93 protein-coding genes, 1 tRNA gene and 2 pseudogenes (2 of these 96 cut by a window edge) are annotated in these 115,343 nt (G+C 38.8%); 24 read left to right on the top strand and 72 right to left on the bottom strand.

The window, feature by feature from the left end:
* A protein-coding gene (locus LOS73_RS13135; protein WP_342866103.1) for a family 16 glycosylhydrolase crosses the window boundary here: on the bottom strand, window positions 1–821 show its 5' portion. 382 nt of this gene lie to the left of the window's left edge; 821 of the gene's 1,203 nt are visible here — the first part of the coding sequence; it begins with the start codon at window positions 819–821; its stop codon lies beyond the left edge, outside the window.
* A 243-nt stretch (window positions 822–1,064) separates the two neighbouring features.
* Window positions 1,065–1,991: a helix-turn-helix transcriptional regulator gene (locus LOS73_RS13140; protein ID WP_457933807.1), complete on the bottom strand. Its 927-nt coding sequence runs from the start codon at window positions 1,989–1,991 to the stop codon at window positions 1,065–1,067.
* 645 nt (window positions 1,992–2,636) lie between these two features.
* On the opposite strand from LOS73_RS13140, the gene LOS73_RS13145 reads away from it, so the two are divergent.
* From LOS73_RS13145 to LOS73_RS13155, 3 genes are all read left to right on the top strand, one after another.
* Window positions 2,637–5,468, top strand: a complete 2,832-nt coding sequence (locus tag LOS73_RS13145; protein ID WP_457933808.1) for a TonB-dependent receptor — start codon at window positions 2,637–2,639, stop codon at window positions 5,466–5,468.
* A gap of 150 nt (window positions 5,469–5,618) precedes the next feature.
* Entirely contained in the window at window positions 5,619–6,356 is a 738-nt protein-coding gene (locus LOS73_RS13150; RefSeq protein WP_007378518.1) for a FadR/GntR family transcriptional regulator, read from the top strand.
* A gap of 68 nt (window positions 6,357–6,424) precedes the next feature.
* Entirely contained in the window at window positions 6,425–7,159 is a 735-nt protein-coding gene (locus tag LOS73_RS13155) for a FadR/GntR family transcriptional regulator (protein ID WP_033023829.1), read from the top strand.
* A gap of 97 nt (window positions 7,160–7,256) precedes the next feature.
* Here LOS73_RS13155 and LOS73_RS13160 read toward each other — a convergent pair whose 3' ends face one another.
* The 10 genes from LOS73_RS13160 to LOS73_RS13205 all read right to left on the bottom strand — a co-directional run bounded on the left by LOS73_RS13160 (window position 7,257) and on the right by LOS73_RS13205 (window position 18,662).
* Window positions 7,257–7,877 (bottom strand): 2-dehydro-3-deoxy-6-phosphogalactonate aldolase, encoded by a 621-nt coding sequence (locus tag LOS73_RS13160; RefSeq protein ID WP_033030421.1) that lies wholly within the window; start codon window positions 7,875–7,877, stop codon window positions 7,257–7,259.
* Window positions 7,868–8,875, bottom strand: a complete 1,008-nt coding sequence (locus LOS73_RS13165; RefSeq protein WP_457933809.1) for a 2-dehydro-3-deoxygalactonokinase — start codon at window positions 8,873–8,875, stop codon at window positions 7,868–7,870. Before LOS73_RS13165 ends, LOS73_RS13160 begins: the two co-directional genes overlap by 10 nt.
* 18 nt (window positions 8,876–8,893) lie before the next feature.
* Window positions 8,894–10,057 (bottom strand): mandelate racemase/muconate lactonizing enzyme family protein, encoded by a 1,164-nt coding sequence (locus tag LOS73_RS13170; RefSeq protein WP_007378522.1) that lies wholly within the window; start codon window positions 10,055–10,057, stop codon window positions 8,894–8,896.
* Window positions 10,058–10,067: 10 nt separating this feature from the next.
* Window positions 10,068–11,495: an NAD-dependent succinate-semialdehyde dehydrogenase gene (locus LOS73_RS13175; protein ID WP_457933810.1), complete on the bottom strand. Its 1,428-nt coding sequence runs from the start codon at window positions 11,493–11,495 to the stop codon at window positions 10,068–10,070.
* A 122-nt stretch (window positions 11,496–11,617) separates the two neighbouring features.
* Window positions 11,618–12,556, bottom strand: a complete 939-nt coding sequence (locus LOS73_RS13180) for a hypothetical protein (protein WP_457933811.1) — start codon at window positions 12,554–12,556, stop codon at window positions 11,618–11,620.
* A gap of 46 nt (window positions 12,557–12,602) precedes the next feature.
* Window positions 12,603–13,382 carry an SDR family NAD(P)-dependent oxidoreductase gene (locus LOS73_RS13185; protein WP_457933812.1) on the bottom strand — a complete coding sequence of 260 codons (780 nt, stop codon included), beginning with the start codon at window positions 13,380–13,382 and terminating at the stop codon, window positions 12,603–12,605.
* 11 nt (window positions 13,383–13,393) lie between these two features.
* A complete protein-coding gene (locus LOS73_RS13190; protein WP_457933813.1) occupies window positions 13,394–14,965 on the bottom strand; it encodes a sugar porter family MFS transporter in 1,572 nt (523 codons plus the stop codon).
* A 200-nt stretch (window positions 14,966–15,165) separates the two neighbouring features.
* A complete protein-coding gene (locus tag LOS73_RS13195; RefSeq protein WP_007378527.1) occupies window positions 15,166–16,041 on the bottom strand; it encodes an SMP-30/gluconolactonase/LRE family protein in 876 nt (291 codons plus the stop codon).
* A 16-nt stretch (window positions 16,042–16,057) separates the two neighbouring features.
* Window positions 16,058–17,221, bottom strand: coding sequence for a mandelate racemase/muconate lactonizing enzyme family protein (locus tag LOS73_RS13200; RefSeq protein ID WP_457933814.1), 1,164 nt, complete (start codon window positions 17,219–17,221; stop codon window positions 16,058–16,060).
* A gap of 19 nt (window positions 17,222–17,240) precedes the next feature.
* A complete protein-coding gene (locus LOS73_RS13205) occupies window positions 17,241–18,662 on the bottom strand; it encodes a sulfatase (protein ID WP_457933815.1) in 1,422 nt (473 codons plus the stop codon).
* Between the two features lie 344 nt (window positions 18,663–19,006).
* On the opposite strand from LOS73_RS13205, the gene LOS73_RS13210 reads away from it, so the two are divergent.
* Window positions 19,007–21,142, top strand: coding sequence for a multiheme c-type cytochrome (locus LOS73_RS13210; protein ID WP_457933816.1), 2,136 nt, complete (start codon window positions 19,007–19,009; stop codon window positions 21,140–21,142).
* Between the two features lie 158 nt (window positions 21,143–21,300).
* Here LOS73_RS13210 and LOS73_RS13215 read toward each other — a convergent pair whose 3' ends face one another.
* The 5 genes from LOS73_RS13215 to LOS73_RS13235 form a co-directional block, all read right to left on the bottom strand.
* A complete protein-coding gene (locus tag LOS73_RS13215; protein ID WP_457933817.1) occupies window positions 21,301–21,900 on the bottom strand; it encodes a DUF1287 domain-containing protein in 600 nt (199 codons plus the stop codon).
* A 68-nt stretch (window positions 21,901–21,968) separates the two neighbouring features.
* A complete protein-coding gene (locus LOS73_RS13220; RefSeq protein ID WP_457933818.1) occupies window positions 21,969–22,691 on the bottom strand; it encodes a SapC family protein in 723 nt (240 codons plus the stop codon).
* Between the two features lie 23 nt (window positions 22,692–22,714).
* Window positions 22,715–24,268: a tryptophan halogenase family protein gene (locus LOS73_RS13225; RefSeq protein ID WP_457933819.1), complete on the bottom strand. Its 1,554-nt coding sequence runs from the start codon at window positions 24,266–24,268 to the stop codon at window positions 22,715–22,717.
* A gap of 74 nt (window positions 24,269–24,342) precedes the next feature.
* Window positions 24,343–27,114, bottom strand: coding sequence for a TonB-dependent receptor (locus LOS73_RS13230; RefSeq protein ID WP_457933820.1), 2,772 nt, complete (start codon window positions 27,112–27,114; stop codon window positions 24,343–24,345).
* A gap of 251 nt (window positions 27,115–27,365) precedes the next feature.
* On the bottom strand, window positions 27,366–28,133 hold the full coding sequence (locus LOS73_RS13235) for an IclR family transcriptional regulator (RefSeq protein ID WP_096793013.1): 768 nt from the start codon (window positions 28,131–28,133) through the stop codon (window positions 27,366–27,368).
* Window positions 28,134–28,368: 235 nt separating this feature from the next.
* Between LOS73_RS13235 and LOS73_RS13240 the strand changes: the two genes are divergently transcribed.
* Both LOS73_RS13240 and LOS73_RS13245 read left to right on the top strand, forming a co-directional pair.
* Window positions 28,369–29,142, top strand: a complete 774-nt coding sequence (locus LOS73_RS13240) for a phytanoyl-CoA dioxygenase family protein (protein WP_007378079.1) — start codon at window positions 28,369–28,371, stop codon at window positions 29,140–29,142.
* A 77-nt stretch (window positions 29,143–29,219) separates the two neighbouring features.
* On the top strand, window positions 29,220–30,323 hold the full coding sequence (locus tag LOS73_RS13245) for a 6-bladed beta-propeller (protein WP_457933821.1): 1,104 nt from the start codon (window positions 29,220–29,222) through the stop codon (window positions 30,321–30,323).
* 235 nt (window positions 30,324–30,558) lie between these two features.
* Here LOS73_RS13245 and LOS73_RS13250 read toward each other — a convergent pair whose 3' ends face one another.
* The 3 genes from LOS73_RS13250 to LOS73_RS13260 all read right to left on the bottom strand — a co-directional run bounded on the left by LOS73_RS13250 (window position 30,559) and on the right by LOS73_RS13260 (window position 34,051).
* Window positions 30,559–32,604: a hypothetical protein gene (locus LOS73_RS13250; RefSeq protein ID WP_007378077.1), complete on the bottom strand. Its 2,046-nt coding sequence runs from the start codon at window positions 32,602–32,604 to the stop codon at window positions 30,559–30,561.
* A 639-nt stretch (window positions 32,605–33,243) separates the two neighbouring features.
* Complete coding sequence (locus LOS73_RS13255; protein WP_007378076.1) at window positions 33,244–33,672, bottom strand: hypothetical protein; 429 nt, start codon at window positions 33,670–33,672, stop codon at window positions 33,244–33,246.
* A 199-nt stretch (window positions 33,673–33,871) separates the two neighbouring features.
* The gene (locus LOS73_RS13260) at window positions 33,872–34,051 is read right to left on the bottom strand and encodes a hypothetical protein (RefSeq protein WP_007378075.1); all 180 of its coding nucleotides are present in this window, start codon (window positions 34,049–34,051) and stop codon (window positions 33,872–33,874) included.
* Between the two features lie 281 nt (window positions 34,052–34,332).
* Between LOS73_RS13260 and LOS73_RS13265 the strand changes: the two genes are divergently transcribed.
* Window positions 34,333–34,719 carry a YkgJ family cysteine cluster protein gene (locus LOS73_RS13265; protein WP_007378074.1) on the top strand — a complete coding sequence of 129 codons (387 nt, stop codon included), beginning with the start codon at window positions 34,333–34,335 and terminating at the stop codon, window positions 34,717–34,719.
* Window positions 34,720–35,176: 457 nt separating this feature from the next.
* Here LOS73_RS13265 and LOS73_RS13270 read toward each other — a convergent pair whose 3' ends face one another.
* The 3 genes from LOS73_RS13270 to LOS73_RS13280 are packed head-to-tail and all read right to left on the bottom strand — an operon-like array spanning window position 35,177 to window position 39,050.
* Window positions 35,177–37,099: a beta-agarase gene (locus LOS73_RS13270; RefSeq protein WP_457933822.1), complete on the bottom strand. Its 1,923-nt coding sequence runs from the start codon at window positions 37,097–37,099 to the stop codon at window positions 35,177–35,179.
* Between the two features lie 11 nt (window positions 37,100–37,110).
* A complete protein-coding gene (locus tag LOS73_RS13275) occupies window positions 37,111–37,929 on the bottom strand; it encodes an alpha/beta hydrolase (protein WP_342865275.1) in 819 nt (272 codons plus the stop codon).
* A gap of 11 nt (window positions 37,930–37,940) precedes the next feature.
* Window positions 37,941–39,050: a Zn-dependent alcohol dehydrogenase gene (locus LOS73_RS13280; protein WP_457933823.1), complete on the bottom strand. Its 1,110-nt coding sequence runs from the start codon at window positions 39,048–39,050 to the stop codon at window positions 37,941–37,943.
* A gap of 141 nt (window positions 39,051–39,191) precedes the next feature.
* On the opposite strand from LOS73_RS13280, the gene LOS73_RS13285 reads away from it, so the two are divergent.
* Window positions 39,192–39,941: a helix-turn-helix domain-containing protein gene (locus LOS73_RS13285; RefSeq protein ID WP_033029505.1), complete on the top strand. Its 750-nt coding sequence runs from the start codon at window positions 39,192–39,194 to the stop codon at window positions 39,939–39,941.
* Here LOS73_RS13285 and LOS73_RS13290 read toward each other — a convergent pair.
* The 6 genes from LOS73_RS13290 to LOS73_RS13315 form a co-directional block, all read right to left on the bottom strand.
* Complete coding sequence (locus LOS73_RS13290) at window positions 39,927–41,204, bottom strand: NAD(P)/FAD-dependent oxidoreductase (protein WP_457933824.1); 1,278 nt, start codon at window positions 41,202–41,204, stop codon at window positions 39,927–39,929. The two genes, LOS73_RS13285 and LOS73_RS13290, sit on opposite strands and share 15 nt — an antisense overlap.
* 16 nt (window positions 41,205–41,220) lie before the next feature.
* Complete coding sequence (locus LOS73_RS13295) at window positions 41,221–41,529, bottom strand: 2Fe-2S iron-sulfur cluster-binding protein (protein ID WP_457933825.1); 309 nt, start codon at window positions 41,527–41,529, stop codon at window positions 41,221–41,223.
* A 60-nt stretch (window positions 41,530–41,589) separates the two neighbouring features.
* Window positions 41,590–42,762 (bottom strand): cytochrome P450, encoded by a 1,173-nt coding sequence (locus LOS73_RS13300; protein WP_457933826.1) that lies wholly within the window; start codon window positions 42,760–42,762, stop codon window positions 41,590–41,592.
* A gap of 528 nt (window positions 42,763–43,290) precedes the next feature.
* Window positions 43,291–44,400 carry a mandelate racemase/muconate lactonizing enzyme family protein gene (locus LOS73_RS13305; RefSeq protein WP_007378064.1) on the bottom strand — a complete coding sequence of 370 codons (1,110 nt, stop codon included), beginning with the start codon at window positions 44,398–44,400 and terminating at the stop codon, window positions 43,291–43,293.
* A gap of 290 nt (window positions 44,401–44,690) precedes the next feature.
* The gene (locus tag LOS73_RS13310; protein WP_007378063.1) at window positions 44,691–45,689 is read right to left on the bottom strand and encodes an SMP-30/gluconolactonase/LRE family protein; all 999 of its coding nucleotides are present in this window, start codon (window positions 45,687–45,689) and stop codon (window positions 44,691–44,693) included.
* Entirely contained in the window at window positions 45,676–47,967 is a 2,292-nt protein-coding gene (locus LOS73_RS13315; RefSeq protein ID WP_457934967.1) for an agarase, read from the bottom strand. The genes LOS73_RS13310 and LOS73_RS13315 overlap by 14 nt, the downstream gene beginning before the upstream one ends.
* Window positions 47,968–48,435: 468 nt before the next feature.
* Between LOS73_RS13315 and LOS73_RS13320 the strand changes: the two genes are divergently transcribed.
* A complete protein-coding gene (locus LOS73_RS13320; RefSeq protein ID WP_457933827.1) occupies window positions 48,436–50,817 on the top strand; it encodes a TonB-dependent receptor in 2,382 nt (793 codons plus the stop codon).
* Between the two features lie 361 nt (window positions 50,818–51,178).
* On the opposite strand, the gene LOS73_RS13325 is transcribed toward LOS73_RS13320, so the two are convergent.
* The 7 genes from LOS73_RS13325 to LOS73_RS13355 form a co-directional block, all read right to left on the bottom strand.
* Entirely contained in the window at window positions 51,179–51,799 is a 621-nt protein-coding gene (locus tag LOS73_RS13325) for an FKBP-type peptidyl-prolyl cis-trans isomerase (protein ID WP_007378060.1), read from the bottom strand.
* A 69-nt stretch (window positions 51,800–51,868) separates the two neighbouring features.
* Window positions 51,869–52,252 carry a hypothetical protein gene (locus LOS73_RS13330; RefSeq protein ID WP_007378059.1) on the bottom strand — a complete coding sequence of 128 codons (384 nt, stop codon included), beginning with the start codon at window positions 52,250–52,252 and terminating at the stop codon, window positions 51,869–51,871.
* Window positions 52,253–52,302: 50 nt separating this feature from the next.
* A tRNA-Ser gene (locus LOS73_RS13335) sits at window positions 52,303–52,393 on the bottom strand.
* Window positions 52,394–52,489: 96 nt separating this feature from the next.
* Window positions 52,490–52,867 (bottom strand): hypothetical protein, encoded by a 378-nt coding sequence (locus tag LOS73_RS13340; protein WP_007378058.1) that lies wholly within the window; start codon window positions 52,865–52,867, stop codon window positions 52,490–52,492.
* A 203-nt stretch (window positions 52,868–53,070) separates the two neighbouring features.
* Entirely contained in the window at window positions 53,071–53,619 is a 549-nt protein-coding gene (locus tag LOS73_RS13345) for an NAD(P)H nitroreductase (RefSeq protein ID WP_007378057.1), read from the bottom strand.
* A gap of 131 nt (window positions 53,620–53,750) precedes the next feature.
* Window positions 53,751–54,437, bottom strand: a complete 687-nt coding sequence (locus tag LOS73_RS13350) for an HvfX family Cu-binding RiPP maturation protein (RefSeq protein WP_457933828.1) — start codon at window positions 54,435–54,437, stop codon at window positions 53,751–53,753.
* 103 nt (window positions 54,438–54,540) lie between these two features.
* The gene (locus tag LOS73_RS13355; RefSeq protein ID WP_007378055.1) at window positions 54,541–56,502 is read right to left on the bottom strand and encodes an oxidoreductase; all 1,962 of its coding nucleotides are present in this window, start codon (window positions 56,500–56,502) and stop codon (window positions 54,541–54,543) included.
* A 290-nt stretch (window positions 56,503–56,792) separates the two neighbouring features.
* On the opposite strand from LOS73_RS13355, the gene sppA reads away from it, so the two are divergent.
* Together sppA and ansA are read left to right on the top strand one after the other, a co-directional pair.
* The gene (gene sppA, locus LOS73_RS13360) at window positions 56,793–58,658 is read left to right on the top strand and encodes a signal peptide peptidase SppA (RefSeq protein WP_457933829.1); all 1,866 of its coding nucleotides are present in this window, start codon (window positions 56,793–56,795) and stop codon (window positions 58,656–58,658) included.
* Window positions 58,659–58,740: 82 nt separating this feature from the next.
* Window positions 58,741–59,751: an asparaginase gene (gene ansA / locus LOS73_RS13365; protein WP_007378053.1), complete on the top strand. Its 1,011-nt coding sequence runs from the start codon at window positions 58,741–58,743 to the stop codon at window positions 59,749–59,751.
* A gap of 67 nt (window positions 59,752–59,818) precedes the next feature.
* Here ansA and gndA read toward each other — a convergent pair whose 3' ends face one another.
* A complete protein-coding gene (gene gndA / locus LOS73_RS13370; RefSeq protein WP_007378052.1) occupies window positions 59,819–61,192 on the bottom strand; it encodes an NADP-dependent phosphogluconate dehydrogenase in 1,374 nt (457 codons plus the stop codon).
* A 374-nt stretch (window positions 61,193–61,566) separates the two neighbouring features.
* On the opposite strand from gndA, the gene pyk reads away from it, so the two are divergent.
* On the top strand, window positions 61,567–63,003 hold the full coding sequence (gene pyk, locus LOS73_RS13375) for a pyruvate kinase (RefSeq protein ID WP_007378051.1): 1,437 nt from the start codon (window positions 61,567–61,569) through the stop codon (window positions 63,001–63,003).
* A 64-nt stretch (window positions 63,004–63,067) separates the two neighbouring features.
* Here the strand turns inward: pyk and LOS73_RS13380 are convergent, their stop codons facing one another.
* From LOS73_RS13380 to thrS, 9 genes are all read right to left on the bottom strand, one after another.
* Window positions 63,068–63,892, bottom strand: a complete 825-nt coding sequence (locus tag LOS73_RS13380) for a LytR/AlgR family response regulator transcription factor (protein ID WP_007379105.1) — start codon at window positions 63,890–63,892, stop codon at window positions 63,068–63,070.
* Window positions 63,889–64,962: a sensor histidine kinase gene (locus LOS73_RS13385; protein ID WP_033029398.1), complete on the bottom strand. Its 1,074-nt coding sequence runs from the start codon at window positions 64,960–64,962 to the stop codon at window positions 63,889–63,891. Before LOS73_RS13385 ends, LOS73_RS13380 begins: the two co-directional genes overlap by 4 nt.
* Before the next feature lie 272 nt (window positions 64,963–65,234).
* On the bottom strand, window positions 65,235–66,791 hold the full coding sequence (locus tag LOS73_RS13390) for a SulP family inorganic anion transporter (protein ID WP_008133998.1): 1,557 nt from the start codon (window positions 66,789–66,791) through the stop codon (window positions 65,235–65,237).
* A gap of 128 nt (window positions 66,792–66,919) precedes the next feature.
* Window positions 66,920–67,378: an Lrp/AsnC family transcriptional regulator gene (locus LOS73_RS13395; protein ID WP_007375323.1), complete on the bottom strand. Its 459-nt coding sequence runs from the start codon at window positions 67,376–67,378 to the stop codon at window positions 66,920–66,922.
* 207 nt (window positions 67,379–67,585) lie between these two features.
* Window positions 67,586–69,406 carry a M14 family metallopeptidase gene (locus LOS73_RS13400; RefSeq protein WP_457933830.1) on the bottom strand — a complete coding sequence of 607 codons (1,821 nt, stop codon included), beginning with the start codon at window positions 69,404–69,406 and terminating at the stop codon, window positions 67,586–67,588.
* A 568-nt stretch (window positions 69,407–69,974) separates the two neighbouring features.
* Window positions 69,975–70,334 (bottom strand): 50S ribosomal protein L20, encoded by a 360-nt coding sequence (rplT, locus tag LOS73_RS13405; protein ID WP_002960711.1) that lies wholly within the window; start codon window positions 70,332–70,334, stop codon window positions 69,975–69,977.
* A 15-nt stretch (window positions 70,335–70,349) separates the two neighbouring features.
* The gene (gene rpmI / locus LOS73_RS13410) at window positions 70,350–70,550 is read right to left on the bottom strand and encodes a 50S ribosomal protein L35 (RefSeq protein ID WP_002960713.1); all 201 of its coding nucleotides are present in this window, start codon (window positions 70,548–70,550) and stop codon (window positions 70,350–70,352) included.
* 211 nt (window positions 70,551–70,761) lie between these two features.
* Window positions 70,762–71,322 (bottom strand): translation initiation factor IF-3, encoded by a 561-nt coding sequence (gene infC, locus LOS73_RS13415; protein ID WP_007375325.1) that lies wholly within the window; start codon window positions 71,320–71,322, stop codon window positions 70,762–70,764.
* 59 nt (window positions 71,323–71,381) lie between these two features.
* Window positions 71,382–73,292, bottom strand: coding sequence for a threonine--tRNA ligase (thrS, locus tag LOS73_RS13420; protein WP_007375326.1), 1,911 nt, complete (start codon window positions 73,290–73,292; stop codon window positions 71,382–71,384).
* A 354-nt stretch (window positions 73,293–73,646) separates the two neighbouring features.
* Between thrS and LOS73_RS13425 the strand changes: the two genes are divergently transcribed.
* Both LOS73_RS13425 and LOS73_RS13430 read left to right on the top strand, forming a co-directional pair.
* Complete coding sequence (locus tag LOS73_RS13425; protein ID WP_002960715.1) at window positions 73,647–74,093, top strand: DUF3010 family protein; 447 nt, start codon at window positions 73,647–73,649, stop codon at window positions 74,091–74,093.
* A gap of 200 nt (window positions 74,094–74,293) precedes the next feature.
* On the top strand, window positions 74,294–76,009 hold the full coding sequence (locus tag LOS73_RS13430; protein ID WP_457933831.1) for an AMP-binding protein: 1,716 nt from the start codon (window positions 74,294–74,296) through the stop codon (window positions 76,007–76,009).
* Between the two features lie 144 nt (window positions 76,010–76,153).
* On the opposite strand, the gene hflX is transcribed toward LOS73_RS13430, so the two are convergent.
* The 6 genes from hflX to LOS73_RS13460 form a co-directional block, all read right to left on the bottom strand.
* On the bottom strand, window positions 76,154–77,503 hold the full coding sequence (hflX, locus tag LOS73_RS13435; protein WP_002960718.1) for a GTPase HflX: 1,350 nt from the start codon (window positions 77,501–77,503) through the stop codon (window positions 76,154–76,156).
* A 339-nt stretch (window positions 77,504–77,842) separates the two neighbouring features.
* Window positions 77,843–78,316 carry a YehS family protein gene (locus tag LOS73_RS13440; RefSeq protein ID WP_002960721.1) on the bottom strand — a complete coding sequence of 158 codons (474 nt, stop codon included), beginning with the start codon at window positions 78,314–78,316 and terminating at the stop codon, window positions 77,843–77,845.
* 117 nt (window positions 78,317–78,433) lie between these two features.
* A complete protein-coding gene (locus tag LOS73_RS13445; RefSeq protein ID WP_039489845.1) occupies window positions 78,434–79,678 on the bottom strand; it encodes a lipoprotein-releasing ABC transporter permease subunit in 1,245 nt (414 codons plus the stop codon).
* Entirely contained in the window at window positions 79,668–80,366 is a 699-nt protein-coding gene (lolD, locus tag LOS73_RS13450) for a lipoprotein-releasing ABC transporter ATP-binding protein LolD (RefSeq protein WP_182672663.1), read from the bottom strand. Before lolD ends, LOS73_RS13445 begins: the two co-directional genes overlap by 11 nt.
* Window positions 80,359–81,576 carry a lipoprotein-releasing ABC transporter permease subunit gene (locus LOS73_RS13455; protein WP_457933832.1) on the bottom strand — a complete coding sequence of 406 codons (1,218 nt, stop codon included), beginning with the start codon at window positions 81,574–81,576 and terminating at the stop codon, window positions 80,359–80,361. Before LOS73_RS13455 ends, lolD begins: the two co-directional genes overlap by 8 nt.
* A 147-nt stretch (window positions 81,577–81,723) precedes the next feature.
* Window positions 81,724–82,596, bottom strand: a complete 873-nt coding sequence (locus tag LOS73_RS13460) for a LysR family transcriptional regulator (protein WP_457933833.1) — start codon at window positions 82,594–82,596, stop codon at window positions 81,724–81,726.
* A gap of 134 nt (window positions 82,597–82,730) precedes the next feature.
* Here LOS73_RS13460 and LOS73_RS13465 point away from each other — a divergent pair, with 134 nt between their 5' ends.
* Window positions 82,731–83,852: an S-(hydroxymethyl)glutathione dehydrogenase/class III alcohol dehydrogenase gene (locus tag LOS73_RS13465; protein ID WP_342864684.1), complete on the top strand. Its 1,122-nt coding sequence runs from the start codon at window positions 82,731–82,733 to the stop codon at window positions 83,850–83,852.
* 72 nt (window positions 83,853–83,924) lie between these two features.
* The gene (gene fghA / locus LOS73_RS13470; protein WP_033029420.1) at window positions 83,925–84,767 is read left to right on the top strand and encodes an S-formylglutathione hydrolase; all 843 of its coding nucleotides are present in this window, start codon (window positions 83,925–83,927) and stop codon (window positions 84,765–84,767) included.
* On the opposite strand, the gene LOS73_RS13475 is transcribed toward fghA, so the two are convergent.
* Complete coding sequence (locus tag LOS73_RS13475) at window positions 84,721–85,101, bottom strand: hypothetical protein (protein ID WP_033029422.1); 381 nt, start codon at window positions 85,099–85,101, stop codon at window positions 84,721–84,723. The genes fghA and LOS73_RS13475 overlap by 47 nt on opposite strands.
* A 75-nt stretch (window positions 85,102–85,176) precedes the next feature.
* Complete coding sequence (locus tag LOS73_RS13480) at window positions 85,177–85,401, bottom strand: hypothetical protein (RefSeq protein WP_457933834.1); 225 nt, start codon at window positions 85,399–85,401, stop codon at window positions 85,177–85,179.
* Window positions 85,402–85,613: 212 nt separating this feature from the next.
* Here LOS73_RS13480 and LOS73_RS13485 point away from each other — a divergent pair, with 212 nt between their 5' ends.
* Both LOS73_RS13485 and LOS73_RS13490 read left to right on the top strand, forming a co-directional pair.
* Entirely contained in the window at window positions 85,614–86,030 is a 417-nt protein-coding gene (locus tag LOS73_RS13485) for an MgtC/SapB family protein (protein ID WP_024590122.1), read from the top strand.
* 149 nt (window positions 86,031–86,179) lie between these two features.
* Entirely contained in the window at window positions 86,180–87,364 is a 1,185-nt protein-coding gene (locus tag LOS73_RS13490; RefSeq protein WP_033029425.1) for a DUF1624 domain-containing protein, read from the top strand.
* A 62-nt stretch (window positions 87,365–87,426) separates the two neighbouring features.
* Here the strand turns inward: LOS73_RS13490 and LOS73_RS13495 are convergent, their stop codons facing one another.
* Both LOS73_RS13495 and LOS73_RS13500 read right to left on the bottom strand, forming a co-directional pair.
* Window positions 87,427–88,452, bottom strand: a complete 1,026-nt coding sequence (locus LOS73_RS13495) for an energy transducer TonB (protein WP_033029428.1) — start codon at window positions 88,450–88,452, stop codon at window positions 87,427–87,429.
* Window positions 88,453–88,632: 180 nt separating this feature from the next.
* Window positions 88,633–90,540 (bottom strand): beta-ketoacyl synthase, encoded by a 1,908-nt coding sequence (locus LOS73_RS13500; protein WP_033029430.1) that lies wholly within the window; start codon window positions 90,538–90,540, stop codon window positions 88,633–88,635.
* A 126-nt stretch (window positions 90,541–90,666) separates the two neighbouring features.
* Between LOS73_RS13500 and LOS73_RS13505 the strand changes: the two genes are divergently transcribed.
* Complete coding sequence (locus LOS73_RS13505; protein WP_033029431.1) at window positions 90,667–91,677, top strand: GlxA family transcriptional regulator; 1,011 nt, start codon at window positions 90,667–90,669, stop codon at window positions 91,675–91,677.
* A gap of 33 nt (window positions 91,678–91,710) precedes the next feature.
* Here LOS73_RS13505 and LOS73_RS13510 read toward each other — a convergent pair whose 3' ends face one another.
* The 3 genes from LOS73_RS13510 to LOS73_RS13520 are packed head-to-tail and all read right to left on the bottom strand — an operon-like array spanning window position 91,711 to window position 94,749.
* A complete protein-coding gene (locus LOS73_RS13510; protein ID WP_457933835.1) occupies window positions 91,711–92,223 on the bottom strand; it encodes an MgtC/SapB family protein in 513 nt (170 codons plus the stop codon).
* Between the two features lie 17 nt (window positions 92,224–92,240).
* Window positions 92,241–93,350 carry a peptidase C39 family protein gene (locus tag LOS73_RS13515; RefSeq protein WP_457933836.1) on the bottom strand — a complete coding sequence of 370 codons (1,110 nt, stop codon included), beginning with the start codon at window positions 93,348–93,350 and terminating at the stop codon, window positions 92,241–92,243.
* Between the two features lie 4 nt (window positions 93,351–93,354).
* Window positions 93,355–94,749 (bottom strand): RimK family protein, encoded by a 1,395-nt coding sequence (locus LOS73_RS13520; protein WP_457933837.1) that lies wholly within the window; start codon window positions 94,747–94,749, stop codon window positions 93,355–93,357.
* Window positions 94,750–95,043: 294 nt separating this feature from the next.
* On the opposite strand from LOS73_RS13520, the gene LOS73_RS13525 reads away from it, so the two are divergent.
* Window positions 95,044–95,385 carry a zinc ribbon domain-containing protein YjdM gene (locus LOS73_RS13525; protein WP_457933838.1) on the top strand — a complete coding sequence of 114 codons (342 nt, stop codon included), beginning with the start codon at window positions 95,044–95,046 and terminating at the stop codon, window positions 95,383–95,385.
* 148 nt (window positions 95,386–95,533) lie between these two features.
* On the opposite strand, the pseudogene LOS73_RS13530 reads toward LOS73_RS13525, so the two are convergent.
* The 7 genes and pseudogenes from LOS73_RS13530 to LOS73_RS13560 form a co-directional block, all read right to left on the bottom strand.
* Window positions 95,534–96,036, bottom strand: a pseudogene (locus tag LOS73_RS13530) (REP-associated tyrosine transposase).
* Between the two features lie 340 nt (window positions 96,037–96,376).
* Window positions 96,377–96,694 (bottom strand): type II toxin-antitoxin system RelE/ParE family toxin, encoded by a 318-nt coding sequence (locus LOS73_RS13535; RefSeq protein ID WP_457933839.1) that lies wholly within the window; start codon window positions 96,692–96,694, stop codon window positions 96,377–96,379.
* Window positions 96,682–96,939 carry a type II toxin-antitoxin system Phd/YefM family antitoxin gene (locus LOS73_RS13540; RefSeq protein WP_010555056.1) on the bottom strand — a complete coding sequence of 86 codons (258 nt, stop codon included), beginning with the start codon at window positions 96,937–96,939 and terminating at the stop codon, window positions 96,682–96,684. Before LOS73_RS13540 ends, LOS73_RS13535 begins: the two co-directional genes overlap by 13 nt.
* 323 nt (window positions 96,940–97,262) lie before the next feature.
* Window positions 97,263–97,739 carry a GreA/GreB family elongation factor gene (locus LOS73_RS13545; RefSeq protein ID WP_007582643.1) on the bottom strand — a complete coding sequence of 159 codons (477 nt, stop codon included), beginning with the start codon at window positions 97,737–97,739 and terminating at the stop codon, window positions 97,263–97,265.
* A 185-nt stretch (window positions 97,740–97,924) separates the two neighbouring features.
* Entirely contained in the window at window positions 97,925–98,869 is a 945-nt protein-coding gene (gene secF / locus LOS73_RS13550; RefSeq protein ID WP_457933840.1) for a protein translocase subunit SecF, read from the bottom strand.
* Entirely contained in the window at window positions 98,862–100,700 is a 1,839-nt protein-coding gene (gene secD, locus LOS73_RS13555; protein ID WP_457933841.1) for a protein translocase subunit SecD, read from the bottom strand. Before secD ends, secF begins: the two co-directional genes overlap by 8 nt.
* A 108-nt stretch (window positions 100,701–100,808) precedes the next feature.
* Window positions 100,809–101,270: a hypothetical protein gene (locus LOS73_RS13560; protein ID WP_033029452.1), complete on the bottom strand. Its 462-nt coding sequence runs from the start codon at window positions 101,268–101,270 to the stop codon at window positions 100,809–100,811.
* 101 nt (window positions 101,271–101,371) lie between these two features.
* Between LOS73_RS13560 and LOS73_RS13565 the strand changes: the two genes are divergently transcribed.
* From LOS73_RS13565 to LOS73_RS13580, 4 genes and pseudogenes are all read left to right on the top strand, one after another.
* Window positions 101,372–103,150: an ABCB family ABC transporter ATP-binding protein/permease gene (locus LOS73_RS13565; protein ID WP_045984414.1), complete on the top strand. Its 1,779-nt coding sequence runs from the start codon at window positions 101,372–101,374 to the stop codon at window positions 103,148–103,150.
* Between the two features lie 240 nt (window positions 103,151–103,390).
* Window positions 103,391–105,468: pseudogene (locus tag LOS73_RS13570) on the top strand (M13-type metalloendopeptidase).
* A gap of 534 nt (window positions 105,469–106,002) precedes the next feature.
* The gene (locus tag LOS73_RS13575) at window positions 106,003–106,716 is read left to right on the top strand and encodes a YebC/PmpR family DNA-binding transcriptional regulator (RefSeq protein ID WP_008134050.1); all 714 of its coding nucleotides are present in this window, start codon (window positions 106,003–106,005) and stop codon (window positions 106,714–106,716) included.
* A gap of 41 nt (window positions 106,717–106,757) precedes the next feature.
* Complete coding sequence (locus tag LOS73_RS13580) at window positions 106,758–108,083, top strand: leucine-rich repeat-containing protein kinase family protein (RefSeq protein WP_457933842.1); 1,326 nt, start codon at window positions 106,758–106,760, stop codon at window positions 108,081–108,083.
* A gap of 78 nt (window positions 108,084–108,161) precedes the next feature.
* On the opposite strand, the gene LOS73_RS13585 is transcribed toward LOS73_RS13580, so the two are convergent.
* From LOS73_RS13585 to glk, 6 genes are all read right to left on the bottom strand, one after another.
* Entirely contained in the window at window positions 108,162–109,286 is a 1,125-nt protein-coding gene (locus LOS73_RS13585; protein WP_033029456.1) for a sterol desaturase family protein, read from the bottom strand.
* 205 nt (window positions 109,287–109,491) lie between these two features.
* Window positions 109,492–110,496 (bottom strand): type I glyceraldehyde-3-phosphate dehydrogenase, encoded by a 1,005-nt coding sequence (gene gap, locus LOS73_RS13590; RefSeq protein ID WP_007375359.1) that lies wholly within the window; start codon window positions 110,494–110,496, stop codon window positions 109,492–109,494.
* A 9-nt stretch (window positions 110,497–110,505) separates the two neighbouring features.
* Window positions 110,506–111,126 (bottom strand): bifunctional 4-hydroxy-2-oxoglutarate aldolase/2-dehydro-3-deoxy-phosphogluconate aldolase, encoded by a 621-nt coding sequence (gene eda / locus LOS73_RS13595; RefSeq protein WP_007375360.1) that lies wholly within the window; start codon window positions 111,124–111,126, stop codon window positions 110,506–110,508.
* 33 nt (window positions 111,127–111,159) lie between these two features.
* Window positions 111,160–113,010, bottom strand: coding sequence for a phosphogluconate dehydratase (gene edd, locus LOS73_RS13600; protein WP_033029459.1), 1,851 nt, complete (start codon window positions 113,008–113,010; stop codon window positions 111,160–111,162).
* Window positions 113,011–113,344: 334 nt separating this feature from the next.
* On the bottom strand, window positions 113,345–114,361 hold the full coding sequence (locus LOS73_RS13605) for a LacI family DNA-binding transcriptional regulator (protein WP_007375362.1): 1,017 nt from the start codon (window positions 114,359–114,361) through the stop codon (window positions 113,345–113,347).
* A 35-nt stretch (window positions 114,362–114,396) separates the two neighbouring features.
* Window positions 114,397–115,343: the 3' portion of a glucokinase gene (gene glk, locus LOS73_RS13610; protein ID WP_007375363.1), read on the bottom strand. Its footprint extends 46 nt past the window's final position; 947 of the gene's 993 nt are visible here — the last part of the coding sequence; its start codon lies off the right edge, out of view — the gene reads right to left on this strand; its stop codon occupies window positions 114,397–114,399.

Raw genomic sequence — 115,343 nt, forward strand, 5'->3', positions numbered from 1 at the left:
GCTGATGGATAAAATTGATTACACTTCCACTCGGTATGCGGGGCGCGAAGACCTTGCGATAGAGTTAGATTCATTTGGCGATGCCAATAAAGATTTTTTTTCTGACCTACAACAACGCCATCTACATACCACGTAATGTCATCTTTAGTTACATTAACTCCATAGGTATGAAAATCATTACGCGGATCAAAAGGTAGGTGGTAGCCGCTATGGTTTGTATCAGGAAATGTACCAGGGCGCATCCAAGTAGGCTTGCCATTTTTTACTACAATATTATGCAGATCATGGTCTGACTCTCTTACCGAGCGTTTTTGAGTTAGCTCCACTACATCTATTTCGCTGTACTGCACATCGCCTTCTTCAGTTAAAGAGCGGTCAATTGTGCTGTACATCCAAAATGCAGGTGAAACACCAGGAAACGTACTTGCGCCTTTAATGCGCGCTTCATAATATCCGTAGTTGCCTGTAGCTCTAGACTTAGCTACCCCTGATGTATAATAAAGTGGATAATTAGTCAGTTGTTTTTGATTACATCCATCCCAAAAGTTACGCTGATGCGTTTCACGCTTAGTTGTAAGCTTTAATTTTCCATCGGAGACGGTTGCATTTTCATTCTTCCAAGACCAAACACCGTAGTTTTCAGTTTGAAAATTCCACTTAGTCGCGTCTTTTACATCGAACTCATCCGAGCGCTTAACTTGTAAAATCCATGTTTCGCCAGGTTTTGCTATAGGTGGTTGCATGTCTGCTTGGGATGCTGAACTTATTAGTAGCATACCTAACGCTGATACCGGTAAAATTACTGTATTTGTAAGGTTCATTATTTATCCATTAGTTGTCAGTATAAACCGAATCTGTAAACACATAAAAACTGTGTACAGAATTGCGTGGTCAGGCATTAATTTACACAGGGAAACAAGGTTATTTAACTGCATAATTTAATGCCTAACATCAGCCGATAAATTGCACGAATGCAACATGGCCGATTAGCTAATTTAATATGAAAATAATGGTATAAACCTCAAAATATGGGTACTAAGTTCTCTAAAAACGGCTTTTACCCATTATTTAGTTGTAGTTTTCCCAGTAAAAATATCTTTAAATTGCCTCGGGGTAAAGTTTGTTCTTTTTTTGAAAACCGTAGCAAAATAATTTGAATTATTAAAACCAACCTCAAAGGCCGTTTCTGTTACGGACTTTTCAAGCAACATAACCTTTGCTTTTTCTATTCGTATATCAATTATTTGATTGTTAATTGTATTACTTGTTGCCTGCCTAAATTGCTTTATTAAGTAAGAACGACTTACTCCAATGGCACAGGCAATTATGTCAATGTTAATGTTTTTAGAGTAATTTTTGTCGATATATCGCTGCGCAGCTCTTACAACATCTTCATTAACACTAACCCCTTTGGTATTAGTGTTATGCTTTACTAAATGTTTGTCGGATAGAAAAATGTAAGTAACTTGGGAAAAATATTTATTAACGTATTTAAAGACCGAGGCTAAGTAACGTTTATTTAGCTGTGATTTTACGACGCCGAAACATACTATTAAATTAGCTTTTTTAAGCTTATTCTTGAGCAAAAGAGAGCTATTTATAAACTTATTTTTATCCAATGTATGATTTTTTTCAGGTTTAAAGAGTGACGCTGGCGCAGTATTTAACCTAAGCGCGTTATTTGTAATGTATATATCTTTAAATATTGCTGCAGCCCAAATTAGACCACAAACACTTGTACCCGCATAATAGAATACCCAATGCTGGTAAACACTCCCTAGCACAGCGACAACACCTAAACATAATGCACTGTATATATAGCCATGGTTTTTCAGATTTTTCCCATGCAAAAGCAAATATCCACATGGCAAAATTAATAACATCATAATAGCCACTACCTGTAAGTAATAAACATGGTTTATTACCAGCCAAGTAAAAGGTCCAATAACGACCCCAAAATCTAAAAGCACGTTTATTTTAGGGTGAGTCAAATCAGTTAATACCAAATAACTAAGTGAAAATACAAAGCCAAAAGCGTAGCTGAAATATTGTACTGCATGGGGCAGCAATATGTCTGATTGTCTAAAAAGGGCAACCAATAAAGAAGGAAGTCCGAACCAAAAAAATAAAATAGTACGCCCGAGCTGCAGGTAAGGTTTAGTATGCTCAATAGGAAGTGCGTTAAGTAAAGGCCCGCACAAATAAAAAATAAATGTAATAAAAAATATTACATAATAGTTATAGGCAGTACCAAAACGTTTACGTACGAGAGAGAAGTAAACCAGTGCCATAAAAAATATATTAGCTACCAATAACGGAATAATACAACGCATAAATATATCCCACGTTAATAGGTTTTCTATCAAACTTTACCCTACCTTTTATGTATTCAATTAACTAACATATTATGTTTATATAAATAACACAAATAAGCCAGTTTAATTTTGTGTTTAAGTAGCATGTGGGAACTAAAATCGCGAATACAAAATGTGTTTTACAAATTTAACTTGACGCCAATACATGTGATGTTTAGATTCGTATGACGTAACATTGCTTTAAGTTTATTTATCAAATATACGGGGTCATTAGTAAATACCTTTAATCTGACACAACTACACACCAATATGGAGATCACTATGTATCATAAGAAAAAGATTGTGCTTGCTATTTTAGCTACCCTTTCAAGTTGCTCTTTTGCACAAGCGGCTACACAAAGCGAAGGTAAAGGTGACACTGAAATAATTGTAGTTACGGGCGTTCGCTCAAGTTTAGAGGCCGCGTCCTCATTAAAACGTTACAGCGATAGTGTTCAAGATAGTATTGTTGCTGAAGATATTGGTAAGTTTCCAGATCAAAACGTTGCCGAATCCTTGCAGCGTATTCCAGGTGTTTCAATTAACCGTGTAAATGGTGAGGGCTCAAAAATAACAGTTCGTGGTTTCGGCCCAGAATTTAACGTTGTTACTTTAAACGGACGTACATTAGCAACCTCTGAAATTGGTCGCTCATTTGATTTTCAAGTATTAGCAGCAGAGCTAATTTCGGGGGCTGATGTAGTTAAGTCTCCCACCGCTAAAACGCCTGAAGGCAGTATTGGTGCTTATGTTAACGTTAAAACAGCACGCCCTTTAGATAATCCAGGATTGCATGTGCTGGGCTCTATAAACGCTAAATACAGTGAGCTTTCTGGCGAAACAAGCCCTGAATACTCTGCATTATTTAGCAATACGTTTGCTGATGAAACATTCGGTTTTAATATTGCTCTTTCGCAACAAAAAAGTGATAACCGATACGATTCAATGGGTACAACTCGCTGGTTATTACTTAATAATGAGCCAGGTGTTATTGAAGGCGACATTCATAATTTAGATGGAAATGTGGTGACGCCGAGCATGCTTCGCCATGCAGGTCGAATTGAGTACGCATTAGGACAAGAGCATCGCGAACGTATTGGTATTAATACCAGTTTTCAGTGGGCACCAGATTCAAGTTTCACTAATACATTTGATTACATGTATACCGACCTCTCGGTAGAAACTCAAACTCAAGGTTTACAAGCCGGTTTACAATATCCTAATTGGCGAAATGTGGTCGTGTCAGACAAGGGTACAATTTTATCAGGCACTAAGTTTTCGGGAAGAACACTGGGCGGAACCGGTGACAATGTAGATTTTAGAATTGATGGTTTATTTCAAGAGCTTGAATCAAAATCAAAAACACAGGCGTTTGGATTTAATTCTGTAAAAGAGTTTGATGTATTAACGCTTGAGTTTGATATAAGCCATTCAACATCTAAATCAACGCCGCGAAATGACTTATTAGTTCCTAATTATATCTCACCTGAGCGAAACGACAGTTTAGATTTTGATTTTAGAAACACTGATACCGTTAATTTAGACACAACCATTGATTATGCTTCGCCGACAAGCGTAAGAGCACATTGGAATCAAGTTTCACATTACGAATTGCAAGACACGATTACGGAGCTACAAACAAAAGGGAAATACCTACTCGACTTAGAGTTCACTAAAAGCCTAACCTTAGATTCAATCGATTTTGGTATTGCGTATTCAGATCGTGAAAAAATAAGAGATCGCTTTGAAACATTCCATGAAGATAACTGTGGCTTAGTAGCACCCGATGCCGATATTTGTGGCGAACTTAGAGACATGCCTGATGACATATTTTCAGCAAGTCCCTATTCAGATTTTTTAAGCAGTGAGCCGGGTAATTTTCCGCGTGACTTTTTGTTTGCTGATATAAATAAATACCATAGCGCTATTCGTGATATGACCAAAAACCCAAATTGGCCAAACGAGCAATATAACGAAATTGCATCATCAAGTGTGAAAGAAGAGAAAATAAGTGCTTATTCGCAGTTGAACCTAAGCGGCTTAATTAGTGATTACGATTGGCGCGGTAATGTAGGAGTTCGTTACGTAAAAACTGATACAAGTTCAAGTGGTTACGGTAAACGACGTTTAGGTTATACCGGTGAACTTGATAATGGCCAACCTTTACTAGTAGTTGATTACACAGACCCAGGAAGCCTTAAAGCAAAAAATAGTTACACTAACTGGTTACCTAGTGTTAATTTTAGTATTAATTTAAGTGATAATTTATTGGTAAGAGCCGCAGCTGCTAAAGTAATGTCGCGCCCTGCCATTGACGACATTGGTGTACAAACAACGTATACAGATATGCAAGCAGGTAGCTTTTCTCAAACAGGTGGCAATCCTTATTTAGCACCCTATAAGGCTAATCAATACGATTTATCTTTTGAATATTATAGTGATAGCGGCGATGCTTACGCAGTTAACTTTTTCAAAAAGGATATATCTAGCACAATTGCACAAATAACTTATTTAGATAATACACCCGACATTTGGGATGGGTCGCAATATATTGATTCATCAGTAAGTATTGATGGATACGGCAATGTAAACGAAACCATTAATACGAAGCAAAACCAATCAGGCGGCTCAATTAGTGGGGTAGAACTTGCTGTACAACATAACATGGATTATTTACCGAGCTTTTTAAATGGCTTAGGTGTGCAAGCAAACTATACATGGGCTGATACAACAAATAAAAACACACAAAAAATAGAGCTTCCAGGTGTCACCGACCCTGGTGATAAATTGGAGGGATTTGCCGAAAACTCTTATAACATTGTTGCCTACTACGATAAAAATGCATTTCAAGCGCGTTTAGCCTACAACTGGCGAGATGACTTTTTAAGTAGCCGAGCAGGTATACGCAGTGGTGGATTACCAGAGCATACTGCAGCCTATGGTCAGCTCGACTTTAGTATGTCTTATGTGGTTAACGATAACTTTACGCTTATGGGCGAAGCAATAAATATAACTGATGAACGTACCTACCAATATGCCGATGTAAAAGAGCGTGTAATTAATACCCAATATACTGGTCCGCGCTACCGTATAGGTTTACGCGCTAAGTTTTAACGCTTTATTGCAGTAACCCAAATTGTTATAAAGATCGTTCATCAGCGATCTTTATTATATTCCCACTATGCAACGTTTAAAATTAGTTACCCCCCCTATTTTGTACACATTACATTGACCAGCCAAACATAATATGTTTATATTGAAGGTATGAGCGAACTTATATATTACGACCTAAAACAAACATCAGGAATGGCAGCGAGCCTTTCTGTTCAAGTGGCTAAAGAAATTGGCAGACGCATTGTGTCTGGATCATTTGAAGCCGGCAGTTTAATTGATGATGAAGATGCACTCGCTAAACGCTACCAAGTAAGCCGTGTGGTAGTACGCGATGCGGTAAAAATCTTAGTAAGCAAAGGTCTACTTGATGTACGCAGAGGTATTGGCACGCGTGTACTACCTCGAGATAGATGGAACATGCTGGACGATGACGTATTAGCATGGCATTTGTCAGCACCACCTAATCGTAAGTTTTTAGAGCAATTAATGGATGTTCGTTTGGCTTTTGAACCAAAAGCTGCTCGCTGGGCTGCAGAACGCGCACGTCCCGAAGATTTAATTGAAATTGCAGCTGCATGCGATCGCATGGCTGAAACAGATAATAGCGCAGAAGATTTTATTATTGCTGACTCTTTATTTCATAAAGCCATTATAAAAGCAGCTCAAAATAGCTTTTTAGCCTCAATGGAAGGCGTTATTTATTCTGCACTTTTAGTTAGTATTAAAGTAACAAATAAAGACCCCCGCGATAACGGTGCATCCATTCCATTTCATCGTGAAGTCTACGAAGCAATTGCTGCAAAAGATGCCGATAAAGCCGAATTACTCACCGAAAAACTCCTCAAAGATGCCAGCTTTCGTCTTTCTGCTACAGTAAATAGCAAATAGCCATTGTTTATTGTCGCAAATTCGTATAAATAGTATGTATAAATAAATAATACGGACACTAAGATACTATGAGCGAATTAACGTACTACGATCTAAGACGCAGCAGCGCCATGTCACCCAGCTTACCGGTGCAGGTAGCTAAAGAATTAGGCCGTAGAATTGTTGCTGGCACATATACTCCTGGCTCGCTAATTGATGATGAAAACCGTTTAGCTGAACGCTTTCAAGTAAGTCGAGTTGTTGTTCGTGATGCAGTAAAAATTCTTGTCGGTAAAGGACTTTTAGATGTCCGCCGAGGCATTGGCACTCGTGTAAAAACGCGTGATAACTGGGCTTTACTTGACGATGATGTTCTTGCATGGCATTTAAGCGCCCCACTTAACCCCGAGTTTTTAACTCAATTAATGGAATTTCGATTAGCATTTGAACCAAAAGCAGCCAGTGTAGCAGCCCAACGCGCAAAGCCTGAGGATATTAAAGCAATTGAAAATGCATTAAATGAAATGCAAAGTTCGGTAAGCGATTTAGATAAATTTGTTATTGCTGATGCACATTTTCATGGCGCTATTTTACGGGCTTCTCATAATGAATTATTCATTTCGATGGAATGCGTTATTTTTTCAGCGTTACTTGTCAGTATTAAAGTAACGAACCAAAGTGCACAAAGTAATCATGCTTCAATTCCATTTCACAGAGAAGTATTTGATGCTATTGCTACGGGTAATAGTGAAAAAGCTCAAGCCCTTACCGAAAAGCTTTTAGCTGATGCTAAAGCCAATTTAGCTAAGTTAATGGATATTTAATTTATTCTAAATAGCACCGCTAGCTCATCATTTAAAGTGAGAGGAATGATGAGCTAGCGATGCAAACACAACAACGTTTTTTATAAATTCAAATTAACTAAAGGTAATATGCAGCGTACTTTTTAGCATTAGCCGTAAACTCTTCTAAACCCATTCCTACTTTATATAAACCACTCCCTAAACCAAACCCTGATGCGCCTGCATCAACAAACTCATCTTGATTCTGAGGCGACACGCCACCGACAGGATAAATATCAATATTGGAAAGTACTGTGGTAATCGCTTTTAAACCTTTTGGACCTGCGGTATCTGCAGGAAAAAATTTAAGTGCGTCTGCACCAGCATGAAGTGCGGCAAAGCCTTCAGTCGGTGTATAAAATCCTGGTACGCAATACAGTCCTTTTAATTTACTAAAACGGATTAGCTCTACATCGCTATGCGGCGATATAATAATACGGCCACCCGCTTTAATTACTTGATTAACTTCGTCTTTGGTAACAACCGTACCTGCGCCAATAATGGCTATATCTGCGTACTTATCACTTAATAGCTTAATACTTTTAAATGCATCAGGAGAATTAAGTGGCACTTCAATTACGCGGTAGCCAATATCAATAAGTACCTCTGCATAATCAAGCACTTCGATTGGAGTAATACCTCGTAAAATAGCAACCAGTGGTAATTGTTTCATAGCGTGAGTTAACGAAATTAATGACATAATTGAGATTCCTTTTCAGTGACTAAACCCGCATTTATAGCAAGCGTAAACATGCCTTTAGTTGATGCTGTTGCACTGCTTAAAATAGAAGAAGTAAAGCCAAGTTCTTTTAACGCTTCACAATAGAGAGTGTTCAAGCTCGAGTTACCAATCAAATAAACATGCTTAATGTCATTTAACTTACTTCTAATACCCGCGAGCTCAGCGCCAATAAGTAAACCAGATATGTAACTTGGGACGTTTTGTAGCGCTAATTGTTTATCTAACTTCAAAGTACGCGCACTAAATAATGCACTTAATAAACTGCTTTGAACCTGACTAACCCCAACGCCTTTTAAAAAGCTGGGCATGTCTGTTTGAGTGCTAACTAGTGACTCTAACCCTTCACCTAAAATGCTTTGTTTAGTCAATAAATCAAACATTTCACCGGTCATGAAGGTGGTAAGGCTGGTGATTACTGTTTTATTTTGAGTATCTTTAGCAACTTCTACCCATTTAGAGTGTGTGCCTGGTAAGCAAAACATAGTCTCACCCAAGGTTTGATTACTTAGCTCACCCGCTGTTTGCTCTACATCTAAAACGGCGCCAAATACTTGTACTTCTTCACCACGCATTACATCACATACGTTATTTTCCATAACGTATTTAATACCCGGCACAATGCTAATTCGTAGATCTGCTTTATTATTTGCTTTGCAAAGGCTTACGCTCATACTGTCAAGGTTGGCTGGCGTATTTACATAGCCTGTATCTTGCCAACCAATTGCGCCGCCTACCATTCCAGCCATAATAATCGGCATTTTATATTCTAATAACCAATCTGATATATAGCTAAGTAATACGGTTTCTAAACAACCATTTTTAATCGAAAATACGCCCTGCTCACCATTGACAGTATCTAAAATCATGCCTTTGTTATCGACTAAGAAAGCTCTAAAGTTGGAGCTTCCCCAGTCAACAATAATTAATGCTGGTAAGTTGCTTTTGTTATTACTCATGAACTCTGCCCTTAATTATTAAATTGATACTTCGTAATGTTTAATAAAATCAAGATCAGGCTCAATACCAAGGCCTGGACCTTGTGGTAGCGCAACAGTGCCGTTGTTATTTTTAACTTGCTCGTTAATGTTTAGAGACTCTTGCAATAGCTGCTCTCTAAATAAATTTGGCGTTGTATCGTATTCAAGCATAGGCTGTACTGGGTGAGCAGCACCTGGTAAATCAGGTAATGCAGCCAATAAGTGTAGGTTAGTACCTACCGCAATAGCCGATCCCCACACATGGTTTATAACAGGCACAAAATGCGCGTGCGCCATCGCTAATACTTTTTGATATTCGGTTATTCCACCTAATGCACATACTTCTGGTTGTAATAAATCAACGCAGCGATTTTTAATTAAATCTCTAAAGCCCCAACGAGTAAATTCAGCTTCGCCACCAGCAATGCTCATATCAAGTGCTTCACATAAATCGCGGTAGCCTTGATGATCCTCTGGTGCGACCGGTTCTTCAAACCAGTACACACCTAAATTTTGCAGCTCTCGACCTAGCGGAATAGCTTCGCGCGCGGTGTATGCATGGTTAGCGTCAACCATTAGCCGCATATCGCGACCAATGCCTTTTCGCACAGCTTCAACAAGCTTTATATCGCGATCTGGTGAAAGGCCTATTTTCATTTTCATTGCCGTAAAGCCCATTTCTTTAATACGTTGGCTTTCTTCGGTAAAGCGCTCTTCTAGGTTTGGAAACTTTTGTAGCATCATTCCGTAACCATAAGCAGGAATCCGGTCTCTAAAAGCTCCCCCTAGTAACTTATAAACGGGTTGATCTAAAAACTTACCTGCAATGTCCCACAGAGCAATATCTACCCCTGATAAGGACTGAATAGGCATTCCCTTTTGGCCATGATCGCGTAGTAAATTATAAACTTTATGCCAAATCACTTCTCTGTCGAGAGGATCCATTCCCAAAATCATAGGCTGAATCACATGCTCAACAATGGTTTTATTGGCAAACGCAACGCCACCACCGCCAAAACATTCACCCCAACCTGTAATACCTATGTCGGTACGAACTTCAACTAAATGCGCAGTGCGTTTAGCGTAATATTGCTGCGAATAACCAAGTTCTTCGTCTAGGTCATATTGTAAAACGTGGCTAATAATTTGTGTGATTTTCATAGTCTGTTCCCTAAACCTTTAACGCGCGAGAAACACGTTTATATGCAAGGTAGTCATCTAAAGCTAACAACGAACAATCAACACCCACGCCCGATTGCTTAATACCAAAATGAGGTAAATTAATGCTGTATTTAATGCCATTAACCTGAACTTCGCCAAAGCGTAAATTTTTTGCAAAGTAAGAAATAGTGTCTTCGTTACTGCTAAAAATAAATGAACTTAAACCAGCGTCCGTATCATTTGCATCGCTAAGCACTTGTTCGTTATCACTAAATGTAATAATGCTAATAACGGGGCCAAATATTTCGTCTTTGTATATTTTCATGCTCGAATCAACATTTGTGAGCACGGTTGGTTCGTAAAAATACCCATTAACACCGGCAGGTTTTTTACCACCCAATTGCAATTGTGCGCCATTTTGCTGAGCATCTTTAACTAGCTCATCAATACGCTGCCATGAGTTAGCATCCATAACCGGGCCCATATCAATAGCATCATTTTTATCAAAACCAACTTTTACTGCTTTTGCACGAGTAAGTACTTTTTCAATAAATTCGTCTGCAACGCTTTCGTGTACAAATACACGATTTGGAGTAACACAAATTTGCCCTGCGTTGGCAAACTTAACGCCACAAATTACATCGGCTGCGTTATCTAAATTTGCATCGCTGCATACAATGGCAGGCGCATTACCACCAAGTTCCATTGAATAACGCTTGATTGACGTAGCACCGGTTGCAATTACATGTTTACCCACATTTGTAGAACCAATTAAAGTAAGTACAGAGGGGATAGTTGATGCTGAAATAGCATCGCCTACGGTGCTATCCGTGCCCGAAAGTATATTAACCACACCAGCTGGCAATCCGATTTGTTCACATAATTCGCCTACTGCATAAGCAGACAAAGGCGTTTTACTTGACGGCTTTACTACAAGCGGACAGCCCGCAGCCATGGCCGGCCCTAATTTATAAGCTAAGTTTAATAATGGAAAGTTCCATGCTAAAAATGCTGCAGCCACACCAACAGGTTCACGCGAAAGAACGTGGCTGTGCGTACCTTCATTATCTGTTAATTCTTCATCGGCGATATTAACAATGGCATCAGCGTAAAAATTAAGGCTATCAACTAACATTTGAAAGTCGTCAACTGTTGACTGCCATGGTTTAGCCATTTCTAAATGCACACATTCACGTAAATGTTGCTCGTTTGCAATTACCGCATCACGCAGTTTAAGCATCCATTGAGCACGCTCTGTTGCAGGCGTTGTAGACCAACTTAAAAATGCTTCTTGCGCAGACTCTAAGGCCATGTTTGCCTCATCAATACCTGCAGCCGAAATTTCGCCTACAACTTCGAGTGTTGCAGGATTAATAATTTCAGTCGTTGCGTCACTCGTTATTAATTTTCCACCAATATACAATTGTTTAGAAAGCATTCTGTCGCTCCATTATTATCTACAACACCCTAAGGGCTAAATGATTAAAGTAAGACACTTGGCCTCAATACATAATAACTATTTAAACATATGATGTTTGATTGAGCAAACACAAAATACATTTAATTAACAAAAAAACTCATATGCCAAGATTTATGAGCATTGCCTCTAATTAAGCCCTCCTCTTCACTCGCCATGGCTTTGTGTAAAGAATCGTTATTGCCTATGCAAGGTTCTATCCCAAGCACAAAAGGTGGAAGATGCTCATTGGCAGACCAACCATTGTAATTAAACCAAAGCCCTAAATGACTTATGCTTGCTGATGAAAATTCAAACCCGCAGCTTTGCCGGGCTTTATCATCAACCAGTTTTACAATTATATTTTGATCTTTATGAATGCCCGTATTTAAGTGTTTGCTAAAAACCTTACTTGCAAAACCACTGTTATACGGCATGACTTTGCTTAGCGGCGGGACTCTAGTTGAACACTCATTCCAGTCAACAAACACACTATTAACGTTATAAAAACGACTAAGCCCTTCATCAACTTTAAACTCCATCTGTTTGTTATTTATTAAAATACGCATCTCTGGCTTTATGGCAAAAATAGGATGCGCTGACCAAATAAAAGGGAGATTATGAGTTGTGTTATTTTTTACGTGGTAATCAACAAGCAGCCGCTTATTGTGTTTTTTTAAAGTAAACGTTCTTATAAATGTAAAAGTAGAGTCAAAAACCTCAGCTTGTAAACTAAGTATTATTTCTTCATCGCTGATATGGGTATTCGTTATCTGCCATGACTGGCACCACAACTCCCCATGATCATGTGAAAAATGCGCTTTATCGGGGATATAATCATACAATTGAGGAGAAATACTCGGAAAACATTCATCCCAGCCACCACTATCATGCTCAGAAAAATCATTGTTTTTTGAAGGTTTTAAAGTAATTTGTTTATCGTGTGCAAGCCACTCTCTATTGTGATTTAAACTCACAATAGAGATGACTTTTGCACCCAACTGAGGAATGACTGTGATAGCAAGCTCACTATTTTTTAGCAAAATAGCCTCAAACCCATGAGCTTTACAGTGTGTTAAATTAAGCACTTTAATCGTGATAAATTACAGAACGGCCACCATCAATAATTAAGCTTTGCCCTGTCATAAAACTCGAATCTGAACTGGCTAAAAATACGGCTGGATAAGCGATTTCTTCAGTTGTTCCATTTCGTTTTAAAGGATGTACATCGCCCATTGCTTTGCGTGAAGCTTGCGGATCGTCTGTTTGCTCCCACGACTTAAACGCCATAGGTGTTTCTATCATGCCTGGGCAAAGTGCGTTTACTCGTATGTTGTGCTTTGCGTATTCAACGGCCAAGTTTTTAGTTAACCCTATAACCGCATGCTTAGTTACCGCATATGGAAAATATCCCGGTACAATTTTATAAGAATGTACTGAACCTACATTTATAATACTGCCACGGCCTAAGTCTTTCATATGCTCAAGTACAGCTACAGCACACTGCCACATACCTTCAACATTAACCGCAAAGCTATCCCGCCACATTTGTGGAGTAACGTCATCTACGTTGCGCCCGGGGCTAATTAAAGCCGCGTTATTAACTAAAATACTGGGCTTGCCGAGTTCATTAACTACTTTTTCAACCATGCTTTTTATAGCCGTTTCATCACTAATATCGGTATGAGCAAAAATAGCATCAAAACCTTTGCTTTTTAGCTCTGCTACAAGACTTTCACCCATTTCTTTATTTATATCAGCAACACACACTTTAGCACCTTGCTCACAAAATACGCGTGCAACTGTTTTTCCAATACCATCGGCTGCGCCAGTGACAATAGCAACTTCGTTTAATAATCGTGATGACATAGTCATATTCCTTATTTATTGAACCCAGGGACCAAATCGCGTTCAATGGCCTCAATAGACTTGCCCTTAGTTTCGGGAAGTATGAATGCCATAACAATACAGCCTACAATAGCGACGCCTCCGTAATATAAAAACGTGTTTGCTGCGCCCATGTTCTCTAATTGCCAAGGGAAAAACTGCTGAATACTCCAGCTAGAAATACTCTGTACTAAGGCAGCAAATGGTAGCGCAACGCTGCGTACTCGGCTTGAAAATATCTCCGAAAATATCACCCACATTATTGGCCCTATCGACATATTAAAAGCCGCTAAAAATGCAAATAGTCCAAATAAAACATACGCAGGACTAATATTTATAGAAGCATTAATAATTGCACCCGTAACAACTGGTAGCTCTTTTTTACTGTAAATAGTGGCAAGATCTGCTTTTAGAGCAACATCGGTGCTGTATATTTTATTTTCGAAAACGTGCAGCTTTGTAATATCTACTTTTTGCTCTGCAACTTTGGTTATTGCTTCACTGTTAAGTGAGTACGTGGCATTTTCAAAGCCATACCAAATTGATACATGCGCAACAGCAATAAGCAGTAAACCGGTAATCGTTAATGTTCTTCTGCCGAGTTTTTCAACAAAAAATATGGCGACCAATGTAAATAATACAGATACCGCACCAAGTACTATTGTTTGCAAGAATGAGTTTTCGACGCTCATACCTATTTGTTCAAATACCGTAGGTGCATAAAACAATACCGCGTTCATGCCGGTTGCGCCCTGCACTACTGCGTAACATACAGCAAGTAATACAACAAAACGCATAGGCTTACTAAACAAGACTTTAAGTTGTTCAAGCGCACTGTTTTTTGAATCTTCTTGAATGGTTGCTTTAATATCATTAAGTACTACTTCGGTATCGTTGTTATTGATTCCCATACCTTTGAATACGGCGCGTGCTTCTTCATCACGTTTTTTGCTTATTAACCAGCGCGGAGATTCAGGAATCGTCATTAATAACGAAAACCAAATAATATTAGGCACAATTTCAAAGCCAAGCATATAACGCCAAATATTGGCTTCATTTAACCATTCAATTGAGCCCATGTTTTTAACAAAAAAGTAATTAACAACAAACGCAAATAAACTACCTAATGTTATAAGCAACTGATTAAATGATACAAATTGGCCTCGTTTATTAGCGGGTGCAATTTCACCAATATACATGGCTGAGACAGTTATAGAGGCAAATGCGACCCCTCCTATAAAACGCCCAACAACCAGCATGGGGTAACTTACTGCAAAAGCAGAAATAACCGTAGAGAGTGAATACGTTAAAGCAATGCCAATAAGTACCTTTTTACGACCAAATTTTTGACATAAAGTACCTGTAAAAAACAGTGCGATGATTACGCCAACAATGGCGCAACCAACAACATTACCTGTTTGCAAACTGGTTAGCTCAAACTGCGAGCTAACATAGCGTAACGCCCCCGATATATTGGCCGCGTCTAGGCCAAATACAAATCCGCCAAATGCTGCAATGAGGGAGTACTTAATTGCTTTTGTTGATTGTGTGTGTGTGTCTTTCAATGTATTACCCTTAGTTTTATTTTTATACTTTTACTGTGTTGGTAATGAGTGCTCTACAACATATAAAAGAATAACATTGATAGAATTAGTAAAAACAATATAAACATATGATGTTTATCTGTGCAATGTGTTTTTCCTCTCACATCTAATTAATGTAAGAGGAAAAACACAAAATTAATATTTAAAGTAAATACTTAAAATTAAAAGCCGTCTATTTTAACGCAAGGCTCAAACACGCCTTTTACCGCATTTTTAAATGCAAGCGTAGTGCCGTGAGGTATGGCATCAAATGGGGTATCTTCTAGGCCACATTGTGCTGACGTTACGTAAAGTGTTGTACCGTCATCGCCAAACGCTGGGCAGGTAGGGCGAGGTGTTTGAGTCGCTAAGCTTTCAATTACCTTTGCTTCGGGTGATATGCAATCTACACGCGCGCCATCCCAAAGTGCAATCCACATGTTGCCTTCGCTATCAATTACAGCCCCATCAGGTGATACAGCTGAACTTGAATAGTCAAAAAACAACACACTCTCCCCTATTGGCGAACCCGTAAGTGAGTCGACGTCAAATCGGTAAATTTTTTGCGTTTTCGAATCTGCGTAATAAGCTTTAGCACGCGACTTATCAAAACAAATACCGTTGGGTATCGTTAAATCACTAACAACCTGAGTAAGTACTCCGTTGTGAAAACGATATATAGCCCCTTCGTTTTCTTTAGCATCGCCATGCATTGTGCTTATCCAAAACCCACCCCACGGATCGGCACGTCCGTCGTTACTTCTGTTGTCAGGTTTATCTGCTTCAACACTGCACAAGAAAGTTTGCTTATGCGTACTGGTATTATAGGCACTTAGGCCTTTATCACTTGCTAGTAATAGGGTTTCCTTGTTTACCCAAGCCAGAGCGGTAACCATATCATCTAAGCGTTGCCCAACTTTATGGTCGCCTTTTTTGCTGTACAAAATATGGTTTGGAAAATCAACCCAATAAAGCGTTTGTGTGATCGGGTGCCACAAAGGGCCCTCGCCGACAAAATTTAGTGTGTTATCAAAAACAGTCGCTGTAAGTGTATTCATTTAACTCTCTAACTAGTTACCAGTTGGTATGTGAACCATCACGCTTTGATAAATGCGGCGCTTCGGTTTCTACTGGGGTTGCCAATCTAAAGTCGGCTTCGTTCACTTCAACACCTAAACCTGGTACTTCAGGAATAGTAAATTTATTGCCTGTTAATACATGCTGCTTCGGAAAAAGAAGTGGATCATGGGCGCCAAATTCACTAAACGGACCTTGGTGTGTTTCCATTAAGCCTAGGTTTGGTAGTGCTGCTGCAAAGTGATTTGTTGCTGCTGTACACACGGGACCAAGCGGGTTGTGTGGCATAACATCTATATAATGTGCCTCAGCCCAACCAGCCACTTTCATTGCTTCTGTTAAGCCTCCAATGTTACACACATCCACACGTAAATACTGAGTAAGTCCCTGTTCTATATAAGGCTTAGCTGCCCATTTAGAGCTAAACTCTTCACCAATTGCAAAAGGAATATGCGTTAAAGTACGCAGTGTTTTATAGGCATCAGGAGATTCATGACGAATAGGTTCTTCAATAAAATCGAGTGTGTCGGGCTTTAAACGTTGGCAAAACGAAGCGGCCTCAGCCACGCTTAATCTGTGATGGTAATCAATACCGAGTGTAATATCAGGCCCAAGAACTTTACGCAGCTCATTTAAGCAGCGAGCTGTGCGCGTTATAGATTCTTGTGGTTCAAAAAAAACAGGGTCGTCAAAACGACTCGGTATGACTCTTATTGTTGTCCAGCCGAGCGCGATAAGCGCTTTTGCTTCTTTAACTAAATCGTCAAATTTATCAGGATCTGCTTCTGTATAACAACACGCAAAGCACGCTATGTGCTCGCGTTGTTTACCCCCTAACAACTGATAAACAGGCACTTGTAATGACTTACCTAAAATATCATAAAGTGCAATATCAATTGCCGAAATAGCAGCCGTAATTACACGGCCCCCTTCAAAATAATGACTACGATAAAGCTCTTGCCAAATACGGCCTATTTTACGCGGATCTTGCCCTTTTAAAAAACCCGAAAAGTGCTGTATTGCACCAATAACTGCCTGCTCTCGATTTGATAAACCCGATTCGCCCCAGCCAACTATGCCACATTCGGTTACTACTTTTACTAATAGCTGATTACGTTTTCCTACGCAGCCTAAAAGCGCTTCAACGGATTCTATTTTCATTATTATTACCTATGCGTTATTAAGGTTGAGTTGCTGGTAAACGGTATTTATCCATGCGGTCTATATCATATTTTTCGTATTTTCTTTTTAATAACCAGCGCGGGCGCTCTAACGTTAATTCCCATTCAAACAATGATTTAAACATAGTTTTAACACGTTCAGGATTTTTTGCTGCTAAATCTGTTTGTTCACTAATGTCAGAGCTTAGGTCGTATAGCTCTGCAGGTCTGTCTGGGTAACGAATAAGTTTCCAATCGTTATCGCGTATTACAGCTCTGTTTTCTTTTTTCCAGTACATCACTTTATGTGGGCGTGCTGTGTTTTCACCTTGAATATAAGGGAGTAAATCAACGCCATCAATATCACTACCTAACGCTTTACCTTTAGCTGCACTGTAAAAAGTAGGCAGTAAATCGAGTGTGCTTACTGGGTAGTCGTAAGTCGAACCTGGTTTAATATGCTTTGGCCAACTAATTAAAAATGGTACACGAATTCCCCCTTCTAACTGGTTTGATTTAGTACCTGAAAGTGGTGCATTATTTGATGCGTTTTTATCAGATGGGCCACCGTTGTCGTTTGAAAAAACTACAATAGTATTGTCATCTAAGCCTAGCTCTTTAAGTTTATCAAGTACGTAACCACTGGCTCTGTCTAGACCTAGGGTCATTGCAGCAAGTTCTTTACGTTTACCCGTTAAGTTTGGAAACTTAGCTAAATCTTTAGGATCTGATTCAAGCGGAGTATGTACTGCATTAAAAGCTAAGTAGATGAAAAATGGTTCGTCTTTGTTTTGTTCAATGTATTTAGCGGCTTCTTTACCTAACACATCGGTTAAGTACTCTTTTGGCTCTTCGTAATTACCAAAGTCGCGTTCTAATTTTTTATCAAAAAAATGTTTGTTTCCATTTTTCATTTCTTGTTCTGAATAGTTAAAGTAGCTTCTGTCGCCACCTCTAAAACCTAAAAAGGTATCAAAACCACGTTTTAAAGGATGAAATCTGTCGGCGTCACCTAAATGCCACTTACCAAATACCGCTGTTTTATAACCCTGCTCCTTAAGGTAATCGCCCATTGTTTTTTGATCTAATGGCAAGCCCATATCTGCACCTTTAAGTGCCGAGTTATCGCTCATAAAACCAGGTACATTAATTTCTTCGTAACCAAAACGTTGCTGGTACTTACCTGTCATTAAACCTGCGCGTGAAGGACCACAAGTAGAATCACTCACGTAACCTTGGGTAAAACGGACACCGCTTTGGGCGAGTTTATCTAAATTAGGTGTTTTAAGCTGCGTACTACCTTGAAAGCCAAAATCACCAAAACCTGCGTCATCAGCAAAAATTAAAACAATATTAGGTTTTTCTGTTTGTGCTTTTGCCATTGCATTAGCACTAACGCAAAAGCCTAAACATACAGAAAGAAGAACAAGTAGCTTATTCATCACAGTTTCCTATTTAATATAATAGTTAAGCACATAGCTAAAAAATATTAATTACACCATAGCTAACATATTGGTTATATTAGACTATTACGGCTAGTTAATTTTATGGTTGAGTTGTAAATAATGCGTTTATAAATCACAATATCGCTACACTAAACAAAACATAACAATATTGCAAACATATGATGTATGATATTTTAAAATTAATTTTTCAATTTCTCACTATTACTTAAGCCTAATAACAGTATCAGCTTAAAGGTAAAGCCCATTTATTAAGTGCTTAGCTGCGGCCCGTTATTTAATTTTAAGTATGCATTCGTGTGCTATTAAAGGTGGATTCTAAAATGATAAATATAAAAAACAGCCTTTTTGCTATTCTTTTTTTATGCAGCTGTTTTTCAGCTAGTGCAAACGATGAATGCCAATCTTGTCATCAAAAACAAACCAGCGATTGGAAACAATCAGACCATGCAAGTTCAATGGCTTTAGCCAATAAAGATACCGTGCTTGGTGATTTTAATAATGTAACGGCGACCCACTTTTCCCAAAAAGCCGTGTTTTATAAAGAAAAAGATGCCTTTTTAGTTAATTTAACCGAGCAAGGTACTAAAAAAACGTACACCGTAAATTATGTATTTGGCTTTGACCCGCTGCAACAGTATTTAATTGAAGTTGAAAAAGGTAAGTACCAAGTATTTCCTTTTGCATGGGATAGTCGCGCCAAAGCACTTGGCGGGCAGCGTTGGTATGCAAACTACGCTAACGAAGATGTAAAACCAAACGACCGTCTACATTGGCTGCAACCACTGCAAAACTGGAACGGGATGTGCGCCGATTGCCATTCGGATAATTTAAAGCGTAATTACAATACTGAAAAAGAAAGCTTTGATACGCACTTTTCAAATATAAATGTGGGCTGTAAATCTTGCCACAATAATATAACGGACGAACATAAAACTAAAAAAATCATAAAGGCAGCTCAAACAAGCCCAACCAATATGTCGCAGTGGAAAATTATCGGCGATAATAAAATTGCTACTTGGCAAGGTGAGCCCCGCGATAACAGCTTTATGCAAGGCTGTTATGCGTGCCACTCGCTTAGAAGCCCGCTTACTGATGGTTTTGATAACAACCAAGCGTTTTTGGACCAATTTAGTCCTTCATTTTTAGAACCTAATTTGTATCACGCCGATGGTCAAATTAAAGAAGAAGTGTATGTGTTTGGCTCTTTTGCACAAAGTAAAATGTACAAAGCCGGTGTTAACTGTGTTGACTGCCACGATAAACACACTATGAAAGTTAAAACAAAAACAAATGGGCTGTGCTTGCAGTGTCACAGTGCCAGTGAATACAACAAACCCGAGCATCATCGTCATAAAGAACAATCAACCGGTGCACAATGTGTTAGCTGTCATATGCCTACAACTAGGTACATGGGCGTTGATGATAGGCGCGACCATAGCTTTAAAATTCCTCGCCCTGATATATCAATAAAATACGATACACCCAATGCGTGTGTGCAATGCCACGACGGTCAAACAAACGAATGGGCAGCAAGCACGCTTGAAAAATGGCATGGTAAAGCACCGGCATTAAGTGCAAGTGAGCACAGTATGCTTGAGTTACGCTCACTCAAAGCCATATCGCAAAATGCACATATGCGCTTAATTAATGACTTTTCGTTAAACGAAATAGATCGCGCCAGTGCAATTTCTTATTTAGGCAATTCAGGAGCTGAGCTAAACGATGCCACAGTAAAAAGTTGGGTTAATTCACCGCTTCCGCTTATTCGCTTGGCGATTGCTAAAGTAGGTTTTTTACTGCCCGAAGCAGAGCGCTTAAAAAGCTACAAACAACTATTAACCGACAAATTAAAGTCGGTGCGTGTTGCCGCAGCGCAAAACCTAAGCCAAACAGCAACGCAAATAAGCGGGCTTAATCAATCAATTATAGAGCTTGCACACGCTAATAACGTAAATACATGGCGCGGTGAAGGTAACATCAATCAAAGTATGCTCGCGCTTAACAAGCAAGACATAAACGGCGCCATTGAATCGTTACAAAAAGGCATTAGCGTTGATTTTTACTTTGATGCAAGTTATGTGAATCTAGCCGACATTTATTACCGACTTGGCCAAACAGAAAAAATGCAAAGCGTGCTTAATAATGGTTTAACAGCAGTGCCTAGCTCTGCGCCGCTACATTATGCAAATGGTATGGCGCTTATTAGAAGCGGTAACAAACCCGCTGCTGTTGGCTCATTCAAACACGCAATGGCACTTGAAAGTAACAACGTGCAATACGCTTACTTGTACTTTTTAGCACTTGATAGCATTGGCGCAACAGCGCAGGCCGTGAGTGAGTTAAAATCCAAAATCAGCACATATAATAATGCAGTAAAGCTAAAAAGCTTAGGAATGAGCTTTACTAAAAAGCTGAAAAATGCAGAAGGTTATCAATTTTTTAAGCAGTTAAAGTAGGTTTTACCTCTGTAAAAGAAAAACTTATGTAATATAGTAATTATCTATTACTCAAATACAGAATTACATAAGCAAAATCCACACTTAGCACTCAACAACCAAGATACAAAATTTACACCCTATTAACAACACCATTTTCTTGTCTAAAAATAGATTACTTAATTAAATGAATTTGTGTACTTTTCAGGCACAAATCTATAATGTCCTATAATTTTATAGGCAAAAAGGATATCGCTTTTTTCAGGCCCTCGCCCAATGTTATGTACAATCAACGGACTACCAGAACGTGTATCTTGCTCTTTAATAACCATACCAATGTGCGGTAAATTACCCGGCAGCATCCACGTGACGATATCGCCTGCCTTGTAGTCACTCGCGTTATTAGATTTAGTAAGCTCTTGTCCATGCAGTTTAAAATATACTTGCAGGTTAGGGACTCGTCGGTGATCTATATTTTTATCAGGTTTGGTTAAACCCCAAATACGCTTAGAGGGATATAGCTCAAAGTTTTTTACCATGTCCTCATGAACACGCTTTTGCAAATCAACACCCAATTGACGATATGATCTAATTATAACATCTGTGCACACACCAGTATTCTTTGGTACATCCCCACCAGGGTAAGTTATTGAGCGATAAGACCCATCGTAGGTAACGTTATGTGTTGTTCTTTCAAGTAATGCAGTTACCATATCTTCTTCAAACGAGGCTGTATTTACATTTAACGTCGTAGCTAAAAATAGAGTTAGCTTAATCATACAAATTCCTTTTAAAATAGTTTAATGATCAAATTACGCTAATAGAAATACATAAACAACACTACTGTTCAATCACTGCAATGTAACCATTTTACTAATTTTTTAACATGCCCGCTTGAACATAAGATTAGATGACAAGCTTGTATATAACCCATTGAGTGCAGGCCGTTTAGTGCTTCTGCAGGTAGTTGCTGTAGTGTATCTGCGGCAATAGAATACAAGCCATTGTAGCCTTGTGTTTTGCCATTTGGTTTAGTGATGTTTAGCTGTATTGCTTCAATTAAATCGTGTTTTAGTAAAGTATTGATAAAAGCGGTTGTACGTTCGCCGCCATGCATAAGCTTTATCAATTGCTCACTCACATTATTTAGATATGTGGTTGGCTCCCCTGTTTCGTTAAATAACCGTGTTCCCTCACTATTATTTACTCTTGGGTGTTGTTCGTTAATTGTAACAGCGAGATCTGTTTGCTCGGTCTTGTTAGTAAGTTTATTTCCTATTCCTAACTTAAATGGTTGTCGCTGTAAGTGTAAAGGTACGTATGTGGCATGCCATATATCATTTTGTAAAAATAAGTTTTGCCCCTCATCAAAGCCAGTTAAAGCATATAGTTCAAACTGGCCAGTTTGATTGTTCTTCATAAAATAGACTGGGTAGTCTAATGCAAGTTGAGCAAGCTCATCAGCAATAACCGGAATGTAGTTTACTGCTTCGCCGTATTGTGTACCGCGTTCAGTTTTAATGCGCGTGTGCTTATGTGTATCTTTATCGAGTAATACTGAGTTTGTCATAGTGTGTCGCTCTTATGTTTTAACTATATTTGCTGCATACCAAATTGATTAATTTGCGCTAATAATGCTTTATTAGTAGGTAATTTATTAAGTAATTTTTGGGTGTATTGCTGGTTGTTATTAACAAGCGCAATGGCCTTTTTAAAATAACTTTCTGAGTTGCCATACAGTTCGCTTGAGCCTGTAAACCCCATGCCATACATCACATATTGATAGCTTGCTGCTGGAAACACTTCTTGTGAATGATCAAAGTGGTTATCGCTTGGTGTATGAAATTCCCAAAGTGATAAGTTATCTTTTAAGCTTTGTGGAATAGTATTTTGATGACAGTGCGCTTGCCAAAATGGGCTGTCGGTTCGTTTACTCAACATATAATGCAACTTTAAAAAGTCGATTATTCGCTCCCATCGGTAGCTAAATGTACGGTTAAAACGCTGGGCGGTTATATTCATTACATGCCTATTGGCCGGAAATTGCTGCGCAACAAAATTGGCTGATATTTCTACCAGTAATAAAGCGGAGGCTTCCAGTGGCTCTAAAAAACCAGCTGAGAGGCCTACTGCGACACAGTTTTTATGCCAAAATTTTTCACGATGCCCTGGTTCGAAACTAAGCTTTTTAACTTTGTATTCGCTTTGCTGATCTTTATTAATATTTAAGTAATCAAATAATTGCTGCTTAGCATCTTCATCACTAATGTGTTTACTAGAGTACACATGCCCTATTCCACGGCGTGTTTGTAATCCTATATCCCAAATCCAGCCCGATGTTTGTGCTGTAGATAAAGTATGCGAGCATATTGGTTCGTCATCTTTGTATGGCATGTGTATGGCAAGCGCACTATCAGCAAATAATACATCTTTACAAGATTTAAACCCCACCCCTAAGTTCTCACCTAGTAATAACGATTTAAAACCACTGCAATCAATAAATAGATCCCCAGCTATCTCTATTTTATTATTTAGGCTAACGCTTTTAATATCGCCATTTGTACAATTATTTACACCGGCGACAGTGCCTACAATGTGTTTAACATTAAGATTATCAATGCAGTGGTTTTTTAAAAATGTAGCGAATAAGCCTGCATCCAAGTGATAAGCATAATTTGCTATTGCACTAAATTCGGGTGTGGTGATTTGTTTGGGAGCTAATCCGCTTTCGCATATTGATTGCTGCGCACTTACATACTGGGCAAAAGGAGGTTGTGCGTTATTAATATTAAGCCAACTGGTGGCTAAATTATTTTCAAACATCCCCGTAGGTAGCTCAAGCGGGTGATAATAGTAATCATCATTTTCTCCGGTTACCCACTTAGCAAATTTAGCACCTTGCTTAAACGACACATTACATTTTTTAATAAATTCAGTTTCACGAATACCCATGTCTTTAAGGGTTCTGCGCATTGTAGGCCAAGTTCCTTCTCCAACGCCAACTGTAGGAATATCTGAGGACTCTAACAGCGTTATATTTATTTTTTTGCTGTGATGTTTTTGCAAATACGCCGCAATTATTCCTGCACTTAGCCATCCTGCAGTTCCACCGCCAACTATTACTATTGATTTAATATCATCGTTCATAGCAACCTCGTTAGTTAAAAGGCAAAAACGACAGCGCTGAGCTGTCGTTTTGTATTATTTGTCAATAAACTAACTTACCATTTAGCACTTAAGCCAATGCTAAAGCGCGGACCATATTGCTCAGCAGATACTAATTGCTCTGCAAAACGACCATGGCGGCGTGTTGTTTCATTCGTTAAATTAAGTGCATCAAAGCTAACACCCAAGGTGTCGTTAATGGTGTAATTAAAACTAAAATCTAGCTGACCATACGCCTCTGTAAATGTAGGCTCAGTTCCCAAAGACAGTAAGAAATCATCGCGCCAGTTATAGGCTAAACGTACTTGGTAATCATCGTTTTCGTAAAAGCCGACCAAATTACCTGAATCGCTTAGTCCTGCTAGTGCAATTGTTTGGTCAAAATCATACGGTTTAAACGATTCATCGCTATTCACTATCGTATAATTAGCAACCACGCCAAAGCCTGTATCAGGCACCATGTACTGCGCATTTAATTCCCAACCATCTACTTCACGATTTTGTAAATTATCTGGCGTTGCAATATCAAATGTAACAATCGGGTCTGTCGCTTGGCTTAAACATGCTGGGTTAGGTGTATCTGAACTATCTGGACAACCAGGGCGGGGGTTAACACTTGGATCGCGTAACGGCTCGCCATTTACATCATTTAGCGTACCTTGCACTACGCCTGCACCAATGAAGTTTTCAACAAACTTTTTAAAGTAACCAACTGATGCATAGCTTCCGTCGTCTCCATACCACTCAACTGAGAAATCAAAGTTATCTGACGTAATTGGCAATAAGTTAGGGTTACCTTGCGATGCATTAAACGGTCCTTCAGGACGGGCGTTAATGGTAGTTGATGGGAACATACCACCAATACCTGCACGAGCTAATGTACGACTATATGAAAAACGAGTTTTAAAGCCGTCATCTAAGTCGGCGCTTATATCAAAGTTTGGTAATATACGTGTATAACCGCCTTCAAGCTCCTGCGGTGTTGCTGTTGCAGCAAATACAGGGCGAAGCTCTTCAGCATGACGATAGTTAAAAGCAACAACCCCAGGCTTGACTGAATAACCTGTTACATCGGTGTCTTCGTAGCGCACACCGACATTCATATCAATTGGAATATCGTTAAATTCGGTTTTAAGATCAAATGATACATATATCGCGAGCGTTTGCTCCTCAACCCCATTTGTAGAAATATTTGGCTCAATAAATAATCCTTCATCTCTGACAATATCTACAAAATCGTTGGCACTGTAACGTGGAATAAACGGAAATAGCTGATCCGAACCTGAAAACTCATCAGCAAAGTCACCTTGTTCATCAAAGGTTAGCCCTAGGTTGTCTAGAGGAATATCCACAAATGAGAACTGCTCAGAAAGATAAGTATCAATTTGGTAATCGGTATACATTACACCAAAATTTATAGCGCTGAGTGCCCCACTCTTCAAATTCTCCCATTGCCCACTTGCATGATACTGCTTAATGGTATTTTTCATTTCATAACCACGGCGCTGATATAAATCTGACACAATATTAGCTGGGTTGTAAGCCCCACCCGCCAATGTTGAATCATCAACCCCAATACTCGGAATGTCACCAGAGAAGTTAGCACTGATGGATTTAACCAAACCTGGGACATTCTTTAAATTTGCAATTGTTTCAGCTGTATCACCATCTGGGTTTGAGTGTGATGTAGAGTTATGAGCGTCAAACGTAAGTTTCAATGAATCGCTTGCTTGCCATGCTAAATTTAAGCCTAATGAATCGTTTTCTTTTTCTTCGTAAAGCTCCCACGCCCAAAAATTCAACTCATCATTTGCATTTTTAATATCGACTAAAGTGCCATTTTCATCGGCGGTGCCTGTTGGGTTATCGAACCAAAATGCCATTTTATTTGTGTTACTAATTTCTTCAAAGCGCGATAAAGTGTAATCAAGTGTAGCCGTTAAGTTGTCACTAGGAGCATACTGTAAAACCAACTGCGCATTTTGGCGTTCTCGCTTAGTTTCAAAGCGCTCCATTTCTGGCGTCCAAGGTACCCAATAAGTACTCGTTGGATTAACTGTTGTATCAATTGCACTGCTATCAACACCGGCAGCATTTGCTCGGTTACGTACCCAACCTTGCGATGTGCCTACGCGCTCTCGGCCACTTTCTCGCTCTGAATGCGACAGCGCAAGTAAAACACCAAACGTATCATCAGCGAATGTTTGGCTAACCATTCCCGAAATTTCTGGTGTTACGTTTGATTTCTCTGAGCTGGTGTCTTTAATTGCCTTTGCATTTGCAAATGCTTTAAAACCGTCAAAATCAAATGGTTTTGCTGTATTTATATTAATGGTTGCGCCAATACCGCCTGAGGCTACATTCGCTTTACCCGTTTTATAAACTGATACACCCGACACACTTTCAGCCGCGATTTCTCTAAAGTTAAAGCTGCGAGAAACTCCCGCTTCTTGTAAAACCGAAGAGTTTGGCATTTGACGACCATTTAAGGTTACTAAATTAAAGCCAGGACCAAAACCCCGAACACTAACTTGGTTGCCCTCATTGTTTGCACGGTCGATTGATACACCACTAATACGTTGCAGCGATTCAGCTAAGTTAGTATCAGGTAACTTACCAATGTCCTCTGCTGATATAGCATCAACTACGCCTGATGAATCTTGCTTTATTGAAGCAGATTTACTTAATGCGCTTCTGATACCTGTTACTTGGATAACTTCAACATCACTTTGTACAGTTGTCTCGTTTTCCTGCGCGGCATAACTTACAGGAGAAGTTATCAGCATTGCTGCGCAAATCGCATTTAATTTAAATTGTGTGTTAGTCATTTTTGCACCTAAATATTGTGTTTATTACGTGTAATCGTTGACGGATTATTTACGGGATGCTTATTGTCATTATAATATTGTTAACAATTAACTTTACAATAAATTAGTTTAGCTAATTAAGTCAAACAAATTGACCATTTATTTTACAGTTAGCGTTGGTTTTTTATTCGATATTGTAAGCAAGCAGTAAAGTACTGAGACTTATACATGACTGTTGAGCGGGTTGCTCCCTACAAAAGCGCTAGTTGGTATTAGCGCTCTAATAATGAGGTTATTTTTTGGGCGGTATTTTTAAGCTCGCTAATTACACTGTGTTTATTAGCGTGAGTGTTTAGGGTTGAGTCAAAAGAAGAAATGGTCAATGCAGCTATTAAATTTGCATTAGGCCTGCCAATTAAGACACTAAAATCGTGTACTCCGGCGATAAGTGGATTGCTTTGCATTATGTGCCCTTGCACTTTGATTGTATTTAGCTCATTTAATAATACTTTATAGGCGTCTTTACTAGCACTGTAAATTTCATCGTGTTCGATAAGCATTTGCCGCACTTCGTCATTACTGTTGGCTAAAAGCAGTTTACCAGCGCTTGAGCTACTAAGTGGAAATAAAGCCCCCTCTGCAATACTCAAATGCATAGGGCTTTTGCTACGCGCTTGCACTACCACCATAGCTTGGCTTTGATAAAGCATACTTAGATGACATGACTGTTCAATATTTACAGCTAGATCTTCCATATGTGGCAAGGCCGATTTTAGTACATTATCCATTGGTGAAATACTTCGCGATAAATTATACAACTTTAATGACAAATGATATCGACCAGAGGTTTCAGAGCGAATTAGATAACCGCGTTTTTCAAGCCCAACAAGTACTCTATAGACTTCGTTAGGTGTTTTTAAAATACCAGCCGCTATCTCACTTTGTGTACAAGGCCTTTTATTTTTTGCTAAAAATTCTAATATATCCAACCCCTTATCTAAAGCAGGAACTGCATATTTAGTTTTTGATTTATCGTTCATTTGTACTTATTTATGCCTTTTAAAATTGATAAACAATATGTTTGTTTATATATAAATTTAAAACTTTTTTTTAGCTTTAAATTTTTAATAATGGTTTAAAATCAATAGCTTAATGAAAAAAAACTCATTCGTATATGAATTCTATATTTTTATATAAATTACGCTTGACCTAGATGCTTAACCGAGCAACCATTGTTAACAATATACAACTGCAAGAGAAAATGGAACTACATTTATGTCACACACTTATTTAACACCACAACAAATAGCTGATTTTCACCGTGATGGTTATATTATTGTCAAAAATTACTACAGCGCTGATGAAATTGAGCTACTACAACAAACTGCTTTTAATGACGATACACTCTATGAACGAGCATGGGACAAAAAAGACGCCGATGGCGCTGTAAGTAAAGTCTGTTTATGGCAAAAAACAGGCGACGATTTATACAGTATGTTTTCTCGCGGTCGTCGCTTAATTGAAGTATGCGAAACACTTATTGGCGAAGAGGTGTACCACACCAGCACTAAAATTATGATGAAAGAACCATTTGTAGGTGGCGCCTGGGAATGGCACCAAGATTTTGGCTACTGGCATCGTGATAATTACATGCTTTATCCAAAATCAATTAGCTGTATGGTCGCCATTAATAAAGCGACGCAAGAAAATGGTTGCTTGCAAGTACTTAAAGGCTCACATCATTTGGGACGATTGGATCACAGTAAAACCGGTGACCAAAAAGGCGCCTGTTTAGAGTTTGTAGAAGAAGCAATGAAGTACCATGAACTTATAAATGTAGAACTTGAACCAGGTGATGTACTGTTTTTCCACTGTAATTTACTGCATAAATCAAATCAAAACCGCGCTGCCGAACCTCGTTGGTCAATGATCAGTGCTTACAATGCGATTAGCAACCAGCCATTTAAAGAAAACGAAGCTGTTTATTATCCATTAAATCGCGTTAACGATGATGCTATTTTAAATTTTAAAGCAAAAGAACGCACTTAAAGTAACCTTCTAGCCTAAACCAGCTTATGCATTATAGCCCAATGCATAAGCTGGTTTTTTTATATGGAAAATTCTGTATGTTAACCTCAGAGCAAAAACACCTTATACCTCACGCTACTCCTAAAAATGACGAAGACCCACACGGGAAAATAATTGGCCAAGGTAAATTTAAATACAAAATAGACGCCCACTGGGGAAAGTTAAACCCCAATAAATACCCTATAGAAAATTGTCATGCGATGGTGATGGACTCACAAGGGAGAATATTTATGATCACCGATAACACGACTAATAATATTTTAGTGTATAGCCAAAACGGTGAATTACTTGACGCTTTTGGAAGCTCTTTTCCTGCTGGACACGCTATAAAAATTGTAAAAGAAGGCGAGCAAGAATTTCTATACGTTGTAGATAGTGGCTGGATTGTTAATCGCCACTGGGATGGTCACAGCACAGAGCAATGGGATAGCCCTACTAACAATGTCATTCCACAGGCTGGCTTTATTGCCAAAATGACCTTAGATGGCAAACTAATATACAGTATCGGCCATCCACAAACGTGCGGTGCTTATAAACCCGAGCAACCTTTTCGCCCTACTGACATTGCCATTGCCCCCAATGGGGATTTATATGTCACCGATGGTTATGGCAGCGACTTTTTGCTGCATTATGATAAACAAGGTCGCTATATAAACCATTGGGGCGGTCACCATAATGAAGACAAAAATTACAATTTACACAACACCCATGGGGTTGAAGTAGACTTACGTGATCCCTTAAATCCTACATTAATAGTAAGCTCTCGTTTTGAGCAATGTTTAAAAGTATTTTCGTTTGATGGTAAGTACCTTGATAGAATTAGCGCTAATGGGGCATATATTGGCGGTCCCGTGTTCAAAGGTGAACTATTTTATGCACCAGTTTGCTGGTCGCATATTGACAATAAAAATGCTGACGATTCTGGTTTTATTAGTATATTTGATAAAAGTAACACGCTAATAGCTAATTTAGGGGCACCGCAACCGCAGTATATAAATGGAGAACTACAGCCGATGCAAAGTAACGGGGACATTTTTAATCACGTGCATTGTATTTGCGTAGATCAAGACGACAACTTATATGTAGGTCAGTGGAACTCCTCTAAAACATACCCAATTAAATTAATAAAACAGTCATGCTAAGTTTAACGCTCTGAGAATAGTGTTTATTTTTAATAATGAGTACCTTGTACTCATTGTAAAGCATAAAACTCACAGGCTTAACAGCAAAAATACACCTAAAGCCATTCCCAGCATATTTAGTATTAGTTTATTTGTATTGTGTTAGGCAGTAGTAGCGATACAAATAAAAAAACTGCGAAGCTATCATATAGATAAACCCGCAGTTTGTTTATTACTAAACCTTTATTACACGTTTTTAGCGAGTAATACGTTTACTCATTTTAAAGTTTTGTAATGTTAGTGAACTAACTGCACCACCACTGTCAGGGAATGTAACTTCAATATTGTTAGTTTTTTTAATGTTATTATATGGCACTGGAATTTCAATAACACCAAAGAAACGCTCACGTCCAAGGCCACCATTTTTTTGATCATATCCTCTAAAATCAGTAGGAATAGCGACTCTATTCCCATTAACAGTTACAACTGGCGTTAACGACTTACCATGAGGGCGGCCAACACCTAAGCGCAATGTAGCCTCGCCATTAGCCCCTTTATCTACATTGTTAATAGTAAAGAACTGGGTCGCGTTGGCTGCAATATTTTTAACTACTGCACTTGCGTAATGCTTAGTCTCTTGATTAATATTGTTAATAACAACATTTTTTTGGTGACTCACTTTAATTATCATGGTTGACTCAGAGCCTAATACAACAGAGCTTGGTAGTGTTGTTCTGTTGCTGTTATCCAATACTGGTTTGCCTTGGGCATTAGGATATAAATGCTTAATATTTACACCCGTTACGTTGTTAGAACCCTTGCCTAAAACACTTAAATCAATATTGGTCGGCGAAAATTCAAGGCTGTTTAATACCAAATAAACATCTTTGCCATCAACATACGCGTCAGCTTGAATATCCATATCGCTTGCCCAGCTATCTATTCGCGTCCCTTTTATATCAGACCATAACTGGTAAAACTTAACCATTTCGGTGTAAACCCATTGCTCGCCGGTTTCACCTTGACCTTCTTTAGCTTGACGCAGTAAACGCCAGTAATAGGGAATAGTGTCGCTTATACGGCCCCATTCTGCTTTTAATGGAATAAACGGAATGGCTTTATCAATACGGTTTGGCCTTTCCATAAAGCTCATCAGCATAGAGCTCATTGCCTTTAGACATAACCAGTCACGTTGCGGTGTCCATTTAGTACCAAATGAGCCTTGTAATTGAGAGCCATATTCGGAAATAACTAACGGCTTAATACTTCCCCATTTATAAGCCATATATTGCTCAACCATATCAAGGGTCGCTTCCATATTGCTGCCTTTTCGGTACTGTATTTGATGCTGACCACCAGGGCCACCTGGGAAATTTGGAAAGTCATATAAGTGCATCGAAATAAAGTCCATTTTATTTCCTGCAATATCTAAAAATGCCTTGTCGCGTTGCTTCCAGTTATCGAAAAATTGTGACCCTTTTTCATAATCAGGAAACGCCACCGTAAAGCCCCCTACTTTCACATCATTCAGTGCAGGGTTAGCATTAATCACATCAGCAACTGAGTTATGCAATCTAAAAATGTCATAGAGGCTTTCTTTATCATAACCGGTATGCGGAAAGTCGTGCAGTTCAAACAGTGGCTCGTTCATTACCTCAACATACGTTGGGCGCTTTTGACCAAGGCTATCTGATGGGCCTGATTTAAAGTATTTTTGTAAAAACTGCGCCATGTAGTCGCCCATGGCTGTACCTAGTGGTTCAGCCGCAGTATCTCTTTGTGAGAAAGACCAATTTTGATTACCAATTTTAGTGCCATCAGGATAATAAGGATGTTGCTGTGCAGCGACAATTAAATCGCTGTTACGCCCTTCATGCTTTCGCATTGTTTTAGCTTGAGCTGTTGTAATATTGGTATAATTCCATTTTACTCCGCCGCCATTTGTTGTTGCGGTTGCCGCGCTTGCATAACCTGGTTTTGCTGAATCTTCTGGTAATTGTGTTAGTTGATATTTCATGCCCCCTGTATCACGACCAAAGTACACATCGTAATCTTCTAAAAAATGGGTCATTAAATCAGGATCAGCATTAGGCGCATTTAAGCTTTGAGCGTTATTTCCAAACCAGTCACTTTCGGTATTTGATGAATGTAACGTAATAAATTTACGACGATCGAAGCTATCAAACTGTCCTACAGCATGTTTTGTATCAATATTAAACTGCACTTTAACAGCGTGCACATTAAAGGTACTTGAAAGTAATAGCGCACTCGAAACCGCACAATACAATGATCTTTTTTTCATAACTGTTACCTATCTTGGTGTAAAAATTAATCCTTTGTGTAAAGGCATGGAACTCACAATCAATATAATGTTAACAATTAACAAAATGCAACGATTAGTTAAAGTTTTGGTCAAATTTCACACTTTAGTGGTAATTAACGGGACTAAGTTAACGCCGTAAATGAACAAGCTGAACACCCTATTTACAACTAGGTATTTAGAGAGTGTTAACTTTTTGAGATTGAATTTGCTGCAGCATGCTTGGTTTTTAGCCAAACCAGAACCCAAGCATTTGATAAAAAATATTTTATGTGTGACTTTTAATTACATTCTAATTATTTCAGACGTTTTTCAGTGTTAACAATTTGTTGTTATTCATTCAAAAGGAAGATGACTCATGACCACATTGGTTAACTTATTTTAGTGGGACTCACTCATAAAAAGTAATCTATAGATTTGCTGAATAGAATTTAATAAGTAACAGGCTGATTAATAAATATAAACTTTATGAGTAAACTGGCTCAAAAATAAAGCATTTCTTTTTGTCATTTATAGTAAACATAAAAAAGCGCTGAGGGTATAAACCACCAGCGCGTTATTAATATCAAGTTAAGTCCACAAAAATCACATTTAATGGGGGCTAATTATACTTTTAAATACTTAACCTTCCTCTTCAATAAGTGACTCTAGTAAGTCATGTATTTCAGCTTTAAGCTCTTTATCTTCAATTTTATTAGCACTGACTTTAGCGTTTTGTAAGTTTTTAATCGCTTCGTCTTTTTGACCTATTTCTAACTGTAACGTAGCCATTGAAAAAGCAACCGATGACATATGATCTTTGTTATTAATTGCAATTGACTTCTCTAACGCTTTTTCATAAGTGGTGATCGCTTCTTCTAGCTCTTCGGTAAAATCAGCTAGGGTTTCCCATTGCACTGGGTGATCTTTAGACGTATTTTCGTTTTCCATACAAATAGCTTTTAATTGAGCAAATAAAGACTCAAACTTTTCACGATCATTTTTATTAGCAGCCGTCATTAGCTCTTCTGCTAAGTCGTGTACCGCTTTGTATACTTTTGTGTTCATCATTACGTGTTACCTTTTAATGCAGCTAAACTCAATTACTCACTCAATTTAGCCAAAATATAGCATTCAGCCATTACAAAACATGTTTTAACAACTGATTTATTTAATTTGGTCTATAGCGTAATAATACATTAATAATAAACATCGGGTAGGCGTTAAACACTTTGTGATTAAAATTTTACCGAAATTATTGCTTGTAACCTTAAATGCGAAATAAACTCGCAAGCCAATCGAAGGTAAAGATGGTTGTAAATACCTTAAGCGCAATAACAGCTATAAACAATAAGAGAATTAGCGCTTTAGCTTTGTTACTTTTAAGATTGTTCCAATACAATAACTTTGCATTAAATTCTGTTTTTAACTTTGAAACAGCTTCTTTCATGATAATTCCTGATCAAATATTTTTGTACAGTAATTGTAACAACCACAAGTTACTCAAACTGATTTCATAACATTTTTAACTACCTTTAGAGTAAACCATTTAATAATGTCTGCACTATATAAAATGTAACAAGGGATTTTTCATCTAGATTAATGCCGTAACTACTGTGTACACACAAATTAAAGGGATGGTTTTTTAATTAAGCAAACAGCGAATAATAAATTCAGTGCTACACTAACAGCTAACTTAAACTCGTTGACAACCAATTCAATTAGCAAATTATGAAACAATGTAATCAATGCGGTAAGTGCTGTATTAAATACGGTGGTGGCGATTTAAGCGCATCAAAAGAAGAAATTGATTTATGGGAGCTTTTTAACCCCGAAATCTATGAATACGTGAAAAACGACGAAATTTGGTTTGACCCAAAAACAGGATTGAGACTAGATGCTTGCCCTTTTTTAGAAATTGCGCCTAAAAAAGATCCTTTGGCTAAAAACATGTACACCTGCAGTATTTATCTCGACCGCCCAGAGGACTGTCGCCACTACCCTAGCCTCATTCCTGAAATGATCAGAGACGAATGCGAGATGATTGAAGCTATCGACATAAAGAATCAAACCAGAGCTCAACATAAACTCGATATACTTATGATTGATAGTCGATAATTCTCTTTTAAACTGCAACAGGTTATTGGTTAGTTTTTATTTTTAAAAAAGAGTAAATCTGTATACCAACAACCTATAGCAACTACAATAGAGCCAAAGAAAATTAAAAAAAAGGGCCCTATAGGCTCAACCCAACCTATTGAAATAATTACAATAAATGTGGTTACACTCGCTAAAAGAACCATAGGTAAATTAAAAACATTAAATTTTTTTAATAAAATTGATATTGGTACCCCGTGCGGGATAGACATAACATAAGCTTCCGCCGACCATTAAGGCATCTGTTTTCTTTTCGGCCAATAGCACAAGTAAATATAATACACATTAAGATCAATCACTAATGCATACGAATTATGCCATCTATTTTTAAAATTTAATAAGACTTCTGTGACAACTAAGGCCACTAATAATTAGTGACCTTGCTTTTTATAACATAACAAATAGTTAGTTTTTTAAATTAAATATCATCACTGTACTCAAACGCTTGAAGCGTCACGCTACTAACAAATCCGCCATCATCTGGGTATGTAACTAATATCGTATTATTGGTTTTTAACAGCTCGTTTGGAACTTCGATTTCTAGCATGCTAAATACTTGTGGGCGAAATACTTGCTCATCACCGGCATAATCGGTTGGTACAGTAACTAAAGTGCCATTTACTTTAACGATAGGTTGTTGAGCTAAATCGTGCTCTCTACCAAAACTTAAACGCAATATACCTTTACCATATTCACTTGTTTTTACATCGTTAATGTTAAATTTAAGCGCTGTATTGGCTTTAATTGGCTGTTTGTAGGTTGTTGCATAGTATTTATGCTCGTCAGACTCAGCAGTAATTTTTATATTGTTGCTGAACGTATATTCAATAATTACTGTGGCTTCTGCGCCTATGTTAATGCTTTTTGGTAACTCATTTTTTACACCAATATTTTGTGATGTTGTTGTAAGTGTTGACTCACCATTAGCAAAGTGCAAGTGCTTAATTTTAATGTTATTAATCGGATTGCTTGGTAGCTCTGTTAAATTTAGCAAGGCGCTATTAGCACTTGTTTCTAAATTACTGATAATTACATATGCCTTGTTCTTGTTTACGTAACTATCTACTAATAAGTCGGCTTCATTTGAGTCAGTATTAACACGTGTGCCATTTACATCTGACCACAATTGATAAAATTTAATAATGTCGGTGAATACATATTCATCGCCTGTTTCACCTGTTTTTTCGTCATTGTGGCGTAGTAAGCGCCAAGCATAATCGCGTCCCTCATTACCACTCCACTCTGCTTTTGCTAAACTAAATGGAATGGCTTTAAGTATGAGATTAGGTTTAGCCATAAATTGCATCATCATAGGGCTAAACGATTTCATAGTTTGCCAGTCATTTATTGCAGTCCATGGCGTTGCTTCTGTTTTATGGTCACGCCCGCCGTATTCCGAAATCATGAAAGGTTTTACCTTACCTAGCTTAAGCTTTTCGTATTGCTCCATCATGTCCATAGTGGCTTCTATACGGGCTCCTTTAAAGTTAGCAACGCCTTTATCGCGGTTTAAATAGCCAAAGTCGTAAAGATGAATCGAAAAATAATCCATGTATTCACCGCTGGTATCTAAAAATAGCTTCATTCGCTCATCCCAACGATTAAAGTTGTTATCGTCAAACCATGGAAAGGCAGTGGTGTACCCACCAATCTTAATACTTGTATTAACTTTTCGTATGCCTTGGGCTACTTCGTTATGAAAAATAAATGTATCGATAGGCTTACCGTGATGTACATCAACAAGTTCGTAAAGTGGCTCATTAAGTATTTCAAGGTATTGTGGCCGTGCTGGGCCTTTGTTCGGTCCTTGGTTGTCATTTCGATAAAATTCATTTACAAAATTTCCCATATATTGACCCACAGCATCGGTATTAGCAAAGCTCCATTCGCCTTTGCCTTTATGATTACCAATCCAAAACTGATTAATTTGCCCGCCTATCATTACGTGGGCTTTATTATCGTATTTATGAAGCTTCGACAACGTTTTACCATAATAATCTTCGCGAGCAGTTTTGCCATAAGCAGCGATACTCTCAGGGCTTGCGTACCCTAGGTTATTTGAGTTTTGCTCAACTTGAGTCGCGTAATACGGCATAGAACCATTATCGCGACCAAAGTACACATCAAGGTCGTTAAGTAAGTAGTCAAGCTTATCTTCTTCCCCCTTCCAATCGGTTGTTGTTAGCATCGAATGCATAACAATGTATTTGCTTCTATCAAAGGTTGATAGGCCGTCAATACTTCGCTTTACGTTTAAATTTACGGATACTTCTGGCTGCGCGACTAAATTGCATGATGCAGTACATGCAAATGCAATTAAAAGTGAGCTAATGACTTTCATGTGTTATCTCCTTATTTTAATTGTGTGTGAGTTTTGCTTTCTAATTGAGCAAAAAAGATCATAGTTTTAGCTACATGTTCGTGCCAATACTCCCAGCAATGGGTGCCTGCAAAAATATCGAACGTATGAGGAACATTTTCATCAACTAGCTTTTTTGCAAGCGCAGTATTAGCACTAAAAAGTACATCGTCTTTTCCGCAATCAAATCGCAGTGGCGGTAATGTCTTTTTATTCGCGATCAATGTTTTAAACACGTCGCCTTTGTACTTATCAGTGGTTTTTTTTAGTGGCTTTAGAGTATGTTCATCAACAAAGTGATTAAAGTCGTCAAGCTCAGTAATTGATGAATGCGCTGATATACCGCTAAAAATAGTTGGATGCTTTGCACCTAAACATAATGCTCCATACCCTCCCATTGAAAGGCCCGTAATATAAATATTTGATGAGCTCGAGCACATTGGTTGAGTTTGAATAACAGCGCTAATCACATCATCAACTATCCATGCTTCATAATCTGCATTTTTAAGTGGCAAATACCCGCTGCCCTCAGCGTGTGCGCCATCTGATGGCATCACTAATACAAACTCGTTAAGGCCACTGCTACGAAGCTGCTGATACACTTTATGTACACCCCCTAGCTGGCTCCACACCCAGTGGCTACCATACACACCATGCAGTAATACAATTATAGGTACATTTTTATTACTGGTTGCTTCTTGGTAAATGCTTATATCACCTCGCCCTTTTAAGTGACTGCTATACGCGGTTAGCGTTACAAAGTTATCAGCGGTGTAACAGTTATTTGATACCTCTAAACGATGAATTGCCATTTTATGCTCCTTTAATCATCAAACACGACGACACCTTTAGCGATACGCCCTGCTAGCATGTCGTCAAAGCCTGTTTGTAACTCATCTAACGAGTAAGTTTTTGTGACTAGCTCATCGAGCTTGAGCTTTTTTGCGTCATAAAGGTCTAGTATTTGAGCAAAGTCGCGCTTAGGATTACATTGCCCGTAGAGCGGATTTATATAAATTTTATCCCACTCAAATAATTCGCAATCAAAATCTATTTTTTGCTCAATGCCACTCACTTGCACCGCAACGCCCGCGCTGCGTATTAATGCTAATGGCGCTGAACCAAGTGCCGGCACTGCTGTACACTCAAAGGCATAATCGGCTCCGCGACTATTTGTTAGCGCTTTAACTTCGTTTATCATATGAACTAAATCAGGGTCATACTTTTTAGCAAGTACAGTATGTGTAGCACCAAATGCTTTAGCTTGTGTTAATCGCTCCGGTGACAAATCAATTGCTATTATTTTAGCGGCGCCTGAAATTGCAGCCCCTTGTATTGCATTTAGTCCTACGCCTCCACAGCCTAATACGGCCACTGACGAACCTGCTTTTACTTTAGCGGCATTAACCACTGATCCGTAACCGGTCATTACACCGCAACCAACAATACTTGCACTTGGAAAAGGAATGCCACTGTGTATTTTTATAACTGCAGCAGCTTTTACGACGGTGTATTCGCTCATCGTACCTAAATGAAATGAGCGCTCTAAGCTATTGCCATTATGCTCACACGCTTGTTTACCTGCGTGTCCGCATAAACCATTGCCAGTTACGGGGCTATTTACTTCACAAATGTGTAAATTACCCTCTTGGCACTGGAAACACTCACCACACGGAATTGCCCAATTTAGTATTACTTTATCGCCAATAGTAAATTCCGTTACACCTTCGCCCAACTCAACAACGGTTCCTGCGCCTTCATGACCAATGATAAATTTTTTATTCCACGTTGTAATTGAATCCCAATCGGTATGACAAATACCTGAGGCTTTTATTTTAATTTTTACTTCGCCAGTACTTGGTTTTCCGACATTAACGGTATCGAAGAAAAAACCGCCTTTTCCATCTGCAATTGCAGCTTTTGCCTTGTACATGTAGACTCCTAAGTCTCTAAATATAAGTATTATGTTATGAAGCAACCGACAATTTACTGTGAACCGTTTTGTATAAAAGACGGTTACGATTTCGAAATTCATCATGTAAGTTATCTTCAGCACGATAGCTATTCATGTTTTATGCACTTTCATCAGGTGCACGAATTTATATTTTTTGAACAAATTGATGGCACGTATTTTTACCATCAGGGTGAATCAACTCTGTCTGATTTTGAGGCCGTTTTTACGCCTGCAATGGAAACGCATGATTTTGCTTTAAACCCACGTCCTAAATCTTGGTATATTGTGCAGTTTATGCCTGAGCGCCTTAACGACCCAGCCCTACAAGAGTTTTTCGATCTATTGAAAACCGGTTTACATCTAACATTTAGCGTTGAACTACAAAAAAGAATCCATAAACTACTCGCATGGATGTTGAGCGAGTTTAACGAAAACCCAAAAAGTAAAACCTGCAAACAACTGTTTAATAGTTTAATAACCATGGTGTGCGAATACGGTAAAAGTAGTTTATCTAACCAGCAAAAACCGTTGAGTGGTTCAGCTAGCTTTAAAAAGTTAACACCCGTTGTTAATGAGCTAAAAACAAAAAATGGCCTCAATCTTTCGCTAGAGCAAGCCGCAGCACTTTGTTATTTATCACCTTCGTATTTTTCACGAGTATTTAAAAAGCATTTTAGAGTGCCGTACTCCGACTACCTTATTCAGCACAAGCTATATAATGCCGCACGACTACTTGGGCAAAGTGATGCCTCGGTAACTGATATTTCTTACGACTTGAGTTTCTCCAGCCCGTCGTATTTTATTAAGCAGTTTAAGCACCATTTTAAAGTTACCCCTCACCAGTATCGCCAGCAGCTACGTCTCAAGTAGGTGTTGCTTTGCAAGCGGTGTTGCTAAATCACTTAATATCCGCTTATTAACCTTTATATTTTGCTTTATAGCCTGTGTACCAAGTACGTAGGCTTTAGCATGATTAACCGCTTCTACACACAACAATGTGTCGTTAATAAAATACCAAAGCGAAAATTGTTCCGGTGACTCTTCGCGTACGACAATTTCGTTATACCCTTGTGATAAACCCACTATCTGTAGTTTGTACTCGTATTGATCTGACCAAAACCAAGGTAAAGCAGGAACCGGTTCACTATTTTTTGCTAAAAACTGTGCAGCTGTTTTGGCTTGTTCTACGGCATTTTGAACCGATTCAAGTCTTATCCATCTCTGATAAATTTTATTAAAATGTGAGGTACAGTCGCCGATAGAAAAAATATCAGGGTGTGAAGTTTGGCATACATCATTTACTTTGATACCTTGTTCGAGCGCTAACTCTGCAGTCACTGCAAGCTCGGTATTAAGCCTTACCCCAACGCCCACTAAAATAAAATCGGCGGGATATTGAGTGCCATCACTGCATACAACATAATGTTTATTAGCTGTGTGCTTTATTTGTACAACATCTTTTGCTGTTTGCAAATCTACCCCTTTGCTTATGTGCAATTGAGTTAAAAAGTCAGACATAACAGCTGATGTAACACGCGAGAGTATGCTTTGTTGCTTTTCAATTACCGTTACTTTTGCACCTAACGCTATAAACGATGACGCCGACTCAAGGCCAATGTAGCCGCCACCAATAATGACTACCTGTTTATCATTACTTTTATTGAGTTCTGTTTTTATTGCCACTGCATCTGCGTGTGTTCGCATCGCAAAATATTGTGCATTCCCTTTATCGTCAACGGTATCAATAAGCCCTTTAATAGGCGGAATAAAGGGCGAACATCCCGTCGCTATGACTAATTTATGAAAGGCTATTTGCTTTCCACATTTCAGCGTAATTGTTTTACTTTGTTTATTAATTGCAGTAACACGCTGGCCCAAGCATAAATCTATATTGCTATCGGTATAAGCTTTTTCTACTTTTAATGGAGTCGATTTTACATCATCCGATTGCAACGTTTTTTTAGACAAAGGTGGCCGATGATATGGCAGCTCTGGATCGCTGTCGAGTAACGTAATTTTACCCAGCCAACCTTGCTGGCGAAGGGTAAAAGCAAAGTTAACCCCGCCATGGCTTGCGCCAATAACCACCACGCTTTGCTCAAGTAGATTTGGTTCTGTATGTGTGTTTTGCATAATGCTGTACCCGCTTTTAATTGGCTACTCTGAAGGTCATGCCCTCAATATTGTCAGACACCTCAATTTGGCAACATAAACGGCTGTATTGCGTTACGTTATCGTCCAGCTCTAGCATGTCGCTTTCTATCTCATCGGGTGTACCTACTTTTTTAAAGTCATCCGGTGTTAAGTAAATATGACACGTTGCACACGAACATACACCGCCACAATCACCATCAATACCAGCAACACCATTTGCTGATGCTAGTTCCATTAGCGAGCCACTGTCGCCCTCAACTTCAACTGCATTATTTGTTTTGGTTATAAATATTACTTTCGCCATCGTATTAATCCTCTACTTTTACTTGTTACTGTATTTATTTAACTATTTTGTACGGTGTTTTTATTTTGATTTAAAGCTAACGTGCAGACTGTTAAAGCCTACCTTTCTTGAAAACTCACCTAGTTTTTCAATATTTTCATCTGCTTTTATTGTCTCTATTTGAGCAACTTTATTAGCAAGTGATAACACTAGTTGACGCAGAATTTGGCGAGCATGCGTTGCGCCCAAACAATTGTGATGACTAAAACCAAAACTAATATGCGGGTTAACCTTTCGGTCGAAGTCGACATTGTTGGGATCTTTGAATACCTTTTCATCGCGATTAGCCGACGCCCAACATAACGAAACTCGTGTGTCGGCTTTTATAGCGTGCTCACATACGCTTGTGTCTTGCGTAGCGACGCGGCCCATTTGCGTAAGCGGCGAAAAATAGCGAATGAGTTCTTCTACGGCCCTGTTTAATATTTCAGGCTCATCATCAATACGCTTTAAATCACTGATGTTTTCGCTAAAGTAGGCAATAGAGTTTGTGATCGCGTTTATAACGGTGTCGCGCCCCCCTGCAAAGGTCAGGATCATCACACCTTTTACTTCTTCTTTACTCAGCTTTTTACCGTTCGCCTCTGAATTTAAAAGCACTGAATATAAATCATCACCCGGGATTGCAATGGCGTTTTCTATTTGCTCATCAATGTAATCGTATAGAATATTGGCTTTATCGCTATCAAGGTCACTATCTTCACTTCTAAATACGTGCGTACCCCAATCTATCCATGTTTGTGCTTTATCCATTGAGGTATTAAGTAACAGCGTTAATGCTTTAGATTGCAGCGGGAGTGCAAATTGTGACACCACATCTAACGACTCGGCTTTGAAGGCATTGTCTATTGTTTCATCAATAATAGCTTGTAAGCGCGCTTGGTAACCCTCATCTAATGGACGCTTAAACCATGGATTTAATAGTTCACGAAAACCGCCGTGCTCAGGTGGGTCTACTTCAAATGGGATTTGACGTGTTTTACGTATTGCGACTTCTGATGGAATTACAATACGCCCTGGTTTAGCTCCTGATTGAAAAACAGCACAATTATGCGCCGCTTTACGTACATCTTTTAGACCTAATATCATATTGACGGGATCGTTTTGATCGTCCATTTGTCCCATGCCACTTGCTGTGCGTTTTGTTAAAAATGCATCAGGGAAATCGCTCACACCTATTATTTTTGACGTCATAATAAAACCTAACACTGTAATAAATGAATTTAGATACAACATATTAAGGGCAACTTTATGATGGAAATACACGCATTTTGCTTAAAAATGGTAGTTTCATGCTTTTTAATACAATTTAAAAGCATAAAAAAGCCAACAGTTTATGTTGGCTTTTAGTGGGGATGTGAGAGTTACTAACTAATTTAATTTGTATTGCTTATTCAGCAAAGAGTGCATTCCTTTATAGCAATCTAAAGCTTTACCACTTACTTTGCAATTTGGGTTGTGGTAAATGCCAATTCAGATAAATCTCTGAATAATTAAATATAAAATATTGCCTCTTTAGAAAACAATTTTTTAACGTTAAATACTCCTATTATAGTGGATTTAATATCAACAGCTTGCACTGTAAATAATGTAACTATTTTTATAAAGGCGCCCACAAGGGCAATGCACATAAGATTTAATTTATGATGGATTATTCATCACTCCTTGTTAAATAATCACTTCACTGCTCTTGTGGCCGCACAACGACTCGTTTATTTTTTACTAGGAGTGCTTAACTAAATGTGGTTTAACGAGTTGTGGGTCAAACTCGACACCTGTACCTATTATATCTGGCGCGCACGCTTTGCCGTTTTCAAGTTTTAAAGGACGCGTTGTGTATTCATCAATAGGAAAAGAATGAACCTCTAAAAAACCAGCATGTGGCTGAGATGCCAGTAGTGATACATGCAGTTCATGCATACCATGACTGCAAATAGGTAAGTTATGGGTATATGCCATACTGGCTACATGTAACCACCCTGTTATACCACCAATATTTGATGCATCTGGTTGTAAAAAGCCCAATTTAGCTTGGTCAATTGCATAGCCAAACTCATGCAGTGTGTGTAAATTTTCGCCCATGGCAAGCGGTATTGAGGTTGCTTGTGCTATGCGAGCAAAACCTTTGTAGTCATCTGGTATGGTGGGCTCTTCAAACCATGTAATATCATATTTTTCAATCGATTTTGCAAAGCGAATTGCTTGCTCCACACTCATCGAGTAATTAGCATCGACCATGAGTATTTTGTCATTACCAATTAAATTGCGTACTGCAGCTACACGTTCTATGTCTTCTTTAAAATCTGGTTTACCCACTTTAATTTTTACGGCGTTAAAACCACGATTTAAATAACCACCAATATTATCAAGTAGTTTTTGCTCACTAAAGTTTAAATCTATTCCACCTGCATAACATTTTGTGTTATCACTACTGCCCCCAGCAACTTGCCATAAGGGTGCATTTAAACGTTTACATTTAATGTCCCACAGCGCTATATCAACTGCTGAAATAGCAAAACTAAGTAAACCACCACGGCCTACATAATGTAGATCCCACTGTAACTTATCCCAGATTGCCATAATTGACGTTGAATCTTGGTTAATTAACCCCGGTTTAATTTCGTCATTAAGGAGTGAATAAATTGCACGTCCACCTTTTCCACCAGTATAGGTGTAACCCATACCTTCAAAGCCGTCATGGGTCATTATATGTAATGCAATAATTTCAAAGTGAGTGTGATCGCCATGTTTAGCATCACTTAATACTTCAGCTAGCGGAATTTGGTAATACTCTACTTTTACACTTTTTATTGTTTGTGATGATACTTTCATTAAACCACCGAATTAGTTCACATAACACTGTTCATTGTTAACAATTTACAACACGATTGAATTATTGTAAAGGTCATGTCATTAATAAAATGAAATTAACTTGTGAGACTTTTTAAAGATAATTGTTTTAAACTGCAAAATGTCAAAAATAAATTTGCAGTTTACTGAAGGTATATTTACTTGAGCCGGATCTGTTTAACAGATATAAAAGTATCGCCTTGTTGCCCCATATAAACAACCCAACAAACACTAACAATTAACACTACAATTCAAAGGCTTATGATTTATTTTTACTTTAAATCAAGCGCTAATAACTGTGTATGCGCGGTTATATAAACACGGTTCTGTTGAGTATTAAATGCCAAATTAGCACTCATATTTGGCGTGGTAATTTTAGCTAATAGTTCAGCCTTTTTATTAAATAGCCATAAACCATTGGGTCCTGTAGCAAAGATAATCCCGCTTTTATGTACTTTTAAACCATCAGGTAATCCTTTGCCGTGCTTTGCAATTGGTGGCAGCTGATAAAACAGTGATTTGCTAGTAACACCTCCATTGCTATTTAAATAATACTGGTACCAAGCGGGTTTATTTTCATTCGATGCAGCTACATACAAAATTTTGTTATCATTCGACAACGCAACACCATTAGGATAAATTAATTCGTCGTCTAATAACGTTATTTCTCCTGTATCTTTAACCGAATACACACCTTGAAAACTTAACTCTTTATTTTCGTCATTTAGCTGCTTAGGAAGTCCATAAGGTGGATCACTAAAATAAAGTGTGCCTTTGTTATTAAATGCACCATCATTTGGACTATTAAACTTTTGACCATTAAAGTGACTTACTATAGGTAAGTAATCAGATTTTGGGGCGCTTAAAGGCGCTTTCATTTTAGATACAACACGAGAGCGAGATTGCAAAAGAACAAGCTCGTTTTGTGCATTGACCAATAAGCCATTTGAGTAGCCGCTTTGCGCTAGATATAGGCTAACACCTTTACCTGGCGTGTATTTATATACTTGATGATTAGGTATATCAGAATATAACAAATACCCCCCTTGATTTACCCACACGGGTCCCTCTAGCCATTCATACCCAGAGGCAAGTATTTGCAATGGCATCTTTAAGTTGAGTACCTCAAGCGCTTGTTCATTAAATATTTGATACGGCCCCTGCTCATACAATGGTTTTTCGGTTGGTTCGGCTAATGCTATCCCCGTTAAACCAAAAGCACTTAAATACAAAGCAGTTAGAACGTTAATAATGTGTTTAATTTTTATCATTGCGGTACCTGCGCTCATATAAAGATTTATTCACATTTTTAGCTGCATTAACGAGTGGTTCGTAAGGAATATCAGCCACATTTACGAAACCCACATTGTAGTTTTCGCCATCGTATGCACGCCCTGTTAAAGGTGAGTCTATATATTGAAACCAATGTGCGCCGACAAAATAAGGGTTATCAATTACGCTATTCATATAATTTTGGTATTTTGATCCGCGCTCTTGCTGCGATTGAGTATGTATTAGTCCAGGGTTTAGCAGACCCGAATCAAGAGCTCCATTATGAAACTCGCCAATAATACTTGGCATATCTATATCCGACAAAAACTCCCAAAACTCTTGGTTTAAGCCTTCTCGATAATAATTGTAACTCATTACATCAACGTGAGCTGCACTGGCGGCTCTAATTTCAGGAGTCATTCCCCAATCGGCAAAACGCGCTCCCATATTTAACTGATTTGGTAAGTGTTTGGTAATTGCTTCATCCACCACTGCAAAATACTGATTAGCATAATGGAACAACATCGCTGATAAATCGATATTAACGTGATCGTTAAACTGGGTTAAATTCACTCCCTCTGCAAACTCATCCCACGATGAGAGTGTTGTATTCCATGCTTTATTTAATTTACTTATTTTGCTGTATTTATTTTTCATTAAAAGTACAAATTCAGCTTTAGTTGGACTATTTTTGGCATTATTTTTAAGTGTATTAATGGCAATGCCGTAACGTGTGGTATCTGAATTCATCATGCCCCAGCTTTTTTCGTTATCAATAAACACTCCAACACACCATGGACTGTTTTTGACTTGCTGAGCTACTTTTGCAAGTGTTACATCGGCGCGCTCAACAAATAAAGGATCGAATGGATCTGGTAGTGGGCTCCAATAATCGTTACCGCTGCTTACTGTTTTAAAGTTACCAATGATCCATGCATTAGCAAAATAAGGTAATTTTTTAGTATGGTAATACTGCTCTTCTATCCAGTTACCAAACGATGTAAAACCCCACGACAACATACGATTAACGGTTGTTTTTTGCCATTGTTTCATTAATTCATTGTTGTTATGTGTCTGATACTTTCGCTCTAAGTTAGCGCGATAAAAGCTAAACGTTTCGCCTTTTTTAACTGCTCCACTGTGTACTTCGCGTCTGTAGCCATAATTATCGCCAAGGGGATCGTCCTGTTTTGGTAGCCAGTTAAACATCTCAGCTCTGAGCTTTGAGCTTTGATAACGTGTTGGCCAAGCAGCTACAGGCGCTGGGTTTAATCCAAGTGAGTCTTCGGGTGTTAAGTCGCCAGCTTCGCGTTGTTTAATATAACTTTGATCAAAATCGTAGCCTGTAATCGTTGAGGTGTTTGCCATGCGGACGTTATCGATACCGGTCGAAAAATACAGATAACCTTCTGGGTCGACTAAACTCCATTTACCTTTGTATTTTTCGGTTCTAAAATACCCTGTAGCCTTTAATTGCGGGCCATTTTTCCAGCCGCTAAACTTAGAGCGCCCTTGCAGTGGTTGTGCTTGCAGCTGAGCTTGTTCCTTTTGTGAGATAACTAATAGCTGCTCAGTTGACGTAACCTTGTTAATAAAGTTTAACTTTGCATTCTGTCCAAATTCATCCACCAACCCTTTGAGGTAATTTACATCAAAATTAGTTGGTTTTATCAAGCGTAAGTTATCAATTAAAAAACGTTTATCTTCAAGTAAGCCCTTTACACCAAGCGACACCTTTACAATGCTGCTTACATCTATATTTTTTTGCCCACCCCTATAAATAATAGGTGTATAACCGCTATGCCAACTGGGTGGATTTGAGCGAATGCCTGAGTTTATATTAAGGTTAGCGCCTTTAAGCTCGATGTAATAAGTGTTTTCTGAGTGCCCGGGTACAACGACACTGCGTGTTTGTGACTTGCCTGACTTATCGGTAGTTTTCACATAAATATGGGTGGATGCGCTATTAGGATTTTGAATATCAATCGCAAGGGCAAAGTTACCAATAGCTTGCCAATCCCAACCTTGTGGATTAACGAACTCAAAATCGCTTTCGGTGTGTGATTTAGAGTATAGATTTACTTGTAATTTATGATTGCCACTTTGCTCAACAAGTTTAGTAGAAGCATTAATGGTATTTATATTATCGCTGTAATTGTTTTTTTCGAAATCAAAAATAACAAGCTGTTTCTTAAAATCAACGACTGTATTGTTCGGTTTTTTTTCTGATATTTTTCCATTATTACACCCTGCAAGTCCTATTAAACAGCAAAGCATTAGTGTCAATCTTACGTCTTTAGGTATGTGATTCATGTTGTGCCTATTATTGTGTTGGTTTAATAGCGAGCTTTAAAGTAGCAAAGCTAAAAGCATTTAAAACTAGGTAGGATAATTACACAACACTGAAACCAAAACAATTAACTGTTAACAATAACGGTAAATCTAAAGATACACTCTGATTATAAAAAGTTCGAAAATCACTTTTTAAGTGCTTAATAAACAATATCTTATTTATTTTTTATTGTTGAAATGAATTAGTTTATATGATTTAAATATAAATAATTTTAGGCGAATTAATTAAATGTACTGACTACATTTATAGATACTTGATTGTTCATAAAACTGTTTATCGGTGTTTTTAGCCTATTTAACGCAAAAATAAAAGTTATGGTATAACATTGTTGATTCGTTTATTTCTCGGTGTTATATTATATCACAACATAATAACCGCGAACCAATATATCCATGACAAAGCTAACATTAATCTCCTCCGCTATTTTTTCTGTTTTATGTTCTCATTCAGTACTGGCTGCCACAATTAATGGCAAAGTAACAGATAATAAAAATCAACCAATTCAAAATGCGACTATTCATATACATGGTAAGACACAAGGCGTAAAAAGTAATGAGCTTGGCGAATTCTCTATCGAAGTTGATACAGCAAGCCAACTGCATATAAGTAAAAATAATTACATTGATTCTCGAATAGATGTTACAGGTTTATCTAACAATGTAACCGTTTCTCTTAAACCAACCTCGGTAGAAACTGTTGTTGTGTATGCCTCAGCGCTTCATAAAAATAGTCTAGAAATGATTTCTCCAGTGAGTGTTTTATCTGGTGATGAGCTTAGAAATAAATCTAAACCTACACTTGGTGAAACGCTAAAGGGTTTGCCAGGTGTTAACGCCAGCTACTTTGGCCCTGTTTCTTCAAGCCCTATTATTCGTGGCTTAGGTGGCCCTCGCGTTAAAATCATGCAAAATGGTTTAGATAGCAGTGATGCGTCGCGTATTGGTCCAGACCACGCAACATCAAGCGATAGTTTAGCCGCAGAGCAGATAGAAGTATTACGCGGCCCAAGTACCCTACTTTATGGCTCGGGTGCGATTGGTGGTGTAGTAAATGTAGTAGATAACCGCATTCCTACTAGTAACATTGATGAACTAACGGGCGCGGCAGAATACAGTCACGACACTGTATCAAACACTAATACATATGCTGCAAAATTAGAAAGCGGTTATAACAATTTTAATTTTCATTTTGATGGTACAAAACGTACAGGTGATGATTATCAAACACCTACTTTTACTATCTCTGATGAAGATGGCGATGTAGAAATTGAAAACTCAGTAGAAAATACCTTTATCGATAGTGAAACAGTTAACTTTGGTACTAGCTATGTTGGGGAGCACTTAACGGTTGGTTTTTCATATGGCAATATAGAAACTGATTACGGTATTCCGGGGCATGAACATCATCACGAACATGATCACGAAGACGAAACTGAAGAAGAGCATGCTGAGCATGAAGATGAAACGGCTGAAGACCCAGTTTATGCTCATTTAGAGCAAGACCGCTGGCAAGGACTTGTAAGTTACGCACTGCATAATAACTGGATTGAAACAATCAAATTACGTGTTGGCTACACTGATTATTCGCATAGCGAAATTGAAGACGGTGCAATTGGTACAACCTTTACAAATAAAACGACAGAAGCACGTTTAAATGTAGAGCATAAATTTGCTGATTGGCACGGTATGGTTGGTTATCATTACAGTGATTCTGATTACGATGCTATTGGTGAAGAAGCATTTACACCAGCGAGCGTAACAACAACTAACGCTGTGTATTTATTAGAAGAACGTGAATTTGGTGATGTGACAGTAGAGCTGGGCGCACGTGTTGAAGATTATAAAATAAAAAGCCAAATTTCAGAAGTTGAACACGGCCATGATCACGACGAAGTTGAAGATGACCATGACGATGAAGAAACAATCGGTTACAGCAAAAGTTTTACTAATGTAAGTGTATCTGCTGGCGCTATTTGGCAATATAAACCAGGCCATAGTATTGCGACGAGTATTTCTCATTCAGAACGTGCACCACTCTCTGCTGAATTATTATCCAATGGCTTACACATTGCCACTGGTACGTATGAGCTAGGTCTTGGGTATAACATTGAAGGTAATGAAGCACATTTCGAACCAGAAAATATTAAACAAGAAACCTCAACAAACTTAGATTTAAGTTTTAGACGTTTTAGTGGCGATTTTGGTTATACCGTTAACTTTTTCTATAACGATATTAAAAACTTTTACTTTCAAGAAAATACAGGATTAGTATTTGACGAAGAGGATGGTTTAGAATCAGCTATTGGTGCCCATGACGATGCCGTTGCCGTTTATCAGTTCACAAGTAAAGACGCTGAGCTTTATGGAATTGAGTTTGATGCACATTACCAAATAACACCAAGCGCTATGGTAAAAGTATTTGGCGACTCGACTCGCGCTAAATTAAAAGACGATGAAGGTAATTTACCGCGTATTCCAGCTAATAAGTTAGGTTCTGAACTGCAATACACTTTAGGTGATTTACAGTTGACACTTACTGGCACGCATTACTTTGATCAAAGTGATATAACGGCCTTTGAAACTAAAACAGATGGTTATACATTATTCGATGCACAGGCTAACTACCAATTAGGATTCGGCGCAATAGATGCACAACTTTATCTAAATGTAGATAATATTACTGACGAGTTAGGCTTTGTGCATACCTCTTTTATTAAAGATACCGCCCCACTTCCAGGCAGAAACTTTCGCTTTGGTGTTCGTGGTTATTTTTAATAATCAAAAATCGTTTTAGCTTATATATTTATAAACCGCATTTTATTAATGCGGTTTTTTTATTGTTAGAATACATATCCGTAATAATAGTTAATCAATTTAAGGGATTAAATCTTACTCTAACTGTGTTAAAAATTCTGATATACGACTGCATGGATGTAGGAGGTAGAGCAATGCAGGAGCAATTAGTGATAACAATTAATTAAAGAAATTTTTGCCTTGTTATGGACACAATTTTCTTAGCGCAAAATAGACCACTTAATTAATCGAATTGGTATAAAAGCTTAGATTACAGATACAAAAAAGCCGTATTCAGATCGAATACGGCTTTTTAAACTCTTAATTTTAAAATTTATTTAAATTAAGAAATGATTTCGTGTAGTTCAACGTCAAATACAAGCGTTGAGAAAGGTGCGATTGCAGCACCTGCGCCACGTTCACCATAAGCAAGCTCATGAGGAACGTAGATACGCCATTTAGTACCTACAGGCATCATTTGTAATGCTTCAGTCCAGCCTTTGATCACGCCACCAACTGGAAATTCAGCTGGTTCACCGCGCTCGTATGAGCTATCAAACACAGTACCGTTAATAAGTGTACCGTGGTAATCAACACGTACTGTAGACTCAGCTGTTGGCTTTTCGCCTTCGCCAGTTGCTAGTACTTCGTATTGAAGACCAGACTCAGTTACTGTGATTTCAGGACGTTTTGCGTTTTCTTCTAAGAATGAAATACCTTCTGCAGAAAGTACTTTAGACTCTTCTTCACGACGAGCTTGAATCTCTTCGTTGATTTTTTCAAATGCAGCTTGGATCTCAGGGATCTCAACTTGAAATGCGCTACCAGCGTACGCATCTTTCATGCCTTCAAATACTGAATTTAGGTTTAAGCCTTCAAAAGGATTAGACTTAAGTTGCTCACCCATTTGTAAGCCAATACCGTAACTTGCTTTTTCAGCATCTGTAGTAAAATTATCTGACATAATGTGTTTTTCACGTTTTGTTAGTTAAAAGACGCGACTATGCTATCACAAAATAAACCGCGTTTGGGGCTAGTTTTTGCTGAGTTTTAGCTTAATTAGGCCAACAATATAACTGCAAAGCGGCAAACTGAATAAAATTCCAACAAGTAGAGGCATTGTTAGTAATCCTGATTCGCCAAGCAGTAAAAATGGCACGACAAGCAGCCCTATACAACCGATAAAAACAGAGCCAATAACTGGCCAATGCTTATCGTATTTAGTAATAAGATGGGCAGCTAAAACATTAAAACCAACACCATAAATTAAAGCGGTAATTAATGGGTATTCTGGTTGAGCGTCTATAGCCATTTTTACTAATAAGCTAATAGCACTTTGATAGCAGTAACCAAATACCGTCCATAGTAAAGTATGTTTAATTAGTAATTGTGGGATTGATTGAATTTGTTTTGTCATTTTTAGTTCCACATAGCAAAAAACCGCCAATAAGGCGGTTTTTTAAATAATGGTGGAGAGATAGGGATTTGAACCCTAGATGGGCTATAAACCCATGCCGGTTTTCAAGACCGGTGCATTCGACCACTCTGCCATCTCTCCGTACGGCGCGGATAATAGAGTGAAATGCATTGCTTGTAAAGAACTAATACACTCTAGTGAGTAAAAAATTAAATATATTTATTAATAATCTACTTGTTAGTAATACTGCTTTGGTCTTCGTGCAATAAACGAACAAATCAAACATGCTAACAAACTCAGTGCAAATAGCGTTATGCTTTGAAAAATCATATCAAATTGATTTAAATCACCACTGGGTATCACAACAAGGATAAGGGTGGGTAGTAGACTTAACATTAATACATAGCAACATATTTTAAATGCCCGACCAAAATCAAATCGTTTAGATTGTTGCATCCACCAAGTTAATATTACTAATACACCAATAGCCGAACCTGCCGCAAAATGCGCTATATTAGTACTCATAGCAACATAGAGTGTGACAAGAGCTCCCAAAACACCCCAGATTGACCATGCTAACCAGTTTTCTTTTTCACGTAAAAATAAATTACCCATCGTTTTCGTCTTCTTTATCGTTATTTTTATTAAGACTTTCCATACATTATCAAAAAACAACCGATTAAAAAACAAACTGAAGAAGAATTATTATACTTTATGCTTCCAAGCACTTCTCACAGCCGAACCATTAATTTTTTCTCTAAGCAATATACAACATTAATGATTTAAGACTATTAGAATTAGGAAAAGTTCATACTATTTTACAAATAACTAAAATAATTTTCAGGTTTATGGCGAGCCGATTTTTTGCAATCTACAGTCGGCGTACCTATATATAAATAGCCCACTATTTCATCGTGTTCTTGCAAATTAAGTGCCTTTTTAACAGCCTGACTTTGTGCAAAATACCCCGTACGCCAAACGCCACCTAAACCTTGTGCAAATGCGGCTTGTTGCATTGCCAATACACTGCATCCTGCACTTTGTATTTGCTCTATTCGAGGGACTTTTGGGTGTTCTTGGTATTTTGCAATCGCAATAATAATCATAGGTGCACGAAATGGAAGCTCTTTAGCACGATTAATTACTTTTTCTTCTTGTAGCTCTGTCACTGCACTTTGATGATAAATTTCGCCTAATTTATGGCGCGCATCACCCTGGGCAATAATAAACTGCCAAGGGGCTATACAACCATGATCAGGAACACGTAATGCTGCTTGCTGAATAATTGCAAGTTGCTCCTCATTTGGCGCGGGATCAGTTAATTTTGGATCAGATTGACGGGTAAGTAGAAGCTCGATTGCGTTCACAGCTATTTCCTTAAAATTAAAAACGTTAGGGTAGCATTTTAATGCTGAAAAAATAAATATTGAAAGTCTAAAACGCAAAACGGCTACATAAATAATAATTTAAGTAGCCGTTAGTAATACATGTTAAGTCGTTATTCTTTTAGAGCAACTCGCTTTAGCCAATAATCAATACTGACAAAACGTCCGCCGCCCATAAAAAATAAGCTAAATAGCATAGCAAAGTAGATTGCTGAAAACTCAATGCCATTGTTTAAAATCGATGGTTTACCTTTTTCGTATAAGTAATCGGAAGAACCATGTTCTTCGACTAATCCACGAATTATCCCGATTCGGTTTTGTACTTCTAAAGAGTTATCGAGGCTTTCTTTGGCACCTGGAACAGATAGCCAATCAAGTACTTGTGCTGCACTGGTATCAGGGTTTGTAGGTGCTATTGCAAACCAACCATTATGCCAATGCACTGATGTTGCCGCTACAACCATCGTGAACATCAGCGGAATGCTAACTAAGCGAGTGAGCAAACCAAGCAGTAAAAACCAGCCGCCTAAGAACTCACTCCACCCCGCTAAAAAAGCAAGTAAATCGGGAAAAGGTAATCCTAATCCCCATTCACTATTGCCAAACCATTGAACAACGTCGGGAGAGGCTAAAAAGTTATCAAAAAAACTTTCGGTTTCACCGCTTATCGCAAGTTTATTGTAACCTGCAATAATCATTACTGGCGCTAAAATCAAACGAAATAGTAAAGCGGGTAAACAATCTAAAAATGATAATTTACCCAAAATTGTATCGTAAATACCAATTATTTTATTTTTCATGTGTGTCCTGTTCGTTCATTGTTTATTTAGTTATAGACTATAAACAACCAAGACCGCACTAAAACAAAAAGTATTTCACTGCACAAATATAGCATTATGTTCGTTAAATACTGCGGGCAATTTGCAATGCTTCAAATATCGCGCGCTTAGCGTCAATTGCTGAAGCGAGTTTAGCACCGCCTATGACATGTACTTTAGCATTATCAAGTTGATTTTTGAGCACTTCATTATTTGATACCTGCCCGATACAGGCAATAACAGTATCAACTGGTAAGGTTTGTGTCTCACCTGCAACAGTTATGGATAAACCATTTTTATCAAAACTGTTATATTGGCAATCAGCAATTTGCTTAACACCATGTTGTTTTGCGACTTGGCGATGTATCCAGCCTGTTGTTTTGCCTAACTCACTACCAAAGCGCCCTGCACTTCGCTTTAACATGTATAATTGGCGTTCATCTTTATGTGGTTGTGGCTCACATTCAATGCCCCATTGCGTTTTAAAATCGCTAATAGTTTGTGATTTGTGCTCACTTAAAAATGCGACCATATCAAAACCTATGCCACCTGCGCCTAAAATTGCAATTGATTTACCCAGCTCTACTTCGCCACGAATAACTTCGTCGTAGGCAAAAACACGTTTACCATCATTACACTTAATCGTTGCTTCACGTGGTCTTACACCTGTAGCAAAAATAATATCATCATAGCTTTCAAGCATACTGTCATTATAAGCTTTACCCAATTTAACACTCACATTTAAACGTGCTAACTCATTAGTGTAATAATTTAAAGTGTGGTTAAAGTCTTCTTTACCGGGTATTTGCATAGCTAAATTAAATTGGCCACCCATCTGCTCTTTTTGATCAATTAACGTGACGTGATGGCCTTTTTGCGCTAAATAGCAACTTGCCGATAAACCAGCAGGACCGGCCCCCACTACCAATACATTTTTAGCTTTAGTCGCTTGCTCTAATGGGTAATCTAGCTCAAATGCAGCTTGTGGATTAACTAAACAGGTAGCACGTTTATTCTTAAACACGTGATCTAAACAACCTTGATTACACCCAATACAGATATTGATTTGCTTAGATTGCTTATTTACATACTTATTAAAAAACTCAGGGTCAGCCAATAACGGACGAGCCATTGAAATTAAGTCTGCTTCCCCGGCAGTTAAAATATCATTAGCAATTTCAGGTGTATTAATTCGGTTAACAGCAATTACTGGGACACTAACTACATCTTTTAAGCGTTTTGAAGCTTCTTTAAATGCACCAGGTGGCACCATACTCGCAATAGTCGGTACACGCGCTTCGTGCCAGCCAATGCCTGTATTAAAAATATCAACGCCCGCTTTTTCAAGTTCAATAGCTTGAATTGTCACTTCATCGGGTGTTGAGCCATTTGGGATTAAATCTATTACTGATAATCTAAAAATGATTAAAAACTTTTCAGATACTTTTGCTCTCACTGCTTTAACTATTTCAAGCGCAAGTCGCATTCTGTTTTCTAGGTTACCACCAAACTCATCTTCGCGTTTATTAGTATGAGGCGCCATAAATTCATTAATTAAATAACCCTCAGAACCCATCACTTCTACGCCATCGTACCCTGCTTTTTCAGCCATATAGGCAGAGTGCGCAAAGTCTTTAATTGTTTTTTTAATAGACCCTAATGACATAGCTTTAGGTTTATAAGGATTAATAGGTGCTTGTATGGCACTTGGCGCTTGATTGAATGGATGATATGCATAGCGTCCAGCATGTAATAGTTGCAGACAAATTTTCCCGCCATGTTTATGCACAGCATCTGTATATGCGCGATGCTTAAATACGTCATAATAACTATTAAATGAGGAAGAAATAGGTGTCAATTTACCGCGTAAATTAGGGCTGTACCCGCCCGTAATTAACATTGCGGTACCGCCCTTGGCACGTGCTTCATAAAAAGCACGCAGGCGTTTTCGGTTATGCCAGCCTTCTTCTAAGCCCGTATGCATTGAGCCCATCACTAAGCGGTTACGTAATTGTGTGTGTTTTAATTGTAGTTGTTGTTCTAACATCCTCTGCCCCGTTAACTGGTCTAACCTGTATACATTAGCTAATTCTGCTTCAATGGCAAGTAATAAGCAATATTTGACTGCATTTAATTGTGAACCTCTTAACATAATTAACTAATTTTTAATGCGCATTAATTTGATGCAAAAAAATTATTAAATACTTCAAAAATACTGTATTTATGGGCACTTAAACACATTCATAAACACTTCGTTACGATTTAGCAGTTAAATTTTTTTTTATTCTAGGATAAGATGGGACAAACGTATTAGCTGTACCAAATTAAGGAGCTATTTTGATAGCAAAAATATTTAAAGGTATTTGGGCTGGGATTAACTTTTCTCGTCGATTAGTACTTAACATTTTGTTTTTATTACTTGTAATTGTTTTTATTGCGGGTATATCGAGCGATGACGATAAGATAATTATTGAAGATGGTTCTGTCCTAAGATTAAATCTTAATGGTCCTATCGTAGAAGAAAAAACATACATTGATCCAATTGAAGCAGCTATCAGCGATGTGACATCAGGTTCAGAAGTACCAAGTGAAATTTTACTAGATGATATCGTTGAAGTAATTAATGAAGCGGCTAAAGATGAACGCATTACTGTGTTACTTCTTGATTTACAAGAAATGCCTAAAGCACATTTGAATAAGCTTAAGCAAATTTCAAGTGCCATTGACCGCTTTAAAGAAACAGGTAAAAAAGTTATAGCATCAGGCTATTACTACACGCAAGCGCAATACTATATAGCATCGCATGCTGATGAAATTGCTATGCACCCTTACGGGAGCGTTGCAATTGAGGGATATGGCATGTACCCACTTTACTTCAAAGATGCACTTGAAAAACTTGAAGTAACGCAGCATATTTTCCGTGTTGGTACTTTCAAGTCGGCAGTAGAACCTTTTATCCGTAATGACATGTCTGATGCAGCGAAAGAAGCTAACCGTGTATGGTTAGGCGCTCTTTGGAGCGAATACAAACAAGATGTTGCTGCAGTACGCCCTTTTGATGAATCAAACTTTGACGAAACAATGGATGTGTATTTAGCAAAAATGCAAGCCGCAAATGGTGACGCTGGTAAATATGCACTAGATCATCAATGGGTTGATTCGTTAAAAACAAGTCAACAGATCCGCCAACAACTTATCGACTTAGTTGGCACACAAGAAGATGGTAAAACATTTAAGCAAGTATCATTTCGTGAATACTTAAGCTTAGTTAAACCACCTATTGCATTTGATAATCCACTAACTGAAAAAGTAGCCGTTGTTGTTGCAAAGGGCACAATTGTTGACGGTGAACGTAAAGCTGGCGAAATTGGTGGCGACTCTACTGCAGCCCTTCTTCGTAAAGCACGCCTTGATGATAAAGTTAAAGCAGTTGTACTTCGTATCGACTCTGGTGGTGGTAGCATGTTCGCCTCTGAAGTTATTCGTGCTGAAGTGCTCGCACTAAAGGCAGCGGGTAAACCGGTTATTGCTTCAATGAGTTCTGTAGCAGCATCGGGCGGTTATTGGATTGCCTCTGCAGCAAACGAAATTTGGGCAGCACCGAGTACAATAACAGGTTCTATTGGTGTGTTTGGTACGTTTATGACATTTGAAAAAACCTTGTCTAAAATTGGTGTTTATTCAGATGGTGTTGCAACAACTGAAATGGCAGGTTTTTCCATCACTCGCCCACTAGACGAAAAAATGGGTCAAATAATTCAAATGAGTGTTGAAGAAGCATACGGTCGCTTTTTAAATGTTGTGGCCGAAGCACGTAATATGACCCCAGAGCAAGTTGATAAAATAGCACAAGGGCGCGTATGGATTGCTTCGCAAGCCCTAGAGTTAGGCTTGGTAGATAAGCTTGGTAATAAACAAAATGCAATTGATGCTGCAGCTGCTCTTGCAAAACTAAATCACTACGAAGTTAAAACAATGACGCATGATTTAAGCCCGCAAGAAAAAATGATGCAAGATATCTTTGGAAATGCGTCGATTAAATCAATGTTAGGCCTACAATCACAAAAAACATCAGTGCTCGCTACGCAAGCTAACTTGCAAAGCGTTATTAACCAATTAAGTACTGAAGTTGAAAACCTTAAAGATTACAACGATCCACAAGGTGTATATGCACGCTGTCTAGTGTGTGACGTTGCACAATAAAAGTGCATCGCTTCGTCTAATCAGCTGTATTTGAAGCTGCTTAACGTTATACTAAGCCCAGTTTTTTTACTGGGCTTTTTTTATGAAACGCAAACGCATTTATATCGCTTACACTGGCGGTACTATAGGGATGAAAAAATCGAGCCGTGGTTACATTCCGGCCGAAGGCTTTTTAACTGAGACAGTGGTCAACAACGCTGAATTTAATCGTGATGAAATGCCTTTATTTGATATTCACGAATACTGTCCTCTTATTGATTCGTCTGATATGTCGCCTGCTCATTGGCAACTTATTGCTGATGATATTAAAAGTAAGTATCAACAATACGATGGTTTTGTTGTTCTGCACGGCACTGACACAATGGCGTACACCGCCTCTGCACTTTCGTTCATGTTTGAAAATCTGACTAAGCCTGTGATTGTAACCGGCTCGCAAATTCCGCTTTCACAATTGCGCTCAGACGGACAAGTCAACTTGCTTAACGCAATGTATTTAGCCGCAAACTATCCGATTGCTGAAGTAAGCTTGTTTTTCAATAACCAGCTATTTAGAGGAAATAGAGCAACAAAAGCCCATGCTGACGGTTTTAATGCATTTGCATCGCCTAACCTTGAACCTTTAGCGCTATCTGGTATTAGTATTCAACTTATTAAAGGTCAGCTTAGCCCTTACGTTGAAAACGAGCTACAAGTAACGCCTATAACGCCTCAACCTATCGGGGTGCTATATTTATACCCAGGTATTAGCCGAGACGTAGTTAAAAGCTTAGTAAACGACAATATTAAAGCCTTGGTCTTACTTAGTTTTGGAGTGGGTAATGCACCTCAAGATCCAGAATTTTTATCGGTGCTAAGTGAAGCAAGTAAGCGCGGAATGGTCATCGTTAATTTAACCCAATGTTTAAAAGGTCATGTAAACATGGGGGGGTATGCAACAGGTAACGCATTATTAAATATTGGTGTTATTAGTGGATATGATATGACATTAGAAGCCTGTTTAACTAAGTTGCATTACTTATTTAGTCAAAAGCTTGAAATTGAGACTATTCGCCATTTAATGCAAGACAATTTACGTGGTGAATTAAGCAGATAATAACGCACAACTAAAAACAAAAAGGCACGCTAATAAGCGTGCCTTTAAACTTTTAAACAACTGCTTATTATCTAACTTTAGCGTCTATCTCTACTAAATCTGTTAAATGGCACATTTCACCACTGTGGGTTTTAATACCGTGTTCACCAAAGTAATCACGCTGGGCTTGTACTAAATGCCCATTACTTGGTGTAGTTAACGTCGCTAAATAAGTTTGCGATGAGCTAAGCACTGGAAACGCTAAGCCAGACATAATTGCTTGGCCTGTTACCTTACGAAGTGCCGCAGCTTCTTTATCAAGAGAATCAATAAATTCAACGCCTTGCGCTACGCTATCTAAATAATCGGCGCGAATAATACAACCTGCGCGCCAAGTTTGTAATGTTTTAGATAAATCAACTTTCCATTGATGTGTACGCGATGCACCCTTTATAAGCGCTAAACCTTGGCGATAAGCCAATAAGCTTGCAAGCGTAAATGCATCTTTTAGCTCTTCTAAATCAATATCAACGTTGTTGGTTGATTTAGTTGCATAGGTCATCTCTTGTGCGGCAGTTGTATCGCATGCATTGGTTAAATGACGAGCTTGCACAGCAGCAACAAGTGAAGGGACAGCAATACCAAGTTCGAGTGCATTTTGCGCAGTCCAGAGACCGGTCCCTTTGGCGCCAACTTTATTATCAATTAAGTCCGCAAGCGGAACATTTTTTTGATTTTCAAGGGATAAGATATGGCTAGAAATCGAAAGCAGGTAACTATTTAATTGACCTTTTGACCAATCATCAAAAATAGCAGCCACTTCTTTGGGTGAACGGCCTGTGCCTAAACGAAGCAATTGGTACACTTCAGCGATTAATTGCATCAGTGCATATTCAATACCGTTGTGAACCATTTTTACAAAATGACCACTCGCAGACTGGCCTACACGCGCAAAGCATGAGTCGCCATTATAGCTTGCAGCTACTTTTTCAAACCAAGGTTCAATACGTTCCCAACCACCCTCAGAACCACTTGCCATCATTGCAGGGCCATGACGAGCGCCTTCTGCACCACCAGAAATACCCATAGTGGCAAATTCAAATTTATTTTGGTACTTAAGTTTACGCGTTATACCGTCTTTATAATTACTGTTACCACAATCAACAATCATGTCATTGCAATCAACGCCCGCATCCACCAGTTCATTACAAACTGTATCAACTAGCTCACCAGCAGGAACAAGCAGTAAGATTGAACGAGGTACTTCTAAACGCTTTACCATGTCTCTTAAATCAGAAACAATATGCAGTCTATCGGCCATACCTTGCGATTTAGCACAACTTAATAACTCTTCACCCGCATGCGGATTTTTGTCATAAGCGACTAGCGTAATCCCTTTTTCAATCAAGTTTAAAGCAAGATTTTTCCCCATAACGCCTAACCCGACTAATGCAACTTGCATTTAGTGTCCTCCTCGGTAACAACTATTTGGTTAGTGAATGTAAATAATACCGTGTGCATTATACTGATACAGTCATAAAAGACTAATCACATAACTAATACAACATGCTTTTTTAATATAGATAAAATAAGCTACGCGATTATATCAAACATCAGTGCTCTCAGGGTGACAAAAAGCAATGCTATTTAAAATTTAAGAACATTGACGCATTCTGACACCGGTGTCATAATGATGACACAATAGTTTTGTATAAAATAGTGGCAATAATACAAACATTGTCCATAACTAAAAATATTTTTACCTTTTTGTATTTGTATTTTAAATAACAAAACAACCGTTAACCCGCTTACATCTTAAGCACACAGGAGAATTTGATGCTAAGACGCACAAAAATAGTCGCTACCCTTGGGCCTGCTACCGATAGAGATAACAATTTAGAAAAAATTATTCGCGCCGGCGCCAACGTTGTACGTTTAAACTTCTCACATGGTATTGCACAAGATCATAAAGACCGTGCGCAAGCTGTACGCGATATTGCAAAAAAATTAGGCAAGCATATTGCCATCCTTGCTGACCTTCAAGGCCCTAAAATCCGCGTTTCTACTTTTAAAGAAGGTAAAGTAACGCTTGCTGTGGGTGCAAAGTTCACTCTTGATGCAAAAATGGAAAAAGGCGAAGGCGATGTTAACTCTGTAGGTATTGATTATAAAGAATTACCTAACGATGTTAGCCCTAACGACTTACTCCTACTAAATGACGGCCTTATCCAACTAAGTGTTGATGAAGTAGCTGGGCACTTAGTACATTGTACTGTAACTGTTGGCGGTGTTTTATCTAACAATAAAGGTATTAACCGTTTAGGTGGTGGCTTAACTGCTCCAGCATTTACTGAAAAAGATAAAGAAGATTTAATCACGGCAGCTGAAATTGACGTAGATTATATTGCAGTTTCATTCCCTCGTAGTGGTGATGATATGCGCTACGTTCGCTCTCTAGCTGAAGCTGCTGGTTCAAAAGCACAACTACTTGCAAAAATTGAACGTGCTGAAGCCGTTGAAACACAAGAAGCGGTTGATGACATTATCTTAGCGTCTGACGCTGTAATGGTTGCTCGTGGTGATTTAGGTGTTGAAATTGGTGATGCTGCACTAATGGGCAAGCAAAAACTAATTATTCGTCGTGCTCGTTCATTAAACCGTACTGTAGTAACAGCAACGCAAATGATGGAATCGATGATCGATAACCCGATGCCCACTCGTGCAGAAGTTATGGATGTTGCAAATGCTGTTCTTGATGGAACAGATGCTGTAATGCTTTCTGCTGAAACAGCGGCTGGTGATTACCCTGAAGAAACAGTTGCTACAATGGCACGTGTTTGTTTAGGTGCTGAATCTCAAAAAGAAACACACGTTTCTAAACATCGTTTAGATAGTCGCTTTTCTAATAATGCTGAATCAATTGCCCTTTCTGCTATGTATGCAGCAAACCATTTAGATTCTGTTAAAGCAATCATCACACTAACTGAATCTGGCAGTACGGCTAAACTGATGTCGCGTATTAGCTCTGGTTTACCAATCTACTCGCTTTCACGTCATGCAAGTACGTTAGGTCAAACGGCACTTTATCGTGGTGTTTACCCAGTATTTTTTGATTCTACAAAAACTGAAAAAGACGGTATGGTAAAAGCAGCACTTGATACTTTAGTTGCTCAAGGCTCTTTAGAATCTGGCGATACAGTGATCATTACTCACGGTGACTCAATGGAAACCGTGGGCGCAACTAACACAATGAAAATCGTAACTGTTGTATAATTACTAAATATAAAAAATGCGAGCTTAGCTCGCATTTTTTGTGCCTGTAATAAAAACGTTGGCTTTAACTTGCTAATGCCGCTTTTACTTTATCTCGGTAGCTTCTGCTTACTTTTAGTTCTTGTCCATTTTCAAGCACCAACAAGTACTCACCACTAACTTGTGTAACCAATTTACTAATTTGTTTTGTGTTAACAATGGCACTTCGGTGAACGCGGACAAACAAATGAGGATCTAGCTCTTGCTCTAGCTCTTTCATTGTTTTACGTAAAATATGTGTTTGTCCATCTTGGCAATGTAGGCACATATAATCGCCAGCTGCATCTACCCATTGGATTGTTGCTGCCGGAACGCGAATAATTTCCCCCTGCTCTTTTACGGCTAACGACTCTGGGTAGCGTCTGTCTGTCAATGTATCGCCAGTGGCTAACTTCTTAAGTATTTCTTCGCAATTATTACCTGTAATACCGGCTACAAAACTCGCTAGTTTTTTCTTATGGGCGTTGTCTTGCTGCGTTTTTAAATAGGTATGCACTTTCTCTACCGCCTGTTTTAGTCTGTTATCGTCAACGGGTTTTAAAATGTAATCTAATGCATGAATCTCAAACGCTTTCACTGCAAATTGGTCAAATGCAGTTACAAACACAATCGCAGGTAATACTTTCGTACTTTCGCTAAGTGCTCGTGCGACTTCAAACCCATTCATGCCTGGCATTTGAATATCTAAAAATACCAAATCTATTTTTTCGTTTTTACATGTTTCAATTGCATCAGCACCAGAGCTACATAATTTAATTACTTCAATGTCTGTAAATTCTGCAAGCCTTACATCTAAACCTTTACGTGCTAATGGTTCGTCATCAACAATAAGTGTTTTTATTTTTATCATTTCTTCACAGCCTTCTCAAACGGTACTCGCAGATTAACTTTTAATCCACTTGGCGTATTATGTGATAATACAAACGAATAATTATTTTCGTAGAGCGTTTTTAATCTATCTTTTGTGTTTGCGACACCAACCCCTTGGGCATTGACGAGTTGACCATCTTTTATTTCTGTTCCAGGACCATTATCGCCAACCTCTAACAGTAACTCATTAGCAAACACTTGCGCTTTAATATCAATCACACCGCCTTCTGTTAAGTGTGCAATAGCGTACTTAATTGAATTTTCTATAATAGGTTGCAAAATTAAGCTCGGTAACAATGCTTGCTTAGCTTCTTCGCTTACTTCAACGTTTACTTTTAATCGTTCGTCAAATCGCACACGTTCAATTTCAAGGTATAACATAAGCGCATGAAGCTCTTGCTCTAACGGAACTTTTTTAATCGGATCAGTATTCAATGTATAACGCAAAAAGTCACTAAGTTTAGAGACCATTAAATTAGCATCTTTATTTTCTTTCACCAAAATCAATGTAGAAATTGCGTTAAGTGTGTTAAACAAAAAATGAGGATTTAGTTGATATCTTAGCATTTTCAATTGCGCTTCATGTGCCATGGTTGTCGCTTTTAACGCCTTTTGCCGTTCACCTTGTAGCAATTGATAATACTTAACGCCAAAGTATAAACCACTCCAACACAGTATAATATAAACTGAATCTAAACCCTGTTGTAAGTAATAAAACCACTCTTCAGGTCTATATCCGTGTCGGTAAATTTCCCATAGATTGAACTTTTGAACCACCGCCCACAAAGTACCGGTTATGTAAGAGGCACCAAATACCACCAATATAAGCACCCAAGGGGAGGCGTTCCATATTGTGCGATAGATATAACGAAGTGGCACTGTCATTAAACAGCCGGCATAAGCATTGAGTAAAATAACAAACACGTAAATATCACGCATTTCAAATACTTTAGAGCCGATGTAATTTACCAGTGCATAACCAATCCAGCCTGCAATTTGCAAAAGCCAAAAAAAGCGTTGTCGGTTATCAACTAACGATTGCCAGTTCAAAATTTACTTTTACTCCACAGTGTTAAAGCCTAATTATATAAAATCAACTTTTCGCTTGGCCTGATATTTTCTTATTTTGATAATAAAAAACAGCGTAAAATTAACTTTTAATAATAATTATATTTACACATTATATCGATTTATAAGAATGTTTAGCACTGCCAACTGTCTTAGTTTTTAAGAGCCTTAACGCAAAGTTCAGCACCGCTGATAATAAAAAAGCGAAAGGCCGTAACCTTTCGCTTTTTTAATGCTATTTATTGAATAAGTAACTATGCAAGCTTGTCTGAAGCAACTTTATAAGTTGGATCTTCAATCACATTCACTTCAACCAAATCGCGAGCTTTATGTAATAACTGAGTACAGTCTTTACTTAAGTGACGCAAGTGAAGTTGTTTACCGGCTTTTGTATATTTTTCAGCAAGCGTATCAATTGCTTCTATTGCACTGTGATCCGATACTCGGCTATGTTTAAATTCAACAATCACATTTTTAGGATCATTTTTTACGTCAAACAACTCAGAAAAGTTTTTAACCGAACCAAAGAATAACGGACCATGTAGCTCGTAGACTTTAGCGCCTTCTTCATCAATGTAGTTAGTTGTATATATTTGTTTAGCATGTTGCCAAGCAAATACAAGTGCTGAGACGATAACACCTACACACACCGCAATTGCTAAATCGGTAATAACCGTGACACCTGATACAAGCACAATTACAAACGCATCCGATAATGGTACACGCTTCATCATTTTAAAGCTTGCCCATTCAAATGTACCCAGTACAACCATAAACATTACACCAACAAGTGCAGCTAATGGGATCATTTCAATTAGGCTTGAGGCAAAAATAATAAAACCAAGTAACATAAGCGCAGCACTTATCCCTGATAAACGAGAGCGCCCACCTGAATTTATATTTATCATAGACTGGCCAATCATTGCACAGCCCCCCATTGCACCAAACATACCACAGGTAATATTTGCAGCGCCTTGACCTATACATTCTTTGTTGCTGTGGCCGCGTGTTTCTGTTATTTCGTCAATTAAACTAAGCGTTAATAACGATTCAATTAAACCAATGGCTGCTAAAATAAGTGCATACGGAAAAATAATTTGCAGTGTTTCAAAGTTAAAAGGCACCATAGGAATATGAAATTCTGGTAAACCGCCGGCTATTGTTGCCGCTTCGTCGCCCGTCATTCCTTTTAAGAAATCAAGCACGGTATGCGCTTCTAAATCAAAACCAATCACTAATCCTGTCACTGTTACTATGGCAACTAATGACGAAGGAACCGCTGTAGTCAGTTTTGGTAAAAAGTGAATTATTGCCATTGTTAATGCCACTAATCCCAGCATGATAAACAATGGACTGCCTGTCATCCACTCTTGCCCGCCCATACCGTCAGGTACTTTAAATTGCCCTAGCTGGGCTAAAAATATAACAATTGCTAAACCATTTACAAAACCCAGCATTACCGGATGAGGCACCATACGGATAAACTTTCCGAGCTTAAATATCCCCGCTAGTATTTGCAATATCCCCATTAAGAGCACGGTAGCAAATAGGTACTCTACACCATGATCAAGTACTAAACTTACCATAACAACAGCTAAGGCACCGGTTGCACCTGAAATCATACCAGGACGGCCACCAAATATTGCCGTAATTAAACCAACGATAAACGCGGCATATAGACCAACTAAAGGTTCTACATTTGCTACAAAGGCAAACGCAACAGCTTCTGGAACTAAGGCTAACGCCACAGTCAATCCAGACAGTATATCGTTTTTAGCAGAGCTTGGCGCCCTACTGAGTAAGTTAAACATTGAGTTCCTCAAATGGTATAATGGGTGTAAAAAAAGCGCTAAATTCTATCAAATCAGCGCTCAGTTAACAATTGTCATTGTGTGGTTAAGCTAAACTAAAGCAGTTTAGCTTTAAAAAGAAAGTGCTTTTATAAAGGAAGAGAAGTACTACGTTTTACACATGTCATTGTTACATTAGAATGTACTTCTTGTACGTATTCTAAGCTTAATAAATTATCACGGACAAAGTGCTCATAGCCTTCAATGCCTTGTGAAATAATACGTAGCATGAAGTCCATTGTTCCAGCCATAGTGTAACACTCAGTCACTTGGTCGTAGCTCATAATCAGCTTTTCAAACTCAGCAAGGTTTTTCTTACCATGATTTGATAACCGCACATGTGCATATACAAGCATATCAAAGCCTAGTTTTTTCTCATCTAAAAGAGCTACTTTGCTTTTTATGTATCCATCTTGCTCAAGTTTAGCGATGCGTCGCCAGCAAGGTGATTGTGACAAGCCGACTTTATCAGCAATTTCAGCTGTTGATAAACTGGCATCTTGTTGTAAAAGTGCCAAAATTTGGCGATCTACGTGATTTAGAGACATTTTATTTCTTATTTATCAAATAAACTGGTTAAATTATACAGCTATTTTAAAAAACAGTCTGCTTATTTTTATCTTTTATACTTATATGTTATTTCAATCATCAAAGTAAAAAGTCAACCATACTAGCCAATTATAAATGAGCTAGTATTTTCATAACACACCTATTATGCCCTACAAGTATTTGTGTATTGCACGCCCTAGGGCGTATTATATTTCTTTATTCTTTTGATCCGGTATAGCAACCTTCTCTTCAAACGACATGAGTATCGGATATTTTAAATAAGCTTGGTCGTAAAACGGACTTTGCTCATATAGCCAATTCAAACGCGCGTCCGCATCTTGAGCAAACGTCTTATCGTCATTGATTTTTTTATCAAACGCGAGTGCAAGTTTCGGATTATCTTTTAGCATTTGACGAGCATATGGAATGAGCGCATAATTTTCCATGTATTCTGTTCGCTGAAAAATTGTATTAAATTCCCCCCAAGCAAAAAATGAGTCTGGCGCTTCAGGATGTAATAAATGCACTGCAAGCTCACCTGCTTTTTGTTGAGTTGTTACTTGGTACCAACCATCTAAATCAACATTAATTGCAGGGATATAATCAAAACTCGCTGATACTCTAAAACGACCTTCAAATGGCGCTTTGTCAAACGTATACTCTGCCACCTTTGCTACTTTTAAAGGCTGTGTATTTTCACCTTCCAGCTTATTAATAGAGACACCGTGTAGTTTCAACTTTTCTATAATATCAATGTATACAGGCGGAATAAAGAACGCTTTGGGTACTTCAACTGTATGCTGTACATCTTTTTGCCAATAAATAGGTAAGTCAGTATATGTATGTGCTTTACCTAAATACTTAACTTCATTTTGGCCCGAGAGCGCATTCATGCTTGATGAATATTCAATACCTTTAAATTGTGCAATCGTATCAGCCTGCTTGGCATAGCCACGCTTGACTATTAACTGTTTAGGAACAAATTCTTGTTCTTTTTTAACTGCATTAGTTAACTCATGACCATGTTTAGATAGTGCATTAATAGCACCATCTAAAAATACGTAAGTTCCTAAAACACGTTGTTTGTATGGCTTTAATGAATGATTTTCTACTAAAATAGTCGGTAATGACTTTAAATCCCCCCAACCATTTGAAAAACGCGGCGTAGCAACCCACCCCGCTAACCCTTTTTTAAAATCTCGCTTATCCATAACAAAAACAAGTGGCCCTGGCGTATGTCCTTGTTTAGCTAGCGTCTCATCTATTAGGGGTTTAAAAAATTGATTTAAAGCATCAGATACCGCAGGCGATTCGCTTGAAAATACCGGATTGTAACCATAAGTCACATCGTATTGGTAATCTGCGCCATCGGTTACGTGTACATCAATGTATAAATTTGGGTTGTAGTCGTTAATAACCTTTAAAACGCTTCTAACTTCTGGGGTATCTAATTTAGTAAAATCACGATTTAAATTAAGGTTATTAGCATTTGTTCTAAAGCCCATTTTTGTAGGGCCTCGCTGATTGATACGATTGAATGCACTGCTACGTTCGTGTCCATCTACATTTAAAATAGGAATAAATAATATGTTTACCTTTTTTAAAATGTCACGACGCTTACCCGTGGCTATGTCTCTGAGCAGCATAAACATGGCATCTTTACCGTCTATCTCTCCAGAATGTATTCCCGCTTGAATAAAAATAGTCGGCTTAGTGCTATTAGCCATTTGTCCTGATTCAAAAAAACCTTGCTCGCTCGCTATCAACATCTTAATTGCACGTTTGCTGTTACTGTAGCCAATAGTTTGAGATTGAAACTGAGTAGGGTTTGCTGCAACGAGCCTATCAACAAATGCCATAGTATCTGCATAATTAGGCGATATCTCACCGTTAGACAACTCAAAATCGGTTGTTAATGGGCCCTGTTTTTGTAAAAGCTCTACACTTTTTCCCTGCCACTCAATGAGTGGAGGTAAATGTGCGTCATACGCCACACTTGCAGATAAAACGAGTAAACTTGCAAACATAAAATTCTCTAACAAACGCCTTAATTATATAAATTATATCAACTTAATTTTTTATAATGAGAAAACTGCGGTGATTCAACAAAAAAAAGCAGCCAATAGCATATGACTCACTTATGTTTGAAATTTAAGGCTTTATTACGCTAACGAATAATCGATATAAAGTTTTAAAAAAACAACTGGTTCAAACTCTTCTTCATTGTTGAACTGAATCAGAGTTTTTAGCGCCGTTAACGCTAGGTTTAATAACAATCTGCTCATATATGGGTCTATATAACATTAAGAAAATTACGCTAGAGCTAGGCAAAAATTTCGTTATACAGTTGTTCTATATAAGAAATATTTTAACGCAGTTAACGTCAAATTTAATCCCTTAAACTGATTAGGTATTATTGCGGATTGGTATAATTAGTTAAATTACTCAAAGATTTATGCAGGTTGGTTTAATCTCCCAACTTGAGCAAATATTATTACGGATAGGTATTTGTAATTGAAATTGAAATAAAGCTACTAAATAGCAGGCACAAAAAAAGGAGCCATAGGCTCCTCTTTAATACTTATACAAAAAAGCTTAAGCGGCTAGGCCTTCTTTTGCTTTTTCTACAAGCGCTGCGAATGCAACTTGGTCGTAAACAGCGATATCTGCAAGGATCTTACGATCGATTTCTACAGAAGTCTTTTTAAGACCATTGATAAAACGGCTGTAAGACAGACCATTTTGACGTGAAGCAGCATTGATACGTGCAATCCATAATTGACGGAAAGTACGTTTCTTCGCACGACGGTCACGGTAAGCGTATTGACCCGCTTTAGTAACAGCCTGGAAAGCTACGCGGTAAACACGTGAACGTGCTCCGTAGTAACCTTTTGCTTGTTTTAAAACTTTTTTGTGACGTGCACGTGCGACAACGCCGCGTTTAACTCTTGCCATTTCTAAAAACCCCTATTAAGCGAACGGTAACATACGTGAAACTAGACCATGGTCATTTTTATGAACCATCATCTTAGGACGTAGGTGTAACTTACGCTTAGAAGTTTTCTTAGTCAGAATATGACGAAGATGCGCTTGTTTACGCTTGAAACCGCCAGAAGCAGTCTTTTTGAAACGCTTAGCAGCGCCACTGTGACTTTTTAGCTTATAAGCCATTGCAATAACTCCAATTGTATTGCTTTTAAATTAGTAAGCAGGCGTGAGATATATTGCTATAGCTCCACTTTTAGGCCTGACTTACTGCCATGTTCCGGTGAAGACCCAACATAAATGCCGCAATCTTACTTTAAAACCGGTTAACTCAGGTGAATATTCGCATATTGCTTGCAGACCTGAGCTAATTTCGGTGCGTATTATCGCTTAAAAATTATTTTTTAGCAACAGGCGCCATCATCATAACCATTTGGCGGCCTTCAACACGATTTGGGAAAGACTCAACTACAGCAAGCTCTTCTAAATCGGTTTTGATACGGTTTAATAATTCTATACCAATTTCTTGGTGAGCCATTTCACGACCACGGAAGCGGATAGTAATCTTAGCTTTATCGCCAGCTTCTAAGAACTTACGTAAGTTGCGAAGCTTAACCTGATAATCACCTTCATCCGTACCTGGACGGAATTTGATTTCTTTTATCTGGATTTGCTTTTGCTTCTTCTTCTGCTCTTTTAGTTCTTTGCTTTTTTCAAAGATGAACTTACCGTAGTCCATGATTCTACAAACAGGCGGCTCAGCGTTTGGACTGATCTCAACAAGATCAACACCCGCTGCATCGGCCATAGTTTGCGCGTCTTGTAATGACTGAATTCCAGCTTGTTCGCCTTCAATGTCAATTAAACGAACTTCTTGCGCTGTAATTTCTTCGTTAATACGATTTTTTTGAGCTGTTTGTTGCCCTTTCTTGCCGCCTCTAATAGTACGTTCCTCCAAGAATATCAATAATATAAGCGTGTAATTGGCTGTTTGTTAATGCCCTACACGCTCGGTTTTTACTGTCGATTTTTAATTTCTTCGCTAATTTTAGCTACAAAATCATCAACATTAAATTTGCCAAGGTCTTCACCTGTGCGAGTACGCACTGCTACTTCTTGCTGTTCAACTTCTTTATCGCCAACAACAAGTAAATATGGAATACGCTTCAGTGTATGCTCACGGATTTTAAAGCCAATCTTCTCATTTCTCAAGTCAGCAGCGGCTCTAATTCCAAGTTTATTTAATTTTTGTACAACTTCCTTAACATAAGGAGCCTGTTTATCGGTAATATTCATAATTACCACTTGCTTTGGTGCAAGCCACGTAGGGAATAATCCAGCGTACTCTTCAGTTAAAATGCCAATAAAGCGTTCAATAGAACCTAAAATAGCACGATGTATCATTACAGGGGTACGACGTTCGTTATTTTCTGCTACATAAGTAGCACCTAAACGACCCGGTAAAGCAAAGTCTAATTGCACTGTACCACACTGCCACGCTCTGTCTAAACAATCGTACAAAGTAAATTCAATCTTCGGACCGTAAAACGCGCCTTCGCCCGGAAGATAATCAAATTCAATATCGTTTAGCTTAAGTGCATCAGCTAAAGCAAGCTCTGCTTTATCCCACATATGGTCTTCACCAATGCGTTGTTCTGGGCGAGTAGATAGCTTAACGACAATCTTCTCAAATCCGAATGTTTCATATGTATCATAAACCATCTTAATACACGCTGATACTTCGTCCATTATCTGCTCTTCAGTACAGAAAATGTGAGCATCATCTTGTGTAAAGCCACGTACACGCATTAAACCGTGTAGTGCACCTGATGGTTCATTACGATGACAACAACCAAATTCAGCCATACGAAGTGGTAAATCACGGTACGATTTTAAACCTTGGTTAAAGATTTGCACGTGACCAGGACAGTTCATTGGTTTAATTGCGTATTCACGTTTTTCAGACTCAGTGGTAAACATTGCTTCTGAATATTTTTCCCAGTGACCTGATTTTTCCCAAAGTGAACGGTCCATCATCATTGGACCTTTTACTTCTTCGTACTCATATTCGCGTAATTTTTCACGTACAAATTCTTCAAGCTCGCGGTAAATGCTCCAACCATCGTTGTGCCAAAATACCATGCCTGGCGCTTCTTCTTGCCAATGCCATAAATCAAGCGCTTTACCAATACGACGGTGATCGCGTTTTTCAGCTTCTTCAAGGCGTTTTAAATACGCTTTAAGTTGCTTTTTATCGCCCCACGCTGTGCCGTAAATGCGTTGTAGCATTTTATTTTCTGAATCACCACGCCAATACGCACCCGCCACTTTCATTATTTTGAAGTTTTGGCAAAATTTCATGTTAGGAACATGAGGTCCACGACACATGTCTACATATTCTTCGTGATGATATAACCCTGGACGGTCATCTTTAGCGATGTTTTCGTCCAAAATTTCTATTTTGTATGTTTCGCCACGCGCTTCAAATGTATCGCGTGCTTCTTGCCAGCTTACTGTTTTTTTCACTACGTCGTAGTTGGTTTTTGCAAGTTGCAGCATACGCTTTTCAATTGCTTCAAGATCATCTTGTGATAATGAATGTTCCATATCGATATCGTAGTAAAAACCGTTATCAATGGTAGGACCAATTGCCATTTTTGCGTCGGGGAAAAGTTGCTTAACTGCATGACCAATTAAGTGAGCACAAGAGTGACGAATGATTTCAAGGCCGTCATCGTCTTTAGCGGTAATGATCTCAAGACGAGAGTCTTCAAAAATTTTATCACATGCATCAACACGGTCGCCATTTACACGGCCCGCAATGGTCGCTTTAGCTAAACCAGGACCAATGTCGTTTGCAACATCAAGCGTGCTTACAGGGTTTTCAAAACTACGTTGACTTCCGTCTGGAAGAGTAATAACTGGCATTATAAATCCTTGCTACAGTGGTGACACCTACAATGTATCACGTGTATTTTTAATAAATTAAATGAGAATGACTCGACAACGCTTTTACGAATAAGCATTGACTAATATATGTAGATGAGGAGTCTATTCAACTACAAAGATATATTGTCGCGTGCCGCGCATTTAATTACAAGTTTAAAGGGGTGAAATCCACCCGTTTTATCCACAAAATGTAGCTTTTAAAGCAAAAAAATCATTTTATTAAAATATAAAAGCATCAATGCATTAATTACGCGCCTACAACTATACCCGCACTCGCATTTTAATGTGCGTTGCGTATAATACTGCGTAATTAAGTTATTTTAGAGAATAGACATGAGAACATGTGGTGTAGAAATTACCGGTAGTGATGTACTACTTTGTATTTTAAGTAAAGATAATGACGTATTTGATATTCGCGATGTGCGCCAAACACGCTTTACCTTAGGTAACGGTAACGACACTGAAGTAATGCGTAAATTTCAATTCGATTTTGCAAAACTAATGCAAGATTACCAAATTGATTCTGTTGCAATTCGTGAGCGTCAGCCTAAAGGTAAGTTTGCTGGCAGTGCAAAAGGCTTTAAAATGGAAACTGCAATTCAATTAATCGACAACTTAGATGTACGTTTATTTACTACAACTGAAGTTAAAGAGCAGTTAAAACGCAACCCCATCCCTATTGATTTTGAAGAAACAGGCCTTAAAAAGTACCAAGAAAATGCTTTTGTAAACGCTTACGTTTACATCATGAAAAAAACATACCGCAGCGACGAAATGTAAACTCATTACTCTTTTAAAAACGCGTACTTACAGTGTAAGACGCGTTTTTTTATGTCTAAAAAGTAGTATTAGCTTTTATTAATCGAATAATACATTAGTCTAACCGCACTTCTCTTTGTCGACAATATGTGTTTATTTTAACTTTGTAGTTTAATAACTCACACACATTTTCATGGAGAGAGCAATGCACACACACTATTGTGGTAAAAGAAGTAGAACAAATAAATCACTTGCCGTTATCTCAAAGCTACTTTAAAGGTATACAAAGCACACCTTTAACAAATTCAACTATAGGCGAGTACTTTGACTTTATTGTCGACAAAAACCCAGAGGCGTTAGCTGTTGTAGTTCATCACCAAGGTATTAGATTAACGTATAAAGAATTTCAAAAAGAAGTTAATCAGCTTGCTATGGGGTTACTTGCCCTTGGCGTAAAACCAGGTGAGCGCGTTGGTATTTGGTCTCCTAATAATATTGAGTGGTGCTTAACCCAATTTGCAACGGCAAAAATTGGCGCAATCATGGTGTGCATCAACCCGGCATATCGTCCTAACGAATTACAATATGCTTTAAATAGTGTTGAATGCTCTACTCTGATCACAGCATCAAATTTTAAAGGCAGTGATTACTTAGAAATGCTTAATGGTTTAGCGCCAGAACTTGCAACTTGCGATAAGTACACACTTAATTTAAAAGCACTACCCACTCTTAAAAATATAATCCGCATTGGCGATGAAGCATCACCTGGTATGCACTCTTTTAACGATGTTATTAACTTGCCAACAGCTGCTCATGAGCTGGAATTAAAAGCAATAGGTGAAAACTTAAATGCTGAGCAAGACATCAATATACAATTTACATCAGGCACAACAGGCAACCCAAAAGGCGCAACGCTCACGCATAAAAATATTTTAAATAATGCGCTATTCGTCGCCGAATCTATGCACTTTACGAGCGATGACAAGTTATGTATCCCTATCCCGTTATATCATTGCTTTGCAATGGTATTGGGTAGCTTATTGTGTGTTAGTAAAGGTGCAGCAGCCATTTACCCAAGTGATTCGTTCGATGCAAAGACCACACTAGATGTAGTTCAACAAGAAGGATGTACAGCGCTGCACGGTGTACCTACTATGTTTATTAGTGAGCTTGAGCTAAGTAATTTTAACGATTATGACTTAAGTACTTTACGCACGGGTGTAATGGCAGGCTCTACATGCCCAGAGCAAGTAATGCGCAAAGTACAAACACAAATGAACATACATCAAGTACTGATTGCTTACGGGCAAACGGAGTGCAGCCCCATAAACAACATTACCGAAACAGACTCTCCTATAGAGCGACAAGTAACGACAGTTGGCCGCGCCCTTGCCCATACCGAGGTTAAAATAATTGACGAACTGGGTAACATTCAAAAAATTGGTCAACCTGGCGAAGTGTGTAGTAAAGGTGCAGGCATAATGCGCTGCTATTGGAATGACGAAGCTAAAACAAAAGCCACAATAGATGACGAAGGTTGGCTGCACTCTGGCGATTTAGGTGTCATGGATACAGAAGGGTTTGTCACTATTGTTGGGCGTATAAAAGATATGATTATTCGCGGCGGCGAAAACATTTACCCTCGAGAAATAGAGGAAGTACTTTACACCTACCCGGGCATTCAAGATGCTGCCATATTTGGTATAACCGATGAAAAGTATGGCGAGGAAGTGTGCGCTTGGATCCAACCAAAAGAAGATGCTGTACTTGATGAGCAAGCAATTCGTGACTTTTTAAAAGACAAACTAGCCTACTTTAAAATGCCACGACATATCCGTTTTGTAGAAAACTACCCAATGACAGTAACAGGTAAACTGCAAAAATTTAAAATGCGTGAGCAAATGCATGAAGAGCTAAGCGACAACGCTTTTTCCTAGTTTTGTCTTTAAGTAACTGAGGCTCTGGCTAGGGAATTTATCTCAGAGCTATATATTTAGAGCTAGCAGCGTTAAATTTACGTATGTTAAGACTAATACTAAAAAGTACAGCCAATTGGCTGTGCTTTTTATGTACTGAATTTATTATAAATTCAACATTCTCTTTTTTAAACGTTCTAAATCAATCGCACTCGAGCGCACTGTTAATTTAATGTGGCTGTATTCATATTCTTCTTTAACAACACTCATACTCGATCGGATTTCGCCCACGATACCTTTGGCTGTGTACGGTATAACAATCTCTTCTTCAATCATGTCCTCTTGAGCAATGCCAATAATGTATTTGTGCAGTTTACTAATATCATCTGGATTACGCGTAGAGGTCATCATCGCATCAGGAAATTCATCCATTAGAGACTGCTGCTGCTCAGTACTTAATTGGTCTGACTTATTCAGTACTAATAATTTTTTGCTACCTTCTACCCCAACTTCTGCCAGTACTTTATGTACTACTTCAAGCTGTGAGCGAAAAGAAGGATCTGAAGCATCTACAACATATAACAGTAACGATGCATCATGTGCCTCAGCGAGCGTTGAATGAAATGAAGCAACCAAATCATGAGGTAATTTTTTAATAAAACCAACTGTATCTGACACCAATATACGAGGCTGGGTAATCGGATACAGCGCGCGAACAGTGGTATCTAGCGTTGCAAAAAGTTTGTTTTCGCCTTCTACATCACTACCAGTAATTGCGCGCATCATTGACGATTTACCCGCATTGGTGTAACCAATTAAAGCCACTGAGAATAGCTCAGAGCGCTGCGTACGTCTGTCCATCATTACATCTTGAACACTAACAAGTTCGCGCTTTAATTCAGCTAACTGATCGCGCACCTTACGGCGATTAAGCTCAAGTGTGGTTTCACCCGCACCTTTACCCATTTGGCGTTCTTTATCACCTGTTGATGTTTCACGCAGTCGTGGCGCGACATAATTAAGGCGAGCTATTTCAACTTGTAATTTTGCAGTTTTAGTACGCGCATGACGGCTAAATATTTCAATGATAATACCAGTGCGGTCAAATACTTCTACACCTAGCTGGTTCTCAACATTACGTAGTTGAGAAGGCGTTAAATCGCAGTCAAATACCACTACATCGGCACATGCAAAATCTAAATCGTTTGATGGAATTTCTGACGATATTTCGGTTAAAGGGTCTTCATCGAGTAAATCATCTTCTTGCTCGTTTTCAACCATCCCTTTATTACCGGTAAGGTGTGCTATTTCAGCTAGTTTACCTGAGCCCAGTACATTAACTTTTTGGGTAGAACTTTGCTTTTGCGATTGCGTACCTACTACTTTAAAGCCTAACGTAGTTACCAAACGAGCAAGCTCTGCAAGCGACTCTGTTGCTTCGTCGCCTTTAAATTGTGGTGTGCTAATAGAAATAAGTAACGCATTAGGAAGTGATGGTTTTGCAGTTAGTTGCATAATTTTTTATATGTTAATGCACCTAAAGTGCAAACCTAATTTTCATTCGAAAGTAAGCTGATCCTACGCTGTTATGGCCGAGCTTTACAGCGTTATAGCTTACGAATGCAATTATTATCTTTATTTTGCCAAAATTAGCGTAAATCTATGAACTATTTGTGCAGGGGCAATATAATTTTTACACGCAAGTAAACCAATAAGTAACTTGGTGTTGTTATAAATGTATTTAATTATTAAGTGTTGGGGTTTACCATTGATAATAGGCTTTATGTAGCATTGCACATACACAAGCCCATTAACTAAAAGCTAATTAGTTAAAAACTAATTAGCTAAAATCAATTACTCAGCAGACTCTTCTGGACGATGCTGCTTTTGTACACCGGTTAAAAACAAGCGTAATATTTGATCGTTACAAACACGGTAATGTTTGTTATCTACTTTACGAGAAAATGCACTTAACTCATGTTTACTTAAGTCAAAATCAACAAGTGCAAGTGTTGCTATGACATCTTCTGCTTTCATATTTAAAGCAATACGTAGCTTCATAAAGATAATATTGTTGTTTAGCTTTTTCTCAGGCTCTGGTTGCTCACCTTCGCGTTTGCCACGTTGGGTATTAATAAACCCATTTAAAAAGCTAGCAAACTCAGTATCACTTATTGGGGTAAAAGCCTCTTCACCTTCTTTAGTTAACCATGCAATTACTTGCTCTTTGGTGACCGTATGCTCTGCTGATGCAAAAACATTGACCATAGCAGTATCAGTTAAGTTAAAAGTGTAGCGAATGCGGCGTAAAATATCGTTATTAGTCAAAGTAAATCCCAAAGTGAGGTATAGCAACCAAGCAGTTATTGCTTAATTTTAAATAAGCGCCTAGTTTAACAGGTTTACTAATACCACCCTATTAATTTTTATCTGAGCTTCTTATACCTAGTTACCAAGCACCTTGGCAGGATCTACGCGCGTTGCTTGCCATGCAGGATAAATAGTGGCAAGTATCGCAAGCACAAACGTAACAATCACTGTAATACCAATGTCTTCGAGTACTAATTTACTTGGTAAAAACTCTATAAAATAAACGCCCTCAAGTGGATTGGCTCCAAATAATTGGCTTATCCACGTAAAAAGCTCACTTATATTAAGCGCTAATACCACACCAATTAGTGTTCCTAGTGCCACGCCTACAAATGCTTGCATTAAGCCTTGCATTACAAAGGTGGCTAAAATAGTACTGTCTTTCGCGCCCATGGTTTTTAAAATTGCGATATTGCCTTGTTTTTCGCGTACTTCCATCACCAAGGACGATACAATATTAAAACTGGCTACCGCTATAATTAAAAACACCACAATATAAACAATGGTACGCACCATTTGAATATCTTGATAAAGGCTGCCTTGGGTTCTAAACCAACTAGAAATATACACGTAGTCGTCAATAGTTTGCCCTACTTTTAGCGCTATTTGATGCGCCGAAAACACATCATCAACACTTAACCGCAGCCCTGTTACTTGGGTTTCATCGTAACCCAATGTTTGCTGTGCTTTATTAAGATGTATAAATGCAGCGGTACTATCAATCGGTCCGCCCATTTCTATAACACCTGCAAGGTTAAGTGTTACGCGTTTAGGCGCTAATAATGATTGACCTTTTTGACTAATTTGCGGAATAAGTAATGTAATGTTATCGCCTACTTTGGCGTCTAACTGTTTTACTATTTGCTTACCTAAAATTACATCGTCAAGGCCTAGCTGGCTGACTAATTTACCACTGGTAAACTGATTTACCGCCGATACATTACTCTCGAGCGATGGCTCAACACCTCGAATTTCTATCGCTTTTAGCTGGCTTTTATATTGCGCCATTCCGTTAACGGCAATAAATGGCGCAGCCCCTGTTACATGCGGTTGTGTTTGTAAATCCTCAACCTTTTGCGACCAATTTGCAATGGGTCTACTTGGTGCTACATATTCAACCTGCGGCACAACACTTAGTAATCTATGTACTAGTTGCTGCTCAAAACCATTAATTACCGACAGCGCCACAATTAAAACCGCGACACCTAATAAAATACCAATAGTCGACGCTTTAGCGATAAAACTAACAAAGCCGTTTTTTTCATCTTTGTGGCCTGAATAGGCTCTAAAACGTTTACTTAAAAATGCACTAAGCAACATGCTGCGACTCTTTAATAGCTAGTTTTCCATCGTCTAAATAAGCTATTTTGCCTAGCTTATCGGCAAGTTCTAAATCGTGTGTAACTACCACAAAACTCGTGTTTAAGCTTTGGTTAAGCTCATTAATTAAATCGTAAATTTTAATCGCATTTTGTTTATCTAAATTACCGGTTGGTTCATCAGCAAGCACAAGCGCAGGTTTAGTAACCAGTGCGCGGGCAATAGCCACGCGTTGGCGCTCTCCACCAGAAAGCGCAGACGGTTTATGCGAGCTGCGATGTGCAAGGCCTACTTTTTCGAGCATATCGAGCGCTTGAGCTTTGGATTCTTTTGCACTCAAGCCTTTAATTAATAATGGCATAGCCACGTTTTCAACTGCGCTAAACTCCATTAATAAGTGATGAAATTGATAGATAAAGCCCAAATTTTGGTTTCTAAATGCGGCTTGCTCTGTTCGCGAAAGTTTTGCAACTTCTTGGTTTTTAATTTTAGCGCTACCTGAGCTTGCGGTATCTAATGTGCCAAGTATGTGTAAAAGCGTACTTTTACCAGAGCCAGAACTCCCTACAATAGCGAGCATTTCACCTTGCTGCAGAGCTAAATCAACACCTTTTAATACTTCAACTTGGTTGCTGCCATCTTGATAAACCTTACTTAAATTTTCACAACTAATTACTAAATCATTCATAACGTAATACCTCTGCTGGTTTTACTTTTGCGGCTTTTCGCGCAGGATATAATGTAGCTAAAAAGCTCATAGCAATACTGGCAAACGCTATTATTACTAAACTCAAAATATCAAATTTTACCGGAAGCTCTATACCCGCCAATAAGTTTAAGCCAACTAATGCAAGTAGCTCATTTATATATAAACTAAATATTACACCTAAAAATGCGCCTATTGCGGTACCAATTACGCCGTTATATAAGCCTTGCACCATAAACACTTTTTGCACCTGCGAAGGTGTTAAACCTAACGTTTGTAGTATGGCTACTTCACCTTGTTTTTCGCTTACCATCATGGTTAATGCCGATACAATATTAAATACAGCCACCAATACAATGAGGGCAAGCAACATAGACATAATGCGCTTTTCCATAGCCACGGCTGCAAATAGAGTACCTTGGGTACTGCGCCAATCACTGTAATTGTGATCTTTTAAAATACGTTGGCTTGCTTCAATAAATTCATCTAGTTCGAAAGCTTCGTGCAATGAAACACTTAAATTTGGGGCGGTGTTTTTATCCAGCTTTAACACCCGCTGTAGTGAAGCGCCACTTGTAAACGCAAGTGCCATATCTATCTCAGATCCGGTTTCGTATATTGCGGCAACTTTAAATAAACGCTGGCTGGGTACTCGCCCAAGAGGTGTATATGTTGAAGCATTAGGCATAATAACGCGAAGCTTATCACCCACGCTAACGCCTAATTTACGACTCAAATAACGGCTTATAGCAATGTTGTAATTTTTGTTTAATACAGTTTTCCAATCGCCTTGCACTATTTTATCGGTAATTTTATACAAAGACCCGCTGTCGTTATAAAGGCCTTGTAGTAAAACGCCGTGCAAGTCTTTATTCGTTTGCAAAATAGCTTCGCCGTGGCGATATAAGCTTACATGATCAACATAAGGAGATTGTTCGAGGTCGGTTTTAAGGGTGCCCATTTGGGTGGCAGTGTTTTTACCTGCGCTAACTTCAACATGCGGAATAAGTCCAAGCATATTGGTTTTTAGGCTATTTTCAAACCCGTTCATTACACTGCTTACCGTAAATAATGCCATTAAACCAATAGCGATACCGGCAATAGAAAAAAACGAAATAAACGATATAAACGCATTTCCTTTAGAGGAGCGACTATATCTAAGCCCTATAAATAAGCTAACCGGTTGAAACATATTATTTTTAACACTTATCGTAAAAGTATTGAGCAATAGTAGCACGAAAAAAGTGCCTTTGGGTATGGCGTAAAATGTAAGAAATAATTTAAAAATCTGATACTTGGCTATATTTACAGCAATACATGCTTAACCATTAATTCGCGGTTAAGCTTTCAGCCCTTTAACTAAATAATCGAGCAATACCCGTACATTAGTCGCCACAAACTGCCTTGGTGGATATACGCCCCATACCCCTTCTTGCTGTGGTTGATAGGGTGTTAAAATAGGCACCAATTGCCCTGAGTTAATTTCGTTTCCAATGTAGTAGTCTGGGAGCTGTACAATACCGAGTCCCTTTTTTGCGCCATCCACCAGCGCCCAACCACTATTACACTGTAGCCGCCCCGCTATTTTAATGTGTTTATCGCGCCCATTTTCGTTTACGCGCCAGTAGCTACTATTCCCAATTAAACATTCATGGCTGTTTAGCTCGCCTAAAGTATGCGGCTCACCAAATCGCGTTAAATACTGTGGTGCCGCGCACATTATAAAGCGCCGCGCACTTAACCTACGCGCTTTTAAGCTCGAATCTTTTAAATGCCCTAACCTTATGGCTAAATCAAATCCGCCCTCTAACAAATTTTCTTGTTCGTTACTTAATGTGGCAACAACTTCTACCTCGGGATGATCCTTCATAAAATTATGCACTATAGGCATAATAAAGCTCTCTCCGTACATAACTGGTGCTGTGAGCTTAATTTTACCCTTTGGTGTAGTTTGGTGCGTGGCAAGACCTTGAGTTGCTTCATCCATAGCATGTTGTAAGTGCTTTATTTGATGTAAATACACTTCACCTTCTTTAGTTAAAACCACTTTACGGGTTGTACGAGTTAATAGTTGTGTATTTAAACGTTGCTCAAGCGCCGTAACATGGCGGCTAATATGTGCAACCGAAAGCCCAAGCGTTTTTGCAGCCGCAGTAAAGCTGCCCTCCTCCCCTACAGCTATAAACTCATCTATTCCATTCCAACGCGCCATTATTACCATACTGTAAAAGTGTTTTAATAAAATTGAGATTATCATTATTTGAGAAACAAATACAATAAGCACATCACCCAAGCAAATTGGGTCTACAATTATTTTTTAATAGCCAGTTAAAGGAAATAAAACACATGTCTGAATTTATTAAATCAAAAGCCGCCATTGCTTGGGGTCCTAATCAACCACTTAGCGTTGAAGAAGTTGATGTAATGATGCCTAAACAAGGCGAAGTAATGGTAAAAATTACCGCTACAGGTGTGTGTCATACCGATGCATTTACATTATCGGGCCAAGATCCTGAAGGCATATTTCCTGCTATTTTAGGTCACGAAGGCGCTGGTGTTGTTTATGCTGTTGGCGAAGGCGTAACGAGTGTTGAAGTGGGGGATCATGTTATTCCTTTATACACTGCAGAATGTGGCGTATGTAAAATGTGTACCTCAGGTAAAACTAACCTGTGCTCAGCCGTGCGCGAAACACAAGGTAAAGGCCTAATGCCAGACGGCACAACACGCTTTTTTAAAGATGGCCAACCAATTTATCACTACATGGGAACGTCTACGTTTTCTGAGTACACAGTATTGCCAGAGATCTCACTCGCTAAAGTAAATAAAGAAGCATCACTAGAAGAGATTTGCTTACTAGGCTGTGGTGTAACAACAGGCATGGGCGCAGTTACCAACACCGCTAAAGTAAAGCCTGGCGACACTGTTGCTATATTTGGCTTGGGCGGTATTGGTTTATCTGCGATTATTGGCGCAAAAATGGCTGGTGCTGGTCGTATTATTGGTGTTGATATAAACACCACTAAATTCGATTTAGCTACAAAACTAGGTGCAACTGATTTAATTAACCCAAAAGATTTCGACAAGCCAATTCAAGAAGTTATTGTTGAAATGACCGACGGCGGCGTTGACTACTCGTTTGAATGTATTGGTAATGTTGACGTTATGCGCTCAGCGCTTGAGTGTTGTCACAAAGGTTGGGGTGAGTCGGTCATTATTGGTGTGGCAGGTGCAGGCCAAGAAATATCAACCCGTCCGTTTCAGCTGGTAACTGGGCGTGTATGGCGTGGTAGTGCATTTGGTGGCGTTAAAGGCCGTTCACAACTTCCTGAAATTGTTGAGCGTTACATGGCAGGTGAATTTGCTCTTAGCGACTTTATTACTCACACAATGAGCCTTGAAGATATTAACGAAGCGTTTGATTTAATGCATAAAGGCAAAAGTATTCGTACAGTCATTCATTACTAATAAACTGCATTCGTAAAATAGCTTATTAATAAGCCGTAATACTTTTAAGTTTACGGCTTTTAAGGATTAAGTATGTTAGAAAATATCTCAAGTGTAAAAGTGTCTGGCGGTTGGCATAAGCAATATACTCACAGCTCGCAAAGTACACATTGCACTATGCGCTTTGCCGTATTTTTACCACCTGGCGCAAGTGAAGCAAATAAAGTACCGGTACTTTATTGGTTATCGGGATTAACCTGTACCGACGAAAATTTTATGCAAAAAGCCGGTGCATTTAAAAAAGCAGCAGAGCTGGGTATTGCTATTGTAGCGCCTGACACCAGCCCGCGTGGCGAGAACGTCCCCAATGAAGACAGCTACGACTTTGCACAAGGCGCAGGCTTTTACGTAAATGCCACGCAAGCTCCTTACAACACCCATTTTAATATGTACGATTATGTTGTTAGTGAATTACCAGCACTTATTGAACAACATTTTCCAATAACAAGCACAAAAGCAATTAGCGGTCACTCTATGGGCGGGCACGGTGCATTAATGGTTGCACTTAAAAACCCGACTGCGTTTGTAAGTGCCTCGGCTTTTAGCCCTATTGTAAATCCTATTGAATGCCCTTGGGGTGTAAAAGCATTTACTGGTTATTTAGGAAATGATAAAGCGCTTTGGAAGCAATACGACAGCTGCGAGCTGATGAAAAACACAGAGCAAGCTCATTACTTACCCATGTTAGTGAGTCAAGGTGATGCCGATGGTTTTTTACAAGAGCAACTTAAGCCAGAAAACTTAGTCGCTATTGCAAATAAAAAAGGCTACCCGCTTACACTTGAAATGCAAGCAGGCTATGATCATAGTTACTTTTTTATAAGCAGCTTTATTGACCAACACTTATTATTTCATCATCAGTTTTTAACTGCTTAGAGTGAGATTCGTTAGTGTGTAGATTAGATCCCTCAACATCTACACACTCTTTTAAACTCTTTGTTACTTGCCTACATGTTTGCGTAGTAGTGCTTTCCCCTTTAACTAGGCTAACAAGAGCCGAATCTATCTTTAATCCCATATCAGTAAAGTTAAATCCGTTTTTATCTGTAGGTACTGGCTCTAGTGGGTTTTTATAAGGTGTTGACTGCGCCGGGCTAATACTATTTTCATCATTACGCGCCTGAGATTGTGCTTGCCCATCAATAATAGCGCCCGCAACTGTACAGCCAGAAAGGCAATAAAAAAACAAAAGTACAATAAGTGTTTTCATCATTCATCCTAAACAAAATATTACCTAAATTGTATACGTTTTTTATTGTAACTCTGTAAAAAAATGTAAGTATTACTACCTAAAATCATTTATAAACTCTCTTGTAACACCCACCAGCTGCAATATAAAAAATGGCGACCCTAAATAACCTAAAATTTTATTAATAGCGGGTTGTAAGTGCTCTGTGAGTAATTCAGGAAATAAAAAAGCAAAAACAGATAACCCAACACAAAATAGTAAGGCTGTTTTTTCAAGTTTAGTTGTTGTGATTAATGTTTTATTTAAAGGCAAAAGGTTCACATAGGTGTCTTTTAGTATGATAAAAGAATACGGGGCTTTAAAACTCAGATCAAATTAACTATCGCGTAAAATAGTAATAAAGGCATGTAAAAGTTTCCTAAATAATTCTTGTTAAATACAGGAATTAACAATAACTCATTGATTAATATTCATTTATGCCATGGCTTGCTGTTTGCTTATTATTAATAAAGTTAACCAGCGCAGGCTCAATAATGGAAATTGATTTACAGTGGAATGAAATCATCGATAACTTAATACACTTAGGTATTGCATACCTACTTGCACTACCCATGGCTTACGACAGAGAGCGAAGTAATGATGGCGCAGGTCTTCGTACCTTTCCTCTTGTTGCTGTTGCATCGTGTGGGTATGCATTAATCGCTATGTCGGTTTTAGATGGCGCAGAAGCTCAATCTAAAATGTTGCAAGGCATCATTACTGGCATTGGTTTTATTGGCGGTGGCGCAATTTTGAAAAATAACAAATCAACCTCCGGTACAGCAACCGCAGCCAGTATTTGGAATATGGGCTTAATTGGTATAGCTGTAGCCTATAGCCGTTACGAAATAGCCATTTTGCTCGCCATTATTAATTTTATAACGCTAAGGTATGTAAAAAAGTTTAAGTGATAATTAGCTGTATTATTACAAGTAATGCGAGCAGATATTGGTCGTATTACGTGTGTATAATCACTGGCAAAATATAAATACACGATTTCAATTTGATACAATATAACATATAATAAATGCAGTTTTAAATCACTCTATATAGCTCTCTTATGTCGCTACCTTCAACCGATAACCGCTTACATCATATTGATATATTACGGGGCATTATAATTATATTTATGGTTATTGACCATGGTATGTATTATTGCCTTAATTACTCAGTTACCGATCCGATGACCATTCCAGGGACTGATCCCGTTACCTTTTTTACGCGTTTTGTTTCTCACTTTTGCGCACCACTCTTCGTATTCTTAGCAGGTCTATCTGCGGCTATAACAGAGCATAAATATGTATCCACTAAAGCATTTTCACAAAGCTTGATTATTCGTGGTTTAGTACTAATTTTGTTTGAATTTACTATTGTTTCGTGGTCTTGGAGCTTTAACCCATTATACCCAATGCTATACGCACAAGTTATTTGGGCTATCGGCTGGGGCTTTGTTATTTTAGGACTGCTGCGTTTCTTGGGCATTTATGCCATTTTTGTAGCAGGGTTATTACTCGTGTTTGGGCATAATTTATTTGATGGAACAAGCTTTGAGCCTAATACATTTGCACATACTGCTTGGTCCATTGCGCATCAAAAAAATGTACTTGATCTCCCTTTTGATTTTCAAATTAGAACAACCTACCCAGTTGCCCCCATTGTTGGCTTAATGGCATTGGCATATTGCGCTGGTGTTTATTACAAAGCAAAACAATACAGTAAAAAAGTGATGAATCACGCATTGTTATTAGGGGTTATTTGCCTTGCGCTTTATGGCATTTTACGGGGATTTAACTTATACGGTGATATGTCACAGTTTGCTATACATACAAGCTCATTGCTCACTGTTATGTCGTTTCTAAACCCAACAAAGTATCCGCTTTCGCTGCAATTTATGTTACTTGCAGTTGGCCTTGGGCTTATTTCTTTAAAGGCATTAAGTGCTTTAAAAACCGATTTTTCGCATAACTTTTTACAAGTACTGGGTAAAACAAGTATGTTTTCATACCTTGTGCATTTGTATTTATTACATGCTATTGCTTGGTTACTTATACCTATTCTTGGCTTTAATTTTAGCGATATGACCTACGCAGATACTCTCGTTGGTTTGCCTGAAGGTTATGGCATGAGTTACACAGCAACACTTTTATTCATAGCCGTTGTAATAGGGCTAACAACCCTACTCGCTAAGCGATACATTGTTTGGAAGCGAAGCCACAAACATAGCTTAATTGCTAAATATATATAAGTAAAAACACAAACCCCGCATAATATTTGCGGGGTTTTATGTCATTAACCAATACGTAAAACTTATAAAAAGCTATCACCACTTTGCTTTAGCGTAACAGTTTGTGCTTGAGCGCTTTTAATTAATAACCCACAACGCACATCGTTTTGTGAAATTACAATTTTATCAATTGTGCTTGTATCGTAATTTACTACTTTGTTCTCGCAGCGTAACTGGACTTTAGTTAGCGGCATTTGCGCTTCAAGCGCTACTTCACTTTTTGACAATAAAGGTAATACCGCCTGCTTAGGCGATAGCTCTATTTGTTGTTTTATATCACCAGAACTTTTATAAATTTTATTAACTTGAGCTAATAACTGTTCCTTATTTTGCTGTGTAAAAGTGATGGATTCAATATTGCCTAACGCATCTATTGCGTCATAGGCACGTACATAATCTTGTTTTGATATAAACCATTGTAATGCATTTTTTATCACACGCTTTTGAATTTGATCTGGTAGGTTACCTCTAAATAAAAACGCTTCGTTGATGTGCTGATCAAAGCTCTTCCAATCTTGTACAAAATAACTGTGCTGGCTTTTAAGCCATGCAAGCAAAACAATCTCAACCGTATTTTTCGTATGTTCGTTTTCTAACTCATTAATACGGCTTTTAGATTCATCGTATTTCTTTTCATCGATTAATTTACTAGCTTGTTCATAATCATTAAAAAAGCCGCGAGACGCTTTATCATTTGAAAAACCAGCATGTAAATTTTGCGAACTTACAGTAATAGTTTTTGCTACAGGTATAGTCTCGCCATTTAATTTTGCACTTTTGTAGTTGAGCTTAGACACGTAGTCCATTACTTCTCTTTGATACTTTTTTTGACCAGCTGTAGCTACAATTTCGATATCGCTCACTTGGCCGTTTTCATCAACAAGATAACTACTTAAATTAATTCCTTCTAATCGAGACGCACGCGGTGAGGTATTAGTAAGTTGATCGTAATTTTTATTAATCACCTCTGCAGGGACAAAGTCGTCAGCAAACGCAGGGAGTTGAGTAAAAGCAGAAGTTAAAGAAAGCGCTAATATGAGTTTTTTCATCGATTTATCCATCCTAGATAGTGTTTATATAATAGAAACAAACGATCGACATAAAAGCAAGTGTAAATACAAAAATTAGTTCATTTAATGAGCTTCACTTAGACAAAACTTAATAGATAAATATATTTTGAGGTATTAAAAAAGGCGCTTAAAAAGCGCCTTGCTAACAAGTATGTGTGCTTAAAACATATCTTGATAGGAGTTTGTTGTGCTAAACGTAATTGCTTTTTCAAAGCCTGGTAACTGAATACTTTGCTCGTCTATTACAATGTCGTTGTCGTCAATAAGTCCGTCGCCAAAGCGATAAATAAGCTCGTACTGGCCTAAATCTGCTTGCGTTTGATACGTTTTCTGCGAAGCGCTAACCACACTATTTTTCTGTGTGTAACTAGTCATAACATCATCGCCATGGCGCTTAGCAAGCATCTGCATTGTTACTTTTTCAGAAAGTACAGTCGCTGTTGCATTGTTTCCGCCAAAGCCTTTTGAATTTATAAAAGCAATATCCATATCAGCGCACTCGTAATGGCTATTACGAATATCAAGATGGTCGCTATAAACATCATCAGCCACTTTATCAATTGTGGTAATACCCGGCATAATATTATGACTAAATATGCCTAACGCAATCGCTAACTGGTCACCACTTGCAGGTGCAATAGTATGGCCAACATACGCTTTTGGCGCTGTTACTTTCCAGTTATCAATAGCAAACGTTTGCGCTACTTTGTGATAAATCAAAGACTCTGTTACACGGTTTTGCGGTGTACTAGAACCATGGGCTAAAATAAAGCTACGTTCTTGCAGTGCTTCTTTACCTAATAAGCTGCTAGCAAGTGCGGCTGATTTTGCCATTGTAATATAGTTACCAGGTCCAGGTGATGTAATCGACTTTTTAACGCCATCTGCATTTACAAACACATCCGGTACGCTGCCCATAATATCAGCGCCCAACTCAAGGGCTAAAGCATCATCCATTAAAATAGCAACTTGCGCGCCTTCACCTAATGTAAAGCCACAGTTATCGCCAAATGGGCGGCTGCTATTACGGTAATCTGGTTCCTCATCATTTGATAAGTTATCTAAACGACGCAGCCCTTCAACATTAGCAAGTGCACTCATGTTACCAAAGCCTTCTACAACTTCTGGTGTAATAGCACACTCAACACTTGCGACAACCGCAACGCGTGTACGCCCTGCCTGTATGTCATTAACCGCTGCACGTAAATTATATAAAAACGTTGCACATGCGCCCGAGGTCGAAAACGTAGTCCCTACATTGCCCGTAACATAGGCATTAATAAAATCGGTAGACATTGTATTTAAGCCCAGTGCTAACTGCTTAGTGCTAACACGGTCGCCTTGTTGGCGCGCCTTTACTAAACCGCCTAGGCCTTTGTCGTCCATTTGGCCAATTACCGATGCTGAATAGGTACCAATTTTATCTGGCTCTACGCTATTCATAATATGCTGCCAATCAAGCCCAGTTGATTTAATCGCGTCAGTAGCTGCAAAAATAGTGGCTTGCAAACCACGAGGCTGATAGCGGCTGTTATACATAACTGATGGATCAAACCCAGTCGGAAATTGCCCAGCAGATTTAATTGGGTTATCGCGTGTTGAGTCGTGCTTTACGTCTAAGTCGGCTGCAATAGTTACTTTAACTTTTTTGCCTTCAAGCTCTTCAACTTGCCAGCTAGCTGGAACAGGTGCAGGTAAGTCGCGAGCACGCGTTTCAAACACAATTGCGTTATCGCTTGATGCGGTTAGTGTCATTTTTTGCTGCCACGGTGTGGCATCGGCATCGAAGTGTTCTTTTTCAATTTTACGAATAAGTGTACCAGCAATAATTTGCTCACCAAAGCGTGCTTCTATGTCGCTTTGCTCAACATTATAACCTTGTGTATCTTGTAATTGGCCGTTTACAACGCTTACTAGATTCATCAGTGTGGCGAGGCCTAAAAATGTTTCACTGCGATCTTGAGCATTTAAACTATCTAACACGATACGGCGATAACCTTGATGAAAAGAAGTACGGCCAGCGGCGTTAATGCCACCCATGCCTACTATAACGGGTAATGCTGTCATAATTTACCTTTTAGAAACGTGTTATAAGGAGAAGAAGCAGTTTAAATGGATTATGAACCACACATTGTGCTTTAATAGCCAAATATTCAGCACAAAAGGCCAAAAGATACTGGTCGGAGCATTTATATGACTGATAAACACACTAATCCACCACTAAACATTGCTATAGCGGTATATCCGCATTTGTTAGTGACTAGTTTAACGCTGCCTATAGAAATGCTAAGAGCCGGCGAGGCCTTTGCTAAAGGGCATCTTGATAAGCAAAGCTTTAGGCCACTTGCTATAAATTTAGTGGCTAAAAGTGCTGAATCTATACCCACCCGCGCAGGCCTAGCTGTAAATCCTGATTGCATAACAACTAACGCGCCCTACAGCGATTTAATTATAGTGCCGGGTATTTGGCGAAATCCGCGCCCTGTGGTACGTACAAATCAAGAGGTAGTTGATTGGCTAAGCGAGAGCTTTAGCGCAGGCAGCCATATAATTGGTGTAGGCACTGGCAACTGCTTACTAGCTGAGGCAGGCTTACTTGATGGCCACCCTGCTACCACCCATTGGCATTACGCCAAACAATTTAGCCATGACTACCCGCAGGTGCACCTAAAGCCCGACTTTTTTATAACCCAGTCAGAGCGCATGTATACCGTAGCAAGCCTTAATGCCCTTGCAGATGTGATCGTGCATATTATTAGCCAGTACTACACAAAAGCCGCCGCTCAACATGTAGAGCGAAACTTTTCGCACGAAATACGTAAACCCTATGAAGATCAACGCTACTTAGAAGGTGCAGTAGATCGCCACCCCGATGAGCTAATTGCGCAAATTCAGTTTTGGCTGAAAACCAATTTAGCCACCGAGTTAAACCTGCAAGAAGTCGCTGCCCAATTTAGCTTAAGCTATCGTACTTTTACCCGCCGTTTTAGAGCCGCTACTAACCAAAGCCCAATTGAGTATTGGCAACAACTACGTGTAGAAGGCGCAAAAGAGTTATTAGCATCATCAAATTTATCAATTCAAGAAGTGGCTTTAGAAGTTGGATATAATGACCAAGGGCATTTAACACGCGTGTTTAAAAAAGTATTAAGCCAAACACCCAGTGGCTACAGAAAAGTAGTTAGGAGAAAGTTGTTTGGCTAGTAACTATTTCAATAGCACTAAAAAACGCCACTTTTAGTGGCGTTCTGATTCGTTAAACTCTTTTCGGTAGTAACGCTTTTGATAGCTTTTTACTTTAGTATGGACGCCTTTACTTAAGCTTTTAAATTTAGCCTCAAGTACATCTACACCGTATAAAATACCGACCACCAGCACTGAAAGTTTAATAGCAGCAGCTAGATTGTCAGTGGCTATCATTACGCCAATTGAGGCAAGCACCCAAATGGTTGCAGCTGAGGTAACCCCTACTACGGCTCCGTCTTTTGCAAGCATAACGCCAGCGCCTAAAAAGCCAATGCCTGTAATTATTTGCCCCACTACACGAGAATGATCAATCACATCCCCTTGTAAGTTAAACGCGGTCGATAAAAACAAATACGTGCCCAGCGTTATTAAAGCTGAGGTACGAATACCCACAGGTTTACCGCGTAACTGGCGCTCTAACCCAATTATGGCACCGCAAAAAGCGGCGGTGCCAATGGCTGCCCACGAATAAGGGGCTACATCAATTAAATCTAAAAAAGTCACTCTTTACATTAAACCTATTAATCATTAGCAATGGCCACTGCGGTTCTTAGCCGTTGGCCACCAAATGCTGACATTTTACTAAAATCACTGCGCGCTATAGGTACGTACTGGCAATCTATTGCGAGTTGTTTGTCGCTTCCTGGCTCGCAAAATGGGTCGTGTACATACACGCAGTGCTCATCAAGATGGGTAACGCACACCCAATGCGGTGATTTTTTACCATCAAAACTGTATGTGCTAATTAGTAACAGCACGCTAAAACCTTGGCTTAACCACTGTTCAATATGCTCAAGCTCAACATCTTTATAGTTAAGCGGTATATTTGCCTGTGCAATACCATCAACAAATTGTTGGTGTACTGTTGAAAGCACCACTTTTTTGTTTTCGTTGCGTACGCCATCTAAAAACAAAGGCTCTGTGGTATTAACCATTACTTCGCTTTTAAAACCACGCTTATGAGCGGCAAGTGCCAAACCAAATGGATGGCAACCACCATGACCCGATGTCATAAAAATGGTGGTACCTTCACGCCAAAGTGCTAACTCATGTGATTGGCTAAGCTCAGTAGTTGGCTCAAGTGCGCCCATTGCCATTAATAGCGCAGCAGGTCCGCACGTAAACTCAGTTGTTTGCTGATACCACGGCGTTAAACGCGCCACTTTTAACTCACTTGTTTGTCGAATGTTTTTTTGCATTCGTAGTGCGTCACTGTGGTCGTCGTAATAATCGCTATATTGACCAAACACTCTGTAGCCTAAGCTTTTATAAAGCCCAATCGCACCTTCGTTATTTACAGCCACTTCTAAACGAAGGTAAATACGCCCACGCTCACACGTTTCTTTTTCAAGACTAGTAAGCAGTGCTTTTGCAATCCCCTTACCTTGCATTGTGGGTTTTACAGCAAGCGAATATAAACGAGCTAAACGCGTGCCTTTATGGCACCACACTAGCCCATAGCCGCATATTTGCTCGCCACTTTCTGCAACGAGTAAAATACCGTGCTTAGCACTTAGCCAGCGCTTTAAACTGCGCGGGCTCAATTTATCGTTATTAAAGCAGGCGTTTTCAACGTCAATCAGTGCATTTAAATCACTGCTAAGCGCCTTTCGAATAACAAGGTTGCTCATGTTATTACCCACGGCCTCGAGCTTCTAGGCGTTGTTTAAACTCATCCATAATGATCATGTATAGCTCGTCGCCTAAGTAGCCGTCTTCTACTTTGTGATCAATACTTGGGTTGTCGTTTACTTCAAGTACATATGCTTTGCCTTGATGCTCTTTAACATCTACGCCATATAAACCCCTACCCACTGTTTTACATGCTTTTAATGCTGCATCTAACACCGCTTTTGGTAACTCAAAGGTTGGCAGAGTTTCAAAGCCACCAGAGAAAAAACGTTTCGCGTCGTGGTTATAAATTTGCCAATGGTTACGCGCCATTAAATAGCGGCATGCATAAATTGCACGGCCATTTAACACACCCACTCGCCAATCGTATTCGGTATACATGTACTCTTGTGCAAGCACTAATGCGCTAAACTCAAACAGCTCTGTAAGCTTAGCGGCAAGCTCATCACGGTTTGAAACTTTAAACACACCTTTTGAGAACGACCCTTCAGGCATTTTTAAAACAAGCGGATACGTAAACGCTTCTTCTAATTGCTCAAGCGTTTCATTTGCTTGATCAGCCACTACAACCGTTTTTAAACTTGGCACTTTTTGATAATTAAATGCATCGTGTAAATACACTTTATTACAACAACGTAAAATAGACTCAGCATCGTCAATAACCACTAAACCCAGGCTTTGCGCTTTGCTCGCAAGGCGATACGTTGGATGGTCAATCGCTGTAGTTTGGCGAATAAATAACGCATCAAACTGGGCAATATTGTCAATTTCGTCAAAGCTTAATGCTTGTGCATAAATACCGTGTTTAGCCGCAGCTTTAATAAAGCGTGCGATGGCATCTTTATCACTCGGTGGTACTTTTTCGTTATGATCAACAAGTATTGCCATGTCCCATCTAAAACGACGTTGCACCGCACCAATTCGCCACTGCGTTTTAGTAAAGTTATCTAGCTTGGCTACAAATTCGCTGTACTGTTGCTCGTTTAAAGACGACATCGAGCCTTGTTGCAATAATCCTTGTTCATCAACAAATAAAATAGGCGTTGGGTATTGTTTAAATACCGACTTTGCTGCTTTTGATTGTAAATCGTTTTGGGCATTACCAAAGTAAAGTGTGCCATCTATTTGGCCCACATTTAACATAGGAGCTTGGCCACTACGAAGTGCATTAATGGTTTTTACACTGGGTAAAACTTGGTGCTTGCGCGCCTCTGCAAGTAATGAACAATAGTAACCTTTGCTCAAGTATTGGCTTGAGTCGCACAGATTAATAATGCGTGTTTTTGGCTCATTTTGTTTTGGGTAATCACGTAAGTAGGTATTAAACGTAATTACATTTTCGAACGATTGAGCAAGCGTTTGCTCGTTGTTATCAACCACAATTAAGGTTTTAAACACGACTTTTCCTAGTTAAGTCAAAATATAAAAAGCATGCTTAGTAAAATACTAAGCATTATAAATAGAAACACCCATCGTACTAAGTGGGCATTGCGCGAATCACTTAATATGATGGGTGCTTAAACAGGTACCTACTGTACGAGTTAGCGCTTAAATTGCTTAAGCGACATGTGCTTTATATGCCCTTTTTTTAAAACGCACAAACGAGATATTTTTAGCGTGAAGATGAAAAATATTGATTAACTAATAACGCAGATTAAAATACGCAAAACAACACCTTATAAGAGTTTAAAAATGTCGCTGCCTGATTGCCCACAGTGCCAATCTGAATATGTTTATGAAGACCAACAACTGCTTATTTGCCCCGAGTGCGCCCATGAGTGGAACCCAAATACTACACACGATGAGGACGCAATTTTAGTTAAAGATGCCAACGGCGCATTACTTAATGATGGCGATAAAGTGACAGTAGCCAAAGATTTAAAAATTAAAGGCAGCTCGCAAGTAATTAAAATTGGCACCAAAGCGGTAGTTAGAAGAGTACTTGAAAAAAAAGATCACGAACTTGCTTGTAAAGTAGAAGGCATTGGCGAAATGATGGTAACAGCGAAGTTTGTGAAAAAAGCTAATTCGTAGGTCGGATAAATGGCGAAGCCATGCCATCCGACGCTTAATAAAGGCCAAAGTTATTTCATTCAACAACAAACTTTTGTACAAAGCTAAAGTGTATTATGTTGCTATGGCTTTGTCGGATGGCGCTTCGCTTATCCGACCTACAAATAATTTATATCTTTTCGCCACACCAGTTATTCGTATAAATCCCTTGCTTTACGGCTCTGTGAAAACTTGAATAAGGCCAATCAACTATTCGACTAACTAGACCATGCTTTAACGGATTAAAATGAACATAGTTAACATGGTGCCAATAATCATTATCATCCCTAATGGTATGTTCCCAAAAACGGCGTTGCCAAATTCCTCGCTCATTTTTACGTTTTCTTGTTTGAGTTAAAAACTCTGTTTTTGGGAGTGATTTTGAAAATCGCTTTTTAATTTCTCGCCAGCGCCCAGAATAATCCGTATCGTTGTCTGGCAAGGTTAAAACCGCATGAAGGTGATCGGGTAGCACAACCCATGCATCTATATAAAATGGCCTTGGGATTTAACAACGCGGATAGACTCTCTTAATAAATCAATATGCTCAACTAACAACGATTTATTACGGTCGAGCAAATTAACAGTAAAAAAATATGACCCTCCTTTTACATAATTCCGACGATATTGCATTGTATGTCCACTATATTATTTAATATGTATTAGATAAATAAAGCGTAAATTTAGGATATATACAACATTGACGTAGGTCGGATAAATGGCGAAGCCATGCCATCCGACAATTAATTTATGAATAAAGATAGGTATTTATTGTGTTGGTAATTTGGATGGGTGTCATCCTAACTTGTTAAACACTTAAGGAACGTGTGTAGCAATTTTTTTAATAAACAAACCATAATTTAGTTCTTATATTGGTTAAGTTGGAATTTTGATAGATGTTTGGATGGCTTTTTAATAATTGCTTTTTATAATAATTAGTATGGGGGTCATACTAATTTCACTCAGGGATTACCTACTTGTTAGCTGTATATTGCGTTAGCAACAAAAATTTTCGTAAGTCTCGCTCTTGTCTCATTACATGCAAAATATATACTTTATCGTTATCTTTTTTGTAAAATATACGACAAGGATTCACGACCAGTTCAAGATAATTTAGGTTAGCTAACTCAATTGGTTTTTTACCTGATTCAGGAAAGAGTTCGAGACGTTCAACTTTTGCAAATATTTTGGAAACCAATTTTTTCGCTGACTGCACATTGCTTAATGCGATATATTCAGCAATATCGTTAAGATCATTCAAAGCTGGATTAGTCCAAATTATTTCAGCCATTTATTCATTTTATCTTTAGCTTCAACATTCGACATGGTTTCACCACGACTTATTGCCTGCTCTCCTTTTGCAAGAGACTCAAGAATTTGCATACGCTTTTGCATAAATTCATAATCATCAACATCTACTAAGTATGCAGATGGTTGTCCATGTTCAGTTATCAACACAGGTTCTTTAGAGGAATGAAGTTCAGATAATATCTTCGTTGCTTGACGCTTCAATGTTGTTACTAGTTCTACTCTCATAATAATCCCCAAACAAATGTATCACTATAGTAGCACCGAGTAGCCAACTTGGGAAATACAACTAACGAGGCTGTAAAACCACTAAAATCAATTAAAAAGGGAGCGCCTAACGTCAACCCTGCTCATTTTTAAACTATTAGGTACTTCTCATTATATGCCTTTGTAGAAATTGAAATACACACCACGTTACGCTATAAAAGCATTGCTGTACGTTGGATAAATGGTGAAGCCATGCCATCCGACAATTAATTTATAAATATAAATAAGCGTTTATTTCGTTAGTATAGCTCTGCCAGCAAACACTTCTCTTAAAAACCAAAGCTTTATAAGATCTCTACCACCACATATTCGTGGGCTTTACCTGCAATTGTTAACGTAATTTCATCATCAATCTGTTTATTTAGTAACTGCTTACCCATTGGTGCGCCGGGTGTTACAACAGCAATTGCGTGCTGTTTAACGTTTACTGTTAAACCACCAGCTGCAGGGCCTAAATAAAACCATTTTTGGGCTGCGTTATCATCTTCTAAACATACCAGCGAACCGATAGCTATTTTGTCGGTAGGCTTTTCGTTAAAGGCAGGCTCAAACAATTCTATGCTTTTATAGCAATCGTTTACGCGCTGGGCTTGGCCTTGTGCTAAATAAGCGGCTTCAAGCCCTAGGGTATCGTATTTGTTTTCGGCTATGTTTTCTTCATGTGTGGCGGTGTCGTGCGCGGTTTTTGCCGCTACTTTTGCTGTTGTAAGCTGCGCTTCTAGCGCAAAACGAAGGTGTTCGATAACGTGGGTTTTATTCATGGGGATTAATACAATACTGGCAGTAAAAATAAGGCAGTTAGTTTAACATTTTTGCTAGGCTTAAAACCATTGTTTTAAACCCCGCAAGTTTGGTGGGAGTACTAGCGGGGTTTAAATAAGCATTAAACAAGCAAAGAGCCGTTGATTGGTTGGTGCAGCTCTTTGCTTGTGTTTTATTAAAAACCTTATGGCATATCTAATAATGTTTGCGTGTGGGCATCTACTTTAACTTCGTAGTTTTTAGCGCTTAAGCCCAATAGTTCCGGCAAGGTTGCCGCTATACAAATAGACGAGAACGTACCCACTACAATGCCGGTAAATAATGCTATAGCAAAGCCTTGCAGTGGTGCACCTGCAAGTAACCAAACGCTCGCAACCGTTGCAAGTGTGGTACCCGACGTTATTAAGGTGCGCGTTAGTGTGCTTTTAATCGCATTATTAATAATAGTCGCTGGGCTAAGTATATTGTTTGATTGAACACGTAAAAGCTCACGCACTCTATCCCCTACTATTATTGAGTCGTTAAGTGAGTAGCCAATAATAGCCAGTAAACTTGCCAGTACGGTTAGGTTAAATTCAATTTGTAATAGTGAAAACAACCCAAGTACGAGTATTAAATCGTGCATTAGCGCAACCACAGAGCCTACCGCTAAGCGCCATTCAAAACGCACTGCAAGGTAAATCATTACCGCAATCATTGCAGCAAACATGGCTAAACAGCCTTGATCAAATAACTCATCGCCCACTTGTGAGCCAATATAAGCTGACGATAAAACCTGTGCGTTTATATCATCGTTTTGTGTAACAGCGCTTTGCCAATCAAGGCTATTAGCTGTTGTTGATGTAGTTGATGCACTTGGCGCTTCTCTTAATTGAAAATGACTATTACCTTGCGCGGTTAGCTCAAACTCACCGTTGTGATTTTTAGCAATAAACGATTGAAGCTCTTTTAGTTCAACACTTTGGCTGGTTGTAAACTCAGTTAAATAACCGCCGGTAAAATCTAGGCCAAAATTTAGACCTTTTTGCGTAAGCGTAAATACGGATAGCAGCACTAATATGGCGCTTAAAAGCATGCCTATAAAACGTAAACGTGTACCCTTTTCACCTTTCAAAAAATAATTAAGCATGTGCTTTTACTCCTGCTTTTTTACCCATTTTTAAATACAACGTTTGACTTAATATTTTTGATACGTACACACCTGTAAATACAGACGTTAAAAGCCCCAGTGCTAATGTAATGGCAAAACCTTTAACGGGCCCATAGCCTATGCCGTATAAAATAAGTGCGGTGATCATGGTGGTTATATTGGCATCAAATATTGTATTTGCGGCTTGTTTATACCCCTCTTGAATAGCTTGATATGGTGCACGGCCTTGGCGGCGTTCTTCTTTAATGCGTTCAAATATTATTACGTTAGTGTCTACCGCCATACCTATGGTTAGCACCAAACCTGCAATACCCGGAAGCGTTAACACAACCCCTGGTAATAATGACATTAAGCCCACAAGGGACGTTAAATTTAATATAAGTGCTACGTTTGCAATAAGGCCTAAACGGCGGTACCAAAGCGCCATAAATGCAAGGGTAATACCCATACCTAACATAAGCGCGGCTAAGCCATTACTAATATTTTCGCTGCCGAGGCTTGGCCCTATTGTTTGTTCGTGCACAATTGTAACGGGCGCTGTAAGCGAGCCTGCACGTAATAACAATGCCAGATCGGCTGCCGCTTGTTGGCTTTTCATATTGGTAATACTAAAACGCGAACTTAAATGCTGAGCAATATTGGCAACGTTAATAACTTCGCTTTTTTTAACTACTTCACCTTTAGCATTTTGAGAGTACTCAGAGTAAACCGTCGCCATTGGCTTACCAATATTGGCTTTTGAAAACGCCGACATTGCATCACCACCTTGGCCGTCTAGGCTTAGTTGCACAAGTGGTTTACCCCAATCGTCGCGGCCTATGTTTGCATTATTAATATGGTCCCCTGTAAAAATTGGCACAGGATCGAGCTTTATCGTTCCGCCCGATTGCATATTAAATGTTTGCCCGCCAATTTTTTTTAATTGATAAAAACCAAGCGATGCGGTTGCACCAATAATGCGCTTAGCTTCGGTTGGATCTTGCACACCCGGTAGCTCTATACGAATGCGGTGCTTACCTTGTTGCTGTGTTACCGCTTCGGTAATGCCTAACTCTTCAATACGTGAACGAAGGGTTGTAAGTGTTTGCCCCATTACTTCTTTATCAAAGCTGCTGCGGCCTTGCTCTGAATAACTAAATTTGGCAGTTTTAACGCTGCCGTTATTGCTTGTTACAACGGCTAAATTAGCAAATCGGCTTTGTAGCTCTTCAATAACAGGGGTTAACTTGTCGGTTGCATTAGGCAATGCGTTTATTTCAAACCCGTGCTGAGTTTGCTGCGCTTTTACGCCATGTGCTTTTTGCTTAATAATAATTGATTTAGCTTGTTGATACGCACTGACTAATTGCTCATCAACGGCTTTATCTAAATCTACGTCTAGTACAAATAGCACACCGCCATTTAAATCAAGGCCCAGCTTTATTGGTGATAAACCAAAATCTTGTAACCATGTTGGGCTGGTTGCATGCTCAACAATTTTAACTTGCGTGTTTGGATATTGCGCTTTTATAGCCGCTTGCGCCTGAGCGCTTTTAGTTGGCTCGTTTAAAAGTATATTAATAGTGGATTGCTTATCTAAACCCTGCTCAACCTCTAGCCCTTGTTTATTTAAAAAAGTAACTAGCGTTTTAGTGCTCGGTAAAGATTGCGTTTCGCTGTGCGGCGTACTACTTACGTGCAACCACGATTTATTTGGGTATAAATTTGGTAATGCGCTGATAGCTAATAAAACCAATACAATTAGCATGGCTATATAGCTTAATTTGAACTTAGCCGTAGACGGCTTTTTATCTTTTTTAAAACTTAACATGTTGAATCCTTATTGCCAGCAAAGCTAGCAACGTACTTTTTAAAAGCACAATTAATCTGCAGGCTAAAACTTTAAAAGTTAAAACCTAATAAAATTAAATAAGGAAAATTAAGCGTGGTAGGTAGTTACAGCTTTGTAGAGTAAATTAACGTCTTTCCAGCCACTCAAACGCGACTTTTTACTATTAGTTACAAGCGTATACCAAGGCTGTATAGGATTAATCGCTCTTGGTCGTAAGAATATATGCCTAACAAGATTTTGAGCAAAAAATTCAAAAACCACATCGTATTCTGGCTCACTTTGAACAGTGTGCAAAAACAATGATGAATTATTGGCTGTTAACCTTGGTTGGTGCGCGTCAAAATCGGTTTGATGCGTTTTTTTATGCTGCGAAGTATCTACAGACTTACTAATAGGCTGTATTTTAGTTAAATCGGCAATATCAGTAAGCGAAACCTGCGTACTAACAGTAATATTTAAATTTTGTGAGGCGCCCATAGCATTGCTCTGCACACTAAAAAGTGCAGCAAGTAGCAAAAAGGCAGTTAAAAACACTCTAAATTTAAACATTCACGTTTTAAAACTAAAATAAGGGATGCGTAGTATATAAGGGCAAGCATTTAAAATACAATGCTTATTAATTAAGTATTTAGTTTTAACAGAGATCACTAATGCGCCCCAGACAAAGCACAGAAAAACGCCCCGATGCCATGAATTTACGCCAAAGTGTAAAAACACTGTGGCCCTACCTTACAAAATTTAAAGGCCGTGTTTTTATTGCACTTATGGCGCTTATAGGCGCAAAAGGTGCCACTTTGTTGATGCCGTGGGCGCTTAAAGAAATTATAGACTCGGTAGATAAGTCAATTAACCCACTGTTAGTTATCCCCGCTTTATTGTTATTGATGTACGGTGCACTGCGTTTTGCCAGCGTATTTTTAGGCGAAATAAGAGATGCTGTATTTTCTCGCGTTACCGAGCACGCCATGCGTGATATTGGTTTAAAGGTATTTAAGCATTTGCACTCACTTGAGCTGGCTTTTCATTTAGATAGGCAAACCGGAGGCATTAGCCGCGATATAGAACGCGGTACTAGCGGGTTAAGTTTTTTAATGCGTTTTTTAATGTTTAACATTGTGCCTACTTTATTTGAAATACTGACCGTTGCGATTATTTTTGGCACGTTGTTTTCTGTTTGGTTTGCGCTTATTACATTATTGGCAGTCGCTATTTATATTACCTTTACTGTGGTGGTTACTCAGTGGCGAAACCGCTTTATTCGTGAAGCAAACGCTGCCGACAACCAAAGTAATACCCGCGCTATAGACAGCCTACTTAACTATGAAACTGTAAAATATTTTAATAATGAACAGTTTGAAGCTAAAACGTACGACACCTTTTTAGCAAACTGGGAAAAAGCCCGTTTAAAAAATAGAATGTCGTTGCTCGCCCTCAACTCAGGCCAAGCACTTATTATTGCCTGTGCTATTACCGCGTTAATGTGGTTGGGCTCAACCGAAGTAGTTGCAGGAACTCTCTCTATTGGTGAACTTGTGATGATTAACGCGTATATGATTCAGCTATTTTTACCGCTTAACTTTTTAGGTTTTGTGTACCGCGAAATAAGACGCGCGCTAACCGACCTTGAAAACATGCTTGGATTATTAAATAAAAAGCCACAAATAACCGATGCACTTAATGCTAAAGAGCTCAATATTAGCCAAGGTGAAATAACATTTAATAATGTAAGTTTTAGTTACGATGCGCATCGCCCTATTCTTAATAATCTTAGCTTTAATGTTAAAGCAGGCAGCAAAGTAGCCATTGTTGGTGCCAGTGGTGCTGGTAAAAGCTCATTAGCCCGACTGCTTTATCGTTTTTATGATGTAACCGCTGGTGAAATTAGTATTGATAATCAAGCTATAAACTCAGTAACACTAAATAGTTTACGAAAAGCCATTGCAATAGTGCCGCAAGATACTGTGCTGTTTAACACCACGATTCGTGAAAATATCGCTTACGGTAGACCAACAGCAAGCGATGCTGAAATTGACGACGCCATTGCAATGGCGCATTTAAAAGACTTTATAGGCACACTTGATAAAGGCGATAAAACACTGGTTGGCGAGCGCGGTTTAAAAGTATCCGGCGGCGAAAAACAGCGTATTGCTATTGCGCGCGCCATTTTGAAAAAGTCCCCTATGTTAATTTTTGATGAAGCAACATCTGCACTCGACTCTCATTCTGAGCAAGCAATACTTGCTGCAATGCGCGAAGTTGCCAGTAATCATACGAGTATTGTTATTGCTCATCGGTTATCTACTATTACCGATGCAGACACCATTATTGTGCTCAAAGCCGGGCAAATTATTGAGCAAGGTAAGCACGATGAGTTACTTACTCTCGACGGAGAATATGCGCGTATGTGGGAGCTCCAGCATAAAAAATAAATAGTGTGTAACCCCTCTTAGCTCGGATACTTTTAAGTATTCGAGTTAAATAAAGCGTTTATAGCACCTATTAGCCTTTCTCTTTTCCTCTATCTTAGTTTTATCGAGCACTGTGGTAATTCACCTCAAAAGGTTTGTTTGTCTGATTAATATCAATAACAATCGATAAGTTAAATATTCGTAACAATAAAAATGATTCACTGCTGCTTTAATTCAATCAGTGATACTCAGGAGTAAGTAATGAAAAAGAGTTTAATTGCCGCAGCATTAGCTGCCACATTTATTACCGGTTGTTCAGAGCCGCAAACAACAAAAACAGAAGAGCAACAACTTAAAGTAGCCACTGCAGCAGTGACACAAAAAGCAGAGTTAGGTAATTTTGGTGTTGACCTAACAGCGCGTAACGAAGCTGTTAAACCAGGCGATGACTTTTTTATGTATGCCAGCGGCACATGGTATGACAACTACGTAATGCCTGCAGATAAAACCCGCTATGGTGCATTTTCAGGATTAGCTGAGCGAAGCGAAGGCGATGTTAAAGCTATTATTGAAGAAATAGCCGCACGTAAAGATTTAAACGCAGAAGAAAAACTAGTCGCTGATTTTTACAACGCCTACATGGATACCGAAACACTTAATAAACTAGGTATAGCGCCTATCAAGCCATTATTAAGTGAAATTAATGATATATCGTCGACTGATGATTTAGCTAAGATGTTTGGAAAGTCTTGGTTAACCGGTAATAAAGCCCCTTTGGGTGGCGGCATGTGGTTTAACCGCTTAGACCCTAATAAATATGAAATGTCACTAGGTGCTGGTGGATTAGGCTTACCAGATCGCTCTTACTACCTTGAAGACGCTGAGCGCTTTGTTAAAACCCGCACAGCTTATATTGCTCACATTGCTGACATGCTTGAGTTTGCAGGAGTAGAAAATACCGCTGAGCGCGCTCAAGCAATTGTTGATCTTGAAACCAAAATTGCACAAAGTCATTGGCCTCGTGAAAAGCGCCGTAATCGCGATTTAACGCTAAACCAAATTGAACGCGCTGATTTAAGCACTGCTTATCCTGATTTTAACTGGGATTTATATTTTGCGCAAACAGGTTATAAAGTACCTCAGTTAAATGTCTCTCAACCTGAACCTATAAAAGCGATGATTGAGCTAATCAATCAAGAAGATATTGCAGTATGGAAAGACTACCTAACGTATCACGCTATTAGCGGTAACGCAGGTTTACTATCAGAGGACGTATTTAATACTAACTTTGCTTTTTTTGGTAAAGAACTAAACGGACAGCAAGAGCCTCGCCTCGTTGGAAACGTGCAATAAGTGAAATGTCAGGCACAAGTTCGCTTGGTTTTGCTATTGGTAAAATATACGCAGCGCGTTACTTCCCTGAATCATCTAAACAACAAATGTCAGAGCTGGTTGAAAACCTACGTACAGCCCTTGGTGAACGTATTGATAATCTAGAGTGTATGGGCGATGCAACTAAAGTAAATGCGCGCGCTAAACTGGCTGCCTTTGTACCAAAAATTGGTTACCCCGATGTTTGGCAGTCTTATGATGGTTTAAGCATTACTAAAAACGATTTAATCGGTAATGTGAAAAACATGCGTGAGTTTTTCCACGCTGAAAGTGTTGAAAAAGAGCTACAAAAAACAGATCGTAACCGCTGGGGCATGACGCCACAACGCGTAAACGCTTACTATAATAGCTCGTTTAATGAAATTGTATTTCCAGCTGCGATATTACAACCGCCGTTTTTCGATCCAAATGCCGATCCGGCTGTCAACTATGGCGGTATTGGCGCTGTAATTGGTCACGAAATGGGTCATGGGTTTGACGACCAAGGTTCAAAATCAGACGAAAACGGTGTGCAACGTAACTGGTAGACTGATGCTGACCGCGCTGCATTTGACAAAAAAGCCGAACAACTGGCTGCGCAGTACAGTAAGTACGAGCCAATTGAAGGTAATTTTGTTAATGGTCGAAATAGCCTTGGCGAAAACATTGGTGATGTAGGAGGATTATCAATGGCCTATCACGCGTACAAGCTAAGTTTAAATGGTAAAGAAGCGCCTGTTATTGACGGTGTTACTGGCGATCAACGTTTCTTCCTAGCGTGGGCACAAGTATGGAAAGAAAAACGTACTGTGCAAAGTATGCTTAACCAACTTCGTGGTGGCACACATGCTCCAGGTCGCTTTAGAGCACAGGCGCCACGTAACCACGATGCATTGTACAAAGCGTTTGATGTAAAACCAGGCGATGCGTTATACCTTCCTGAAGATGAACGTGTGCGTATTTGGTAACTAGGGCCTGTTTATCTTTCGAGGTTAAATTTGCAGCAGTATGTTTGGTATTTAGGCAAGGCAGAGCCTATGCTGTGTGGTTACTCCCCATAAATAGGCGATAACGCAGCATTAATGCCAAACAGGCGCTGCCCAAAGAGTTCTTCCTAGGGGCTATTTACTCTTTGTTGCTCGGTTTTTACTTAGCCCACTAGGTTACAAACCTCGCGCCGCGATTAAATAGCCCCTAGTTTGAACAAATTTTAATCCGCAAAGATCAACAGACCCTAGTATATGAGGCTATTAATTTGCCTCGTTTAATTTTATTACTCTTTAGGCAACTCATTAAATGAGTTGCCTTTTTATTGGATTAAATTTGCTCTTAAACCTTCTTTAAGTCAGTACCAAAACACTTCACTAGAATACATTTTAGATAGTTTTTAAACGCAGCTGTTCTAATCTGTTTTAATACTTACTAGCCCTTGAATGCATTTACCTTTAGAATACGCATTATAATTTTATTCTATTATTTACATATATTAAGGCGAAACGCAGATGGGAAGAGCTTACCAAAACAAAAAAGATTCAATGGCTAAGACTGCGGGTGCTAAAACTAAAGTTTATTCTAAGTACGGCAAAGAAATTTATATTTGTGCTAAAAACGGCGGTGTAGATCCAGATGGTAACTTATCATTACGTCGTTTAATTGAACGCGCTAAAAAAGACCAAGTACCAGCACACGTTATTGACCGCGCAATCGACAAAGCAAAAGGCGGCGGCGGTGAAGACTACGCAGCAACACGTTACGAAGGTTACGGCCCTGGTAACAGTATGATTATTGTTGACTGTTTAACAGACAACAACAAGCGTACCTTTGCTGATGTACGTGTTTGTTTTACCAAAGCAAATGCTAAAATTGGCGCTCAAAACTCTGTTTCACATTTATTTGATCACCTTGCTATTTTTGTATTTGACGGTGATGACGACGAAGCAGTACTTGAAGCTCTTATGATGGCTGATGTTGATGTAACTGACGTAGAAGTAGATGACGGTAAAGTTACTGTTTTTGCTCCTCATACAGAGTACAACAATACACGTACAGCGCTTGAAGAAATGGGCGTGACTGAATTTGACGAAGACCTAATTAGCTTTGTGCCACAAATTGAAACGCCGATTGAAGGCGAAGACGTTGAAGTTATGGAACGCTTTTTAGCCATGTTAGAAGATTGCGACGACGTACAAAACGTTTACCATAACGCGCAATTCTAAAGAGCAATTTAGTAAGTTAGAACGACTTTAAGCCAACAGCTATGTTGGCTTTTTCATTTTTAGAACATGGTATTAATATGAACTCCCTTAAAGAGCTTAAAAGTGGCAAACTTGTTGGTGCTACTCGCCTGCAATTAGTAGAAGAGCTAACGACATTTCCTGAAGAAATTTTTAGCTTAGCTGACACGCTTGAAGTTCTCGATTTATCAAATAATAACTTATCAACACTACCTGATGAATTTGCCTGTTTAACACACCTGAAGCGTGTGTTTTTATCGTTTAATCAGTTTAAGCATATTCCTGCTGTGCTGGCTAAATGCCCTGCTTTGATTATGGTCGCGTTTAAAGGTAACCAAATTTCTGAATTTGCTTTAAACAGCCTGCCAAAAAATATTGAGTGGCTAATACTCACCGATAATACGTTAAACGAATTGCCTGAAGATTTTGGTAATTATACCCAGCTTAAAAAGCTTGCGCTTGCAGGCAATCAACTTAAGCAACTGCCAAGTAGCATGGCGCAGTGTAAAAGCCTTGAGCTTGTTAGGCTCTCTGCTAATAACTTAACACACGTAGACGACTGGCTGTTTCAACTGCCTAAACTTGCTTGGCTTGCGTTTGCAGGTAACGATTTTAATAAAGCCCAGTGCCTTACAAAATGCAGCTTAGAAAATAAACTTCTTAACGATTACACGCTTAGTCATGTTATTGGCCAAGGTGCATCAGGCGTTATTCACTTAGCAAAATCGGCTGATAACGCTATAGCGATTAAATTATTTAAAGGTGCAATTACCAGCGACGGCTACCCGCTTGATGAAGTAAATTGCTGCTTACAAGCAGGCGAACATACTAATTTAATTAAAGTCCTTGCCTACATTGAACAAAGTGATCAGCTAGGTTTAGTGATGGAGCTAATAGATAAAAGCTTTTCTAATTTAGGCCGGCCTCCAAGCCTTGAAACCTGTACGCGTGATACCTTTAATGATGATTGCCATTACTCAACTCAAGCTATTTTAAAAATTGTACAGCAAATGGTAAGTACGCTGCATCACTTGCATGTTCGTAAAGTAAGTCATGGCGATGTGTATGCACATAACACCATGATAAACAAAGATGCTGATGTTTTATTTGGTGATTTTGGTGCAGCCACAAACTTAGCCATGTTAAGTAATTATCAACAAAAGCAAATCGAGTTAATTGAAGTACGTGCATTAGGGTGTTTAATTGAAGACTTATTAGGCACGGTAACCGGCGATGATAGGCAAAGTGAGCTATTTGGTGAAATGTCCGATATGGCAAAGTGTGCTATGCAACCTTCATTAAATCAAAGACCTACATTTACTGAGTTATTAGAAGAGCTGAACATATAATTGAGTAGAGTCATAAAAAAAGAGCAACGTTTAACACGTTGCTCTTTTTTTAGTTTATGTTTATTGAATTAATCGAGCTCATTTAGTGCGCTTAAACGGGTAAACCTGTTGTTTAAGCATACCTACCGGCATGTAATCCCCGACTACACCATACGCTTCTGGCCACTCTTTTTGGCCTTTAACAGCAGTACCAAATGCGTAGTCTAAAAACGAAAAATGCGCAGCGTAATTGCGGTCAATTGCGGCTTTATCTGACGCATGATGCCAATGGTGAAACTGCGGTGTAACCATAAAATATTTTAGCCAACCAAATTTCACACGTACATTTGCATGGTTAAACACAGCCTGCAAACCCACAATTATTACGTACAAACTAATTATTTGCTGTGAAAAACCAAGTACAAATATAGGCGTGAGCACTAAGCTGCGCGTTACGAGTATTTCAAGAATATGCTGGCGAGAGCCCGCTAACCAATCCATTTCTTTCGCACTGTGATGTACGCCATGAAAGCGCCATAATAAAGGGACTTCGTGATAGGCACGATGCACCCAATACTGCATTAAATCTGCCACAAGTATTATTAAAAACAACTGCACTATAAAGGGAGTTTGCTCTATATAACCTTGGACTGTAGATGATACAGCCCAGCCAAAGCCATAATGCACAAAGTGGTTAGTAACGAGTAATACAAAACCAATAATTAAATGATTTACAAAAAAGTGGTTTAAATCGCCTCGCCATTCGCTACGTAATATTTTTTGATCTTTACGATGAGGTAATAACTTTTCAATCACAATAAATATAAGTGTTGAGCCGAGTAAATCTAAAATAAACCAATCAAGCCCTATATAAGGTGTATCAGAAGCAAATTCGTTTACTTCAACGTTTGGTCCGCCAAACATAATAGCGAGTAAAATAAAAAACCACGCTGTAGCCCCTAAACGCTTATTGGTATTACGTACAAAGTTAAGTAATCCTAAACTGCCCGAGACTAATAATGATGCAAACATAAGCTGACGTAAAAAGTCGACGCTGTAGCTTTTTCTCAGCTCTGGTGTGGTTAAATATTCAGGAAAGTGAAACGCTAATACGCCTAAGCAACTCAGTATTGCTAAAAAGCAGGCTATGTAGCCACTTATGTTGCCCTCACCTATCTGAAGATGATTTGTGCGAAATACTTTTCGCGATAAAGCTCTGATCATTTTTATTATTCCTTGCGTCGTTGAGTTGATTAAATACAACGAAATTCCATTGATTTACACACCCACATATTAACAAAATTTAGGGTATAAAAAATACAAATAGTTCCCTGCTAATTTTGAATTGCAAATATACAGATAAACCAAACGCAAAAAAGCCACGCAATGCGTGGCTTGGTTGGATAAAGCTAAACTTTTACAAGGTCAATTATAAGTACTGACCTAATGCTTTAACTTGGTCTAACATGCGGTTTGAGAAACCCCACTCGTTGTCGTACCAAGCCATTACTTTAACTAGTTTGCCATTGGCTTTAGTTTGCGTTGCATCAAAGATAGACGACGCTGGGTTATGGTTAAAGTCGATAGAAACAAGCGGAAGCTCGTTATATTCTAAAATACTCTTCATTGAACCCGTTGATGCTTCTTTCATGATTGCATTGATTTCTTCTGTAGTCGTATCACGCTTAGTGATAAACGTAAAATCAACTAAAGAAACATTGATTGTAGGTACACGTACCGACATACCGTCTAATTTACCAGCAAGTTCTGGTAATACTAAACCAACAGCTGCCGCAGCACCTGTTTTAGTTGGGATCATAGATTGAGTTGCACTACGCGCACGGTATAAATCTGGGTGGTAAACATCAGATAAGTTTTGATCGTTGGTGTAAGCGTGAATAGTCGTCATGCTACCTTGTTCAATACCTACAGTGTCGTTAATTGCCTTTGCAATTGGCGCTAAACAGTTAGTAGTACAAGAAGCGTTAGAAATGATATTGCTATCAGCATTAATTACGTCGCTGTTTACACCATGTACTACTGTTGCATCTAAACCAGTACCTGGAGCAGATACGATTACTTTTTTAGCGCCTGCAGTAATGTGCTTAGCAGCGTCATCACGCTTAGTGAAAAAACCAGTACATTCTAAAACGATGTCTACGTTTAGCTCTTTCCACGGTAAGTTTGCAGGATCACGCTCTTGCGTTAACGTAATTACGTCATCACCAATTAGCATAGTGTTGTTTTCAAGTGTTACTTTTTTAGAAAAAATACCATGAACTGAGTCATACTGCGTTAAATGTGCATTTACGTTAGCTGGTGCTAAATCGTTAATTGCGACAATTTTAATTTCGTTGTTTTGAGCTGACTCGTAAAGTGCACGTAATACATTGCGACCGATACGGCCATAACCGTTAATTGCTACATTAATCATTTTAGACTCCTATTTAAGTTCACTAGCTTGGCGAGCAAGCGCTTCAATTGCTTGCCAGTCTTTATTTTCAATTAGTTGTTTATCTAGCATCCAAGTACCACCAACACAAATAACGTTGTTAAGCGCTAAATAATTAGGTGCAGTTGCTAGGCTAATGCCGCCAGTTGGGCAAAAAGTAATATGTGGTAATGGGCCACCGATTGATTTAAGCATTGCTGTTCCGCCCGCGGCTTCTGCAGGGAAGAATTTTAAAAACTTAAAACCATGCGACGCAAGCTGCATAACTTCACTCGCCGTTGCAGCGCCTGGTAAAAATGGTATATCTGACTCTTTTGCTAAAGCAATCAGCTCATCGCTAACACCTGGGCTCACCATAAAATCAGCACCCGCAGCCACTGAAAGATCAAAGCTTGCTTTATCTACAACTGTTCCAGTGCCAACATATGCTTCTGGTACTTCCGCTTTCATTAGCTTTACAGCTTCTGCGGCAATTGGTGTACGTAGTGTAATTTCTAAGGCTTTTAAACCGCCGTTATATAACGCTCTAGCAAGTGGTGCAGCATCTTCTAATTTTTCGATTACAACCACTGGCACCACTGGTGCCGATGCTAAGATTTTTTCAATACTCATTACTTGTTCCTCATTACCCAGTATGGCTAATTTTTATTCAAGTCCAAAAGCACTCGCCCCTAAATCGGCACTGCTTACGATATTTCTAAACCCTGTAAATAATTCACGACCCGTACCAAATGTTGCACTTGGTTGGCTAAGTTCTAGTTCACGTTTTGCAAGTTCTTCATCGCTAACATGTACTTTCAAAATTCCGTTTGGCGCATCAAGCGTCACTAAGTCACCTTCTCGAATTTTAGCTATAATACCGCCCTCAACAGCCTCTGGCGCTAAGTGAATAGCTGCAGGTACTTTACCAGATGCACCCGACATACGGCCGTCAGTAACAATGGCGACTTTAAAGCCTTCATCTTGAAGCGTTGCCATTACTGGCGTTAGCTTATGTAGCTCTGGCATGCCTTTCGCTTTAGGGCCTTGCTCTTTTAGCACAGCAATAAAGTCTTGGTTTAATTCGCCACGCGTGTATGCATCTTGCAGAGCACTTTGTGAGCTAAATACTTTCGCAGGAGCAGTAACAATCTGATGTTCTTCAGCAACCGCTGACACTTTGATAACAGCTTTACCTAAGTTACCCGTTAGAAGTTGCAGACCACCTTGCTTACTAAATGGGTTGCTCACTGGGCGAAGTACTTCTTCATCGTGTGAGTTTGCTGGGCAATCTACCCATTTAACTTTAGTTGGGCCGGTTGAGTTACTCATGATCAAGCTATCGTCTTTATCTAAACGAGGCTCTGTCATGTAAGGTGCTAAACCATCGCCTAGCATTGTTTGAACGTCTGTGTGTAAGTAACCAGCGCTTGCTAGCTCTCGCATTAAGAAACCCATACCGCCAGCTGCTTGGAAGTGGTTTACATCAGCTGAGCCGTTAGGATAAATACGTGTAAGCAGTGGTACAACTTCTGATAAATCAGACATATCTTTCCACGTAACCTGAATGCCGGCAGCTTTTGCTATCGCAACAATATGGATTGCATGGTTAGTAGAGCCACCTGTAGAAAGCAGGCCCACTAAACCGTTTATAATCGTTTTTTCACTGATCACATCGGCTAAACACGGACTTTCTTTATCATCGGTAAGCTGCTTAAGCATGGTTTCTACAGCATTACCAGTAAGGCCATCGCGAAGCTCAGTGTAAGGATTAATAAATGAACTACCTGGAAGGTGTAAACCCATTATTTCCATTAACATTTGGTTTGAATTGGCAGTACCGTAGAACGTACACGTACCTGCGCTGTGATAAGACGCACTTTCAGCTTCAAGTAAGTCTTCGCGACTCACTAAACCTTGTGCAAATTTTTGACGAATACGTGCTTTTTCTTTGTTAGGAATACCTGATTGCATTGGACCTGCTGGTAAAAAGAACACAGGTAAATGACCAAACGACAATGCACCAATTAATAAACCAGGAACAATTTTGTCACAAACACCTAAACAAAAAACGCCATCAAACACATCGTGCGAAAGCGATATTGCTGTAGACATAGCGATTACGTCACGAGAAAATAACGAAAGCTCCATGCCGTCACGCCCTTGCGTAACACCATCACACATTGCAGGAACGCCACCAGCAACTTGAGCTGTAGCATCGTACTTTGTTGCAATGTCTTTAATTAAATCTGGGTAGTCTTTGTATGGCACATGAGCCGATAACATATCATTATATGAGTTAATAATAGCAAGATTTGGCTGCTCATCAGCCTTTAAGCGGGCTTTGTCATCACTGCTACATGCAGCCATAACATGCGCAATATTACCGCAACCTAATCCAGCACGAACTCTTGTTTGTTTTTTTGCGTGCGAAATACGATCTAAATAGGCTTGACGGGTATTTTTACTGCGTTCGATAACGCGCTGGGTAACTTCTTGAATACGAGGGTGCAACATAATTTAACTCATCTCTATTAGTTAGAGGATAAAGGCTCAGTAGCAATTACAGACTCCACGTAAATAACTGTACTGAGCATCTTTGATTTACCCGTTCAAAGGTACGCTACCAGGGAGCCTCTCACAACAACCCTGACACCGGTGTCACTGTATTAACGCATGACCATGACACCGGTGTCAACCCTGAGTAATAAAAATAGACTAACTTTTTAACATGACCGATTAATGAACATTATAATTTTTAGGTATAAGCGGCTTTTTAGCAAGTTTATAAAAATAAAAAAGCCCAAATATGCGTCACTCATATTCGGGCTACTGTGAAAAAGAATTTAGACTATTTTTTAACTTGAGCTGTTGATTCACGTGTGATCAAACGAGATTCAAGAATTACCTGAAATGGTTCATCTTGAGGCTGTGCTATATGAGAAATAAGTTGAGTAACAGCCTGCTTAGTCATTTCCTCAACAGGTTGTGCAATTGTTGTTAATCCTGGCCAGATATGGCGTGCAATCGGTGCATTATCAAACCCTGCTATTGAAATATCATCAGGCACTCTTAATTGACGCTGAGTTGCTAATTTAAGTACTGCTGCAGCCATGTAATCGTTTGAAGCAAATACAGCGGTTGGCCTTGGTGACAAATCTAAAATACTACGCGCGCTATCCACACCAGAGTGATAACTAAAGTTACCCTCCTCTACTAGGCGTTCGTTAAATTCTATACCATGGCTGGCAAGCGAACGTCTATAACCTTTAAATCGTTGTTGCGTAGCACTATGATCTGGATGCCCCTTGATAAAAGCAATTGACTTATGACCAAGGCTTATCAAATGTTCTGTTACTTCAAATGCACCTTGCTCATCATTACTGCGCACAGAGATTGAATCATCTTCTAATATTGCTGATGCCACTCTGGCATAAGGAATTTTTTTTGATTTTAAAAAATTAACCAACTCAGCAAAATCACCAAATGGTGGCGTCAGAACAATTCCATCTAACCGTGATGTTTGTAATAATTGCTCAATATTGTTGATAAGAGCTTCACCTCTAAATTCACAAGGGTGAATTAAAAGGTTGTAATTATTCTCTTGGCAAGCAGCTAGCGCACCTGTTTGCACTCGCGTAATGTAACTTTTACTTGGGTTATCGTAGAGGCAACCAATGATAAAACTGCGATTTTGAGCAAGCCCACGTGCTATTGGGTTTGGGGTATAATCAAGCTCTTTGAATACTGCAAGCACCTTTTCACGCGTAGCCACACTAACATTAGGTTCGTTATTTAAAACGCGTGATACCGTTTTTTTAGAAACACCAGCATGGCTTGCTACACTGTTGATTGTTACTTTTTTCATCACTCTATTTTCCAAATGCAAACAAGGAAACGACCTTATTTACTGTTGTGCAAACATGCTGCGGCACCAATTAACGGGATGTTATCTTGCGTTACAAGCGTTACGGGAATTTGCCCTGTATATTGCGACATAATACCCTTTTGCGAAAAACGTTCAACAAAACGACTTTCAAGTAAGCGAGATTGCATGCGAGGCAAAATACCACCACCAATAAACAAACCACCTAATGCGCCATAAGCCAATGCTAAATCACCTGCCACGCTGCCTATCCAATCACAAAATTGATTGAGAGTTGCATCGCACACTTCACACTCACCACTATTAGCTAAGCTACTAATTTGCGCCGCATCAAGGTTTTTTGCAGTAACACCTTTAACTGCAGCCATTGCTTTGTATAAATGTGTAATGCCTGGACCAGAAAATACGGTTTCTACAGATACATGCTGATGCTCTTTTCTGAGTTCTGTAATTAGTGCGGTATCTAATTCGTTAACCGCCGCAAGCGATATATGACCACCTTCAGAACTTAATACTGACGTAGAGTGAGCTGTTCTTACTAAACACGCAGCACCAAAGCCAGTACCGGGCCCCATTACACCAATATTTGCATTTTCATCAGCTTGCCCTGATTTCACAGTCACATTTTGCAGAGGATCTAAATAAGGCGACGCATACGCAAAAGCAGCAAAATCGTTAATAACATCTAATTTTTCTAAATTAAAATGTTGTTTAAATTCGTTAACACTAAAATGCCAGCCTAAATTAGTTAAATGCACTTGCCCTGCTTTTATAGGGCCTGCAACTGCTAAACATGCGCGTTTAGGTTTAATATGAGAGATGGTTGATAAGTAACGCTCTAATGCATTTTCAAGCGAACCAAAATCAGCACTGGGAAATGTGTTGTTATGCTCTATAATAAATTGGTTTTTTGCCTCGTCAAAAGCTGTAATTAGAGCAAAACGAGCATTGGTGCCGCCGACAT

The sequence above is a fragment of the Pseudoalteromonas sp. SCSIO 43210 genome, from assembly GCF_054133285.1.

Coding starts and splice junctions, on each gene's coding strand:
- LOS73_RS13145 (WP_457933808.1), top strand. CDS start 2,637: ATGTATCATAAGAAAAAGATTGTGCTTGCTATTTTAGCTACCCTTTCA.
- LOS73_RS13150 (WP_007378518.1), top strand. CDS start 5,619: ATGAGCGAACTTATATATTACGACCTAAAACAAACATCAGGAATGGCA.
- LOS73_RS13155 (WP_033023829.1), top strand. CDS start 6,425: ATGAGCGAATTAACGTACTACGATCTAAGACGCAGCAGCGCCATGTCA.
- LOS73_RS13160 (WP_033030421.1), bottom strand. CDS start 7,877: ATGTCATTAATTTCGTTAACTCACGCTATGAAACAATTACCACTGGTT.
- LOS73_RS13165 (WP_457933809.1), bottom strand. CDS start 8,875: ATGAGTAATAACAAAAGCAACTTACCAGCATTAATTATTGTTGACTGG.
- LOS73_RS13170 (WP_007378522.1), bottom strand. CDS start 10,057: ATGAAAATCACACAAATTATTAGCCACGTTTTACAATATGACCTAGAC.
- LOS73_RS13175 (WP_457933810.1), bottom strand. CDS start 11,495: ATGCTTTCTAAACAATTGTATATTGGTGGAAAATTAATAACGAGTGAC.
- LOS73_RS13185 (WP_457933812.1), bottom strand. CDS start 13,382: ATGTCATCACGATTATTAAACGAAGTTGCTATTGTCACTGGCGCAGCC.
- LOS73_RS13195 (WP_007378527.1), bottom strand. CDS start 16,041: ATGAATACACTTACAGCGACTGTTTTTGATAACACACTAAATTTTGTC.
- LOS73_RS13200 (WP_457933814.1), bottom strand. CDS start 17,221: ATGAAAATAGAATCCGTTGAAGCGCTTTTAGGCTGCGTAGGAAAACGT.
- LOS73_RS13205 (WP_457933815.1), bottom strand. CDS start 18,662: ATGAATAAGCTACTTGTTCTTCTTTCTGTATGTTTAGGCTTTTGCGTT.
- LOS73_RS13210 (WP_457933816.1), top strand. CDS start 19,007: ATGATAAATATAAAAAACAGCCTTTTTGCTATTCTTTTTTTATGCAGC.
- LOS73_RS13215 (WP_457933817.1), bottom strand. CDS start 21,900: ATGATTAAGCTAACTCTATTTTTAGCTACGACGTTAAATGTAAATACA.
- LOS73_RS13220 (WP_457933818.1), bottom strand. CDS start 22,691: ATGACAAACTCAGTATTACTCGATAAAGATACACATAAGCACACGCGC.
- LOS73_RS13225 (WP_457933819.1), bottom strand. CDS start 24,268: ATGAACGATGATATTAAATCAATAGTAATAGTTGGCGGTGGAACTGCA.
- LOS73_RS13230 (WP_457933820.1), bottom strand. CDS start 27,114: ATGACTAACACACAATTTAAATTAAATGCGATTTGCGCAGCAATGCTG.
- LOS73_RS13235 (WP_096793013.1), bottom strand. CDS start 28,133: ATGAACGATAAATCAAAAACTAAATATGCAGTTCCTGCTTTAGATAAG.
- LOS73_RS13240 (WP_007378079.1), top strand. CDS start 28,369: ATGTCACACACTTATTTAACACCACAACAAATAGCTGATTTTCACCGT.
- LOS73_RS13245 (WP_457933821.1), top strand. CDS start 29,220: ATGTTAACCTCAGAGCAAAAACACCTTATACCTCACGCTACTCCTAAA.
- LOS73_RS13250 (WP_007378077.1), bottom strand. CDS start 32,604: ATGAAAAAAAGATCATTGTATTGTGCGGTTTCGAGTGCGCTATTACTT.
- LOS73_RS13255 (WP_007378076.1), bottom strand. CDS start 33,672: ATGATGAACACAAAAGTATACAAAGCGGTACACGACTTAGCAGAAGAG.
- LOS73_RS13260 (WP_007378075.1), bottom strand. CDS start 34,051: ATGAAAGAAGCTGTTTCAAAGTTAAAAACAGAATTTAATGCAAAGTTA.
- LOS73_RS13265 (WP_007378074.1), top strand. CDS start 34,333: ATGAAACAATGTAATCAATGCGGTAAGTGCTGTATTAAATACGGTGGT.
- LOS73_RS13270 (WP_457933822.1), bottom strand. CDS start 37,099: ATGAAAGTCATTAGCTCACTTTTAATTGCATTTGCATGTACTGCATCA.
- LOS73_RS13275 (WP_342865275.1), bottom strand. CDS start 37,929: ATGGCAATTCATCGTTTAGAGGTATCAAATAACTGTTACACCGCTGAT.
- LOS73_RS13280 (WP_457933823.1), bottom strand. CDS start 39,050: ATGTACAAGGCAAAAGCTGCAATTGCAGATGGAAAAGGCGGTTTTTTC.
- LOS73_RS13285 (WP_033029505.1), top strand. CDS start 39,192: ATGCACTTTCATCAGGTGCACGAATTTATATTTTTTGAACAAATTGAT.
- LOS73_RS13290 (WP_457933824.1), bottom strand. CDS start 41,204: ATGCAAAACACACATACAGAACCAAATCTACTTGAGCAAAGCGTGGTG.
- LOS73_RS13295 (WP_457933825.1), bottom strand. CDS start 41,529: ATGGCGAAAGTAATATTTATAACCAAAACAAATAATGCAGTTGAAGTT.
- LOS73_RS13300 (WP_457933826.1), bottom strand. CDS start 42,762: ATGACGTCAAAAATAATAGGTGTGAGCGATTTCCCTGATGCATTTTTA.
- LOS73_RS13305 (WP_007378064.1), bottom strand. CDS start 44,400: ATGAAAGTATCATCACAAACAATAAAAAGTGTAAAAGTAGAGTATTAC.
- LOS73_RS13310 (WP_007378063.1), bottom strand. CDS start 45,689: ATGATAAAAATTAAACACATTATTAACGTTCTAACTGCTTTGTATTTA.
- LOS73_RS13315 (WP_457934967.1), bottom strand. CDS start 47,967: ATGCTTTGCTGTTTAATAGGACTTGCAGGGTGTAATAATGGAAAAATA.
- LOS73_RS13320 (WP_457933827.1), top strand. CDS start 48,436: ATGACAAAGCTAACATTAATCTCCTCCGCTATTTTTTCTGTTTTATGT.
- LOS73_RS13325 (WP_007378060.1), bottom strand. CDS start 51,799: ATGTCAGATAATTTTACTACAGATGCTGAAAAAGCAAGTTACGGTATT.
- LOS73_RS13330 (WP_007378059.1), bottom strand. CDS start 52,252: ATGACAAAACAAATTCAATCAATCCCACAATTACTAATTAAACATACT.
- LOS73_RS13340 (WP_007378058.1), bottom strand. CDS start 52,867: ATGGGTAATTTATTTTTACGTGAAAAAGAAAACTGGTTAGCATGGTCA.
- LOS73_RS13350 (WP_457933828.1), bottom strand. CDS start 54,437: ATGAAAAATAAAATAATTGGTATTTACGATACAATTTTGGGTAAATTA.
- LOS73_RS13355 (WP_007378055.1), bottom strand. CDS start 56,502: ATGTTAGAACAACAACTACAATTAAAACACACACAATTACGTAACCGC.
- ansA (WP_007378053.1), top strand. CDS start 58,741: ATGAAACGCAAACGCATTTATATCGCTTACACTGGCGGTACTATAGGG.
- gndA (WP_007378052.1), bottom strand. CDS start 61,192: ATGCAAGTTGCATTAGTCGGGTTAGGCGTTATGGGGAAAAATCTTGCT.
- pyk (WP_007378051.1), top strand. CDS start 61,567: ATGCTAAGACGCACAAAAATAGTCGCTACCCTTGGGCCTGCTACCGAT.
- LOS73_RS13380 (WP_007379105.1), bottom strand. CDS start 63,892: ATGATAAAAATAAAAACACTTATTGTTGATGACGAACCATTAGCACGT.
- LOS73_RS13390 (WP_008133998.1), bottom strand. CDS start 66,791: ATGTTTAACTTACTCAGTAGGGCGCCAAGCTCTGCTAAAAACGATATA.
- LOS73_RS13395 (WP_007375323.1), bottom strand. CDS start 67,378: ATGTCTCTAAATCACGTAGATCGCCAAATTTTGGCACTTTTACAACAA.
- LOS73_RS13400 (WP_457933830.1), bottom strand. CDS start 69,406: ATGTTTGCAAGTTTACTCGTTTTATCTGCAAGTGTGGCGTATGACGCA.
- rplT (WP_002960711.1), bottom strand. CDS start 70,334: ATGGCAAGAGTTAAACGCGGCGTTGTCGCACGTGCACGTCACAAAAAA.
- rpmI (WP_002960713.1), bottom strand. CDS start 70,550: ATGGCTTATAAGCTAAAAAGTCACAGTGGCGCTGCTAAGCGTTTCAAA.
- thrS (WP_007375326.1), bottom strand. CDS start 73,292: ATGCCAGTTATTACTCTTCCAGACGGAAGTCAACGTAGTTTTGAAAAC.
- LOS73_RS13425 (WP_002960715.1), top strand. CDS start 73,647: ATGAGAACATGTGGTGTAGAAATTACCGGTAGTGATGTACTACTTTGT.
- hflX (WP_002960718.1), bottom strand. CDS start 77,503: ATGCAACTAACTGCAAAACCATCACTTCCTAATGCGTTACTTATTTCT.
- LOS73_RS13445 (WP_039489845.1), bottom strand. CDS start 79,678: ATGTTGCTTAGTGCATTTTTAAGTAAACGTTTTAGAGCCTATTCAGGC.
- lolD (WP_182672663.1), bottom strand. CDS start 80,366: ATGAATGATTTAGTAATTAGTTGTGAAAATTTAAGTAAGGTTTATCAA.
- LOS73_RS13455 (WP_457933832.1), bottom strand. CDS start 81,576: ATGTTTCAACCGGTTAGCTTATTTATAGGGCTTAGATATAGTCGCTCC.
- LOS73_RS13460 (WP_457933833.1), bottom strand. CDS start 82,596: ATGGCGCGTTGGAATGGAATAGATGAGTTTATAGCTGTAGGGGAGGAG.
- LOS73_RS13465 (WP_342864684.1), top strand. CDS start 82,731: ATGTCTGAATTTATTAAATCAAAAGCCGCCATTGCTTGGGGTCCTAAT.
- fghA (WP_033029420.1), top strand. CDS start 83,925: ATGTTAGAAAATATCTCAAGTGTAAAAGTGTCTGGCGGTTGGCATAAG.
- LOS73_RS13475 (WP_033029422.1), bottom strand. CDS start 85,101: ATGAAAACACTTATTGTACTTTTGTTTTTTTATTGCCTTTCTGGCTGT.
- LOS73_RS13485 (WP_024590122.1), top strand. CDS start 85,614: ATGGAAATTGATTTACAGTGGAATGAAATCATCGATAACTTAATACAC.
- LOS73_RS13490 (WP_033029425.1), top strand. CDS start 86,180: ATGTCGCTACCTTCAACCGATAACCGCTTACATCATATTGATATATTA.
- LOS73_RS13495 (WP_033029428.1), bottom strand. CDS start 88,452: ATGAAAAAACTCATATTAGCGCTTTCTTTAACTTCTGCTTTTACTCAA.
- LOS73_RS13500 (WP_033029430.1), bottom strand. CDS start 90,540: ATGACAGCATTACCCGTTATAGTAGGCATGGGTGGCATTAACGCCGCT.
- LOS73_RS13505 (WP_033029431.1), top strand. CDS start 90,667: ATGACTGATAAACACACTAATCCACCACTAAACATTGCTATAGCGGTA.
- LOS73_RS13515 (WP_457933836.1), bottom strand. CDS start 93,350: ATGAGCAACCTTGTTATTCGAAAGGCGCTTAGCAGTGATTTAAATGCA.
- LOS73_RS13525 (WP_457933838.1), top strand. CDS start 95,044: ATGTCGCTGCCTGATTGCCCACAGTGCCAATCTGAATATGTTTATGAA.
- LOS73_RS13535 (WP_457933839.1), bottom strand. CDS start 96,694: ATGGCTGAAATAATTTGGACTAATCCAGCTTTGAATGATCTTAACGAT.
- LOS73_RS13540 (WP_010555056.1), bottom strand. CDS start 96,939: ATGAGAGTAGAACTAGTAACAACATTGAAGCGTCAAGCAACGAAGATA.
- LOS73_RS13545 (WP_007582643.1), bottom strand. CDS start 97,739: ATGAATAAAACCCACGTTATCGAACACCTTCGTTTTGCGCTAGAAGCG.
- secF (WP_457933840.1), bottom strand. CDS start 98,869: ATGCTTAATTATTTTTTGAAAGGTGAAAAGGGTACACGTTTACGTTTT.
- secD (WP_457933841.1), bottom strand. CDS start 100,700: ATGTTAAGTTTTAAAAAAGATAAAAAGCCGTCTACGGCTAAGTTCAAA.
- LOS73_RS13560 (WP_033029452.1), bottom strand. CDS start 101,270: ATGTTTAAATTTAGAGTGTTTTTAACTGCCTTTTTGCTACTTGCTGCA.
- LOS73_RS13565 (WP_045984414.1), top strand. CDS start 101,372: ATGCGCCCCAGACAAAGCACAGAAAAACGCCCCGATGCCATGAATTTA.
- LOS73_RS13575 (WP_008134050.1), top strand. CDS start 106,003: ATGGGAAGAGCTTACCAAAACAAAAAAGATTCAATGGCTAAGACTGCG.
- LOS73_RS13580 (WP_457933842.1), top strand. CDS start 106,758: ATGTTGGCTTTTTCATTTTTAGAACATGGTATTAATATGAACTCCCTT.
- LOS73_RS13585 (WP_033029456.1), bottom strand. CDS start 109,286: ATGATCAGAGCTTTATCGCGAAAAGTATTTCGCACAAATCATCTTCAG.
- gap (WP_007375359.1), bottom strand. CDS start 110,496: ATGATTAATGTAGCAATTAACGGTTATGGCCGTATCGGTCGCAATGTA.
- eda (WP_007375360.1), bottom strand. CDS start 111,126: ATGAGTATTGAAAAAATCTTAGCATCGGCACCAGTGGTGCCAGTGGTT.
- edd (WP_033029459.1), bottom strand. CDS start 113,010: ATGTTGCACCCTCGTATTCAAGAAGTTACCCAGCGCGTTATCGAACGC.
- LOS73_RS13605 (WP_007375362.1), bottom strand. CDS start 114,361: ATGAAAAAAGTAACAATCAACAGTGTAGCAAGCCATGCTGGTGTTTCT.